The organism is Alkalitalea saponilacus (assembly GCF_900168165.1).
GTDB lineage: Bacteria > Bacteroidota > Bacteroidia > Bacteroidales > Marinilabiliaceae > Natronoflexus > Natronoflexus saponilacus.
This window is the reverse complement of record NZ_FUYV01000012.1, coordinates 1-115,343: the sequence shown is the minus strand read 5'-3', so window position 1 is coordinate 115,343 and position 115,343 is coordinate 1. Positions and strand designations below refer to the sequence as shown.

The following is a 115,343-nucleotide window of genomic DNA, read 5'->3' as shown; positions in this document are numbered from 1 at the left end:
TAAAATATTGAATTATATCATAAATTTAGTGATTAATCTAATAATGAAGAAAACTATTTCAAAGATTTATAATGTCAATAAAACCGACCCATGAATATGATTTTTATCACTCTGCCGATAATCTGATTCAATGGAATCCTGAAATAACAACAATTTAATTTTCTTTGTATTCAAATATCAACAATGAAACCAGAGAACAAAAATCTTCTTCATTTACATCTGATTGTTCTGATATATGGCTTTACAGCCATATTAGGCAGATTGATTACATTACCGGCAACAGAGCTAGTCTGGTACAGAATGCTCATAGCATTTATTGCCTTGGGAGTCGCTTTATATTGGAATCGAAGAATTGCAGTCATCTCATTCAAAGATGTTTTGACACTACTGGGGGTTGGCGGGATTGTAGCAATTCACTGGATTACCTTTTTCCATGCTATCAAAATATCAACGGTATCCGTAGCATTGGGATGCCTTGCATCTACCACATTATTCACCAGTTTTCTTGAACCGGCCTTTTTTAAACGGAAGGTGTCAAAACTGGAGGTGTTTACCGGAATCATCATAATCATAGGCCTGTATGCTATTTTTCGTTTTGAAACCCGGTATGTGAATGGTATTCTTGTGGCTCTGACATCAGCTTTTCTGGCAGCATTATTCACTGTGATTAATAAAAAGCTGATTGCGAAACATGCACCACTTACCATCAGTTTTTACGAAATGGCAGGCGGATTGCTCTCTATCTCTTTAATATTATGGCTATCAGGTACCTTGAAAGGAAATTTCCCAATTCCGACAACTGAGGATTGGATATACCTGATCATTCTGGGTGGAATATGCACGGCTTATGCCTATCTGGCAAGTGTATATGTGATGAAGTCGCTTTCGGCCTATACAGTTGTGTTAGCCATAAACCTGGAACCGGTTTATGGCATTTTGATGGCTTTTTTCATCTTCGGTGAATCTGAACGTATGTCCACTGGTTTTTATTTGGGAACAGCCATTATTCTGGCAGCTGTTTTCCTATTTCCTGTTATTCGAAAAAAATATCCTGCGCTTCAAGCTCAAAAGGTTTAATCGCAGACTAAACCTTTTGCATCCTGTCCCTTGCAGATTTCATTTGTGTCATGGCTTTTTCAATTACAGAGCGGGGACTGGCCAGATTCATCCGCATAAAACCCCGACCCTCTTTACCAAATGTAACGCCATCATTTAATCCCAGTCCGGCTTCGTTCACCATAAAATTCTTTAACTCGGTAGATTTCATTTTCCAACTGCGAAAATCCATCCATAAAAGATATGTGGCCTCAGGTTTTCGTGCCTTAACTTCAGGCATCTCTGTTTTAATAAAATCAGTCACGAAATCCATATTACCTTCAATATAGTCAATCAACTCTTCAAGCCAGTATTCAGAGTGGTTATAAGCAGCTTCAAGAGCCAAAGCTCCGAAGGTATTGCCCATGTGCAGATGGTAACCCATTACCTGCGCACGAGCAGCTTTAAGCAAATCAGGATTGGAAGAAATCATGTATGAAGTGCTAAATCCTGCCAGATTGAAAGTTTTACTGGGTGCCATACAAGTAAGGGTAATTTCAGCCAGTTCCGGCGAAATGGTTGCCAACGGAATATGTTTATTTCCATAAAGAACCAGGTCGCAATGGATTTCATCGGAAATGATGATGACATTGTGTTTTTTACAAATCTCACCCATTCGAATAAGCTCTTCAGTCGTCCACACCCTGCCAACAGGGTTATGAGGGTGACACAGCAGAAGTAATTTGTTTTCCGGTTTTGAAGCAACCTCCTCCAAATGATCGTAATCCATCACATAGTATCCCTCTTGCTGCTCAATTAAAGGATTTTCTACAACCTCTCTGTCAAAGTCCTTTACAACTCCAAAAAATGGAGGATAAACCGGAGGTTGAATTATCACTCCTTCGCCCGGTTTGGTAAAAGCCTGCACAGCAAGGCCCAAGTTTGGAACAACTCCAGGCGAAAACTCAATCCACGACTGGTCAACCTCCCAATTAAATCTTCGGGACAACCAGTTTTGAATGGCTTCAAAAAAAGGTTTTGGACGATTGGTATAGCCATAAATCGGGTGTTTGGTGCGATTTACAATGGCCTCCTGAACGGCTGGTGGAGCAGCAAAGTCCATATCAGCTACCCATAGTGGTATCACATCGCTGCTTCCATACAGACGTTCACGGTATTCCAGCTTAATTGATCTTGTTTCTTCCCGGTTAAGGATGGTATCGAATTGAGACATGTTGATGAATTAATGATTTAATTTTAGATTGTTTTGAGAACGGATAAAACCACATAGTACACAAAATGCAACAAACCTTTCTTTCAACGGTCATATTTATGAGTCGTGCCGTTTGGAACTTAATATTTAACTATGAATTCACCTGTATTGCTTATGAACAATACTAGGCTTTCTAACTAATTATCATATCAAAGCATGTAAATAATCCGCCGTATCTTTTAATCCGTTTTTTCTGAATATTTCAAGAACATCGTATTCATCATATGGTGGATTTTTTTTGTTTAATACAAGCTTTCGAAATGCTGCTATTGATAGTTCTTGGTTTAAGTCAATGATGTCTGTTAAGAATTCATCTGGTGATTTTGCTTTCATGCCATAATCTATCAAATAGTCCGTTGGAAAATCTTTCAGGTTGTTGGTTATTATGAGGTCCGCATTAGTTTTAATGGCTGCAGCTAATACGTGTCTATCACCTTCATCTGGCAGAACTAACCCTTTAATAAGAGGTTCGTAATTTTTAACAAGAGCATCAGGAAAGGCTTTATTCATAACTTCTGCACGCTTGTATGCTTCATCTTTACTAATCCCTTTTCTTTTCATGACTTCTATCCATTCAGAAAAGATGTTTTTGCTCCATTTAGGGGTATATAACTCGTAATATGCAAACCAAAGCAATAGGTCTCTCGTCCAAAGTGGATATATCACATTTGTGTCTAGAACACATCTAAATCGAACGCTATGAATCATATAAACCTGATTTTTCGTCAGCTTCCATAATTTCATTAATCAAACGTTCCTGCTCTTGCTTCATATTTTTCTTGTAAGCAATAACATCTTCATATTTTATTCTTCGGTGTTTTCCAACTTTGGTAAATTTAATCCTTCCGGTTTCTAAAAGCTTGATTACATGTGGTCTTGAACAGCCAATTATTTCCGCTGCTGCTTGTGTTGTCACTTCTGTTGCAATGGGAACAATAGAAACGGGTTTTCCTTGGCTGGTTTCTTTAAGTATTTTTGCCAAAAGTTTAAGAGCACTTAATGGAATTCTAATTCTTTCCTGCGTTTCTTCAATCTCGATTTCAGGATTTTTGTCTTTAATCTCATTAAGAGTGGCGACAAGAGCATCATATGAAAGCAACGCAGCTTTTTGCTCTTCTTTTGATGGTTTTATAATATCTTCAAATGTGTTCATCTCATTTAATCTTTTTATTCATCCTCAAATTTAAACAAAATAAACGAAACAAACAAAATAAACGAAACCCATCAAGACGCATGTAACCTTACATCGAGATATATTACTTAATGCTCGTTGATGATGATAAATCCTTCATAAAATGATTATGAAGGATTGCAATAAGCTTTATAAACCTCTCTGATACCATCAGTTAAATTAATCCTGGCTTTCCAACCCAGTTGATTTAACCGAGAAACATCCATCAATTTACGGAAAGTTCCATCAGGCTTTGACGCATCCCAGTTAATTGCACCAGAGTACCCTACCACCTCTTTTACCATTTCAGCCAACTCAGAGATTGAGAGATCTTCACCAAAACCAATATTCAGATGTGTATTGCGAACCTCTTTCTCTCCTCGTTCCTTCACCACATCTGCAAAACTGATGTTATTCATCACGAAAATGACAGCTTCAGCCAAATCGTCTGAATGAAGAAACTCCCGCCTAGGTTTGCCTGAGCCCCACAATCTTACCTCAACCTTGTTGTTCTCCTTGAAAATTCCAAACTCTTGAAGGCTTTTCTGCAACATTTCATCACTTAAACCCGGTTCAATGCCAACCATCGGTCTGGCTTTTAAATCCTCTCTGATGCCATTAAAATTATTCTCAACCAGGCATTGAGCCAGATGCATTTTTCTGATTAAAGCAGGTAAAACATGCGAACCATGTAAATTGTAATTATCGTTGGGACCATACAGATTAGTAGGCATTACCGATATGAAATCTGTGCCATATTGTAAGTTGTATGATTCACACATCTTCATCCCGGCAATTTTTGCAACGGCATATGGCTCATTGGTATATTCAAGCGGTGCGGTTAACAGATACTCCTCTTTCATTGGTTGAGGACAATCACGGGGATAAATACAAGAGCTTCCAAGGAAAAGGAGTTTTTTCACCTTGCTTTTCCAGGCTGCATGAATGATATTGTTCTGAATTTGCAGGTTTTCGTATATAAAATCAGCCCGGTAGGTGTTGTTGGCCATAATTCCACCAACCTTTGCAGCTGCAAGAAAAACATAATCGGGTTTTTCCTTTGTGAAAAAGTCATCCACCTCTTTTTGATTGATTAAATCCAGCTCTGAACGTTCCGGAAGAATGAGGTTAAGATACCCGGCATTTTGTAAATGCCGGGTGATGGCTGAACCAACCAACCCTTTATGTCCTGCAATATATATCCTGTCCGATTTCTGCATTACTCAAAATAGTTAAGCGTTTCATAACCACCTTCACGAAGGTATCTCTCTTTACGCATCAATTTCAAATCCGAAGATACCATATCTTCAACAAGAGCTTTCAAATCATATTTAGGTTCCCAGCCAAGTTTTTTCTTTGCTTTGGCAGGATCGCCAATTAAAAGTTCAACTTCTGTTGGCCTGAAATACCTTGGGTCAACTTCCAGCACACATTTATTCAACAAATGGCTGAACTCTTCATTCTCAGATGCAACAATATATCCTTTTTCATCCACACCTTCTCCCCGGAATTCAATTTCGCATCCCAGGTGTGCAAAGGCCATTCTCACAAACTCCCTAACTTCTGTCGTTACTCCGGTTGCCACAACATAATCATCCGGTTCGTCTTGTTGTAAAATCAGATACATGGCCTTAACATAGTCCTTTGCATGTCCCCAGTCTCGCTGAGCCGATAGGTTGCCAAGAAAAATCTTTTCCTGCAAACCAAGCACAATTCGAGCAACCGCTCTGGTAATTTTTCGGGTTACAAAAGTTTCCCCTCTGATAGGCGATTCATGATTAAACAGAATGCCGTTACATGCATACATGTTATAGGCTTCACGGTAGTTTACAGTAATCCAGTATCCATAAAGTTTTGCCACAGCATATGGAGAACGAGGATAAAAAGGCGTGGTTTCCGACTGAGGAACCTCCTGCACTAATCCATAAAGTTCACTCGTTGAGGCCTGGTAAAACTTGGTTTTTTCGGTCAATCCCAACAAACGAATGGCTTCCAAAAACCTTAAAGTTCCAATGCCATCGGCATTGGCAGTATATTCTGGGGTATCGAAACTAACGCCCACGTGCGACATGGCAGCCAAGTTGTAAATTTCATCGGGTTGCGTTTCCTGAATGATCCTAATCAAATTTGTTGAATCAGTTAAATCCCCGTAGTGTAAAGTGAAGTTACGGTTTTCTGTATGTGGATCCTGGTAGATATGGTCAATTCTTTCGGTATTAAACAACGAAGAACGTCTTTTAATACCATGCACATTGTATCCTTTTTTCAAAAGATACTCGGATAAGTAAGCTCCATCCTGTCCGGTAACTCCGGTAATCAATGCTGTTTTTGCCATTTATTTAATAAATAGTGGGTTTATATTTTACTTTAAATTATTCCAATACCAACTGATGGCATCTTTCAACCCATCAGCAAACTGATGAGTTGGTTTATATCCTAATAACTTTTCAGCCTTTTCAATGGATGCCAATGAGTGGGGAACATCCCCTGCTCTAACAGAACCATATTCCGGCACAACTTCTTTTATTTCTTCATCATAATCACTTAGCAGATCGCGGGTTACAATGACTAATTCATTTAAAGATATACGACTTCCGCAAGCCACATTGTAAACCGTATTAATTGCTTCTGGTAAATTGGTTAATGCAGCCAGTTGATTGGCCTGTACCACATTTGCCACATATGTAAAATCGCGTGAATAACTCCCATCACCGTTAATTCTAGGAGATTGTTTATTCATCAAAGCTTTAACAAACAATGGAATGACCGCAGCATACGCACCATTTGGATCCTGACGGGGACCAAAAACATTGAAATATCTCAATCCTATCAGCTCCATTCCGTAAACTTTGGAAAATACATCGGCGTATAATTCATTGACATATTTAGTAACCGCATAGGGAGACAATGGTTTTCCTATTCTCTCCTCCACTTTGGGCAACTCCTCGCTATCACCATAAGTTGAGCTGCTTGCCGCATAAACAACGCGTCTTACGCCGGCTTCTTTGGCAGCCATCAGGATATTTAAGAATCCCGAAACATTCACTTCGTTTGAAGTTAATGGATCATTAATAGATCGGGGAACCGAGCCCAGTGCCGCTTGATGGAGTATGATTTCAACTGCATCTGTTGCCTTTCTGCATTGATCGAGTTCCCTTATGTCTCCTTCAATCAGGGTAAATTTAGGATTTGATAAATGATGGGAAATGTTCTCTCTTTTACCGGTTGAAAAGTTATCGAGACAAATCACTTCATTATTTTGTTGTAACAATGCATCTATGATGTTTGAACCAATAAATCCTGCACCTCCTGTTACCAGCACTCGGGTATTTTCGATGATTCTCATGTGTATGATGTTTGCATTTTAATGGATCCCGATGCTTCGGGAGTACTTCCCAATCCTCATTTCTTTGTTTTAGAAATATTTGCAGATGTCTAATTTCTTTGAGGACTTTCGTTGATCAGGCAAATTTACTACTTTTCTTACTGTTTTACCATATTTATTCCTGATGGAATAAAATATCCCTTGCAACCTAAACGGTTAGCAAGGGATAATATTTCAAGATATTTCTTAAGTCCTACTTGGCGTAGTTGATGGCTCTGGTTTCCCTGATAACGGTAATTTTAACCTGTCCTGGGTAGGTCATTTCAGTTTGTATCTTTTTAGCGATATCAAATGAAAGTTCCTCTGCTTCTTTATCAGAAACCTTTTCACTTCCAACAATTACCCGCAACTCCCTTCCTGCTTGAATGGCATAAGTTTTAAGAACACCCGGGTAATTTAAAGCTAAGTTTTCAAGATCCTTCAATCGTTTAATGTATGCTTCTACAATTTCGCGACGAGCGCCCGGACGAGCACCTGAAATGGCATCACAAACCTGAATGATAGGAGCAATCATGGTGGTCATTTCCACCTCGTCGTGGTGAGCACCAATGGCGTTGCATATGTCAGGCTTTTCCTTATATTTTTCTGCCAATTTCATCCCTAAAATAGCGTGTGGTAATTCCGGATCCTCATCAGACACTTTTCCGATATCGTGTAATAAGCCGGCTCTTTTTGCACGCTTGGTGTTAAGTCCCAGCTCAGAAGCCATGATGGCACACAAGTTAGCCGTTTCGCGACTGTGTTGCAACAGATTTTGACCATATGAGGAACGATACCTCATTTTTCCAACCAGTTTAATTAGTTCAGGATGCAAACCATGCACTCCCAAATCAATGGCCGTTCTTTTTCCGGTTTCAATCACTTCTTCCTCAACCTGTTTTTTAACCTTATTCACGACCTCTTCAATTCTGGCAGGGTGAATACGGCCATCGGTTACCAGTTGATGTAAAGCAAGACGAGCAATCTCTCTGCGCATTGGATCAAAGGCTGATAATACGATCGCTTCAGGCGTATCATCCACGATGATTTCAACCCCGGTTGCTGCCTCCAGAGCACGGATGTTTCTTCCTTCACGACCAATGATGCGTCCTTTTATTTCATCGGAATCGATATGAAATATGGTTACTGCGTTTTCTACGGCAGTTTCAGTGGCTACCCGTTGAACGGTGTTAAGAACAATTCGCTTGGCCTCTTTATTGGCATTAATCTTAGCCTCATCCATGATGTCGTTGATGTACGACATCGCTTCCGTTTTAGCCTCCGCTTTCAGGGATTCCATCAACATATCCTTTGCTTCATCAGCAGAAATGCCTGAAACAGACTCCAACTGACTGATTTGTTGTTTCAACATCTTATCCAGATCTTCACTCTTCTTCTCAACCAATTCCAATTGTGTAGAAAGGTTTTCACGAATGGTATCAACTTCTTTTTTCTTACGCTGATACTCCTCCATTCTTTGTGAAAATGCAGTCTCCTTTTGCTTTAACTTATTCTCAAGGTTCAGCATTTTAGCATTGCGATTATTGATCTCCTTTTCATGCTCAGCTTTCAGTTCCAGAAACTTATCCTTAGCTTGAAGAATTTTATCCTTTTTGATAATCTCCGCTTCGGCTTCGGCGTCACGAACAATCTTGCGTGCCCTACTATTTAGAGCCTTTACTATGATGAACCAGGTGATTAATCCCCCGGCAAAAAAGGCCACCACTCCTATTAGTATATCCATTGTTTTACCTGTTTAAAATTGATTATATATATAAAAAACGCATCCTTTTCCCTGTCACAAAAGACTTAACAACAACTATTTAACAGTTGTTGTTTTAAGGAAAAAAATGCGGGTAATCTCTAAAATTAAAATATAAGTATTATTCCTCCGTTAGAAGTTGATCAACTTTTTTATCCAACAAAGAAACAGCCTCCATAACAGGCGTTACATCATGATTGTTTTCAAGTTCAAGAGCCTTTATGACATATTGCAATGCAGCCATGGCTAAAAAATCCTGAACATCTTTATCATTATAACGCTGCTTATACTGTAAAACCTTATCGTTAATTAGCTTGGCAGCCATCCTTATCCGTTCCTCATCTTCCCTGTCCACTCGCAAAGGGTAATACCTGTCGGCAACATTCACACGTATAGAAAGTTTGTCGTCCATTCTTCAGCTATTAACGATTTAAGAGAGCTATACACTTATCAATTTCCCGCACTATTTGGTTAATCTTTACCTTAGTTTCACGCACATCTTCACTTGAAGCTTCTAAAGTCTTAGCGACCTTCAACTTATTAAAACTACTCTCAAGTTCCGTGTAGGAAGAACCAGCTTCATCCAATTGGTTTGTCAATTCCGAAATACGGTCTCTAAGGAGCCTATTCTCCTCTTTTTGAGCCCTGTACCGATCAACCAATAGATCAATCTTCTCTTCCAGTTTAACAACTAATTCTATATTTGGATTAACCATGATTTATATTAAATTCACATACAAAATTAACATTGGTTTTAAAATTAAAAAATAAAGTTCACAACTTTTATTTTTTTACTTTAGGAATTATTGTGTCAAATATAAAAAATTATCTGGTAATCACTACTTAATTAATGAAATATGATGCCCCCTTTGATACAAATAAATTATCTTTGCATCAAAAATAAAGTACAACGTTATTTTGACTAAGGGATTTATACCGGTATCTGTAAAAGAGATGAAGTTGTTGGGATGGGATCAACCTGATGTTATTTTGATTTCAGGAGATGCTTATATTGATCACCCGTCTTTTGCAAATGCTGTTATTGCTCGCTATCTTCAATCACTGGGACTCAATGTGGTAATTGTTCCCCAGCCTAACTGGAAGGACGATCTTCGCGATTTCAGAAAATTTGGTACCCCAAAACTGTTTTTTGCAGTATCAGCCGGGAATATGGATTCCATGGTCAATCACTACACTGCGGGAAGAAGAAGACGGTCTGATGATGCGTACACACCGGGTGGTAAGGCCGGTTTCAGACCCGACTATCCATCCAAGGTATATACATCCATTCTAAAAGATTTGTACCCTGATGTGCCCGTTATTCTTGGTGGTATTGAAGCCTCACTTCGTAGGCTTACACACTATGATTACTGGCAGGATGAACTTCGTCCGGGAATTCTTAAATGGACTCGAGCCGATTTGCTTATTTATGGCATGGGTGAACAACCTCTGGGGGAAATCGTCCGGCTTTTGCTTAAAGGTGTCCCGTTTTCAAGTTTAAAAACAGTTCCTCAAACGGCGTTTTTACAGGCTGTAGATGAAAATCTTCCAACCGTTAAAAAGTGGAGCGATACAGAGCTTCATTCACATGAAGAGTGCCTGGCCAATAAATCAAAATATGCTGAGAATTTCAGACACATTGAACAGGAATCCAACAAACTTAACGCAGCACGAATACATCAAAAATGCGGAGATGAAAGAGTTGTTGTAAACCCTACATACCCTCCTATGGATCAGGCTTTAATGGATAGTGTTTTCAACCTTCCATTTACACGAATTCCACATCCCAAATACAACGGCAAAGGCACCATTCCGGCCTATGAAATGATTAAGCACTCCATTACCATGCACCGTGGGTGCTTTGGCGGTTGTAGTTTTTGTACCATTTCAGCACACCAGGGAAAGTTTATCTCTTCCCGCTCAGAGAATTCCATCCTGAATGAAGTAAAACAGGTAACTGAAATGGAAGATTTCAAAGGATATATTTCTGATTTGGGAGGCCCGAGTGCCAATATGTATAAAATGGCGGGAAAGGATTTAAACATTTGCAATAAATGCATACGACCATCATGCATATTTCCAAATATTTGCACCAACCTGAACACCAACCACAATCCACTCGTCTCCATTTACCAAAAAGCTGATAAAATAGAGGGAATTAAAAAGACTTTTATTGGCAGCGGTGTCAGATATGATATGTTTTTGAATCCCAAGGCTAATGAAAATGAGAGACAATCGCATCAGAATTACATACAGGAGCTGATTACAAAACATGTATCAGGCCGGTTAAAAGTAGCCCCGGAACACACCTCCGACCAGGTATTAAAATTAATGAGAAAGCCTTCGTTCACCCTGTTTAAGGAGTTCAACAGGCAGTTTAATGCCATCAACAAGTCCAAAGACCTAAATCAGCAGTTGATTCCATATTTCATCTCCAGCCATCCCGGCTCAACGGAAAGTTCAATGGCTGAGCTTGCAGTGGAAACTAAAGCTTTAAATTTTAATCTGGAACAGGTGCAGGATTTTACTCCAACTCCCATGACACTGGCAACAGTCATCTATTATTCGGGCATAAACCCCTACACAATGAAACCGGTTTTTACTGCAAAAACCAGAGACGAAAAGGAAAACCAACGAATGTTCTTTTTTTGGTATAAACCTGAATTCCGAAAAAAAATCACTGCACTGCTGAGAAAAAATAACCTGACGAAAATGGAGAAGTTATTGTTTGATAAGGAAATTGGAGAAAAACCAAACTCTCTTTATTTTAAAGACGGAATAAGAGGAACTAAAAAGCAATTTAAGAAGAGAATATAGGTATATTTATAGAATTATCACAATTACTATTTAATCTATCGGAGAATTCACTTATCAATATAAATAAAATGAATAAATTATTTAAATACATTGCCTTATCAATTTTTATTACTGCTGGTTGTGCAGAGCTCACTCAAATTGTTCAGACCATTGAAGGCGACCGCCCGCTGACTCAAACTGAGGTGGCCAACGGACTCAGAGAAGCACTGAAAATTGGAACGGACTCTGCTGCCAGCGGACTCTCGCGTATGAATGGTTACTATGGTGATGAATTGGTCAAAATATTACTTCCCCCGGAAGCTGCCGTCATTACAGATAACCTGAACCGCATCCCCGGAGGAGAAAAACTTTTGGAAGATGTTATATTGAGAATCAACCGTTCGGCAGAGCATGCTGCAAAGGAGGCTACGCCCATTTTTGTAAATGCAGTAACCAAAATGACCATACAGGATGCATTCACCGTCTTAAGAGACGGCGATAATGCAGCAACCCAGTATTTGAGAAATCATACTTATAATGAACTTTTTAAACTATACCAGCCTAAAATAGAAAGTTCCCTGAATCAAAACCTTGTAACTGGAATTTCTACCAACGATTCGTGGCAAAACCTTACCGGCCAATGGAACAGGCTGGCAGGATCGTTGGCGGGACAAATTGCCGGATTTAACACCGTTGAGATTGAACTGGATGAATACCTGACACATCAGGCTCTGGACGGTCTGTTTTTGAAACTGGCTGAAGAGGAAGCCAAAATAAGAACCAATCCTGCAGCAAGGGTTACAGCCTTGTTGGAAAGGGTGTTTGGATCAAGCGAAGCTCAACGATAGAGACGCCCTTGCCAGGTTTCTCTCTCTTCCATTCGTTGCTCTACTTTATGTACAATTTCAAAGTTTTTTAGGCCCCATCTTGGAGCCAATAGTAACTCATGAGGTGCCTGGCTGGCAAATCTCTCTACCACGATATCGGGACGAACCAACTCCAAAAAATCTACCACTAACTCAATGTATTCATTCAATTCAAATACTTTAAAGTTTTCTGGTTTTGAAAAATATAATTGTCCAAGGTGTGAACCCTTAACATATTGCAATTGATGTATTTTTAAGTAAGTAACCGGAAGTTTTGAAACCGATTCAGCATGCTTAAGCATCATCTCCCTCGACTCTCCGGGTAATCCTAAAATCAAATGAGCACCAACCGGAATACCTACATCAACCAATTTATGCACAGCATCTATGGTCGATTGGTAATCGTGCCCTCTATTGATGTTTTGAAGTGTTAAATCACTGGTGGATTCAACTCCCAATTCTACAACCACATATGACCTCTTACTTAAATCTGAAAGATAGTGAATAAGTCCATCAGGCAGACAATCCGGACGCGTACCGATGATCAGGCCTGTAACATCTGGATGACTTAAAGCTTGTTCGTATGTATTTATTAAATCATTCAGCTCTCCGTAAGTGTTGGTATAAGCCTGAAAATAGGCAAGAAATCTGGTAGCGGGATAGCGTTGAGAAAAAAACTTTATGCCCTTTTCAACCTGATCAAAAATAGACATAGAAGACTGACAATAAGATGGTTTAAATGTCTCGTTGTTACAAAAGGTACAACCTCCTATACCTTTACTCCCATCCCTATTGGGACATGTAAAACCGGCATGTATGGATATTTTCTGAACCCTTCCGTTGAATTTCTTCCTGATGTATGTTCCAAAATCATTGTACCTTCTGGTATGTCCCCAGGCATAACTCATATTCTAATATTTTTATGCAAAGATAACAGAGATTTTGGATATAGATATTTGTAGTTATTTCCCGCCAAGACATGAAGTTCACAAAGATTGTTTTTAAAACGTGGCTTTGTGGGATGAAAACTTGAATGAGGACCCTACTAAAATACACCCAACAATTCAACCAATGATTTGCGTATGCCGTTCATCACTTCAGTTTCCCCGGCATGTTTGTTATTCAATTCAAACTCAATGCCGTTATATCGGTTGCCAAAGGCGATTCTTAATGGTGCCACATGGCCATCGGTCTTTCCTAGGTACGGATAGTTAAAACGTATTTTGAAATGAGGCAAATACTTCTTCAACATTAATTTCCATTGTCCGGCTATCTCTTTTTCGTTGGCATGTGAGGGGTTGTAAAGCAACCCGATATCAGCATTGCGCACTTCTCCGTTAAGTTCTGGTGTGAATGAATGTACAGAAATATGAAAAACATCTTCTCCTTTTGCTGTCACTTCACTTACTGAATTAAAGAACCGGTTCCTGAACGGATGATAAAACTCGGTCAAAATTAGTCCCATCTCTCTGTTGTTGAGATGTCGGGTAAATTCCGAAAAAAGAGTTTTTCGATGCAATGAGCGGTTTAAATCCACCAACAATCTTGTCACCACCGAATAGTCGCTAAAATGTGCTTCGCATTGGCGAAGCACATTAAACAATTCCAAAGCACCAATATCCCAACCCCGATGACTATTGAGAACCTTCTCTGCATCAGAAAATATGGATTGGTAGGATGGCGGAACCACATTTCCACCATGTTCGCAGGAAAGAAACAGCTTCATAATTAGGTAAACAGTTGATTTTTAATTAAACAATCAGTCAGTTTGGCATAAATTATCTGCAAATTATCGGGAGAATAATCATCATTTACAGCTCGTAATATGCGACTGCTAAGTGTTCCATGGTGTAAAATATCCGTTAAAACATCTATGGCTTCGGTTGATAAATTGCTTTTTGAGATGTTGAACAGATGTTTCCATACATCGCCTGCCGGCACGCTGATTTTTTCGCTGATGCCATATAACTGCAAGTATTCCTTATTATCGATAAGCGATTTTTCTCCCTTTTTAATGGCAGAGATAAGCATCTCAGCCAACACATCTTCTTTCCACGATTTTTGAACCTCTAAAGGTTCAAAAACTTCATTTACCAAAAGCCTTAACACAGCAACAATCAATTCCACAAAGGCGAGGTCGGCTTTTGGACATTCCTGAATATCTATCAACCTGATTTCAATGGCACCGCGATCAAACCGGGCGATTGCCCCGCGAGAATTAAGAAAATGATGTTCAAGAATTCCTTCATCATCAAAAGGTTTTATGGCTGCTTTTATGGGATTGAAGATCTTCTTATAATAGTCTGCCTCAGAAAATGCCTGCTCGGGAATTATTTTTCCTGCAATGACGGGTATTTTGACTTGATTATGGCGATAGGCTTCAAGGCGGCCATCAGAAAAACCGGTGAATTTACCGTCCATTATCGGTGAACTTGCACACAGAGCAGGAATCAGCGGTAAAACAACCCGAATTGCCGCATGAAGCCTCGCAAATTCGTCATTGCCGTTAAATGGCAAATTGATGTGAGTACTTTGAAGATTACTCCATCCATGCCCACGGCAATCGAAAATGCGGTTATATAACGCGTAAATCGCGTTATAATCGTGCTCCCACAACCTAGTCTCCTCAAAGGGATTCATCCAAGGATGTGAGCCCCCAGGCATTAAAATAGCATCGTGCTTTTCGAGTAAGGAATTGATTTTTTTTATGTTTTGATGAAACAGGTCGGACAACCCACACAGTTCTGATGCAGGTCCGTTGGTTTTTAGTTCCACCACGTGATTCACCAATTCATTTGACCATGCAATTGCCCCGTTCTCAAAATCAGACAAAAAAGCACCGGTCACCTCCTTCATTAGCACATCGCACAAAGGTTTTACATTCAGAGAGGATTTATCAACAATCATATACTCCAGCTCCACGCCAAAAACATCGAAAAGATTGTATTTATTAGTTTCAGCCATAAATTAAGAGGGGTGAAATTATTCTTCAATGGAATTTATCAAATGCTCTATCACCATCTGGTACAGTTTTTCCTTTAGTAACAAGTCTTCAACTCCGGCATCGATGTTTGGATTATCATTGATTTCAATCACAAAGGCCTTTCCTTTCACCTCTTTAATATCAACCCCATACAATCCGTTGCCAATTAATCGCGTGGCTTTAAGTGCTGTCGCTTTAACCGATGAAGGCGCATCATCCGGCTCAAGAATATCAAAACCTCCGCTAACTTCACGTTTTTTATCCGATTGCCAGTTGTAAATCTGCCAATGATTGCGTGCCATATAATAACGGCAAACAAAGATCACCTGGTTATTCAGAACTCCCACGCGCCAGTCGTAATCCGTTGGCAAAAACTCCTGAGCAATCAATAAATCAGAAACCTTCATCATCTCCTTCACCTTCTCCCTCATCTGCTCAGGGGTTTCAACCTTAACCACTCCTTGCGAAAAAGATGAATCAGGCAACTTCAACACGCAGGGAAACCCAAGTTGATGTTCAACCCCTTTCACGTTTTCAGTATGAATGATGATTGTTTTGGGAGTATGAATTCGAGCCAGTTGTAGAATTTCGGCCAGATAAACCTTGTTGGCACATTTCAGGATTGACTCAGGAGAGTCAATCACCGCCAGCCCCTCGCTCTGCGCTCTACGAGCTATTTTATAGGTATGATGGTTTACCGATGTGGTTTCCCTGATGAATAAAGCATCAAACTCCCCTATCCGGTGAAAATCATCTTTCGATATCAACTCAACATAACAGCCGGCCTTTTCGGCGGCTTCCACAAAAAGACTAATGGCCTTTTTGTTGGATGGCGGTGATTTCTCATCAGGATTCACCAAAATAGCCAAATCATATTTATATTTCCCCGTTCTTGCCTGATCGTACCTTTTCTGACTAAAATACTCTTTGGCATATCGATCCATATAATCCAGATGGTGCTCAGGTATCTCCTTAAAAGGAATGGTCCTAACCGATTGAATCTCCCACTTTTTGCCGTCGAACGTAAACCTGGCTCTCAAAAAAGGAACCTGAAAGAGCTTATATAGTTCTTTGGCCAGTTTATCATATTGGGAGGAAACGTTGCGGCCAAAATAAACACTCAGAACAAACTCCTTTGAGCGAATGTGGCGCAGTGTTTTTTGAATCAAAGCATCCTGAACATCAGATAATAGTTTTACAATGGCCTGAGATTTCAGGTCGAGGATTTTTTTTACCGATGGAATCACCTTTTGACCTCGCGCTTCGGCCAGTAAACTCACATAATACCCCCGGGTTTGATAGGCATAATCGTAGCAAAGGTTGAAAACCCTGGCGCCTTTTAGCTTCGCATAGTTTTCATCTTCCAGGTAAGTGCGGGGTGCGATGACTTCCACCCCGGGGATATCAATAACCCACTTTTGTGGGTTATTGATTACGATGATTTTTCTCATTAATAATTAATCTTTGGGTACAATCACTAACATATTAGCATCGTAGGTCACAATGCCCAACAAAACTGAGTTTAACAAACGGTTGGTATCCACCTCGTAATAGTTTTTTCCCGAAATAGGATTTTCTTTATACGGATCGGCCACATATACGGTATTGCCGCTCATTCCGCATAAAACAACAAAATGTCCCATGGGCTCACCTTTCAGGTCGTCGAAAACAGACCTGTTTTTACGATTGGTGTATTCCCTTTTTGTATTGTATAGATATGTGGCACTCAATCCGGTAAGAATGGGTACATCTTTTTCAAAATATCGCTTTAGAATTTTTTTGTTAAGATCTTCGAAACTGATTTTGCCACCCAGGTTTAAAAAATTTTGATACGCTTTAGTGGCTTGTGAGAATTTTTTTCCTGTTTTATACTGGAGTTGCTCCCCAAGCAACTCACAGAGTTGCTCATTATCAGTTTCTGCCCAGGATGGATCAAATACCTTCAAATTGTATGTGTAAATGGTGGCATCAAAGCCACGTTTAAGCGCATCAATTCCCAACATGACAGCCAAAGTTCCTCCCTCCTCAAAAGAGGTTACGGTTTCTATGACCTCACTTAACTCCACCTTTAATCCAAAAAAACGATAAACGGCATGCAAACTGGTAGGTCCGCATGTGGTGTCATCGGGCTGTGGTAGAATTTTTATGGAATTTAATCTTTCCATCAGGCTTACAGTACTAATTTACAATGCGATACAATTCCTGAAACTACAAATATATTATCCATCAAATGAACGTATTTTTTTTAATAAAACAACTGCATTGGTAAAAATTAAATACGTAAAATTTATACTATTTTTGAAAGAAAAAAATGCATCTGTTTTACGAACCGGAAATATTAACCAATGGCGGTTATTTAAACTCTGAAGAATCCAAACATTGTATTAAAGTTTTGCGCCATGCAGTAGGCGATTCCATCCGCATTATGGATGGCAAAGGCCAACTGATAACGGGTTTTATTACAGAAGCATCAAAGCTTTGCAGGGTTAAAATCTCTGAAACAGAGGAGACTCCTCTCCCACAAGGTGGATGTCACATAGCTATTGCTCCCACCAAAAACAACGACCGATTTGAATGGTTTCTGGAAAAATCCACCGAAATAGGAGTTCAAAAAATCACACCCTTATTGTGTCAAAATTCGGAGCGGAAAATTGTAAAACCGGAACGTCTTGAAAAGGTTATTACAGCAGCCATGAAGCAGTCGCTGAGCACCTGGCGGCCGGTGTTGGAACCATTGGTGCCATTTTCTGATTTTGTAAGGCAAAATCAGAATGGGGATAAATTTATTGCCCATTGTCGGGATGGAAAGGAGTCGCATCTTTTTGAGATATCTCGAAAGGACAGGCAGGCACTCATTTTAATTGGTCCTGAAGGCGATTTTTCAGTTGAAGAAATTGCTGAAGCAGAAAAAAACGGATTTGTACCGGTTTCGTTGGGGGAAAAACGGCTGAGAACAGAAACAGCTGCCTTGGCAGCTGTTCATATCATCTCATTAAAAAATTCGTTATAAGTAATCTTTCAAAGTTTTTGAAGCTAGATACTCCTTAATTTCGTTTGATAGCCGATGAGAAAGATCACCCATCAGACAATCCCCAAAAGGACAGATCTCTTTGTCGCCCGGACAACTCTGAACTTCAAAACGCCCTTCGATGGCTTCATAAATATTGAGCAAAGAAATCTCCTCCGGCTTCTTCTTAAGAATAAAACCACCCGTTGGTCCTCGGTTCGACGAAATAAAGTTCTCTTTAGCCAAACGTTGCAGAATCTTTGCAACGTGGTGCCTTGAACTGTCAATTTGTTTTGCAATGTTGCCCACGTTCATCATCTCATCCGAACGAGCAATCATTACCATGCTGTGGAGTCCGATTGAGGCCGCTTCCGTTAACGCAATAATGTTTGCCATAATTTATAACCGGTTGGTTTTAATATTTAAAGAAACAAATATAAACAAAAAAAGTTATTAAACCCTGTGAACGAATCGTATAAGAGGTCAAAATACCATTATTATTCCTTAAAATTGTTTCAGATAAGATTATTGAATTTCTATTTAGTAAGTTAACAAGAGAGCCGGGTAAAAACCCGGCTCTCTTTTAAGTAAGCTTCTCAAAAGAAAAGTTCTTATTTAGCTTGCTCAAGACGAAGCGTATGTGTCGTTGTATCGCAAACTTCTTTTGGTCCGAAATACTGAATTGGACCGGGGTAAACATACTTAGTTCCCATTGCCCAATCTTCACGGTTCTCATCAAGTTTCTTAAACGGAGCACCGTCCAAAACTACCAATGCTTTCTGAATAACAGGTTTCATAGCTCCGTGGCGTTTTTCCATATTCATCATCATGGTAATTGGAGCTCCGCCCGGAATCCACTCTTCAGCAGGTGCAGTTAGATTTTTAACCGATGCCATATATCCGCTTTTTCCTTCAGAAATAAGAAGAGAAGCAGTAATTCCAAGGCTGTAGCAATAATCCGCATCAAAATTTGATGGGGTGGCGCAACGACCTTCGTAACCAAAGAAATGACCCAATCCACCAAACTTGCCGGAGAAATCTCCGCTCTTTTTCAATTTCTTCAGTCTGGCTTTTACCATGTCAATCAATAATTTCTCTGTTTCAATGGCCGAAACCTGAACATTTCCATGAGGATCTCTGTCCAGCATCAATTGATTGGCAAAGCTATTTGGTAAATGCGTAAACACGGTTGCTGATTCTTCAGTTAATTTGGTCGCCACAAAATCTCTGCGATCTTTATTGGAATCAAGCACATTAACTTCTGTTTCGTGTTTGGCAAGAATGTCATTTAACTCAGAAATTAATTTTTTCATGGCTGGCACAAATTCCACCACTCCTTCAGGAATCAAGATGGTTCCAAAATTGTCTCCATTCTCTGCACGCTTCACAACAATATCGGCGATATAATCGACAATATCGTCAAGTGTTAAGCCTTTTGCCTCTACCTCTTCGGAAATAATGGTAATATTGGGTTGCGTTTGTAGTGCACACTCTAGACAAATGTGTGAAGCTGAACGTCCCATTAAACGAATAAAATGATAATACTTCTTTGCAGAGTTGGCATCACGTTGGATGTTACCAATCAATTCGCTGTAAGTTTTACATGCGGTATCAAATCCAAATGAAGTTTCCACAACTTCATTTTTTAAATCTCCGTCAATCGTTTTGGGTACTCCAATTACCTGAATACCTGCTTTCTTTTGAAGAAAATACTCAGCCAATACGCAGGCATTGGTATTAGAATCATCTCCTCCAATCACAACCAAAGCATTAATGCCAAGAGCCTTGCAGTTTTCAATCACTTTATCAAACTGCGCTTCCTCTTCCAATTTTGTACGGCCGGATCCAATGATGTCAAAACCACCGGTATTTCTGTAATGATCAACAACTTCAGCGGTCAATTCAACAAACTGGTTATCGGTCAACCCGCTTGGACCTCCCAAAAATCCAAATAGTTTATTCTCTTTGTTGCAGTTCAGCAGCCCATCAAAAAGACCACTGATTACGTTATGACCTCCCGGAGCTTGGCCTCCAGATAGAATAACTCCAACTTTTACGGCAGGATATTCCTTGGACTCACTTCCGGATTCAAATGTTATGACAGGCATTCCATAGGTGTTGGGAAACATCTTTTTGATATCGGCCTGATCAGCAACCGATTCAGTTTTATTTCCTTCAACTATTTTTACTGCCCCCTTTAATGAGGCAGGTAATTTGGGAAAATAACTCTCCCTGGCAATCTGTAGTGGACTTTTTACCATGTTAGGTGTTTTAAATTATTTGATGTTTATTAATTATCAATTCAGGTAAGTAGCATTTGAATATAAACGCAAATTTGAGAATATTTTTCCAAACTTGAAAAAATGACCATTTAATTTTTAGTCAATTTACAAGTTATTAGGTTTCTTATAGCAATCCATGAATATAAAACATCGGCAATATTTACTTAATTCAACATATTACAAAATTATATTTACATATATTTCAATGATTTGCACAACCATATTTACTATATGGCGTATGATATGACACCTGCAAATTAGAAAAACCTTAATAATTTGTATATTTGTCTGTCATAAATTATAATACGGTATATGCCATCATTTTCATTTATTATTCCGGTTTACAATCGATCAGAAGAGCTTGAAGAGCTTTTGTTTACCCTTTCGAAACAAACATTTCGGGATTTCGAAGTGGTCATTGTTGAAGATGGATCTCAACATCCTTGTAACCTGGTTATTGATAAATATTCAAATGAACTTCAAATAACTTACCTTAAACAGGAGAATAAAGGCCCCGGACCAGCTAGAAATACTGGCGCAAAATCAGCTAAAGGAAGATGGTTGATTTTTGTGGATTCGGATTGTCTTTTGCCTGAAAATTATCTTGAAATTGTGAACGAAAATGTAGACAGTGAAGATTTTGACTGTTTTGGAGGGCCTGACAGACCGCACCCCAATTTCAATACCATACAAAAAGCCATTGGCTATGCAATGAGTAGTGTTTTAACCACAGGAGGCATCAGAGGCGCGAAGGAAAAACTTGACATATTCTATCCACGAAGCTATAATCTAGGAGTAAGACAATCCGTTTTTAAAGCAATGGGTGGGTTTTCGGACATGCGTTTTGGTGAAGATCTTGATTTTAGTATGCGCCTGTTAAAGAAGGGTTATTCCACACGATTAATTAAGGAAGCTTTTGTATTCCACAAAAGAAGAAACAATTTCAGATCTTTCTTCAAGCAGGTTTATAATTCAGGAATTGCCAGGATCAATCTTGAAATCAGACATAAAGGAACACTTAAACCGGTACATACCATCCCTTCCTTGTTTGTTGGGGGGCATCTGTTCATTATTATATTGGCTATTTTTGCGTCCCCCTGGTATCTTCTATTATTTCTGGTGGTTCCAATTACTGTGATGTCACATGCCATGAATGAAACGGGAGAAATTAGAACATCCGTTTGGGCTGTTGCTGCGGCTTACACGCAAACATTTGGATATGGACTTGGTTTTATTGAGGGCTTAATTGTTAGAAAAATTCTTGGAAAAAAAGAGTTTCACGCATTCAGTTCAAACTTTTACAAGTAGTTTAGATTTAATTCCGAGTTGAAAGGAATGCTGATATTGTAGAAGTTTTAATCTTTAGCTGTTTAATTATATGCTTCCCGGGAGCAGGCAGTTTTCTTAACAAATCTTCATCAGAAAGCTGCATAATCAGCTTACGCAATATCCGCCCTTTTTTATTCAGATACTCAAGGTGGTTAATTTCAGTGGACTTTTTCATGCAATGTGAATCTAGGAGTGTCATATAAACTAAAACGACATTGCATGAATTATAGTATTTTTTATACAAGAAAAATATGTTTTGTAATGAAAAATCAATCTCGCCAAAAAATAACATCCTTATTATGAAGCATTAAACACGAAAGATCGTCAATTAATACCGAAAAATTATAAAGCATACTTAGATGTATGGCAGCATTCAATGTTTTATACACCGGTTGTATTCAAATATATTAAAACAATATAAAGTCTTGTTGAAGTCACCATATATCCAGAAGCTGACCATACCTAAAGCTACAGATCAGCCGAGAAACTTGTTTCTTGCACCTTTTTAAGTGTAGGAGAGAGAAATATTTCTCTCTTCCATCATTTTCCTGAGGTTTATCAGTGCATATCTCATGCGTCCCAATGCAGTATTAATACTTACGTTGGTTTCCTCTGATATCTCTTTGAAGCTCAACCCCATGTAATGACGCATTTTCACAACCTCTTTTTGATTATCGGGCAATAATTCCACCAGTTCGGCCACATCTTTCAGCACCTCTTCCTGCACTAAACGGTCTTCAATTGTACTTTCTGAGAACTTCGTATGATTGAAAATATCTCTTGAGTGATCTTCATTATAGACCATAGGAAAGTGCTTTTGCCGACGAAAATGATCAATAATCAGGTTGTGCGAAATTCGCATAACCCAAGAAGCAAAACGTCCTGATTCAGAATATTTTCCTTTCATCAAAGTACGATGTACTTTGAGAAAGGCATCCTGAAAAATGTCCTCCGCCAATTCCTGATTGCGAACCATTAAAAATATATAGGAAAATACCTTTTGTTTGTGACGCTCAACTAGAGTATCAAAACATTTCTGTTTACCGGAAACGAAACCTTCTACAAGTTCTTCGTCCGACAGTTTTAGTAAATCTGTCATAACTAATTATTTAACTTAACTTGTAAAGATTTCTCTATAGGCAAATGTTTTTAAAGAATTTGAGAATACGAATAAATAAAAAAATGTCAATAAATCCAAACAATATTTACATTTTTTAATGTTTAAAATACTTTCAGTAATCTTAACACGCTAACAATAAAAACCATTCATCTGCAAAAAAGTTCTAAAACTGAAAAATGAATTTTATACTTTCTTATACATGAGAAATTATGAATAAGTTGCAATTTAAGACTGAAAAATCATTCAAAGACTTAGAATACATAAACTATTTTCACCAAAAATGTATATCAATTTGAATGTATATTGAAATTGTCCAGATGATTAAAGCTGCTACTTTTTTGGTAACTTTGCATTTTACAGAAAGAAGAATGGACAAAACAAAAGTAAAAGCACAGAACCATATAATAATTAAAGGAGCCAGGGTTCACAACCTAAAGAACATCTCACTGGATATTCCTCGCAATAGATTCATTGTAATTACCGGGGTGAGCGGTTCAGGAAAAAGTTCTTTAGCTTTTGATACTTTATATGCCGAAGGACAACGTCGTTACGTTGAGAGTTTAAGCGCTTATGCCCGACAGTTTCTTGGGAGAATTGATAAACCTGAAGCTGATATCATAAAGGGCATTCCACCTGCAATAGCCATTGAACAAAAAGTAAATACAAGAAATCCACGATCCACAGTAGGTACTTCCACTGAAATTTATGACTATTTAAAACTTTTATACGCCCGGGTAGGGCGTACATTCTCTCCTGTAAGCGGAAAAGAGGTAAAACGCCATCATGTATCCGATGTGGTTAATTACATCAATAATCACTCTACCGGAACAAAAGTTGCCATTTTAGCTCCTGTTTTCCTAAACGGAGAACGTTCCTGTGAAACTCAATTAGATTTACTATTGAAACAAGGCTTCAGCCGGATAGAATACAATGGAAACTTTGTTTCCATTCAGGAAATGCTGAGCAATCAAACAGAAATCAAAGTTGATTGTAATGCCATAAATCTTTTGGTTGACAGGGTAATGGCTGACAGTTCCAATGATGACAATACATCGAGAATTGCAGATTCAGTTCAAACTGCGTTCTATGAAGGGAATGGTGAGTGCATCATTCGCATTTATACAGAAAACTCCCAGGAAACTTCAGTCTTCTCCAATAGGTTTGAGGCAGATGGGATAATCTTTGAGGAGCCATCTGAACACATGTTTGCATTCAACAACCCTTTAGGCGCATGTAAAAAATGTGAAGGTTTTGGAAGCATCATAGGGATAGATGAAGATCTGGTAATTCCAAATAAGAATTTTTCCATTTATGAGGATGCAATTGCCTGTTGGAGAGGAGAAAAAATGGGAGAATGGAAGCAGCTTTTGTTAAGAAACGCACATAAATTTGATTTCCCTGTTCATAAACCATATTTTGAACTGTCACAGGAAGAAAGACGTCTGCTTTGGACAGGCAACAGGTACTTTAACGGATTGGATGAATTCTTCCATCATCTGGAAGAAAAGCTGTACAAAATACAAAACCGGGTTATGCTGGCCAGGTATCGAGGGAAAACAGTTTGTCCTGAATGTAGAGGAACTCGTCTGAGAAAGGAAGCAAGTTGGGTTAAAGTTGATGATCGTAGCATTTCCGATCTGGTCATGATGCCGGTATCTGAGTTGTCTGACTTTTTCAATCAAATAAAACTAAATGAGCACGACCGGGCTGTGGCTCGACGAATACTACTGGAGATAACCTCAAGACTTCAGTTTTTAAACCAGGTGGGCCTCGGATACCTAACATTGAATCGACTCTCCTCCACTTTAAGTGGTGGAGAGAGCCAACGAATTAATCTTGCCACATCGCTCGGAAGCAGTCTTGTCGGCTCGCTATACATACTTGATGAACCAAGCATTGGTCTTCATTCCAGAGATACCCATCTGCTGATTGAGGTTTTGAAGAATCTCCAAAAGCTTGGGAATACCGTTGTTGTTGTTGAACACGATGAGGACATCATCAGAGCGTGTGATGAAATCATAGATATTGGTCCGGGAGCAGGACAGCATGGCGGCGAAGTGGTTTTTCAAGGGCCATTTGAACAATTGGAGTCCACCAAAGAGAGTTTAACCACTCAATATCTAACAGGCACAAGAAATATTGATCTGCCCACGTGTCGTCGTCAATGGAGCAGATTTATTGAAGTAGTTGGAGCACGTGAGAATAATTTAAATAATCTCACAGTAAAATTTCCTCTTAATATCTTTACAGTGGTTACCGGAGTTAGTGGTTCCGGCAAATCAACTCTCGTAAAGAAAATACTCTATCCATCATTAAAAAAGATTAAAGGAGGAACAGCAGATAAAACAGGTTCATTTGATTTGTTGAGAGGTGATTTACAATCTATTCATGATGTGGAATTTATAGATCAAAACCCCATCGGAAAATCATCCAGATCGAACCCCGCAACATATCTCAAAGCATGGGATGACATCAGAAAAATAATGGCCGATCAAAAACAGGCCAAGCTGGAAAATATGAAACCATCTCATTTCTCATTTAATGTGGATGGAGGACGCTGTCAGGAGTGTCAGGGAGAAGGCTCCATAAAAGTTGAGATGCAATTTATGGCCGATCTGGTTCTTAAATGTGAAAGTTGTAATGGGAAAAGATTCAGACAAGAAGTACTAGATGTTCACTATCACGGTAAGAATGTTCATGAAATTTTGGAGATGACCATTGAAGAGGCCATCGAATTCTTCTCTAAACAAAACAGCGCTACCGACAGGCGAATAGTTAACAAGCTGCAATCATTGGCAGATGTTGGCCTTAATTATGTAAAACTGGGGCAATCGTCCAGCACACTCAGCGGAGGAGAAAGTCAGAGGGTAAAATTGGCTTCATTTCTTGGGATGGAAAAGACAGAACCCACCCTGTTTATTTTTGACGAACCTACAACAGGACTCCATTTTCACGACATCAACAAACTTATTAAGGCATTTAATGCCTTAATAGAAAAAGGACATTCCATTGTTGTAGTTGAACATAACATGGAAGTGATAAAATCAGCCGATCACATTATTGATTTGGGACCTGAAGGTGGAAAAGATGGAGGAAATCTGGTTTATGAAGGTACTCCTGAAAAGATTGCAGAAATAAAGGATTCTTATACTGGACAGTATCTTGCACCCTATATCAAAAGTGGCAAGGCTTAATATCTGACCTGAAAAATATTACAGAATATATTATCTACGACGTGAACCACCGCTGCTTTTAACGCCAAAGAGCAAAGCCACGCAGCCTCCTGTAATGGTTTCCATTCCCCTGTCCGGAACTCTAACAAAAACAATCATTGTTCCGGTGGTTTCAGCAGTAAAATCCCAAACTTGCGCATTTTCATAGTTTTTGTTATCAAAAACCACATGCCGATGTTCATCCAATACTTGAATATGCAGTTCAGGCAAGCTTTCAACAGCAGAAACGACTAAACGGTATTCTTCTCCTTCAAAAAAAGTTTTATATAATTCTGCACTTTCGCCTTCTTCCATATATGTGGCGTTGAAATTACCATCATGCGTAAAAGGCTCTAATTGAGGACGTGCAATATTACGAGCAAAACTTATACATTGAGCAGTAACTTCTACCCCGGACCAAAAGGCCACAATCAAAACCAAACATCTAATCAATCTCGAAATCACCATTCTTCAGGAAATGAATATAAATAGAACTAACTATAACAAGAATTTCACTTTTCGGCTACGAAATAAACTCATTACGTATTTCCGCCACTTTTTCAAACAGCTTCCTGAAAGTTTCTTTAGAAATAAAAGTTTCGGCTTCGCTACGTAAAATGGTCATACGTTTATCAGGATGAGTTTCGGCTTCTACGTTGGAAGTGGTTATGATTTTGACATCATCATAAATTACTCTGAGTTCATTCATTCGTTCAATCAGGTAGCTGATATCTGGATTCTCTTTATAGGAATCCAGAAGGTTGAGAACTGTGTTTAAGGAAAGTTTCTGATAAACAATTCTGTCGATTAGTTCCGGATTTGTATCCAGCGACCCGTTAGTAAGCTGTGTTGCAATATATAAACCTTCAATCCATCCCCCCACTAGAACCATGGCAGCAATTGCCGGACGGTCTTGTTCGGTGAGATATGCATTTGAGTTCATAAAAGTCTCGGAAATGATGTCCATGACCACTTCCCGGTTATTCATGTTTTCCTCTAAACGGCGTATGGTCTCCTCATCAATGGCTTCCAGAATTCCAAGATTCTCAGCAAGTTTCCTGGAGTTGTTCATATAATTCAAGGTGCTCTGAGTCTGATCAAAAAGGCTTGAATAGCTCATATTAGCACTGTATACGCCCAGATTAAGCGCCATTTTCAGGTTGGTATTGTACCTGTTAATATTTGAAAGAGGGTTTAATAAATCTACATCGAACCCAGCCCCAGCACGTTTTATTAACATGGCTGTTTCCAAAGGAGATGGGAGGGAATAAAAAATCATCTTAGATTTGGCAAAATCTTCCATTAATTGTTCATCAACAATTACTGAGCGGATGATCTCCTCTTCCTCAGCGGATCGGTCACGTTGTTGCTGGCAAGTGCATGAAAAAAAGCTACTTAACAGCAAAACGAAAACTACAAATGAGAATAAAATTCTAAACATCTTATATTCAATAAATATTGGGTTATCTGAATTCTTGATTTTATTATTACAGTGTTACAAGTTACACAAAATTCTCAAAAAAATTAATACGGTCAAAGAGTTATCTAGTATAAATCAAAAAAATATTAAAACAAAAGCAGAAAATAATGCTTTTGGGGTCATAAAAAATATTTGCTCATACCAATCGTGAGGATTTTTCCGGTATGCAAAATACCAAAATCTGTTAAAGTACAATTAATATGAAACGAGTCCCGAGGCTTCGGGACGAGTTCTCCCGAGTACTCGGGATCAACTGAAAAACAAATTATAAACACATGAAACAGATAGGTATTAACAAAAAAGTGTCGTCAGTGACGACACTTTTTGTATATAAGTTTATACGACTTGTTACTCAAACTTTGAGAAGTATCTCATAAATTGAGCTCTTTCATACAATACCGGATTCTGTATTTTCTTATAACTCATTAATCCTCTAAACTCATCAATGGTTTTGAATTTCTTTTCATCCATCCACTCTTCAAGTTTCTTAACCATCCTGGTAATAACTTCAGGGCCATTTTTATAAACAGAGGAACAAACCTGGGTTACTCTGGCACCAGCTAACAATTGTTTTATAACTGCATCTCCATCGTGAATTCCGGTTGATGCTGCCACTTCAATATTCTTAACTTTGTCACTTACAATGGCAACCCATCGTAACGACCGACGAATATCAGCCGGCGAGCTAAAAACCTCAGCTGCTGTTATTGATAATGTATTTATATCGATATCAGGCTCATAGAACCTGTTGAAAAGAACTACGCCTTTTGCTCCCGACACAGACAGCTTATTAACCACAGAAACCAAATTGGAGAAGTAAAGTCCCAATTTCATTACTACAGGGATCTTCAATTCTTCACTAACAGCTTTGGCAATGCTGTAATAGAGCCCTTCGTAGGAGTCGGCTGCAGAGTTTTTGTCTGTATTGAGCACAAACAGATTCAATTCAATGGCATCGGCACCTGCTTTTTCAATCTGTAAAGCAAAATCTATCCATTCTGTATCGGAATAACAGTTGATGCTGGCAATCACCGGAATATCCACAGCTGATTTGGCCTCTGATATCAACTTTAAGTACTCAGCAACAGAATTATCTCTGGAGTAATTTTTCATGTAATCAAGAGCTTCAGGATAATCCAAACCTTGTCCTGAATGGATTGCTCTGTTTACATCATGATTTATCTGCTCTTCGAACAGAGATTTCAACACCACAGCACCAGCGCCGGCATCTCTGAGTTTTTTAATTTTTTCAACGCTGTTGGTTAGTCCGGAACTTCCTACCACGATGGGATTTTTCAATTTTAGTCCCAAATAAGTCGTTTCAAGTTTTGCCATCTAATTTGCTATTAAGTATTTGCAACATAAGAAATAAGGTCTTCTGCAAACAGGGCGAATCATCGTCCTGATATTACATCAGCCTGATAATGCTTAAGGTTTTACAAGACCCGGAAACCTTTATTGATTTTACAAATATAAAAATAGTTTCCAATTTTGATCACCTTTCCCCGAAAATTGCGCTTCCTACTCTTACCATGGTGCTTCCTTCCTCAATGGCAATCCGGTAATCATCAGACATGCCCATACTGATCTCCCGGAACCCTGAATCGTTTGAAAAATACTGCTCTTTTACTTCATCATAGAGTTGCTTAAGAGATTTAAATTCAGCGCGTACTATGTCCTGATTTTCGGTAAACGTTGCCATACCCATTAATCCAATAATCTGAACATTGGACAGGGTTCTCCATTCGTCATTTTTTAATAGTTCATGCAGCTCATCGCCGCTCAGACCAAATTTTGTTGACTCTTTGGCAATATGAATTTGCAACAGACACTTTATATTGCGATGGCATTTTTTCGCCTCTTTATCGATTACTTTTAAAAGTTTATAGGAATCAACCCCGTGAATTAAAGATACAAATGGTGCAATGTATTTTACTTTATTGGATTGCAGATGTCCGATCATATGCCACTCAATATCGTCAGGTAAAACAACAACTTTAGCTGTAAGCTCCTGAACTTTATTCTCTCCAAATTGCCGTTGGCCATGATGGTATGCCTCCAGAATTAATTCCGGAGGATGTGTTTTGGAAACTGCGATTAGATTTACACCCCCGGGAATTGATTCTTTTATCCGCTGTAGATTGGTTTTAATGCTCATAGTAAGTTTATGCTCAAATCCTGATTCTTTTTAAAGAATCACAGATTTCATTTTTGATAAAAAAACAAAGAGCACAATGGGTTAAAAGTATTGAATAACACCATGTGCACCTTGTATTTATATCTGATATTCAGAGAACTCTACTCAAGTTCATGAATAACAAGGCCTGATCTTAATTTAGGTTCAAACCACGTTGTTTTTGGAGGCATAATATTGCCGGTATCGGCAATATCGATCAATTGCTTCATAGAAACCGGGTATAGCGCAAACGCAACCTGCATCTCTCCTGAATCCACTCGCTTTTTTAATTCTCCCAAACCTCTGATCCCTCCAACAAAATCGATTCTTTTTGAAGTTCTTAAATCTTCAATACCCAAAATTCTGTCGAGTACATGACGCGACAAAACGGTTACATCCAATACCTCAATAGGATCCTGGTCATTGTATGTTCCTTTTCGGGCAACAAGTTTGTACCATTTACCACTTAAATACATGCTAAACTCATGCAAACAGGTGGGTTTATATATCTCCTCTCCTATTTCTGTCACTTCAAAAGTACGTCCCAGAGCAATTAAAAAGTCGGTTTCTGAGAGCCCGTTCAGGTCTTTAACAACACGGTTATAATCGATAATGGCCAATTGATTATCAGGAAAACACACCGTCATAAAGTAATTATACTCCTCGTTTCCGGTATGATTCGGATTATTACTTTTCCTTTCATGACCAACCCGGGCAGCAGCTGCAGTGCGGTGATGACCGTCGGCAACATAAGTTACCGGAACTTTTTCAGCAAAAAGGTTCTCTATTTGCTCATTCGTACCTTTATCTCTAATAACCCAGAACTGATGGCGAAAATCATCTTCGCTGGTAAAATCGTAATCAGCCTCATTTGAAGAAACTATTGCTTCTACAATTGCATCTATTTCCGGAACTGCTTTATAGCTGAAAAACACCGGCTCCATATTGGCATTGTTAATTCGGATGTGTTGCATCCGATCCTCTTCTTTATCAGGGCGGGTTAACTCATGCTTTTTGATGACATCATTAAAATAGTCCTCACAAGCTGCACAACCAACAATTCCGTATTGGGTGCGTCCGTCCATGGTTTGTGCATAAATGTAGAAATATGCTTCCGGATCCTGCACCAACCATCCCTTGGCTTTAAAGTTTCGGAAGTTCTCCACAGATTTGGCATACACCTCTTCAGAATGGACATCAGCATCAGGATTGCAATCAATTTCAGACCTTGTGATGTGTAAAAGTGAGTGATCTTTTCCTTCTGCCATTTTTGCAGCTTCCTCCGAGTTCATAACATCATAAGGCAAACAAGAAAGTTCTGCGGCAATCTCTTTTGGGGGACGAATTCCTTTAAATGGTTTTAAAACAGACATAGATTTAGATTTACAATAGATCGTTAGACTTTTAGATTATTAGATACAAGCATGTTTCTTATTATCAGCTAATTGTGCGACATGACAACAAATCCATATACATTTGATAACCATCTGAATAAAAAAGTTTAACGAACTATTGAGATTTATAGACAATTGAAAAAAGGCTCTTTAACGGTTTACCCTGAAAGTTTCGTCACCTGAAGTCAGGTAACTCACAATTTGCCGTGCAGCTGCCACTCCGGCATTCACGTTGGCTTCCTCAGTTTGTGCTCCCATTTTTTTGGGTGTGAAAAAATATCTTCCGGGAAATCTCTTTTGGAATTCTTCGGCCTTATCTGGAGTGATATCTGATAAATACATGAAATCTGGTCTTTCATCCATCAATTCAATCATCCCGTCCTCGTCAATGACCTCTTTACGTGCTGTATTTACCAATACAGCGCCTTGAGGCATCATAGAAAGTATTGCTTTATTAATGGATTTTTTTGTAAAATCATTGGCCGGAATGTGCAGTGAAATAAATTCACAAGTTCTATATAACTCCTCTACAGAAGCCAATGGTTCAACGCCATGCGCCTGCATTCGATCTGCACTCACATAAGGATCGTATCCATAAACTTTCATATCAAACCCGTGAGCAATTTTTCCTACATAGTAGCCAACATTGCCATAGGCATGAATCCCGATGGATTTCCCTCTCAATTCTGAACCTACTCCTCCGCTGAATTGCTTACGCATTCCATAAATCATCATTCCAAAAACCAATTCAGCCACAGCGTTTGAATTCTGACCCGGGGTATTCATGGCAACCACCTCACGTTGTGTGCATGCATCCAAATCCAGATTATCATATCCGGCGCCGGCACGAACAACAATTTTCAAATTCTTCGCAGCATCCAATACTTCAGTAGTAACTTTATCTGAGCGAACAATCATTGCATCCACATCTGCAACTGCTGAAAGCAGTTGTGACTTGTCTGTATATTTTTCAAGTAGTTCGAGTTGAAACCCTGCACCGTCCAGTACAATTTTTATCTCGTCTATGGCAATTTGAGAGAAGGGTTTCTCTGTTGCAACCAATACTTTTTTCATATTCTTAAGTTTTTATTTTCCTTTGATTATAGCTCAAATCTATAAAAATATTAAAAGGAGAGCAATGAATGATCCCCACCAGCTCCCCTTTTATATCTGTCAGGAATAATTCTGAAAGAATTATTCCATAATGTGTTTTAATGCTTTTTTTCAAACTCCTGCATAACGTCAATTAGAGCTTTAACACTCTCTACTGGTAAAGCATTATAGCAAGAGGCTCTGAATCCTCCCACAGAACGGTGGCCTTTTATCCCAACCATGCCTTTGGAAATGGCAAATTCCCGGAATTCAAGTTCCAAATCCTTATACTCATCATTCATAACAAAGCAGATATTCATAACAGAACGATCTTCGATGTTTTTCACCGTAGCCTTAAACATCTTGTTGCGTTCAATTTCTGAATATAACATGTCTGCCTTTGCAATATTTCTCTTTTCCATCTCTTTTACACCACCCTGCTCTTTAAGCCAAATAAGAGTTTGTAAAGCTGAAAAAATTGGAACCACCGGAGGTGTATTAAACATGGATTCGTTATCAATGTGGGTCTTATAATTTAACATGGTAGGAATTTTCCTATCAACTTTGCCTAATGCATCTTCTTTAACGATTACAAAAGCAACACCCGATGGCGCGAGGTTCTTTTGTGCGCCACCATAAATCACTGAGTATTTTGACACATCAATTGGTCGTGAAAAAATATCAGAAGACATATCGGCAACCAAAGGAACATTCACATCCAAATCTTCTTTAATCTCTGTTCCAAAAATGGTGTTGTTGGTAGTAATATGAAAATAATCGGCGTCAGACGGGATTTCATAACCCTTAGGGATATAACAGAAATTTTCATCTTTGGAAGAAGCAACTTCAACAACCTCACCAAAAAAGTGAGCCTCTTTAATGGCTTTTGAAGCCCAGGTACCAGTGTTCAGGTATGCCGCTTTTTTGTTCATCAGGTTATAAGGAACCATGCAAAACTGCATACTGGCACCTCCACCCAAAAACAAAACCTCATACCCCGAAGGAATATCCAACAGTTCTTTAAACAGTTTGTTTGCCTGCTCCATAACGGCCATGAACTCTTTATCGCGGTGAGAAACCTCCATGACAGACAAACCGGTACCAGCAAAATTTAGAATTGCATCTGCTGTATTTTTAATGGTATATTCCGGAAGGATAGACGGTCCGGCTGAAAAATTATGCTTCTTCATGAGTATTTAAATTGTTTAAGTATAGAATCGGTTATTATATTCTAAATATCAATCAATTGAGAAGTAATTCAAATAGTTCATTAACCATTGAAAGAAAAAATATTATCAACAAAGTTACAACTATTCATACTGTTGAATCAATTATAGTTAAAATCTTTTTTCCACTATTTTTCAACAGGTGAAAATTGCAACAGAATTACTTTTCCGAATGCAAAATTAAAAGAAAAACAGATATATTACTTATAAAATATCAAAAGAAATTCAACTTTAAATAAATGGCGGTTTAACAATTCTTGCCTTGATCGATCTGTTGCGTATCAAAATTCTGATTTCATCGCCAATTTTAAGGGTTCCGGATTGGATATACCCCAGACCAATACCGTTATCAAGAACAGGTGAGATGCTTCCTGAAGTCACTTCTCCAATAATATTATCCTGCAAATCGGTTATCTGGTAGCCTTTGCGTGGAATACCCTTTTCCTCCATTATGAATGCTCTGAGACGTCTGGAGACTCCGTCCTTTTTCTGTTTAATTAAGGGCTCCCGACCAATAAAATCACTCTTTTTTTCAAGTTTTGTAACCCATCCTAAACCGGCTTCAAGAGGAGTGGTTGATTCATCAATATCATTGCCATGCAAGCAAAACCCCATTTCCAGACGCAAAGTATCTCTTGCTCCAAGTCCTGCCGGCATAATATTCTCGGGTTTACCTACCTCCATTATGGCATCCCATATTTGTACTACGTTCTCGTTATAGGCGTAAATTTCGAAACCACCAGCTCCTGTATATCCGGTATTGGAGATTATCACCTCTTTAACTCCTGCCAATGAGTGTGTAATAAAAGAATAGTAGGGAATTGATGATAAATCAGCATCGGTTAATCTTTGCAAAATTTTATTGGCCTGTGGTCCCTGAATAGCAAGTAAAGAGATTTTATCACTTGCATTTTCCAGAACTAAATTCTCACTCTCCTGCTGTTTCAACCAATCCCAATCATTATTTATGTTGGATGCATTTACAACCAGCATATATTTTTCCGGGTCATAACAGTAAATAAGCAGATCGTCTAATATTCCTGCGTCGCTATTCAAAAGACATGTATATTGTGCCTGACCGGGATGTAATTTCTCAACATCATTACAGGTAACTCTTTGCAAAAAGTCTTTTGCTCCCGCTCCTTTTACCCAGATTTCTCCCATATGAGAAACATCAAAGAGTCCGGCCGTATTTCGCACAGCCATATGCTCATTTCTAATTCCTGTATACTCCAATGGCATTAAGAAGCCACCAAAAGGTACAATTTTTGCTCCTGAATCAATATGTTTTTGATATAAAGGTGTTTTTTGCATTTCTGTACGGAGTTTTCTAAATAATCATATATAAAATCTTTTTATTCAGCAAATTATGGCAATAAACAATGTAAAAATCGTAACTAAATCTTTTAAAAGCTACCAGTTTCACACCTTAAAATTATAAAATCAAATACATTAAATAAAAATATATTTCCAATTATTGATCTATTATATTAGATTTGCATAATTAGAATAAATTACCCGATACACCAAAAAATATTGATTTATGTCCTCTAAATTCCAATTAATAGAACTTTCATACCTGGAAAGCATAGCAGATGGAGATAACGAAATATTAGCTGAATTAATTAATATATTTCTAGATCAGGTACCGGAGTATGAAGATGGTTTTGATACCTATTTTAAAGAGAAGAATTGGAAAGATTTAGCAGCACTGGCGCACAAGGCAAAGTCTTCGGTACTGTCAATGGGAATGGAAAATTTGGGGAACGAAGATCTCAAAAATCTTGAACTGATATCAAAATCATTTAGAATTAAAGAACTTGAAGAGAAAAATGATTTATCAGAAAAAGAGGAAAATGAGATAAAAAATTTATATTTGAATATTAAAAGTTACCCAGAGAAGAAACAAGATTGGATAAAATCCAATGGAACTGAGGAAACCATGAAAAGCATTATAGATAATTTTAGAAGATCGTGTGACATTGCAAGCACGGAGCTAAAAAATGTACTAGTAAAGAAATAGTCATGTTAAAGACAGAAACAAAAAACAATATTCAGGTTGGAAAGCTGGAAGGCACAGATCGCCTCAATGCACCCATAGCACCAGTCGTAAAAGATGAACTAATTGAGCATCTTTCAAAAAACAATTATAAAATTGTTTTAGATCTTGAAAACATCAGATTCATTGATAGTACGGGTATTGGGGTATTAATAAGCGTCTTAAAGTCAACCCGCGAAAACAATGGCTCTTTTATTCTTCAAAATGTTAATAAGGATGTGATGAGCTTACTAAGTTTGATGAAACTCGATAAAGTATTCGACTTCAGTAACGAATAATCTTTATTTTTTGATATTTTTAAAAAACGGGATTTTGCATTAAATTGCAACATCCCGTTTTTTTGTGCTACTGATTTTTAAATACCAATCCATTCTCATCGGCATCTACAAGAATAGATTCATCGGATTGAACGGATTCTGCAAGAATCAGTTTTGACAAATGATTCAGCACGTGGTGCTGAATAGCTCTGCGTACAGGACGTGCTCCATAGTGTGGATCAAATCCCGCCTTAACAAGCCAATCAATGGCCGACTCAGTGATTTCGATGTTGACTCCCTGATTTTTCAAAACATCAACCAAGCCATTAAACTGCATTTTTACAATCTCCTTCACTTGCTCCTTATCTAAAGGAGTAAAGAAAATGATTTCGTCGATTCGGTTTAAGAACTCCGGACGTATGGTTTGTCTCAACAACTCGGTCATTTTTGCACGAACATTATCATCAATGTTGCTATGTCCGCTGTCGATGCTCTCTTGCAACAGATGAGATCCAAGATTGGAAGTCATAATAACAATGGAGTTCTTGAAATCCACAACCCTCCCTTTGTTATCAGTCAGACGGCCATCATCCAAAACCTGAAGCAAAATATTAAACACATCGGGATGAGCCTTTTCAATTTCATCCAGCAACACCACGGAATAAGGTTTTCTACGGACAGCTTCAGTGAGTTGTCCGCCTTCGTCATAGCCAACATATCCGGGAGGAGCTCCAACCAAACGGGAGACAGAGTGTCTCTCCTGATATTCAGACATATCAATTCGCGTCATAAGATTCTCATCATCAAACAAGAATCCGGCCAAAGCCTTAGCCAGTTCGGTTTTACCAACACCGGTTGAACCCAAAAAGATAAACGAACCAATGGGTCGTCTGGCATCCTGTAAGCCTGCCCTACTGCGCCTCACGGCATTTGCTACTGCAGAGATGGCTTCATCTTGCCCTACCACCCGTTTATGCAATTCCTCCTCAATGGCCAGCAATTTCTGGCGTTCGGTTTTTAACATTTTGTTGACAGGAATGCCAGTCCACCGACTCACCACCTGCGCTACATCTTCCGAATCAACCTCCTCCTTGATCATAGCGCTATCCATCTGCTTTTCTGAAAGCGTGGCCTTTAGCTTTTCAATACTCTGCTCGGCATCTTTAATTCTGCCATATCTTAATTCAGCAACTTTTTCATAAAGACCTTCTCTTTCGGCTTTCTCAGCTTCAAATTTATAAGTCTCAATGTCAGCTTTGAATTTTTGAATCTTTTCAATAATCGATCGCTCCTCCTGCCACCTGGCCATGAGCGATGAATGCTTCTGCTTTAATTCAGATATTTCAAAGGACAAAGATTCCATTTTGGCCTTATCGCCTTCTCTTTTAATGGCTTCTCGCTCAATCTCCAGTTGCTTTATTTTCCTTTCAATTTCGTCAATTTCTTCCGGAACTGAATTCATTTCCAATCGTAATTTGGAGGCAGCTTCATCAATTAAATCTATGGCTTTATCGGGTAAAAACCGGTCTGAAATGTACCGTTTTGACAATTCTACAGCCGAAATAATAGCTTCATCTCTGATCCGCACCTTATGATGAGACTCATAGCGCTCCTTTAATCCTCTCAGGATAGAAATGGATGATAAAGTATCAGGTTCATCAACCATCACAATTTGAAATCTGCGTTCCAGAGCCTTATCCTTTTCAAAGTATTTCTGATATTCATTTAGCGTGGTTGCCCCAATCGCTCTTAACTCGCCTCTTGCCAATGCCGGCTTAAGAATGTTTGCAGCATCCATGGCACCCTCACTCTTGCCGGCACCCACCAGGGTGTGTATCTCATCAATAAATAGAACAACTTCACCATCACTGGCAAGCACTTCTTTCACTACCGCTTTTAGCCGCTCTTCAAACTCTCCTTTGTACTTTGCACCAGCTACCAAAGCTCCCATATCCAGAGAGAATATTTGTTTGCTCTTTAGGTTTTCAGGCACATCACCATTAATGATGCGATGTGCCAATCCCTCTGCAATGGCAGTTTTTCCAACACCCGGGTCCCCAATCAGAACCGGATTATTCTTAGTTCTTCGGGATAGAATTTGCAAAATCCTGCGAATTTCATCATCCCTACCAATAACAGGATCCAACTTTCCGGAACGAGCCATATCGTTAAGATTGATGGCAAATCGCCCCAGAGCATCATAGGTGTCTTCTGCTGTTTGGCTATCTACTTTACTGCCTTTTCTAAGCTCATGCACAGCCATTTCAAGGCCTTTTTCAGTTGCACCTGCATCTTTCAACATCTTTGCAACTGAGTCGGCTCCTCCAACAATTCCAATAAGAATGTGTTCGATGGATGCAAACTTATCCCCCATTTGCTTTGCTTTGTTGATGGCTCTCTGTAATGCATCCGAAGCAGCCCTTCCCAGATATGGTTCACCACCGCTCACTTTTGGATAAGACTCAACAATCTTATCCAAAATCTGGAAAACATTTGAAATTCCTAACTTTCCAAACAGATGCTTTGTAAGTTGTTCTTCCGTTTGTACGATACCTTTCAACAAATGACCGTTTTCAACTGCCTGATGGTTCAATCCGGCAGCAATTTGTACAGCTTGCTGAACAGATTCCTGTGCTTTTATGGTAAATTGATTCAGATTCATGATGTTCTTTTTAAATATGGTTCTGATTTGATGGCATCAAAATTATTGCCACTATACATTTAATGACATTTTGGCATTAAATGTATATGGTTGTATGTCAAAGTTTCACAATACCATTATATGTAACTATTCTTGTATCCATAACGTTTAGAAAAACCAGACAGGTTATTTCGTTTAAAACATCAGAATAATATTGGAAACATTAGCTCATTTAATTAATTTAGCACCATTCAATTCAGTAGATTAATAGATAGTTAGATTTTTAGTCCCGATGCATCAGGATTAGAAATTAAATGAAATAAGGTTCTTAAGTTTAATCAATTTATGTATTTATTCATCTACAAACCAAATATTTAAAAAGTATTGACAAACTACTATTATATTCAATAAAACAAATAATTTATGCAAAAGTATAGCTTGATCATCGTCTCAATTCTCATTACATTTCTGGTTTCGTGTAACACACCTGGAAGTGCTCCTGTTGCTTCAAATACAGAAACGCCCAAAAAGTGTTGCGACCATCATAAACCAGCTGAGCCGGTTGCTGAAATCTCCGTTGATGAACTTTTTGAGAATGCCGAGAAATACAATGGCAAACTTGTTACAGTTCACGGTCTTTGCATACACACTTGTCGTCACAGTGGGAAGCGCATGTTCATAAAAGGAGATCATGATGATTATCTTCTATTGATATCGGCTGGAGAATCCATCACCAATTTTGAGGCATCCCTTGAAGGGTCTCAAATTTCGGCCACCGGAGTCATCAGTGTATTGAGAAGTGGTTGCGGACACAACCATGCAGATGGTCACAGCTGTTCAGCTGCCGCTTCAGCTCAACAACTTGAAATGTTGTGTCAGGAGTTTAAAAGCGTTTCTTGAAACGAGTGAGTCCCGAGGCTTCGGGAATGTTCTAAAGATGGATCATTCCTGGACATCAAACCAATTTGTTTTCCCAAAAACAGCATAAGCAATTCATAAAAAATGCAGATAAATTGGAGAAAAATTAATCGGGTTATTCACCGCGATCTTGGGTATTTCTTTTTCGGAATGGTTATTATTTATGGGCTTTCAGGTATTGCTATGAACCATCGCAACGACTGGAATCCAAATTACATCATAACACACGTAGAGAGTCCGCTGATGGCGGACTCAACTTTGCTTACAGGCACTGATGAGGCGTTTCGCAACTACCTGAAAGAACAAAACATTCGTCAACAGTATAAAAGTCATTTTAGTCCGGCGCCAAATCAAATCAGAATATTTTTAGAAGGAGAAAGTACCCTTACATTAAACTTTCAAAGAGAGACTCAAGTCTACGAAAGCATTCGAAAAAGGCCGGTGTTTTACCAGGTTAACCTGCTCCACTACAACCCCGGAACCTGGTGGAAATGGTTTTCTGATATTTTTGCCGTTTCATTGATTTTAATTGCCATAACAGGTCTTTTTATCCTAAAAGGGAAAAATGGAATAACCCGACGGGGTGCATGGTTAACCATAGCAGGAATTTTATTACCAGTTTTGTTTCTATTGTTTTACAGTTAAGCATACATCAAACAAATGAATAAAATCACCCATCTTTTTGATTCTTTTATAAAAAAAGATGATTTTGCTATTTATAATGTAAGATGATTTGAATAACTTTGGGATACATAAGGAAAAAAATCCATAACCGATGAATAAAAAACATCTTATATTTTTCGTTTTTATACTATCCATGTTATTAATGCCTACAGGTATTAATTCACAGAAGGAAGATCTGGTAAAAGAATGCATGACCGATATTCGCCCGCCTTTTATTGTAGGAGATCGCTCCATGAAGGCTTTTTTAACAGGAGAAGAAGTTGCAGAGTTCAGAACCACTCTTTTCGACGGGAATACATACCGTATTATTTTATGCACTTTTGAAGAGAAGTTGATGGAGTTTTCAATTTATGATACAAACAGAAATCTGTTATTCAACAGTTCAGAATATGGGTATGCCGGTATGTGGGATTTTCAAATGGAAGGCTCAATGGAATGCATCATTGAAGCCAGATTGAACAATGAAATTGCTCAATCTGGTATGGCCATGCTTCTGATAGGTTTTAAACATAGCCGGGAATAATCGACAAGCCTTTATTTTGCCCCACGGTTCTAATCTACCATTTGTAAAATGAGCGAAGGTATTCTTAAAGCACTCATGCAGTTATTTGCACTGGTATCTTCACCCAACCAAAATGAAGAGAACCGTCACAATGTAGTAAGGGACTACCTCACACAACAGCTGAATAATCAAAGAGTAGAAGAATACCTTACCATATATGAGAATTTTCTCCTTGAGCAAGAAACCCGTCTAAAGGAAAAAAGCAGGATCAAGAAAAGATTTGCTGCCAGTTCAGTCAAAGTACTTCGAATAGCCACCCGCATTAACGAGGAACTCACACATTACCAGAAACTCATTGTAATTATTCAGCTTCTTGAATTCTTAAATTCAGGAAGCAAAGGCATTGCAGAAACCGAACTTGAGTTTGCAAACACCATTGCCGATACATTTAATATTAATTCTCACGAATATCTGGAGATATTTGCTTTTATTACAGATGATTTTAAAAGTCAGACTCCGGGGAATAATGTTCTTATTGTAAGTGGAAAAGAGAGCCATAAAGGTAAACAAGGCTATCTATACAGGGAACACCTGAGAAACGAACTTAGAATCCTCAACATCCATTCAGGAAATCTTCTGATTATTAAATCACAGAAGGGTAGTGACCTTACCATAAACGGTCAGCTGATTCAGCCGAAAAAGATACACTTTATGCGTCCCGGGAGTTCATTGCGTCATAACCGGATTACGCCTATAACATATACGGATATTGCCTCCAGGTTTTATAAACCCGGACACAAAGAACCAATCCAATTCAATGTTGACAATATTTTGTTTAAATATGCCGGCAGCGAAACAGGACTTCATCCATTAAGCTTTACCTCAGAATCTGGTAGTTTAGTAGGAATAATGGGAGACTCAGGAGCAGGTAAAACTACATTGATCAATCTGCTCACAGGGATTTTCACACCACAAAGTGGTTCAGTAACCATCAATGGACAGGACATCCATGAAAATCAAGATAAGACAAAAGGGTTGATCGGCTACGTTTCTCAGGATGATCTGTTAATGGAGGATCTCACTGTATATCAAAACCTTTTTTTTAATGCACAGCTCTGTTTTGATCATCTGACAACTCAAAACATCAGAAGAAAAGTTCTCTCGCTTCTGAAAACTTTGGGTCTTTACGAGATCAGGGATATGAAAGTTGGATCGCCACTCGATAAAAAAATCAGTGGCGGCCAGAGGAAGCGACTGAATATTGCTCTTGAACTCATCAGAGAGCCTGCTGTGATGTTTATGGATGAACCAACTTCCGGACTATCTTCAAGAGACTCCGAAAACATCATGGACTTGTTAAAGGAATTGGCTCTAAAAGGAAAACTCATATTTGTTGTTATACACCAACCCTCTTCAGACATCTTCAAGATGTTTGACCAGTTGCTCGTTCTGGATTCAGGTGGATACCTGATTTACAATGGAGATGCAGTAGAGGCTATTAACTTTTTCAAAGGATGTATAAATCACATCAATCGGGACGAGAGCGAATGTCCGTTATGTGGCAATGTGAGTCCTGAACAAATTCTAACGATCATCAACAACCATGTTCTTGATGAATATGGAAACCCTACAGATACTCGAAAGGTAACAGCAGAAGAGTGGTACCAGACATACAATAATTCGCTGGCAACAACAAAAAAACAGATACTGCATAAACCAGAGGAATTACCCGAAATCAGTTTTCATATTCCAAATCGCATAAAACAGTTCTTCATATTTTTAAAACGGGACGTATACTCGAAACTTGCCAACAAACAATATTTGGTAATAAATCTGCTTGAATCGCCAATGCTTGCAATTATTCTTGCAAGCATGATATTATATTTTGACGTAGGTGCAGATGGCGCGGGAAGTTATATATTCTTTCACAACCCAAATCTCACCGTATATATTATTATCGCAGTAATAATTGCCATTTTCATAGGTCTGTCTGTAAGTGCTGAAGAAATTATTAATGATAGGAAAATTCTGAAAAGGGAAGCTTTTCTTGATTTGAGTCGACTAAGTTACCTCTTTTCAAAAGTATTTATTCTGGCCATATTATCAGCCATTCAAACCGGTTTATTTGTCCTGGTTGGAAATTCAATTATGCAAATAGAGAATATGGGTATGGCTTATTGGATGATGCTTTTTTCGTCTGCCGTATTTGCTAATTTGCTAGGGCTAAATATTTCTGACAGCTTTAAGAAAACGGTAAACATTTATATCCTGATTCCCTTTTTAATTATTCCTCAACTTATTCTAAGTGGCGTTTTTGTAAGTTATGACCAATTAAATCCAAAACTCTCCTCCACCCGATCCATTCCGTGGTATGGTGAACTGATAACGGCCAGATGGGCGTTTGAAGGGCTTGCTGTTCATCAATTCAAAAACAACGAATATCAGCAACAGTTTTACGTTTTCGAGAGATTAAAAAGTCAGGCAACCTATAAAAAGGATTTTTGGTACTCTGAATTGCACAATCTATCAAAACGTCTGACCAGAGTACCTGAGAAAGAACAGCAGGAAATATTAAAATTGTTCTATAATGAGTTCACCAAATTAAATAAGAGAGAGATTCAGGATCTCGATTTTGATACTTCAAGAATTTTTACCGCCACCCTGAATGATGAGTTCATTATGGAAATTCAGGAATATCTAAATAAAGTTCGAACCTTTTATATCAATCTTTACAATCGTGCTGATGAGGCTCATGAAAATCGTCGCCGCAGCATTATTGATAACCAGGGCAACGAATACCTGACTTATTTACGAAACAAGCACCATAACGACAACCTTGAAAGATTTGTGCGCAGAAGTAATGATATATTTGCAAATAGAGTCATTCGGTACGATAATCAGCTTATCCAAAAATTCGATCCCATCTATATGGATCCTAAATTTCAAATGATTAAAGCACATTTTTTAGCGCCAACCAAAAACATTGGAAACAGAAGCATTGACACTTTCTGGTTTAATTTAGCTGTGATCTGGATTTACAACATTTCTTTGTTTATACTCTTATATGCAGGATTGTTCAGGAAAGGGATGAACAAAAGTATTACGTTTAAAAACAAGATTACGAAAAAAGCTGACTTCAATACTTAAAAGAAAGCCATGCAATAAAAATAGCATGGCTTTAAATATCAAGCATTTATGCTTTATGCAAAATTCCCATAAACATCTAAAAGCTGTTACTCTTCCATTTCAATCATGGTAAATGGAATGTTGATAATCGACTGGTAATCCTCTCCAGCTTCAAACATATCTTCATCATCCTCCTCGTAGTACCAATTGATGTGAACTTTACTTCCTTTTTTGTAAATCAGTTCGAGTTTCTTAAAAATATCAAGAATACACTTTGAAGAACTTGTATTAAAATATTCAAGTTGAACATTCACGCTTGTAGAATCCAGAGGTTGATTTCCATATGAATCAAGCCAGTCAATCAGTGGTTTATAAAATTCTACTGAATTCTCGGGAATGGATCGACCTTTTATTTCGATTAATCCTTTTTCTCCATCTAATCGAACATAAGGAGTCTTGGGACTCCCTTCGCGAATAATTGTTTCCATATTGTTCAACCGTGTTATTTAGCTAATATAAACATCTAAGGAAAAAAACAGGTATTCATTGTCATGCGGATAAAGCATATATTCCAATTTGTTTCCGGTTTTTCTAACTATATCCAGCATGCCTAACCCTCCTCCTCCTTTCAATGTAATTTCCTCATTTCCTAATATATCTCTGTAAATTGATCTGACTTCTTCATCTGACAGGGAGTTCACCTGGTCAATTCTGTCTTTAATAATACTTATTTTATCTATAAGCACAAAATTTCCAGTTGAGATGCGATAAAAGGAATTATCTCTCGCGAGTATTATCACACCAAATTTTGGAACCAAATCAACTTTTGCAGTGACGGGAGGAATGTCAACATGGTGAAATAAATTCTGAATGCATTCTACAAACACATTATAAACTTTTTTCCTTGTTTTATTCTTTTCATTCTTAAGATTTAGATAGGACTCAATGCTATCCAAAGCATCCGTTATTTTATCGGAAGAGACATCCCCTACATATTTAAGGATGACTTCACCTTGCATTTTTTGTGCTATCCATTTATCTAAATCAAACCCCATCACTAGTTTGGTATCCGTTAATCTATTAACAAAGATAAAAATTTTATGTACTTCCCTGCTTTAATTCCCACGTAATATTACTATTTCACTAGGAATTTTTAATCAAAAATGACTTTTTTTTGGCAAAACCAAAAATATATCAGATGAAAAAACAGTTTTCTTTGATAAAAAGTGAATTTATGTTAACAAAGAATCGTCCTATAGAGTCAATTGGTGCTAAATTCCATCACCACCAACAAAGCCGGTGGAACGCCATTTCTCCTGAATAACTTTGCTATTTGGAGGAACATTTGAAGTTATCCATACGTTTCCTCCAATAACAGAGTTGGCACCAATTGTGATTCTTCCAAGAATTGTTGCCTGGGAGTAGATTACTACGTTATCTTCAACAATAGGATGACGCGGAATGCCTTTAATGGGATTTCCTTTTTCATCCAACGGAAAACTTTTAGCACCTAATGTAACCCCCTGGTATATTTTCACGTGATTGCCAATTATGGAAGTGGCTCCAATAACAACTCCGGTACCATGATCTATGGTAAAACTATGACCAATTTTTGCTCGTGGATGAATATCTATACCGGTTTCAGAATGAGCCATTTCGGATATTGCGCGGGGAATTAAGGGCACGCCAAGTTCAAGCAAAGCATGTGCAATTCGGTAATTAGTAACAGCTCTGATGGCCGGGTAGCAAAATATCACCTCTGCTCTGCTTTTGGCCGCCGGATCACCCAGATAGGCAGCCTCTACATCTGTAGACATTAAATATCTGATATCAGGTAATTGAGAAATAAACTGAATGGCCATTTCAGTAGCTTGCTTTTTACCAGCTGCAATTTCAAATCTGTCGGCATCATCACATCCAAAACAGAGGCCGGCAAATATCTGCTGACGCAGTTTCTCATATAGCAACTCTACGTTTACGCCAATGTAGTATTCGATGCTGGCGGGACGTGCCGGAGAGCCCCCAAAATAACCGGGAAAAATAATTTCCCTAACCAAATCTACAATTTCTTCCATTACCTGCATGGATGGCATCGGCTGATCGGGATAGTGATGGTGACATACCGATTTATATGAGTTTTCGTTTGACAAAGCTTTAATGGTAGTCCTCAGTGCTTCGGGATAAGTGTTTGTGCTCATTTTATTTGAGGTTTTGTTAAAAATCTGTTTAATATTTTTATCGCCAATTCTTTTCGAGTATCACCCTGTCCATATATTTTAAACCATGGAATCTCATAGTATTCCAGCGATTCAACATAGCAGTTATAAAAATAATCTCTTCGGTTACCATTCTCCCTGACTCCATCGTCGTTCCAATCGAGATCGGGAAAACATAAAAGAACTAGATCAGGTTTAGTTTGCAATATTTCTTTATGAAGCCAAACCGGGCAGCACCCGAATACATCCTCAAACCAAACCTTTGTTATAATCAGAAAGGTATCAAAAAAAACCGGAAGATTATCCCCTCTGTAGCTGTTTTGTAGTTTTTTATAGACAAAAATTTGTCTGCGTGCGATTGTTTCAACATCACTAAATGTATACTTCCGATTAAGACGACTGACATAATCTCTGGCATACTCCGGAATTGCCAACCCGTTGAAAGCATCTGCCAGTTGATTGGAGAGTGTTGACTTGCCGGACGCTTCCGGACCGGAAATAACAACTGATAACATCTTGGTATTGAGTTTTATTGAATTCACATATTACGTTTCCACTGATAATATCCAACCACTGCCATGATGGTATAAACCAGAAAAAGGAACGAGGTAACATACAGATCTTTATAAATATACATTCCAAAGGAAACCGTATTGGCAACAATCCAAATCAACCAGTTCTCAAGAATTTTACGTGCAAGCATCCATGTTGCAACAATTCCCGCTGCAGTTGTAAAAGCATCTGCAACCGGCAATTCCGATTCAGGTATTGCCAACAGTTGAGGTAATGTTTTCAACGCGACATATATAATCAGCATTATTACAGCAGTAGCCATAAAAAGCAATACCGCCTGTTTTCCTCCTACCGAGGTTGTTGCCAAATTAGTTTCAATGCGCTTGATACCATTCCTTCTTCCCATCCAGTGAAACCAGCCATAAATACTGATAATTAGATAGTAAAATTGTAAACCCATATCGGCATAAAGACGAGATTGGAAAAAAATTATCAGATATAAAAATGAGGTCAGAAACCCAAATAGCCATAGCCAAATATTCTCCCGAATTGACAGATAGAGGTATATCAGAGCAAACAGCGTGCCTGCAAGTTCCATCCAATGAGTTACGATCCAGTTAACCATTTAATCAGTTTAGGTGTTTTAAATACCCGGTAGGGTTTATTTAATAGATTCATTTTTTGCAGCGCAAACAAGAGTTTGTTTGATGTTTGGGCTAAAATTAGTAAAACAGTTCCTATTATCTTTCTTTCAAACATGAATAATAACGATCAATTGCATATGATTATAAATACAAAAAGGTTGCTCGTGGGAGCAACCTTTTCATTGTTTTATAATTAGCTGATATATTCCAATGATATCAATTCAATAATTCAACAAACAAATCGCGGTTTTCAATTAACTGAATGGCCTTATGATATACTGATATAAGCGGGTTTAAGACCCTGTAATATTCACTGGTTCCCCATAAATCACGTGCAATTAAAGCTTTCATCTGGGTTTTGATTAATTCACCTGAAACATCCATTCCTTTACTATCATGAGATATTCCAGCATTTTCACCCTCCTCAATTAATTTACTAATTAATTCGTCAGGAATCACAAATGTTTCATTAAACTTATGAAAATCGGGAAATTTGTCATTGAATCTCCTACGGTTGTTATCCATGTATTCCATTGTAACTCTGTTGAGCGTACCACTGGCAACAATGCGTCTGTAGTAATCAGAATACATAGTGGTATCCAGCGGGACAAAAAGGTCGGGGATGATTCCACCACCTCCATACACTACACGACCGCTAACAAGCGTTCTGTAAACCTCTTCACCTTCAAACTGAATGGAATCACCATTGGTAAGTTCCCCGTTTAAATGACGAAGACCAATTTCGGAACGGTACTCCTTCACGCCATTATTGAATGGCTTTTGAATGCTTCGTCCTGAAGGAGTATAATAGTTGGCAATGGTTAAACGAATTTCGGAGCCATCGGGCAGACTAAACGGACGCTGAACCAAACCCTTGCCGAAGCTGCGACGACCTATAACCACTCCCCTGTCCCAGTCTTGCACGGCACCGGCTACAATTTCACTTGCAGAGGCAGAGCCTTCGTCAATCATGATCAATAATTCACCTTTTCTCCAAAGTCCCCCACGGCTGGAATTGTGCTCTCTTCGAGGGACTGAATTTCCTTCAGTGTAAAGCAACATTTTATTTGCATCCAGAAACTCGTCGGCTATATCCAGTGCAGCTTTGAGGTATCCACCTCCATTTCCACGCAAATCAAGTATCAGATTCTGCATTCCCTGTTGCTTTAATTCCCGCAAAGCTTTGGTAAATTCTTCGTGAGTAGTGGCTGCAAACCTGCTGAGTTTAATGTAACCTGTTTCCGGGGTAGCCATATAAGATGCATCCAGACTATATATAGGTATTCTATCGCGTGTTACTGTAAAATCCAGTAATCCGGGAGTTCCTTTTCTGTATATTGAAACTGTCACTCGCGTACCTTTTTGTCCTCTCAACATGGAGAAAACATCAGAGTTTTGCAATCCAATGGAGGCAACATTTTCACCATCTATGGCCACAATACGGTCACCGCTCCGGATTCCAACCTCTTCAGATGGTCCCCCAACAATGGGTGTAATCACCACCAATGTATCGTTCATAATGGAAAACTCAATGCCAACTCCCTCAAAATTACCATCTAAAGGCTCATTCATAGCTTTTACTTCGTCGGCTGGAATCAAAACCGAGTGAGGATCCAGTTTACGAAGCATGGATTCAATTGCTTCACGAGCAAGCGCGTCACTATCAACTGTATCTACATAGAAATTGGTAATCAATTGCCATGCAATTTGAATATTGTTAAAAGCCGGATCGTTGCGTTGTGCCGTTAACAGCGTTAACGGTAATAAGAAAATAAACAATAAACGAAACTTCATCATACCTGATTTATTATATTATCCAATTCACAAATCGTTCTCTCTGCAAATAGTCAAGCAAAAATTAAACCATAATCATTTATTCATTTAAACCCTGCAGAAATAAAAGAGAGTTCAGATAAGGAATTCTATTATGGTTTTAAATTAGAACAGTTTATACACCAAATGTGTTTACGTTGCATTACCTCTTTCGGTTATGTCAAATATTAAGATGCTTTTATGGTTTCATCGCTTAACGCGATGATAAACTTTTATACAAATCTAATACAATGAAAGTTACAGGCCTATTAATCGATCGATCGTATTTATCCGGATGAAAAAAGTTTATTTTTTTTTAACAAAAAACCGGAATCTTAAATTCCGGTTTTCAATAATAAATCATAATAAGATTATTCCCATTCGATGGTAGCCGGTGGCTTTGAACTGATATCATACACCACCCTGTTAACCCCTCGCACTTTGTTGATAATTTCGTTGGATATGCGACTTAAAAACTCATATGGCAAATGAACCCAGTCAGCAGTCATCCCATCTGTGGACTGCACAGCTCTGAGTGCTACCACACTCTCGTAAGTTCGCTCATCTCCCATAACACCAACCGATTGAACAGGCAACAACATGGCTCCGGCTTGCCACACTTTATCATACAATCCATTAAACTTTAATCCTTCAATAAAAATATGATCCACCTCCTGAAGAAGTGTGACCTTTTCAGGCGTGATATCGCCTAAAATACGTATGGCTAGCCCGGGCCCCGGGAAGGGATGACGTCCAAGTATGGTGGGGGAAATCTTCATTTCGTGTCCAACCCTGCGAACTTCATCTTTAAATAATAGTCTTAACGGCTCAACCACTTTCAGATTCATTTTCTCAGGCAAACCTCCAACATTATGGTGAGACTTGATGGTAACTGAAGGACCGTTGACTGAAACAGACTCAATGACATCGGGGTAGATGGTTCCTTGAGCAAGCCACTTAACATCTTTAATCTTTTTTGCCTCGGCATCAAACACCTCGATAAAAAGACGCCCGATGATCTTTCTTTTGGTCTCCGGATCACTCACACCCTTTAATTCTCCAAGGAAAAGATCTTTTGCATTTACACCAATCACATTCAATCCCATATGTTTATAGGATTCAAGCACATTTTCGTACTCATTTTTGCGCAGCAATCCCTGATCCACAAAAATACAAGTCAAATTGTTGCCTATGGCTCTATGTAACAGAATGGCTGCCACAGAACTGTCAACTCCACCGGAAAGACCTAAAACAACTTTATCGTTTCCAAGTTGACTTTTCAACGAATCTATGGTGCTTTCAACAAAAGAAGCCGGACTCCAATCCTGAATACATCCACAAATATCAATTAAAAAATTATACAAAATCTGAGTACCCTGGATGGTATGATAAACCTCAGGATGAAATTGTATACCGTAAATATTTTTTTCAGCAACATGATATCCCGCAACTCTAACATCCTTAGTACTGGCAATGATTTCAAATCCATCGGGCAACTGCATGATTGTATCACCATGTGACATCCAAACCTGACTACTGTCTTCAATTTCTAAAAAAAGTTTGCTCTTATTATCTACAAATTCAAGATTGGCACGTCCATACTCCCGTGAATCAGAAGCTTCGACCACTCCGCCGTAAGATTGGGCAAGATACTGTGCACCGTAACAAACACCTAAAACAGGCAACTTTCCAATGATATGGCTTAACTGGGGAATTGGAGCATTTTCATCGCGAACACTGGATGGACTTCCGGATAATATGACCCCCTTTACCGTTTCATCCAACTCAGGAACATGATGATAAGGATGGATTTCACAATATACATTGTGTTCTCTTACACGTCGGGCAATCAACTGTGTGTATTGTGATCCGAAATCAAGAATGATGATTTTGTTCTGCATTTGTGTATATCTTAAAATTGATTTTTATAATCTGAATGGTGTCGCAAATATAATGAGAATCAATCAAATTATATGATTCTATAGGTTTGGAATGTACGGAATTTCAAAAATCCTACCCTCTTTTGCAAGCTGGGTATTTGGAAAAACTGATTGAGCTTGTTGCTGAAAGGGATCCAAATCGAAATACCGGGTACTGAAATGACCTATTATTAATTTCTTAACTTCCGCTTTTAGGGCAAGCAGACCAGCCTGTCGGGCTGTGCTGTGAAAAGTTGATTTAGCAAGAGATTCCTTCTCATCAAGAAAGGTTGCTTCATGATACATTAAATCAACTCCCCTTATCTGGTCAATAATCTTTTCATTATATGCAGTATCGGAGCAAAAAGCATAGCTTCTGGGTGGAGCAGCAGGTTTGGTGAGCTTTTCATTCGGAACCACTTCACCCTCACTGGTAATAAAGTCTTCACCATTTTTAATGAGTGGTATTGATTTTAAAGGTACTTGATAAAAATCCAGCATATCACGAATCACATGTTTTTTGCGTGGCTTTTCCCTGAAAAGAAAGCCACATGTTGGAATGCGGTGCTTCATTGGTATGGTTTCCACACTTATCTTTTCATCCTCATAAATTACATCCGATTTAGAAGGCTCAATGCTATGAAATACCACTTTAAAAGAGATTTCCCTACAGAAATAATCAATTTGTGGCTGCATTACCCTTTGTAGATCTTCATGTCCATAAATATGCAGATCCGGTTTACGTCCAAGCAAGCTGAATGTGGAAATTAATCCAATCAATCCAAAGCAATGATCTCCATGCAGGTGAGAAATAAAGATGTGATTGATTCGGTTAAACCTAATTTTGTTTCGTCGCAGTTGGAGTTGTGTGCCTTCTCCACAATCGATTAAAAAAAACCGCTCAGATGCATTGAGCACCTGAGCGGTTGGGAATCTTTCTGATGTGGGTAATGCTGAATTGCTACCTAAAATAGTTACAGAAAATTGCATCAAAGAATCTCCTTAACTATTTTGACTGCAAAGACTTACGCATTACTTCAATGCCATCTTCAGCAGTGGGAGCAATATTGATGACCGTGTTTAATTGTGAAACGGAAATCAATCTTTCAACGGCAGGCTGTAAACCAGCCAACACAAATACCCCATCACTATTCTTGCATAATCTGTTGGCAACCAATATGGCACTCAAACCGGATGAGTCACAATAAGTACATTTACTTAAATCCAAAAGAATATTCTTTTCATTGTTACCGGCAAGAAGAACCAGTTCTGATTTCAGTCCTGGGGCAACAGTTGTGTCAAGTTTCTCCTTTTGTACCTTCACCAGGATGAAGTCATCCAGTTTGTCGATCTTAAAATCCATGTTGATTTAACAGTTAATTAAATAATTCTATTCCCGGGGCTTTTTTTCATCAGCTTCCATCTGATCTTTTAAAGCAGCCAGTTCGGAAATATCACCAAGCGTGGTTTTTTCAAGGTTATCCTTGAGTTTCTTCACGTTTTTCTTGGTAGTCTCAGCAGCTTTTACCTGCTCTTTCTTAGCTGTTTGCTCTTCAGATCTCTTCTCATCTTCGAAAATACGAGAGTGAGACAGAATGATGCGTTTTGCTCCCTTATTAAATTCAATTACCTTAAATTGAAGTTTTTCTTCGGCTTTGGCCTGCGATCCATCTTCTTTAACAAGGTGACGAGGAGTAGCAAATCCTTCCACTCCGTATGGTAATGCAATAACGGCACCTTTATCGAAAATGTCAACTATTGTACCCTCATGAATTGAATCAACAGTAAAAATAGTTTCGAACACATCCCATGGGTTTTCCTCCAATTGCTTATGTCCTAAGCTCAAACGTCTGTTTTCCTTGTCAATTTCAAGTACAACCACTTCAATTTCTTCACCAATAGCAGTAAACTCAGCCGGATGCTTCACTTTCTTTGTCCATGAAAGGTCAGAAATATGAATCAGTCCGTCAATTCCTTCTTCAATTTCTACGAAGACTCCAAAGTTAGTGAAGTTACGAACTTTTGCTGAATGTTTACTACCCATTGGGTATTTTTCTTCAATGTTATCCCATGGATCTGGCTTAAGTTGCTTAATACCAAGCGACATTTTGCGCTCATCACGATCCAGAGTTAAAACAGTAGCTTCAACCTCATCGCCCACTTTCAGGAAGTCCTGAGCACTGCGAAGATGCTGTGACCATGACATTTCAGAAACGTGAATAAGACCTTCAACACCTGCAGCAATCTCAACGAATGCACCGTAGTCAGCCATTACGACCACTTTACCCTTAACAATGTCACCTACTTTAAGTTCCTGGTTCAATGAATCCCAAGGATGAGAAGTTAACTGCTTAAGGCCAAGTGCGATGCGCTTTTTCTCATCATCAAAGTCGAGAATAACCACATTAAGTTTTTGATCCAACTGTACAATCTCTTCAGGATGAGAAACACGTCCCCATGACAGGTCAGTGATGTGGATAAGTCCATCAACACCCCCAAGGTCAATGAACACACCATAAGAGGTAATGTTCTTAACTGTTCCTTCAAGGACTTGTCCTTTTTCCAGTTTAGAGATGATCTCTTTCTTCTGTTGCTCTAGCTCAGCTTCAATCAGAGCCTTGTGCGATACAACCACGTTCTTAAATTCAGGATTGATTTTTACAACCTTGAACTCCATGGTTTTTCCTACAAATACGTCGTAGTCACGAATAGGTTTCACATCGATTTGCGAACCCGGAAGGAAAGCTTCAATTCCAAATACATCTACAATCATACCACCTTTGGTGCGGCACTTGATGTATCCTTTAATCACTTCGTCTTTTTCCAGGGCTTCATTCACACGATCCCATGAGCGTAATGCTCTTGCTTTTTTGTGCGAAAGAACCAGCTGGCCTTTTTTGTCTTCCTGACTTTCTACATAAACCTCAACCTGATCTCCAACTTTCAGATCGGGGTTGTAACGAAATTCGTTGCGACTTACAATACCATCAGATTTAAAACCAATGTTGATGACTACCTCACGCTTATTCATAGCGATAACTGTACCATCAATCACTTCTTTTTCAGAAATGGTGGAAAGGGTTTCATCATAAAGCTTTTCAAGGTCTTCCTTTTTGGCACCTTCTAACGACATGTCGTCAGCTTCAAAACTATCCCAGTCAAAGTTGTCATCTGCACTTTCAGTTGCAACTTTTTCAGCAGCAGGCTGTACCTTCTGCTCTTCTTTAATTTCGGACTGAACCTCTTGGTTCTGGCCGTTTTCTTCTAATTCTGCCATTAAAATTTAATTACAAAACTAATTGGTTAGACAATATGTTATTTATCAAAATTGCTGCAAAAATACCACTTTTCCTTTGATTTACATATTAGTTTCATTAAAAATCTGCTGTTAAATTCATTAAATTGTGTAAAACCTTATGGTTTTACACCTATTTAACAAATAATTAAAGATAAAATTCTAAATTTTAATTTCATGCTCTTTGAAAAATGGCTATTTTTGGGAAAATTTCAATCTTGATTAAAAAGAAATAAACACTGTTTAAACCCCCAATAACTAATTAAAAATAAGATCAAATGAAGATTTCCATTGTAGGAACAGGTTATGTTGGCTTAGTAACCGGAACCTGTTTCGCAGAAACAGGTATCAACGTAACATGTGTTGATATTGATGAGAATAAGATCAAAAACCTGAAACAGGCAATTATTCCTATATACGAACCGGGTTTGGAAACATTAGTAAAAAAGAACCTGGAAAAACAAAGGATTTCATTCACCACAAGTTTAAAAGAAAGCATTGACCAAACAGATGTTGTATTTATTGCCGTTGGTACTCCTCCCGGCGAAGACGGTAGTGCAGACCTAAGCCATGTGCTGAACGTTGCCAGAGAGATCGGAAAAAACATGACCCACCATTTGGTTGTGGTAACAAAAAGCACAGTACCAATAGGTACTTCAGTTAAGGTTAAAGCTGCCATTAGAGATGAACTTGAGAAACGAGGTGCTCAAATTCCTTTTGATGTGGCTTCCAATCCTGAGTTTTTAAAAGAAGGAAACGCCATTGAAGATTTCTTGAAACCTGACCGCATTGTTGTTGGTGTTGAGAATGAAAAAGCACAAACCATCATGAGCAGGCTTTACAAGCCTTTTGTGCTTAATAACCATCCGATTTTGTTTATGGATATTCCTTCGGCCGAGCTGACCAAATATGCAGCCAATGCTATGCTGGCGACAAAAATCAGTTTCATCAACGATATTGCCAATTTATGTGAATTGGTTGGTGCTGACATCAATATGGTACGCAAAGGTATTGGAACCGATTCACGAATTGGAAATAAGTTCATATATGCCGGGGCAGGTTATGGTGGCAGCTGTTTTCCCAAAGATGTTAAAGCCATCATAAAAACTGCAGAGAAAAACAACTACCCATTGCGACTGCTTCAGGCAGTTGAAGCCATCAACGACGATCAGAAGAAAGTGCTGGTTAATAAGGTTAAAAATCATTTCAAAGATGATCTAAAGGGTAAAACCTTTGCCATTTGGGGGTTAGCATTCAAACCAAATACTGATGACATGCGTGAAGCTCCTTCACGAGTTATCATTCGTCATCTGTTGGATGCCGGTGCTAAGGTACACGCATACGATCCTGTAGCAACCCATGAGGCTCAATCCATTTTTGGTGATGAAATCACCTATGGAAAAGATCCATACGATGTTTTAATCGAAGCCGATGCACTCTTGCTGGTTACCGAATGGCCTGAATTCAGGATGCCTAATTTTAAGGTGATGGAAAAACTGATGAAGAATAAGGTAATATTTGACGGTCGTAACATTTATGATCCGCAAGAAATTAATGAGAACGGTTTTGACTATTATGGAATTGGCCGAAAGTCAATCAGAGAATAAATTAAAATAAAATCCTGGTGAGAAGAATTTTAATAACCGGAGGAGCCGGATTTATCGGCTCTCATTTGTGCGAACGTCTTTTAAAAGAAGGCAATGAAGTGATTTGTCTGGACAATTATTTTACAGGGAGCAAATCCAACATTGTTCATCTTCTGGATAATCCTTATTTTGAACTGATCAGACATGATGTAACTCATCCATATTATGTAGAGGTGGATGAAATTTACAACCTGGCATGTCCTGCCTCTCCTGTTCATTACCAATACAATCCCATCAAAACCATAAAGACATCGGTGATGGGTGCCATTAATATGCTGGGACTTGCCAAACGCATAAAAGCAAGAATTCTTCAGGCATCAACCAGTGAGGTTTATGGAGATCCACTGGAACATCCCCAACCAGAATCATACTGGGGCAATGTAAATCCAATTGGCGTTCGATCTTGTTATGATGAAGGGAAAAGGTGCGCTGAAAGTCTGTTTCTGAATTATCACCGGCAAAACAATGTTGATATTAAAATTGTTAGGATATTTAACACCTACGGTCCCCGCATGCATCCCAACGACGGAAGGGTAGTCTCCAATTTTATTGTGCAGGCTTTAAAGGGTGAGTCCATCACCATATTCGGAGATGGATCACAAACCCGAAGTTTTCAGTATGTGGATGATCTCTTGGAAGGTATGATTCGCATGATGAAGAGTGATAAATCCTTTACAGGGCCTGTGAACCTTGGAAACCCAAATGAATTCTCAATGATTCAGCTGGCTAACGAGATCATTGACATCACCGGATCAAAATCAACCATCAAATATTTGCCACTTCCTGAAGATGACCCAACCCAAAGGCAACCGGACATTTCTCTTGCAGGTAGAGAACTAAACAACTGGAAACCTGTTATTCAATTACGTGAAGGATTAGAAAAAACGGTTGCATATTTTGACAAACTCTTATTGATGGAATCTTGAAAACCGGGAGTTAGTTTGAGTAAGATTATGAAACTGCTTAAATTTTGTTTCTAAAGAAATTTATAGATGCCAAGACAGGTAGAATAGCATAATAAAGATAATTAGTAATATGTGTCCCGACGGTTTGGGATTATAATCTTGTCTATCGGTCTATATATTTTATATCTAAAAACCTTTTTAATTAAATCAACTGATATCATAGCAATTGTTTGTTTTATAACAATTTTAACCAAAACCAAAGAATTATGATGAAGGGAATTATTCTAGCAGGCGGATCAGGAACCAGACTGTATCCTGCAACAAGAAGTATCTCAAAACAAATTATCCCGGTTTACGATAAACCGATGATATATTATCCCCTTTCGGTTCTTATGCTTTCAGGCATTAGAGAAGTGCTGATTATTTCCACTCCGGAAGATTTGCCACTTTACAAGCGTCTTTTTGGCGATGGCGCCAATATGGGATTATCACTTTCCTATGCTGATCAGCCATCCCCGGATGGTCTGGCACAAGCTTTTCTCATTGGAGAAGAATTTATAGGAGATGATCCGGTCTGTCTGATTTTGGGAGATAATATTTTTTACGGTTTTGAATTTGGGAAGATTTTAAGGGAAGCCAATAAACTTAAAGATGGCGCGTTGGTATTTGGATACTATGTAAACGATCCGGAAAGGTACGGCGTTGCAGAGTTTGACAAATCCGGAAAAGTTCTGAGTATTGAAGAAAAACCGGAAAAACCAAAATCAAACTTTGCCGTTACCGGACTCTATTTTTATGGTTCGGATGTGGTTTCTAAAGCGAAAACCCTAAAACCAAGTAAACGTGGCGAACTGGAAATAACAGACTTAAACAGGTTATACCTCAACGAAGAAAAACTGCATGTAAAACTATTGGGACGAGGAATGGCCTGGTTGGATACAGGAACGCATGACAGTTTATTGCAAGCATCAAACTTTATTTCAACCATTGAGAAGCGTCAGGGATTAAAAATTGCCTGTATTGAAGAAATTGCCTATAAAAAAGGGTGGATTGACAAAAAAAGCCTTCTGGAATTGGCCAAACCTCTGGAGAAAAATGAATATGGCCAGTATCTGAAAAAGATTGCAGCAGAAGACATTCAGGAAATAAAAGATGAACTTTAATATTTCCAATTAAACATATACGTGGGTAAAACAATATGAAAATTACAAAAACTGAAATTCCGGGATTATTAATCATTGAACCCAAGATATTTGGGGACAGCAGAGGTTGTTTTTTTGAGTTATTCAATCAAAAAAGCTATCAGGAAAATGACCTTAAAACCAATTACATCCAGGATAATGTGTCCTATTCATCGAAAAATGCTGTAAGAGGGTTACATTATCAGCTTTCGCCATTTGCACAGGCAAAACTTGTACAAGTTTTGCATGGGAAAGTTCTGGATGTGGCGGTTGATTTACGAGAAAATTCACCCACTTACGGGCAACATTACGCCATTGAATTATCTGCTGAAAACAAGCTTCAATTCTATATTCCCCGTGGTTTTGCTCATGGGTTGAGCGTTTTAAGTGATCATTGTGTGTTTTATTATAAATGTGATAATTTTTACAATCACGAAGCCGAAAGGGGTATAAACTTTAATGATCCTGAACTTGGAATTGATTGGAAAATACCGGTGGATCAGGCAATAGTTTCCCCAAAAGATGAAGTACTGCCTTCATTTAAAGAGGCAGAGAAGAATTTCTTTTTTAAAGAGGATTAACCTAAAACCTGACTGGTTTTTCTGCTTTGTAAATTAACATAGAGGACAAATTTCTGTATACAAATTAAAATGCAAGTACTTATAGTTGGCGGTGAAGGGCAATTAGGGAGTTCTCTTGAACAAAGAGTTTCCGGTGCCGGATTTAAATCCGTTACCATTACCAGGCAAGAGCAATTAGACATCAGCAGCGAGAAGTGCATTAATGATTTTCTCAAAATTCATGATTTTGATATCCTGATTAATTGCGCTGCATATACGGCTGTTGATAAAGCTGAAACGGATATGGAGACGGCTCATACAATCAACGCACTGGCACCTGGATGGATGGCTTCATGTGCTGCCGAAAAAAATGCCGGCATCATTCACGTATCAACCGATTATGTTTTTGATGGTACATCCAATCTGCCTTTAACACCGGAAATGGATGTTAACCCCACATCTGTTTACGGAAAAACCAAACTGCAAGGTGAAAGAAATGTTCTCTACGAAAATTCTAAAAGTTTGGTCATTCGTACCTCCTGGTTATATTCAGAATTTGGTCATAATTTCGTAAAAACCATGCTGAGACTGGGATGGGAACGTGATGAACTCCGAGTTGTGTTCGATCAGATTGGTACGCCAACCTATGCCGGGGATCTGGCTGACACCATCATTAAAATGCTTCAGCTGATATCAAGCAACCCAAATAGTTTTAATTCAGGCATTTACCACTACTCCAACGAAGGGGTTTGTAGTTGGTATGATTTTGCAAAAATGATTTTCTCAATTACGGGTATTGATTGCAAGGTGCTACCTGTTCGTTCAGAAGAGTTTCCGACTGCAGCAAAGCGTCCTGCCTTCTCAGTTATGGATAAATCAAAAATCCGAAAGGATTTTGATATTGAAATACCGTATTGGATAGATAGTTTGAAGGCTTGTCTGAATAACATCATTCATTCATAAATAGGAATTATCAGCTTATTGAAAAGCTTATTGAAAAATGATATTACTTTTGGTTTCTTCAAACTTTTATTTGACAGAATATCATTTTGTTCAGTGAATTATTAAGAAAGATTAACGTACCATCCTCAGACAAACATTTCAATTTACCATTTAATTGTTAAATTTGAAGTGAAACTAAATTATGAAAAAAATGGGAAACAATAACTTGTTAGATACAGTAAAAGCCGAAGCTCAAAAATGGCTTGATGGCGCATACGATGAAGAGACAAAAAATGAAGTAAAAAGAATGTTATCCAACCCTGATAACACAGAATTAATTGATTCCTTCTATAAGAGTTTAGAATTTGGAACCGGTGGATTACGTGGAATTATGGGTGCCGGTTCTAACAGGGTAAACAAATACACCATTGGAGCTGCTACGCAAGGGTTGGCCAACTATCTGAACCGGGAATTTGCACACCTCCCGGAACTGAAAGTGGCCATTGGCCACGACTGCCGAAATAACAGCAGGTATTTTGCAGAGATTGTGGCCGGAGTATTCGCTGCCAACAACATCATAGCATACTTGTTCGAGGATCTTAGACCTACACCTGAGATTTCCTACACCATCAGAAAGTTAAACTGTCAGAGTGGAGTCATTTTGACCGCATCTCACAATCCCAAGGAATATAACGGATACAAAGCTTATTGGAATGATGGTGCTCAAATCATTGCTCCGCACGATAAAAACATCATTGATGAAGTAAATAAAATTACCTCTGTTGAGCATATTAAATTTGAAGGTAATGCCGACAAAATCAGAATTCTTGGTGAAGAGATGGACAATCTGTTCATTGAAGAGGTGAGTAAAATATCTTTGAATCCTGAAATCATTCAAAAACAGAAAGATTTAAAAATTGTCTACTCTCCCATTCACGGAACAACAGTAAAAATAGTTCCTCAGGCGCTCAGGAAGTTTGGATTTGAAAACATCATCAATGTTCCGGAACAAGATGTTGTTAGCGGAGATTTTCCAACGGTAATTTCACCAAACCCCGAAGAACCTGAAGCATTGAAAATGGCCATTGAGAAGGCCATTGAAACAGATGCCGAATTGGTTGCAGCCTCCGATCCGGACGGTGATCGTTTAGGAATTGCCATCAGAAATGATAAAAATGAGTTCATCCTCGTAAATGGAAATCAGACAGCATTATTGCTTACCTGGTATATGATCAGTCAGTGGAAAGAACGTGGTCTGTTAACTGGAAAGGAGTTTACCGTTAAAACCATTGTCACCTCGGAGCTAATCAAAAAAATTGCCGACGATTTTAATGTGGAGTGTTTTGATGCTTTTACCGGTTTCAAATGGATTGCTGCTATTATACGAGATCTGGAAGGCACGAAAAAATATATCTGCGGAGGAGAAGAGAGTTACGGATTTTTGCCGGGCGATTATGTTCGTGATAAAGATGCGGTTGGAGCCATATGTATGATTGCTGAAGTGGCTGCCTGGGCTAAGGAAAATGGCAAAACACTGTTTGAATTGCTTAAGGATATTTATATCGATCATGGATTCTCTTATGAAAGACTTTTGTCCATTGTTAGAAAAGGAAAGTCGGGAGCAGATGAAATTACAGCCATGATGGAAAGATTCCGCAATAATCCTCCAAAAACATTGGGAGGGTCAAAAGTGAACCTGATAAAAGATTACCTGACACTGGTATCCAAAAATCCCAACACTGGTGAAACCCACTCTCTTGAAATGCCTGCCAATTCAGACGTTCTTCAGTTTTTCACCGAAGATGGATCTAAAATCTCTGTACGTCCGTCAGGAACCGAGCCAAAGATCAAGTTCTATTTTGAGGTACAGGGAGCTATGAAAAACCGCGATCAATTTGAAATGGCCACTGCTGAAGCAAACAAAAAGATTGATCTAATTATTAAAGATTTAAAGCTTGACTAAAATTGGTTTTCGACAGAAATCCAAGAACTAATACCATACAGGTTTCATTAAAGCACACAAAGTCAATATGTATACATAAAGACTTGTGTGCTTTTTTCAATCCATGGCTATAATCCCATTCAAAAAGAGCTATTTCAAAAACTCTTTTGGAAAATTAACAAGATACAACCGCTCTGTTGCTCTTGTAACAGCCGTATATAACCACCTTATTAATTCTCGTCCCAGATACTCTTCCGTGAAATATCCGAGATCAATAAAAACAGCTTTCCATTGACCACCCTGTGCTTTATGGCAAGTCATGGCATAGGCAAACTTTATTTGGAGTGCATTATAAAAATCATTTTCACGTGCCAACTCAAACTTCTTACGCCCGGGAGAAACATCGGCATAATCTTCCATTACGGTAGAAAGAAACTTTTCCTGTTGCTCATGCGAAAATCCGGCTCCATCGGAAGATATGCTGTCAAGTATTATGCGAACATCAATTTCAACAGCTCTGTAATCAACTAATTCACAAACAACATCGGCAAAGCGGTAGCCATATAACTCATAATGCTTTTTGATTCGAACAACGCGAGCAATGTCTCCATTGGCAATAAAACCAACTTTATCATCTTCTTTAACCCAATGATAATTATTCTTCATTACAAGGATATAGTCTCCCGTTGATAGCTCATCCTCCCGAAACAGTATGCTGTTTCGGATACCTATGTTGTATTGATTAGCTCTTTTATTTGTGCGACAAACAATCAATGTTTCTTCTTCACCAAATTGCTCATAGCAATGATTAATTTCTCCCTGAAGCTCTGCTCCGGTTATGTTTTTTACATCACCACCTTTTACTATCTCAAGTTTAGGATAATCATCGCACAGATTATTCATCAAAAGCTCACGCAAATAAGTCGCATTCTGCAAAATGTGACTCAATTCAGTTTGCCTAACCACATCCGTAAGTTCCACCTCATTCATATCTAAACCATACGCTTCCAATTCGCCTGCATCCAAAGCCGGACTTACATCCAGTCCAACCGGAGGCAACTGCGCTGAATCTCCAATCAGAACCATGCGGCAATTCTCAGCCTCGTAAACATACTGAATGAGATCATCGAGCAAGCGGCCACTTCCAAAAACAGCTCCGCTTGAGGAATTATTGGCAATCATTGATGCTTCATCTACAATAAAAACAGTATCTTTAAGAAGATTTTTACCAAGCAAAAATCCTCCAAAGCCATCTTTAGAAGATTTTTGTCTGTATATTTGTTTATGAATGGTGAATGCCGGCTGTCCGGCACTATTGGATAAAACTTTTGCAGCACGACCTGTAGGCGCCAAAAGAACACATTTTATCCCAATTTCGCCAAGGACATTTACAAAAGAACTTATCAGTGAGGTTTTTCCTGTTCCGGCATAGCCTTTTATGAGTTGTAAAGGCATGCTTTTTGCAGAAACCATAAATGATGCCAACGCATCAATTGCATTTTTTTGGGATGGTGTTGGGTTATGTTTAAAAATATCGGATATTCTGTTTAAAATATGTTCTTTAACCATTTTTATCGGAATTATTCATTTATAAAAATCAGGATTGATTTTTTTTTATAAATTTGTGGAAACTTTCAAAAACGAAAACCATAAAGATAATGAAAACAGCTTTTCAAATTGTATTAAGTATTGCCATAATCGTTTTAGGCTACATGTGCTATGAAAGCATTCAACGACCAGTGCGCTTTGACAGAGAGTTTAACGAAAGACGTGATAAGGTGATTGACCGTCTAAGAGATATCAGAACCGCACAACTTGCATACAGATCCATACACAGAGAATTCACTGGTAGTTTTGATACGCTTATTAACTTCATTGCAAACGATTCTCTTGCACTTGTAAGAATGGAGGGGATGATAACAGACAGTATGCTTGAAGCAGGAATTACAGATAGAATTGCTCTAGAAATGGGACTTATTACGCGTGATACACTTAGAGTCAGCGTGAGAGACTCACTTTTCAGAAGAAAGCCCTGGATTGTTGACTCTATTCGGTATGTACCTTATGCCCCTGGTACGGAGTTTGAATTGGGTGCTACCATACTAGAAACAGCATCGGGTGTTGATGTTCCTGTGTTTGAAGCAAAGGTTCACAACAACGTATTCACAAAAGGATTGAACAGACAGGAAGTAATAAATATTAACCACAGACTAAGAGAGCTTGAACGCTATCCCGGACTTCGAGTTGGTTCTTTAGAAGAAGCAAACAACAGTGCCGGTAACTGGGAATAAACTACATGTATCATGACAAACTTTTCAGTTGTTGACGATACGTTTGACCCTGGTGTTACGTCATCATATTTTTTATCCATCCAGATTTCTCTGGATGGATTTTCTTTTTGCACCCTTGATCCGGTGCGAAATAAATATATTCAGTTTCAACACATACAATTTGACAAATCCTTACCATTAAGTCAACAAGTGGAAGAGAGTTTTCTAAGAAATGAAAAACTGAATCTACCTTATAAAAAGACTCTGGTCTTGATGCCAACGAACAAGTCGACACTGGTACCCTCAGCACTTTTCGAGCAATCAAAAAAGGAACAATGGCTGAAATTTTGCCATCAAATACCTGAAGATCATCTGGTTTTTTATAATAAAATTAAAATGGCAGATGCTTACAATGTTTTTGCCGTTCCTAATGCTATTCATGAATTATTGATTCGTCAATTCCTAGACCCCTTGTTTTTTCATCAATACACTCCTGTTATTGAGAGTAATCTGGCAATAAATATAAGTGGAAGAGAAAAAACCTTACTGTTTATTAATCTGGCTAATAATTACTTTGATTTGTTCGCCTTTAAAAACAATAACCTCAAACTCTGTAATTCATACAGCATAAAAACAGAAAATGATTTCATATATTTCACGCTGTTTGTTTTTGAACAACTGAAACTTCAGCCTGCTGATACAGAAATTCTCATAAGCGGCTACCATACCAATGGAGAAGAAATGATCAGGCATTTGAGAAGATACATCAGAAAAGTAAAGCAGGTATCCATTCCACATCATTTTCAATACAGCCATATGTTCCGAGAGATTAACAACCAACCATTTTACAACCTGCTAAGTTTACCGGTATGCGTATAGTCAGTGGTTACCTAAAAGGTAGGCGGTTTTCTCCACCGAAAAATTTTCGCGCACGTCCAACAACCGATACGGCGCGAGAAAGTTTATTCAACATTTTGGCCAACATCATAGATTTTGAATCTGTTGATATTCTGGATCTCTTTTCCGGAACCGGTGCCATCTCATTTGAATTTGCTTCCAGAGGGGCAAATTCAGTTACGCTTGTTGAGAAGAACTACCACCATTACAGTTTTATACGAAAATGTATTGATGAGCTGGAATTAAATGAGGTCATAAAACCAGTGAAAACTGATGTTTTCACTTATCTGGATCATGTGTCAGATCAACAGTATGACATTATTTTTGCAGACCCTCCTTTTGATCTTAAGGAATTCGAGAAAATCGTTCCAGCCGTACTGGATAGAAATTTGTTAAAAACTGACGGAATATTTATTCTTGAACATGGTCCCGACAAGAATTTTTCTGATTTTGCAAATTTTAATCAGCAGAGAAAATACGGAAAAGTTTGTTTTTCATTTTTTGGTAACAAGCCTGAAGAATAGTTCTAACGAATCAACCGTGATAATGATACAAAAAAAGGATAATCAAAAATGATTATCCTTTTTTTGCGGTCTGGACGGGACTCGAACCCGCGACCCTCGGCGTGACAGGCCGATATTCTAACCAACTGAACTACCAGACCAACAAATCTATTCTGTAATTATTTAAAGCGGTCTGGACGGGACTCGAACCCGCGACCCTCGGCGTGACAGGCCGATATTCTAACCAACTGAACTACCAGACCAGAAAGATTTGTTGTTGCCCTTTCTTTTAAAGGCGTTGCAAAGATAATGGTTCTTTTTATTTATGCAATAATCAGGACTCTGTTTTATGTTATTTTTTTACCCTGAAACATGCAGTTATATGGAAATCAGTGACAAAATTTCATATTGAAAATCATTAATGTTCGGTAAAACTTTCGAAATAGCTCCCTTTGGTCGATATGAAAAGGAATTCGAGGGTTTTTGCTTTGGATTAATTCTTGTTTTCTTGGATGCCTAGGTTGTAAATCAAAAAAAGCGACAAAGGCATTACCTGTGTCGCTTTTCAGTAAAAAATATGTCTGTTAATTAGTCTACGTACCTGTCAATTTTATTCAGTAATCCATCAACGGTAATGATCTCAAGGTATGTGGTACCTCCGCCTATTCCAAAACTTCCGCCAAGATAAGCAATCAGATCATCGTTATCGAGAATATTCTTCTTTTGAAGTTTTACAAGTGTATTATGCATAATTTCCGTCTTGGAACTACCAGCTTCGGTTAAACGCGGGAATACTCCGTATGATAGAGCCAACTCCCTCCCTACTCTCTTATTATAGCATAATGCCACAACAGGCATATTGCCTCTAAAAGCAGCAAGATATCGTGCTGTTTTACCAGTCAAGCTATCATTCATTACCGCTTTAATGGGCAATTCTTTGGCTGCTTTAACGGCTGTATCACATAAGTAAGCTGTGATGTCGTGTTTTACCAAGTCAACCGGGATATCGTTTCTTGAGTCTTTTGCAGCCTCTACTTCTGCTGCAATTTTAGACATGGTTCGAACTGCTTCAACAGGATATTTACCGTATGCAGTTTCTCCGCTGAGCATGATTGCATCGGTACGATAATAAATCGCATTAGCGACATCGGTAACCTCTGCACGGGTTGGACGAGGATTTGAAATCATGCTGTGAAGCATCTGGGTTGCCACAATTACAGGCTTTTTGGCTTCTACGCACTTACGAATTAACTGGCGTTGTACCAATGGAATTTTTTCCTGAGGAATCTCAATACCAAGGTCGCCCCTGGCCACCATAACACCGTACACATTATCCAAAATTTCATCGATGTTTTCAACACCTTCCTGATTTTCAATTTTAGCAATGATTTTCACCGGGCTATCCTGCGCATCAAGTATTTTCTGAATTTCTTTAACATCCTCGGCATTGCGAACAAATGAGTGAGCAATAAAATCAATTTCATTCTCAATAGCGTAATTGATGAAATCAAGGTCTCTTTCTGTTAATGATGGTAAACTGATTCTAACACCTGGAACGTTTATACTTTTACGACTTCCAAGCGTTCCATTATTCAAGACTTCACAAACCAAGCCGTTTTCAGAGGAATCCACAACAATTAAATCAATTTCTCCATCATCAATCAAAATGTGACTTCCAACCGCAACATCTTCAACAATATTCTTATATGAAACATTGATGCATTCAGGTGTGGTTTCTTTATCGGGATTTCCGTTAATCAATATGGTATCGCCGGTTTGTAATTCAATTGGTGCCTGACTTTTAGTCGTTCTGATCTCAGGTCCTTTGGTGTCAATTAAAATAGCAATTTTCTCTGAAACCTGACGAACGTTTGCGATGATCCGGGTCAGCCCTTCATAGTCTAAGTGAGCTGTATTCATCCGTACAACATTCATTCCGGCTTTATACAACTGTTTGATAAAATCCACTTCACATCGTTGATCAGATATTGTGGCAACAATCTTTGTGTGTTTGGTCATTTGTAAATTCATCGTATCTTATTATTGTTCTGTTATGCGACTCTGTGATTAAATGCAACTAATTGAAAATGACATCATCATATATAGTTAATGATCTGATTTCCAATATAAAAACTCCAATAAATCTGAGGATTTGATGTCAGAGTTTTCAAGCTTCAATTTTAAGGATTATTCTGTATGTATGTTCCTCTGAAACAAATAAAAATAATTAAATAATTGTAAATTAGACATGTGGCATAATTTAATCCTGATTAATGAACGCTTCCAAAGCCAAACGATAGGATTCCATTCCGAATCCTGCTATAACGCCCTTTACTACAGGCGATAAAAAAGAATGGTGCCTAAAGGTTTCCCGTTTATATACATTTGAGATATGGACTTCAATTACAGGTGAATTTATAGCAGCTATTGCATCAGCAATAGCGACAGATGTATGGGTATAAGCACCCGCATTTAAAATAATTCCATCCTGATTAAACCCTTCTTTATGTAAACAATCTAATAAACCGCCCTCACTGTTAGATTGAAAATAAGATAAATCAACAATAGGGTACAAAGTCTTAAGAGAATCAAAGTATTGATCAAAAGACATGGTACCATAAATACTGGGTTCTCTTTTTCCCAATAGATTTAAATTGGGGCCATTAATTATCAGGATTTTCATGTTTCTATAATTTATTTTTCAAGTTCACATGGAACTCGTCCCGAAGACACGTGACTCGTTTCATCTGTTTATAATTTGTTTTTACATTGTTTCCGTAGCACAGGTACTCATATTATGATATAGTATTATTTGGAATTAATATCCACAATAAATAATGGATTACATGACGTTATTTAAAGTAGATATAAAATTCACTAATGATAAATTACACATTTTAAATATTTTCGCAATGCAAAATTAAGATAACTGTTTCAAATAAAAAACTTCATGATTATGAAACTTTTAATAATTTTATTTGCAATTACATAAAAAAAATTCGCAATTTTAGCAAAATATTAATCAGTGCAAATTTTATATTCACTATATTACGAACAAACGGGAAATATTCATTAAATTTTAATTGTATTATGAATTGGGAATCAGAAATTAGTGCATTTAGAAATTATCTGAAATTAGAAAAGGGGTTATCAGATAATTCTATTCATGCTTACATCACAGATCTATATAAGTTGGTTCAATTTTTAAAAGACAAGGGTTATTCATTAGAACCGGAGAAAGTCACACTGAGCCATCTTAAAGAGATGATGGAATGGATAAACAGCAGAGGAATCAGTCCACGCACTCAGGCAAGGATCATCAGCGGAATAAAATCTTTCTATAAATTTTTGCTCATTGAGGAAAAAGTTGAAAAAGATCCCACAGCACTACTCGAAGCTCCAAAAGTAGGAAGAAAGCTGCCTGAAATTCTTTCTGTTGAAGAAATTGACACCATTATTAACACAGTTGACACCAAAAAACCTGAAGGACAGCGTAATAAAGCAATCCTTGAAACACTTTACAGCTGTGGTTTAAGGGTATCTGAACTAATTGATTTAAAGATTTCCAACCTGTTCTTCGAGTCAGGATTCATCAAAATTGAAGGAAAAGGCAGTAAAGAGCGTTTGGTGCCAATCAGCACCAAAGCCATTAAGGAAATTAATCTTTACCTCAGCGAATATCGTCGCAATCTGAAGATTCATCCTGAGCATGAAGACATACTATTCCTTAATCGCAGAGGGAAGAAGCTCTCTAGGGTAATGATATTTACCATCATTAAAAACATTACCCGGAAATTGAATCTTGAGAAAAACATCAGTCCGCATACATTCCGTCACTCATTTGCAACACACTTGATCGATGGCGGTGCAAATTTGCGTGCGGTACAGGAGATGCTTGGTCATGAGTCAATTATAACAACTGAAATCTATACGCATTTGGACAAAGAATATTTAAAAAATACCATTATACAATATCATCCAAGAACTTAGAGCATTATTTATTATATTATATCGAATAGGATTTCCATAGATAATGTAACACAGATAAGTTTTCGGTTTATTTAATTTGAAAAATTGAAGAAAATATCTGTGGATAGAAAATGTTAAAAAAGGTTCCCATTCTGGGAACCTTTTTTATAATAACCATATTTTGAGTTTTATTAACAAAGTTTGTTTTAATAATTTGTCTGAAGTACTCCCAAAACAAGCGAATAACAGCACCATAAACACAAGCACCATTACTTCGCACAAGTGCATCATACTCTACTTATTCAACTCTTTTCTTAATGCACGCTCTAAAGTTGGAAATGAAAAATCAAAACCATCAGCAAGTAACCGTTGGGGAATCACCTGCTGGCCTTCGGAAAGAGCAGATGCCCCTTCACCAAACAGAAGTTTCAGTCCCCAAACCGGAACGGGAAAAATGGCCGGTCTTTTTAAAGTTTTGGCCAAGGTGGAGGTAAACTGACGATTGTTAAGTATCTCAGGCGCAACCAGATTATATATACCTGTAGCTTTGGGAATTTTAACCGCACCGGAAACGGCTCTTACAACATCGGATAAATGAATCCATGGAAAAAATTGTTCACCTGAACCTATGGGTCCACCAAGGCCAAGTTTAAACGGTAACAACATTTGTTTTAAAGCTCCGCCTTTTTTAGAAAGCACCACTCCCAATCTGAAAATGGTTAGTCTAACCCGTTTTGAATCCAATTTTAAAGCTTCACCTTCCCAATTTTGACAAACTTTGGATAAAAAATCTCCTGCATAATTTAATGAAAACTCATCATGTACCGAAATGGTATCATATATACCAACTGCCGATGCTGAAACAAACTCCTTTGGAGGATTCTCCATTTGATTGACTGCCTCAACAATGGCACGTGTGGTATTTACCCGGCTGCTATAAATTTCCTCTTTCCATTTCTTAGTCCATCTCTTTGCAATGGGTGCACCGGCAAGATTAACAACTGCCGAAGTTCCTTCAAGAAGGTTCTTTAGATGTTCGGTTCCTTTGGACAAGTCGCTCCTTGAAATGGGAATGACTTCATCGTTCGCAGAACGAAACTCATTGGCAACAGCGTTGCCAATGAGTCCGCTTATACCACATATTGCTATTCTCATAACTAAACTTCTTTAACAAACCCTGATTTTAAATGCAAATCCCGCTGAGGGAAAGGAATGGTAACGTTATGTTCCCTGAATTTTGCATCTATTGCAAAACGCAATTTACTCCGTATTCTTTCTACTAAAAACACATCATCAATCCAAAATAAAAGCCTGAAATCGAGAGAAGAATCTCCAAAATCAGTAAACAAAACGATGGTTTCATCATCACGAATAACATCTTCGCATTCTCTGGCAGCCTCTAACAGGAGTTTCTCAACAAGCCTGACATCCGAACCATAAGCCACACCAACATCAACTGAAAAACGGGTGCGTGGTTCGTTGTAACTCCAGTTTATTACTTTATCGCTTACAAATTTGTTGTTGGGAACAATCATGATAATGTTATCCCGGGTTCTGATTTTTGACGTACGTAAACCTACTTCCAAAACCCTACCAACTACACCAGACTCCAGTTCAACAACATCTTCTGCCTTTATTATACCCTCAAAGAGAATGACCAGTCCCGAAACAAAGTCATTGAACAAGCCCTGGATACCAAACCCCAAACCGACCAACAAGGCAGCTGAACCGGCTATTAGCATATTGATGCTTACACCGATGGAATCAAGCAACAGCAACACGGCTATCAGCCATATCAGATATTTTAAAATCTGAAACAAACTTTTTGATTGGCCGGAACTCAAACCTTTTTTCTGTGCCTGTCGCGTGTATACAACCTCCACAATTCGCAATGCCACAGCGATGCCATACAAAACCAGAACTACATAAAACAGAACTCCCGGAGTAATTTTGATGTCGCCAAATGAAAAGAGTTGGTCTCCAAAAAAGTCAATTAAAAATTCGCCTGCAAATTTTAACCAAATACCTCCGACAACCAGAAACAGGAAAATCATAAAGAACCGATGAACCTGTCGTCCTACTTTTGATTCAATATTAAACTTTGAAGTGAATCGTGTTATCGAGGATTTCAAAAAATTATTGGTAAATATTAAAAAGTAAATTCCTGCAAGTACAGAAACAACCAAAATAGGTGAAACCGGAACTTCATCAAATAAAATCACAACCGGCATAGAGAAAAACTCAGCAATGGTTAAACCGGCAATGTAAAGAACTGCCACAAAGGCCAGCAACAACAATACCAACCGAATTATCCATAAAGCAACCGAAGTGCCCTCCTCCTCTCCTTTTTTAATGAGGCGGCCGAACAGCATCCATAAGAATATGGTTAAAACAGCAACCCCACCCATTTGAAGATACTGAATTCCGGTTAACTGAAACAACCAACCCTCGTTCTGTAATACTGAATCTATCATAATTTGAGGTTAAATAGAACCTGATTCACACTTTAAACTTTTTCTTCCAACAACTTTTCCAACTCCTCTACAGAAATATTGTACTTACCCTTTCCCTCACTAAAAAATGAAATTCGTCCGGTCTCTTCTGAAACCACAATGGCTGTAGCATCCGTTGACTCGGTAATTCCCATTGCCGCCCGATGCCTCAAACCAATGTGCTTGGGAACATCCATATTTTGAGAAACCGGTAAAATGCATCCGGCAGCCTTTATTTTACTCTGACTGATGATTACAGCACCATCGTGCATTGGTGCATTTTTAAAAAAGATGGACTTTAACAACTGACGCGAAATAACCGCGTTAATCAACTCCCCGGTCTGCACAAAATCAATCAGTTCCGATTTTCTGGTTATCACAATTAATGCACCTGTTTTTGTTTTGGCAAACTCCTCGCACGAGCGAACCACCGGTTTTATGTATATGCTCATCATGCCGGGTGTTTTCATGGCAAATAGGTTATCGAACGAGAAACCTGCCAAATTATACCGGCTACCTAGAAGCAGTAAAAATCGCCGTATTTCCTGCTGAAACACAATGATGATTGCAAGCACACCCACATTTACAAAGTTATCGAGAATGGTAGATGATAATTGCATGTTTAATGCCTTAATCATTAACCAGAATACAATAAAAGCAAAAATACCAATGAAAATATTAAGTGCAACAGTCCCTTTAATCAGCTTGTAGAGGCGGTACATCAGGTAAGCCACCAGTACAATATCTATTATGTCGATGAGTCGGATATCCAGAAAGGTCATAACTATTGCTTCAGTTTTGTGAACAATTTAACACATTCCACAGCCTCTTTTACATCGTGAACCCTCAGAATGGAAGCTCCCTTGCCCAGTGCAATGGTATTTAGCACCGAAGTGCCATTCAAGGCACTTTCAGCATCGGTTTCAAAGTAGCGATATATCATCGATTTTCGGGACAAACCAACCAAAAGTGGCAGTTCAAAAAGCGCCAATTCTTCCAAGGCATTTAAAAGGATGTAGTTCTGGTTTAGTGTCTTTCCGAAGCCAAATCCGGGGTCGATGATAACATCGGCCACTCCAATGGTTCTCAGTGCATCCACCCTTTTCGCAAGCCACAACGAAACATCGGCCACTACATCTTTATATACTGGCGACTGCTGCATGTTTTGAGGAGTTCCCTGCATGTGCATCAAAATATATGGCACTTTCAGGGAAGCGATGGTGGCAAACATTTGGTCATCCATCTCCCCTCCCGCAATGTCGTTAATGATATCGGCTTCTCCTTCAATGATGGCTTTGCGAGCTACCGCCGACCGAAAAGTGTCCACAGAGATGATGATGTCCGGAAATTTTTGGCGAATACTTTTCAAAACAGGCATCAGCCTGTTTATCTCCTCCTCTTCGGAAATATGTTCTGCACCCGGCCTGGAGGAATATGCACCCACGTCCACCATTTTTCCTCCCTGTAACAGAATCTCTTCTACTCTTTGTAACACCTCCTTCTCGCCAGTGAAGCGACTACCAGAATAAAAAGAGTCGGGTGTGGCATTTAAAATGCCCATCACCGCCGGGGTGGATAAATCCATCAATTGTCCACGACAATTGATGTACCTTTTGCATTTTAGAAAAGATTCAGTTTCAATCTGTGCAGTTATATTTTTTGATATGGTATCCATTTATCGTTGTTATCTCTTACAAAAGAAAACAAAATAGCAATAATTTCAAACAAAGAAGAGGATTCGTTCACTTCCAATCGGTCATTTTTTGTATTTTTACCCGTTGAAAAGATATTTTTTTCCAAACGGTTACAATAAAATTCCATGTCGCAAGCAACAGACCAGCAATTTGAACATGTTATAGAGATATGTCGTGAAGTTTTTGAGAAAAAAATGACCGACTACGGCACTGCCTGGCGGGTGTTACGCCCCGAATCGGTAACCGACCAGATTTTTATTAAAGCTCAACGCATTCGCAGTTTGCAGGTAAAGGGAATATCAAAGGTGGACGAAGGCATCAGGCCGGAGTTCATTGGTATTGTTAATTATGCTGTCATGGCATTGATTCAGCTGGAAAAAGGCGTTTCCGATAATCCCGACATGAACCAGGATGAAACCCTTGAGCTTTACACCAGGCATTTATACAGTGCAAAAAGTTTGATGGAGAATAAAAATCACGATTACGATGAAGCGTGGCGAAGCATGCGAATCAGTTCGCTGTGCGACCTGATTCTGATGAAACTCTACCGCACCAAACAGATTGAGGACAATAAAGGACAAACCCTGGTTTCAGAAGGCATAGATGCCAACTACATGGACATGATTAACTATGCAGTTTTTGCCCTTATCAAACTGGAGTTTCCGGAAAACTAGAAATGAGATTTTAGAAAAAGAGAGAATATGATTATAATAAACTGATTCATTTTTCGGATTCTAATCTATCTGTCTAACATCTATAATTCTATTAATCTATTTAAATAACTAAAAATATGACAGCTATCATTAAGTTTTTGTGTAGACTAATACCAGCCGTCACCTTTATTTTCTCAGGCTTTGTAAAAGCCGTTGATCCCACCGGAGGTTCTGTAAAATTCCACGACTATTTTGTGGCATTTAATATGGACTGGCTCATTCCCATTGCCATGCCTTTGGCCATTTTACTGGCCATTATAGAATTTATTCTTGGGACTTACCTGTTGTTGGGACTTTCGTTGCGGAAAGTAATTCCGGCTGTGTTGGGTTTTATGAGTTTTTTCACTGTATTAACCCTTTATATTGCCATTTATAATCCTGTTACCGATTGCGGTTGTTTTGGTGATGCTTTAAAAATCACCAATTGGCAAACTTTCTGGAAAAACGTAATCGTGCTGATATTTACCTTGGGTGCATGGTTTTTCCGAAAAGAATACAGAGCACCGGGGACAACTTTACGCCGAATAGCGACATCGTTATCACTGGTTATTTACATCTCCTCTGTTGTTTGGTACAGCCTTGCCAATTTGCCAATATTCGACTTCAGACCATTAAAACCGGGAGCTCATGTTGAATCTTTGATTTCCATTCCGGAAGGAGCCGAAATGCCCGAATTTGAAACCATATTTATACTTGAGAAAGACGGTCAACGAGAAACCTTTACCGTTGAAAACTATCCATACGACGATACCACCTGGGTTTTTATCGACAGCGAAACTCGTATTATTAAAGAAGGATATGTACCTCCATTAGAGGCACTGGCCTTTATCGACGACGAGATGGGTGATATAACCCACGACATTATCTACCACCCGGAAGCGGTTTTTTTACTGATTTCACCGGACTTAACACAAATGGCTTCAAAATCCATTGAACCACTGTCGGAACTCGCTAAAGCAGCCAGTGAACAGTTTGTTCCGTTTTATTGCGTAACAGCTTCCGATTCTCAGGTGTCTGCCAGGTTTGAACGGGAATACCACACCGGATTTCATTTTCTTTCTACAGATGCCATTACCCTTAAAACCATGATTCGTTCAAACCCAGGATTAATCATGATTTACGATGGTGTTGTAATTGCCAAATGGCATTACAACAATCTGCCGGAAGCTGAAATCATGAAAAATCCTCTATCATACGCGCTGACTGAGAAAAACCAAAAAAGAGACAACCTGGTTTTATGGGTGCACATCTTCACATTGATTTTAATACCAGTAGTATTTTTAACTAGTAGAACCATAAATAACAGAAAATGAGACAGAACATTGTAGCAGGAAACTGGAAAATGAACAAAACCCTGCAAGAGGGAATTGAATTGGCAAAAGATGTAAACCAACGTGTTAACGCCATCACACCAAAATGCAAAGTGGTTTTGGGAACTCCATTTATACATATTACCGAAGTTGTAAATGTAGTTGACGGTGATAAAGTGGCGGTTGCTGCCCAAAATTGTGCCGATAAAGTATCAGGTGCCTATACAGGTGAGGTATCAGCTGAAATGGTTAAATCCACCGGAGCTGCATACGTTATTTTGGGACACTCTGAGCGTCGTGCGTATTATGGTGAGACCAATGCCATTCTGAAAGAAAAAACCGATTTGGCATTAGCCAACAACCTTCGTCCAATCTTCTGTATTGGTGAAGTATTGTCTGAAAGAGAAGCCAACACACATTTTGATGTGGTAAAAAGCCAGATTAAAGAGGCTCTTTTCCACCTTTCGGCAGATGATTTCGGTAAAATAGTTCTTGCCTACGAACCTGTATGGGCAATTGGAACCGGAAAAACCGCAAGCTCCGACCAGGCTCAGGAAATGCATGCCTTTATTCGCGGGTTAATTACCGACAAATACGGTAAAGAAGTTGCCGACAACATCTCCATTCTATATGGTGGAAGCTGTAACCCCAAAAATGCTCAGGAGTTGTTTGCCAATCCCGATGTGGACGGTGGATTAATTGGTGGTGCTTCGCTTAAAGCAGAAGACTTTTTGGCCATCATTACTGCATTTTAATTAATCATTCACGATAATTTTCGTGAATTCAACTTTTCTACCCATATTTTATCTGTTTTGATATGATATGGGTAGATTTTTTAGAAGAATATCGCAATGAACTACATCAAGTTAACGGTTACGCTTCATCCATTTAATCAGGATGCTTCAGATTTGCTTATGGCAAATCTGGGTGAACAAGGATTTGAAAGCTTCATGGAAAACGAAAATGGCTTCGAAGCATACATTGAAGAAAGCCAATATTCAACGGAAATTCCGGATAATCTGGAAATGCCGATTCCCGGAATTTCCATTCATCACACCTTAGAAACCATCGAAAAAAAAAATTGGAATGAAGAGTGGGAAAAACATTACTTTCAACCCATTGTTGTAGCAGACCAGTGCGTGGTTCGCAGTCCCTTTCATCATGACTATCCGCAAGTTCCAATTGAAATCGTGATAGAGCCTAAAATGTCCTTTGGCACAGGCCATCATGCCACTACCGGCATGATGATGGAGTATATTCTGGAAAATGACATGAACAACAAAGTTGTTCTTGATATGGGATGTGGAACCGGAATTTTAGGCATTCTGGCTTCAATACGAGGGGCAAAAAAGGTAACAGCCATCGACATTGACGACTGGTGTACCGAAAACTGCACCGAAAACAACCATATCAATAACATCCATAATATGGATGTTATCACTGGTGATGCATCACAACTGCCAAAATCGGAAGAATTTGATGTTATTCTGGCCAACATCAACCGCAATATTCTTATCAACGATATTGCGACATACAGTCAATGTCTGAAAAAAGGTGGATTACTTTTATTAAGCGGATTCTATACAGAAGATATACCAGCCATAGATGCAATTGCTAAAAAACATCAATTGAAAATAAAATCCTCAAAAGAGAATAACAATTGGGCTTCTGTTGCGTATGAGAAATAAGCCAAATAATATTTGGCATAATTAACGTGCATCAATAGGAACAAACAGTTAGAGCATCATATATGGTTGCAGTTTTACGAATTTTATTTATATCATTCATCCTTTTTCAGTTTTCCAATAGTGAAATATATGGCAATGGCCATTTCAGCAAACAAGGAGAATCAGAATACATAAACCAGTTGAGTGAGATATTTAGTGTATCTGCCGACCGTAGAGCTGCACGTGCATTTGTGAGTGAGGTTGAGGAGTTTTGGGTGTCTCCTGAAACCCCTGACCATCTTAAAGAACTCATGATGCTGGTATCAGATAAAATTCATGAAAAGCGGGGTCGTCCCTACCCCGATTTTCATAGCTACCTGACCACAATCATGCTCTTTGTGGAATCACATCATCCCGAAAGGAGTTTCGAAACCTGGCACAAAGGTTTATTAGAGTTACTCCAAAACCCCAGATACCCACTTCGACATGCCATTCGATTATTTGACCACACCACCAACATGCTGAACAACCAAGTGGTTTTCTCAACTGCTGCATTGGATTGGAAAGCACACAACCCTACTTATCACTTTCATTTTTCCGATTCGATGTATATCGTCATAACAAGACCAACCACCATAGTTTGTCAGGCTCGTGAAGACAGCATTATGGTTTATAACACTACCGGTCGGGTAAACCTGATGAGTGGTATCTGGCAAGGAGAAAGCGGACGAATAACTTGGGAACAAAGTGGTTTCGCCAGCAACATGGTTTACGGTACTTTTGGAAATTACCAGATTGATATGTCTCGTAATCAATTTGAAGTAGAAGATGTTGAATTTTATAATCGTCATTACTTTAACCATTCTTTAAAAGGAAGGGTTCATCACCGTTTAATGAACATACGGAATCCTGAGAACACCACATTTCCTCGATTTGAATCATACGAACAGCGTTACCAGATAGATAACATTCATAATAATTTCAATTATGAAGGCGGCTTTTCTCAGCATGGTTCAAAATTTTTAGGTTCCGGAACGGCGCACAATCCGGCAATCATCACCATTTTCAGAAACGACAAGCCATTTATTGTTGCAAAATCGCGATACTTTGCGCTTCGTCAAGACCAAATAATAAGTAATACCACCGAAGTTACCATTCAGCTCGATACCGGCTACATATACCATCCCGGATTGCTGTTTAAATACATGGATCCTGTAAAAGAGATTCATTTAATCAGAGACGGCAATGGCATTTCCCGAAGTCCATTTTTCAATACATACCATAACATCAGTATGGATACTGAGTTGATTAAATGGCAAATGAACCGGGACTTTATGGAGTTGAGAATGGTTACCGGTGCAGCCGAGAACCATGCTTTTTTTGAGTCCATCAGCTACTTTCGAGAAGAATTCTTCCATCAACTTCAGGGGATGGATGCCATCCACCCCCTTCAGGGTTTACTTAATTGTTTCAGACATAACAAGGAGCAACCCTTTACTGCAGGAGATTACGCTCGCTTTATGCGAATACCTGAAAATCAGATCAGGCAACAAATCATCGGACTCTCTTTCCATGGTTTCATTGGATACAATGTGGATACAGATACCATCGAAATAAGAGACAGATTAAAAGATTACCTCCAATTTAGGGCAGGTTTTAAAGATTATGATGTCATCAGGTTTCGCTCTACCACACCCGGTTCAACACCAAATGCACGATTTGATTTATTGAACTATGATCTGGAAATGAATGGAGTCTCTGTGGTTACTATAAGCGATCGGCAGAATGTAGTATTCTTTCCGGAAAATGAAAGATTGGTAATGAAAAAGGATCGGAATTTTAGTTTTGATGGGTCCCTCACTGCGGGGATGATCGATCTTTTTGGAGATGGTTTTACCTTCAATTATCAAAATTTCAGAATAGACCTAAACACGATTGATTCAATGGCCATGCGAATAGAAACCGATGGGCAGGACTATATTGGCAGAAGAGCGCAAAGGAGAATCAACAGCACCATAGCACAATTGTCAGGGTTTTTAGAAATTGACAGGCCTGATAATAAATCAGGAAAAGAAATTTACCCCGAGTATCCCAGACTCACAAGTAATACAAACTCATTTGTATACTATGACAGACCTTTCATTCAGAACGGAGCATACGATAGAGAAAGATTTTATTTTGAATTGAATCCATTCGAAATATCCAGCATCAATCGATTAACTCGAAGAAATGTAGAGTTTACCGGCGTTTTTTCCAGCACTGTTTTTCCCGATATAGAGGAAAAACTGGTTGTTCGTCCCGATTACTCACTTGGTTTTCGAAGATCAACTCCGCAGGAGGGTTATCCCATATATGATAACCGGGCAAGCTATACCAATATCATCGATCTGAGCAACCAGGGACTTCTTGGAAATGGTACCGTAAGTTACATTACCACAACAGCATCTTCTGAACAATTTACATTTCTTCCGGAACAGACCCATGGTTTGGCACATCGCTTCAATATCGAACCAAGAGACAATGGCGTAGAGTTTCCTGATGTGCAGGCGCGTTTTGTTAACATTAACTATTTACCATTTGAGGAAAAAATGTTGGCTGAAATACAAGATGAGCCCTTTACTCTGTTCAGCCAGGAAACAAATCTGGAAGGAACATTGAACATAACACCCAATGGATTATCAGGTGACGGTATTCTGCACATGCCAAACGCCAATTTGGTTGCAAAGCATATGGATTTCACACATCATGTTGTTGTTGCTGACTCCTCAGACTTTAATCTGGTATCAGACGATGAGGAATTTGATGTAAGCTTTAAGACCAGTAACCTGCTTTCAACCATCAATTTTAAAGAACGTCAGGGAACTTTTAGTTCCCGTGATATTGGCAGTAAAGTTGAGTTTACCGAAAACCGTTTTATAGCATACATCAGTGAGTTTTCATGGGAAATTGATCGCAACGAAATTCTACTGGGAGCCAGAGGTTCAGCTGGAAACAGGTTTGTTTCAACACACCGCCGACAGGATTCTCTTGATTTAATTGTACCAATAGCCCAGTATGATATCCAAAGCAGAAGAATTTTTGCTCAGGAAGTGCGAAGTATTAACGTTGCGGATACTGAAATGATTCTTCACGATGGAAATGTGACCATAAACAGAAATGCTGTCATTGATCCGCTTGAATCGGTTAATATTGTCCTCAACGACTCTATCCATCGGTTTTATGATGCGACTGTTACTGTTGAGGGGAAATATAGCTATAACGCTGCCGGAAAATATGATTTTATAAATGGTAATAAGGAGACTAAAACTATTAATTTTAGTCAGATAGGTGTGAACCGCAACAGAACAACTACAGCAGAAGCTGAAATCCAGGAAAGGGAGTTGTTTACCTTTAATCGTCATTTTGCCTTTAAAGGCAAAACGACTTTGACAGCAGGAAATCCACTTTTACGATTTGATGGTGGAGCTCAAATGTTACATGATTGTTCAACTCAGGGCCCTCAGAATTATGTAAGATTTGATTCAACAATAAATCCCGATAGTGTTTACATCCCAATACCGGAAAGTGTCAGAAACTATGAGTTTGAGAATATTTATAACAACTTTTTCCTGAACAGGGACTCAAATATAGTTTATGCAGCATTTCTTGAGGAGCGAAAATTTCACAGTGATGCACCCATTCTTTCGGCCAACGGATATCTCTATTTTGACCCGGCATACAATAGCTTCAGTATTGCACAGAGCCAATTAATACAAAACCCCGACACAACAGGCAACATCATGAGGTTTCATAACGATGGCTGCTTGGTTACAGGACGAGGAAACATCAATATGGGACTTGATTTAGGCAGAGTAAGAACCTTTGCCTCGGGAGATATTTCTCACACCCGAAGTGATAGTCTCGCCACACTGAACACCTTGTTTGGCCTTGACTTTATGCTGGACAAAGAGTCCATTGAACTGATGGCTTCAGAGTTTAACAATACGACAGGTAACGATGCAAATCCTTCAAGTTCAATTTCTGTAAATCGACTTGCAGAGTGGATGGGAGCTGAAACAGCCGTAAAAGTGGGTGAAGAAATATCCAAAAAAGAGGAACTGGAATCTTTACCCGAAGAACATCAACACCTGTTGGTTATGGATAGCCTCCAATGGAGATGGGATCCTCCTTCAAGAAGCTACATTGCCGATTCTGAGGTTTTACTGAAGTACATCAAAAATCAACCGGTTAATAAAAAGGTTCACGTAAAAGCTGTGATTGCATTCAGTCGCGGAGGAAACTCTCTCGATATGCATATCCAGGCCTGTGATACCACCTATTTCTTCTTCAGCTACAGGAATAATCAAATGCAGACCCGGTCATCCATGGCGGCATACAACACCAATGTCCAAACACTTGATGCAGACGAAAGAAGAATCCGCGGACGACTTGGTGATGCGGGATATTCTTTCATTCTTGCTCCGGAAAGCAGGATGCGTAGGCATTTGAGATTGTTTGAAGAAGAAGAAACAGATGAACTAATTTATGATGATTCAGATGAATTGATAGATGAAGATTCAGAGTACGATGCTCCTGATGAATGAAATTAAAGACAAAAACGGATGACTGTAAAACTGTCAACCGTTTTTGTTTTATGGAAAGAGATTTCTCACACTTTAGTTACAAAATCCTTTAACTCTTTCCTTACTTTTGGCCTTTTGCTATAAACATCCTCATCGGAACGGAAACCTACGGTCGCCATTACCACGGCATTCAGTCCTTTCTCTTTCAGTCCTAAAATCTCATCAAAACCATTATTATCAAAACCTTCCATTGGACAGGCATCAATAGCTCCCATGGCAGCTGTGGTCAGCAGAAAACCCAAAGTAATATAAACTTGACGTGCAGCCCAGTTAAAACGTTCTTCGGGGGACTTACCCTCCAGCGAGCCAACCATCATGTCACGAAATCCTTTTAAATCTTCCACGGTAACTCCCTGAACTGTCGCAGTGCGAGCCACATACTCCTCAATATCTGCAACGGTTACATCCTTCTTTGCTGCAAATACGAATACCTGAGATGCTTCTGTAACCTGAGGCTGGCCATATGCTGCTTCACTAAGTTTTTCACGAACAGCTGCATCTTCAATTACATAAAGTTCAAATGGCTGCACACCATAAGATGTAGGTGCCATGCGAACGGCGTCGATGAGTAAATCCAATTGCTCTTTGCTTAGTTTCTTACTTTTGTCAAATTTTTTGATGGCATAACGCCAATTAAGTTGTTTTAAAATATCCATGATTATTAGTTTTATAATTTTTGTTTAAGTTTCACTACTAAACTTATAAACAAACATAAGAATGTTTGGTTCAATATTTGTTTTGAATTCGAATTATAAGGTTGATACAAGTCAACTCTTATGCATTCTAAAACCTTTATAAACGGAGAAACCAATTATCAACTAATATGTCTTGCTATCCGATTAATTTCTCAAATGCTATAGCCCTTACAGGACAACTTTTGGTATAATCCATATTCATAGGGTGTTGCCCTATGTTACTGATTGCGCCCCGTTGGGGCTAAACGGAATTCCTTTTTTGGAAGTTGGATATTTTCAAAACAATCCTTAATAATATAGAATAGGATACCCAAATCTGCAAAATATTTATCTAATGTACTTTCAAACTGCCATATTATAAATCAATGAAAACACCATCATTTAGATTTTGAAACAAAAATATATTCCTATCTTTGCAGCAATAACGAGACAGTTCGAAACCATCCTGTCTATAAACAAAACTATGGGCCATGAATAAGATACATGCGCAAAAATGTGTTTTACGATGCACTACGTGCATTGTAAATTACTTTTCAATTTTGCAGGTGTTCCATATCATCACCGATGATTATCTTTCCGTCATCTCCCAACAGTTTTTCACTCACAGGATATTATCGAACAGGTTATTGATTTCTCGATGTTTCTGAACATCGTTCAATAAAACTGTAAAATTGAGATAATGAAGAGAGCAGTAATTCTTTTATCCGGGGGACTTGATTCAGCAGTAACTCTTTGGTTGGCCAAAAGCGAGGGGTACGAATTGTTCACCTTAAGTTTTGATTACGGACAACGGCATAAAAAGGAATTGGAAGCAGCGGCCGAAATTACCAAAGTAGCCGGAGTTAAAGAACATCGACTGGTTACCATCAATATGGACCAATGGGGCGGCTCATCGCTTACCGATAAAAACATGGAAGTTGAAGATGGTGATGTAAACCGAACAGATATACCGGTGACCTACGTTCCTGCCAGAAATATGGTCTTTTTATCCATTGCAGCATCTTACGCAGAAGCCATTGATGCACAAAACATTTTTATTGGCGTGAGTCAGGTGGACTACTCGGGATATGTTGATTGTCGCGAATCGTTTATTAAAGCCATGGAAAATGCCATTAACCAGGGAACTGTTATGGCTGCAGAAAAAAATCGACCAATTACCATACATGCTCCGTTCATCTATAAAACCAAAACCGAAGAGATTAAAACAGGAGCAAAACTTGGCGTTCCTTTCGGGCTAACCTGGAGTTGTTACCGTGGAGGAGAAAAACCATGTGGAACATGCGACAGTTGTCTTCTGCGGGCAAAAGCGTTTCAGGAAGCCGGGGTTGTGGACGAAGGGATAACGGAGACAGGAGAACGGAAATAGGAAAACGGAGACTGGAGACCGTGTGAGGAAAAGGAGAAGAGAGGAACAAATTATGGATATAAAACTGAAATTTTCTGTTTCGCTGCGCTTCATTTCCATCTTCTGATAAAAGAAAAGTAATGTCAACAAAAATAGTATTAGCCAACGAGGGGGTATTTCCCATCACGAGAGATGTTAACGGCGCTGCGCTATCGCAGCTGCCTGCTACCGCCATACCTGTTGCCGGAACCATTCAGGGTGAGGGCAAACTGGCGGGCGTACCCTCTCTGTTTATTAGATTTTCGTCGTGCAATTTGCGTTGCATCTGGCAACTGCCTGATGGCAGCTACAGTCGGTGCGATACACCCTACGCCTCGTTCGATACCCAACAGGTGCTTCAATTAACAGTGGCAGAGGTCATCAAATTGGTTAAAGAAAATCTGGGTTCGATTCGCCATGTGGTGATTACCGGCGGTGAACCTCTGATGCAAAAAGATGCTTTAGCAGAACTTGCCTATGAATTAAAAAATGAACTATACGTTCATTTAACCATAGAAACCAATGGCAGCATGTTCAACATTCAAGCAGCTGAAAACATCGATTTGTTCAGCATTTCGCCTAAACTGGCAAATTCAGAACCCAATCCTGAAAAACTAAAAGCATTGGGGTTACAACCATCGGGACCTCTCTCCTATCATACACAGCGCAGGTATAACATAAAAGCTTTGCAGTCGTATATTGATATTTGCAACGAGAGCAACAAAGAGATGCAACTGAAATTTGTGATTGGAAAGCCGGAAGATGAACAGGAAATCATCAATGATTTTCTGAACCAACTTACCGGCTGGCAACCTTCGGACATTATGCTGATGCCTTTGGGTGCCAACGAAGCTGAGCTGAGACAAACCACCCCACTTACTTTAGAGATGGCCATTCGAAACGGATGGCGTTTCACGCCTCGTGTTCATATTGACATATTTGGAAGCAAACCAGGTGTTTAACTTTAGGTAATTTATGAATTCCATGCAACCAATCGAAGCCAAAATTCTGGGTCAACAGATAGCCTATCCTCAGAAATATTCACCGGAGATTCTTGTGGCTGTGCCCCGTTCACTCAATCGGGAAATATACAAAATCGACGACAACGACCTCCCGTTTAAAGGTTTTGACATATGGCATGCATATGAATTAAGCTTTCTCACAACGAAAGGTCTGCCGGTGACAGGAGTACTAAAACTTAAATATCCATCCAACAGCACATTCCTTGTCGAAAGTAAATCGCTGAAGCTTTACCTGAATGGCTTCAATATGGAACGATTTGGTAACGACTCTGAAACAGGGGTGGAAGAGGTGGTGAAAATCATAAAAACAGACCTTTCTGGTTTATTAAAAACAGATGTTGAAACTGCATTTTTTAACGAATCGTTAGGTTTGACCAGCCATTTTGATTTTCACGACTTTAAGTTACTTGAAACATTGGATGAAATACAAAACATTGAATTTAATGCATTCAACGAGACTCCGGAACTCTTAAAACCTTCAGATAAACTGAGCGGTAAGATTAAGGTGGCCACCCATTTGTTACGCAGTAACTGTAAAATCACCAATCAGCCCGACTGGGGTTCAGCATTCATTTTAATGAAAGCGGAGCAATTGCCTGAACTGACAGGATTGCTTCAATATCTGGTTTCAATTCGCAACGAAAATCATTTTCATGAAGAGATATGCGAAATGATTTACAACCGTTTATGGGATAAATTCTCGCCCGAAGAGTTAATGGTAGCATGTATTTACACCCGCCGTGGTGGAATTGATATTTGCCCCGTTAGGGCAAATAATGAAGAGTTGTTTCCAAAATTCCTTTGCAACGCAAAGGAGTTATCTGCAAAAATGCTTAGACAGTAAATATTAATCCTTTCTGGGAATAAAGTTGTTTTCCTGAGTTACACCACCATCCACAGGAATAATGGCACCGGAAATCCATGATGATTCATCCGACATCAAAAAACGAATAATGGAAGCGATGTCATCTGTCCGGCCAATACGCCTCAGTGGATGCCTCAATCTGGCTTTTTCCACCATCTCTTCGTATTGCTCTTTTGTTTGAACAATGTTGTTATCAAAATGAATGTTGGTTCTGACCAGCCCCGGGTTCACGGAATTAACTCTGATGTTATAAGGGCCCAAATCTCCGGCTAAAAATCTCGTAAGCATATCCAAACCGGCCTTCGAAACCGAATAGGCAATGCTGGTTCCGGGTCTTAATCCTGCAATGGATGATATGTTTACTATAGAAGCTCCATTTGCCTTTCGTAACAGGGGAAGCATGGTTTTCACAAGCATAAACGGGCCGGTAAGATTTACATCCATCATTTGTTGCCAATCCTCAATACCGACAGTTTCCAGCGAGCCAACTGCAATTACACCGGCACTGTTGACAATGCCATAAAGTACACCAAATTTCTCATCAATGTAACGATGCACTTTTTCAATATCCTCCCTTTTAGAAACATCAGCCGTAATAAAATCAAGTTTACCATTTAACTCTGGTTGCTCCTTTATGGCACGTTCAACTTTTTCCATACTCCGACTCATGGAAATAACATGGTGGCCTTCATTGGCAAGCGCCTCTCCTGCCGCAAGTCCAATCCCTGAACTTCCTCCGGTAATTAAAAAAACTTTCTTTGACATGATAAGTTCTTTGGTTACTTTCCTAAATACTCTTTCAATACTACTCTTTTAATTATTTTAATATTTTTACCTTCTGCTTTAATGATTCCTTCATTATGCAGTTCACGTAATGCACGACTCAATGAAGGCCTTGCCACTCCAAACAACTCCGCCAACTCCTCCTGAGTTTTAGTCAGCGTAACAACGCCTTTTTCATGGCGGTCGAGTTCCAGCAAATAATGCGCTATTTTACCTCGTAAACTTTGGAAGGACAAGAACTTAAGCTTACCTGAAATAAACTGAGCCCTGTTTGAAACGGCATTCATAAAACTGGTAAGAAAACCTGCATTTTTTTGCATTAAATCAATCACCGACTGTTTTGGGAACAACAAAATAACAGTCGGCTCATTGGCCGTTACAGTGACCGGATAACGGTTGTTGTTGCCAAAAAGAAACGCAATAGCAAGCGGCCTTGGCGGTACAATATCCTCTATTTTAAGGACTTTTCCATTCAAATCCATCATTTCTCCGCGTACACTTCCTTCAATAACAATTTGAAGCGATTTGCATTCATCGCCGCTAAAGGCGATGACCTCTCCTTCGTCATATTTTTTCACCTGATAATGAACTGTACTCAACAAGGTCTTTAATTCCTCCTCGCTTGCGGTTCCCCAAAACAGGGGAGATTGCATTAATGCGGAAATATATATCATGTGCTTAAGTTCTATATGTCTATGTGGAAAATATGCATAAGCAAAGGTAACAACCTTTAACCTGACAGGCAAAAACCATAAAAGCTGATTTTTCAAAAAAAAACTCCTTTTGTAACATAGGTTACAAAAACCGGTATTGCATTACCCTATTTTTGTATTGTAACTTAAAGAATCCACAATAAAAAATATCATCATGCTGAGAGAAGTTGTAAATATAAATGAAGAGTTGTGCGACGGATGTGGCGATTGCGTTCCTGCCTGTCATGAAGGTGCTTTGCAAATCATTGACGGAAAAGCCCGCTTAATCAGCGACCTTTTATGCGATGGCCTTGGTGCTTGCCTTGGCCACTGTCCGCAGGGAGCCATCACCATTGAAGAGCGTGAAGCAGAGCCTTACGATGAAGTAAAAGTGATACAACTCATCATTCCAAAAGGGAAAAATACGGTACTCGCTCACCTCAAGCATTTAAGAGACCACAGAGAGTTCGATTTTATGAAACAAGCCATGCAATACATGCAGGCCAACCGCGACTCTTTGCCATTCAATCTCGATGAAATAGTTCGAGAAATGCACAAGCCTAAGATTGGCGTAATGCATGGACACCAGGGAGGAGGATGCCCCGGTTCTGCTGAGAGAGCCATACAAAAACCGGCGCCTGCAACTCCTGCAGCTGCCGTTTCAGGAGCTTCGGAACTACGTCAATGGCCGGTTCAGATGCATCTCATCAATCCGGCATCATCCATGTTTTCAGGAAGCGATATGGTTTTAGCTGCCGATTGCGCTGCTTTTGCCTTGGGAGATTTTCACAACAGGGTGTTGAAGGGTAAAACCGTAGGTATTGCGTGCCCAAAACTGGACCAGGGAACAGAATCCTATATGCAAAAGCTGATTCGCCTGATTGACGAAGCCAAAATAAACACCTTATCGGTGGTTATTATGGAAGTGCCATGTTGCTCGGGACTCCTGCAAATGGCCAAAATGGCTGTTTCGCAAGCTTCAAGAAAAATTCCCCTCAAAATGATGAAAATTTCCATTGCAGGGGAAGTATTAATGGAAGAATGGGTATAAATAGGAAATCGCAGACCGGAAACCGGAAAGCGGAATAGGGAGTGAATATAATTTTTTGAAATCATTTAAGGAAGTTTCAAAATAGAAAAAGCAATTAATTGAGATTCCAGTCTCCGGTCTCCGATTTCCGGTCTCCGATTTCCAATAATATTAACAATTTAAAAAATAGAAACCATGTCAATGTTTTGTTTTCAATGTCAGGAAGCCTCCAAAGGTGTTGGATGTGCCATTAAAGGTGTTTGTGGAAAATCACCTGAAGTATCGAACCTGCAGGATTTGTTGCTGTTTGTAACAAAAGGCGTTGCCTTTTGGAGTCATCAGGCCGATTTAAAAGGCATCAGTAATCCTGAAGCTGAAAAGTACATCATCGACTCCATGTTCATAACCATTACCAATGCGAACTTTGACGCAAACAAAATCACACAACAGATAGAAAAAGGATTTGATATACAGAACAATTTAAAAGCAAAAACCGGAACTCCTGAAGGAGAAGTGCCTGAATGTGCGGTATGGCAAACAAAAAGTCGTGATGAAATCAATGCAAAGAGTGAGACTGTCAGCATTCTCAACGAAACAAACGAAGATATCCGTTCATTAAAGGAGCTAATTATTTATGGATTAAAAGGAATGGCTGCTTATGCAGAACATGCAGCCAATCTTGGGTACAGCAACAATGAAGTAAACGTATTCATGAAAAAAGGTTTGCTGGCCACCATCAACAATACGCTTGGCGTTAACGAGCTTTTGCCCATTGTTTTGGAAACCGGTAAAAACGGAATTGATGTAATGGCTCTGCTGGATAAAGCCAATACCGAAAGCTACGGACACCCTGAGATTTCCACAGTAAATCTTGGTGTAGGCAAAAATCCTGGAATTTTGGTCAGTGGCCACGACCTGAAAGATTTTGAAGAGTTGCTTAAGCAAACAGAAGGAACAGGTGTGGATATTTACACCCACAGCGAAATGCTACCGGCTAATTATTATCCGGCATTCAAGAAATATAAGCACTTTGTAGGGAACTACGGAAATGCATGGTGGGAACAAACATCAGAATTTGAAAGTTTCAACGGGCCGGTGTTGTTAACCACCAACTGTCTTGTTCCACCTAAAGAAAGCTATAAAGACCGGGTATATACAACCGGAGCAGCCGGATTTGACGGTTGTCCGCATATTGCAGAACGTGAAAACGGCAAAACAAAAGATTTTTCGGCCATCATTGAACACGCGAAAAAATGCCCAGCTCCCACCGAAATTGAAACTGGAACGCTGACCGGAGGTTTTGCCCATAACCAGGTAGCTGCATTGGCCGACAAGGTGGTAGATGCAGTAAAATCAGGCGCCATTAAAAAGTTTGTGGTCATGGCCGGTTGCGATGGACGAATGAACTCCCGTAATTATTACGGCGATTTTGCAGAGGCTTTGCCAAAGGATTCGGTTATTCTGACAGCTGGATGTGCCAAATACCGTTACAATAAATTGCCTTTAGGCGATATTGGAGGAATTCCACGGGTATTGGATGCCGGACAGTGTAACGATTCGTACTCACTGGCTGTAACTGCGTTAAAATTAAAAGAAGCTTTCGGACTGGACGACATCAACGAGCTGCCAATTGTTTACAACATTGCCTGGTATGAGCAAAAAGCGGTGATTGTTCTATTGGCTCTTCTGGCACTTGGAGTTAAAAATATCAACCTGGGTCCCACTCTACCTGCTTTCCTTTCGCCGAATGTAACCAATGTTTTGGTTGAGCAATTCGGAATTGGAGGAATTTCAACCGTAGAAGAAGACATTGAAAGAATGGTTTTGTCTTAAATACAGGTCAACCAGATTATACCAGAAAGAGCTGCCTATCCGGGCAGCTCTTTCTGGTATAAAAGCAAACTCAATCCTTCATCCGTTTTAAAAAAGCATCACTTTTTAAAGCTTCGGGATTTACAATTGGCAGGTCGTTTTCATGGCCATTGAAAAAATTAGAAATCACATCAGCTACAAACTGACTCATTTCAGCGCGAGCTTCATGGGTTCCGCTTCCAACATGTGGCGTAAGAACAACATAAGGCGAGTTTTTTAATTCATCGGGCACAATCGGTTCATTGCTAAACACATCCAAACCGGCTCCGGCAATTTCCCTGTTTTTCAACGCTTTAATCAACACTTTTTCATGAATCACCTTACCTCTTGAGGTATTGATGAGAAAAGCAGAATTTTTCATCAGTTTTAACTCTTCCTTTCCTATGAGATGATAAGTCTCTTGTGAAAAAGGAACATGGATGGAAACATAATCTGATTTCTGCAAGAGTTCTGTTTTTGATACATAGGTCGCCTCATATTTTTCTTCGATGGCAGAATCCAGACACGCTCGGTTATGATAAATAATTTTCATTCCGAAAGCTTTAGCTCTGCGTGCTAAAGCCTGGCCAATGGCACCCATCCCGATAATTCCCAGCGTTTTATTATATAAAGTGGTGCTCAAATTATTTCTGACATTCCATTCCGGTAAGGAATTCTCCAGGATTCCATTATGAAGTCCTATAATATTTCTTGCCAATGCAAGCATTAACAACATAGCCAGTTCAGCAGTTGGTTCAGTTACCGGACTGGGAGTGTTGGTAACAACAATGCCTTGAGATGTGGCGTAATCCACATCAACATTATCATAACCAACTCCATAATTGGCAATTAGTTTTAATTTAGGAGCTTTACTCATCATCTCCTCAGTGACTTTATTTCCAAAAACCGATACCAATGCGTCGGCTATAGGAAGATAATTGTCCAATTCTTCATTGAAAGAATTGGAGGAATCCGGTATAAGTAGTTCGAAATCAGAAGAAAGATCACGAAACCCGTTGAGGGGTAGCTTTATGGGCATCAAAACAATGTGCTTCATATCTTTAGGTTTGGATTTAACCGACAATCATCAAATATACAAATTTCCGCAAACAATCTTATGTCATGAATCAAATACCAAAAAACCACTTTTTTCGTTTAACTTTGTGGATAACATAAACGTTAATGCTAAGAATGAGACGCAAAGGATTCTGTCTGATTATATTCACAATTATCTTTATATTGATAACCCTGGCGAGCCCGATTACTGCACAAACGGTTTCACCTGTTGAATTATCCGGTCACGTAGCCGACCAAAATGAAGAACCAATAATCAATGCACACATACGCATTGTATCAACCAATGCCGGAGCTGTAACAGATGTTAACGGCCGATTTACCATCAGTACAACTCCTTCTTTCCCTCTTGAAATATCCATTTCTGCCATCGGTTTTCAAAGTAAAACCATCAATTTGGCGTCTCTCCCATCTGACCCAATCAGGATAACTCTTGAAGAAGACCGCCAAATGCTTCAACAGATTGAAGTGACTGCCAACAGACTCTCAGGCTATCACAGTCAACGCATCGAACCCATTCATGTGAGAATGCTGCCATCAGCTGCGGGTGCCTCAATCGAAGGTTTGGTTCGTTCTCAGATGGGTGTCGCCTCCAACAACGAATTGAGTAGTCAATATAGGGTTAGAGGTGGGAATTTTGATGAAAACCTTGTATATGTTAACGGGCAGGAGGTTCACCGTCCTTTTTTGATGCACAGCGGCCAGCAGGAAGGATTGAGTTTTGTGAACCCCGATCTGGTTGAGTCGGTGGAATTTTCAGCAGGAGGATTTAGCGCTTCTTATGGCGATAAAATGAGTTCCGTTCTCGACATCAGGTATAAACGACCAACGGAAACAGCAGGAAGTGTTTCAGCCGGAATGCTTGGAGCAAACGCGCACTTAGAGGGTGCCGCTTTTAATCAAAAAGTATCATGGATAACCGGTGTGAGATACAAAACCAACCGTTATCTGTTAGGCACATTGGATGAAAAAGGCGATTACAAACCCAACTTTACCGATGCTCAAGCCTTTCTAACCTATGAAGCAACCCCCAGGCTCTCTTTTGAAGTTTTGGGATACTATTCACTAAACACTTATGAGTTTATACCTCAAACCAGAGAAACCACATTTGGAACCATTTCTGATGTAAAACGCTTAAGAATTTACTTTGCTGGGAAAGAAGAAAACCGTTTTGAAACAGGATATGGTGCATTAAGCACCATATTTAATGTATCAGACAGACAGCAATACAAACTCACATTTACAGGTTTCAGAACCTTCGAAGAAGAAACTTACGACATTGCTGGAGCATATTGGCTTCAGGAAATTGATAATCCTTTTGACGCTGATGATGAAGGTACTCAAATTGGTGTTGGTGAATACCTGCAACATGCCCGAAACGATCTTTTTGCCAATGTTATATCAGCCAACCTTGAAGGAAATCATAGTTCCACGGGTAGCATCACAAGTTGGGGAATTCAGGTACGACAGGAATCTTTTCGCGACAGAGTAAACGAGTGGGAACTAATTGATTCTGCCGGGTATTCCATCCCTTATCGTGGAGATATTCTCGAACTGGCCTATACAAAAAATGCAAACCACGACATAGTGGCCAACAGGGTTTCCGGGTTCCTGAAAAATCAATCCTCATTGGCAATTGGCTCCGGTTTTCTTATGGTAGATGCCGGTATAAGAGCCAGCTATTACTCCTTTAACGATGAATATATCATAAGTCCCCGAGTTTTGCTTAATTTCCTACCAAGCCGAAACTCTAACCACAGATACCGTTTATCAGGCGGATTCTATTATCAACCGCCATTTTTTAAAGAGATGAGACGGCCTGACGGGACTCTCAATAAAGACATCAAAGCTCAAAAATCAATTCATGTCGTCTCCGGCTTTGATTACTATTTCCATAAAATGGAAAGACCATTTAAATTCACCACAGAACTATACTACAAACATATGAAAAACCTGATTCCATATCAGGTTGACAATGTAAGGATTATTTACAGTGGAGAAAATGAGGCCAAAGGGTATGCCGTTGGAATCGACTTCAAAATAAATGGTGAGTTGGTGCCGGGTGAAGAATCCTGGGCGACTCTTTCGCTCATGAAAACTGAAGAAGATTTACTTAACGACAGATGGATTAATCCTGCCACACCCGGTGAACCCGGTTATATTCCACGTCCGTCGGATCAGAGATTAAATTTTTCCATGTTTATCCAGGATCACTTGCCCAATAATCCGGATTTCAAGGCTCATCTCAGCTTTTTCTTCGGAACAGGTCTCCCATTTGGACCTCCTCGCTCACCAAGATATATGGCTGTTCACCGCCTTCCCTCCTACCGAAGACTGGACATAGGATTTTCGTATGATTTGCTCCAGTCAAGATTGATGCAAAACAATACACTTAATTTAAAAAACATGTGGCTGGGCATAGAAATATTTAATCTGCCAAATATTGATAATACAATTTCTCACTATTGGGTTACCGATATCAACAATCGCCAATATGCGGTTCCAAACTATCTAACATCAAGAAGAATAAATCTTAAACTGACAGCAACGTTTTAGCATCCCACCCCATCCATGACAAAACTCATACATAACATACTGGAATTTTATGGTTTTTGGTTGTAATTTATAGCTGTGTAACCACAAAACCTGCCAGTCATGTCAAAGGAACTCAACTCTCAATATTTTATTGATCTTGAGGATCAATATGGAGCTAAAAACTACCATCCACTGCCAGTTGTTCTGGAAAAGGGCGAGGGTGTTTTTGTATGGGATGTAGAAGGGAAACGATATTATGACTTTCTGGCTGCATACTCCGCAGTAAACCAGGGGCATTGTCATCCCAGATTGGTCAAAGTACTTAATGAACAATCTGCAAAATTGGCTCTTACCTCCCGGGCTTTTTACAATAATCAACTAGGGAAATGGTCAAAAATGATGACAGAAGTCTTTGGTTACGACCGCATGCTCCCGATGAACAGTGGCGCCGAAGCTGTTGAAACGGCTCTTAAACTGGCTAGAAAATGGGCATACAAAATCAAAGGAATTGCCCGGGAAGAGGCGAAAATTGTGGTTTGCAACGGGAACTTTCATGGCCGAACCATTTCCATCATATCCATGTCATCCGATCCGGATTCATATAACGACTATGGTCCTTTTACCCCCGGATTCATCAATATCCCATACGATGATGTTCCTGCTTTGGAACAGGCTTTAAGTCAGCCCAACGTTGCTGCATTTCTGACCGAGCCCATACAGGCAGAAGCAGGGGTGTTTGTTCCATCAGATGGATACTTAAAGGCAGCAAAGGAGCTTTGTGAACAATACAGCGTGTTGTTTATTGCCGATGAAATTCAGACCGGACTTGGTAGAACCGGCAAATGGCTGGCTGTGGATTATGAAGATGTAAAACCTGATATTTTGGTATTGGGAAAGGCTCTGTCCGGAGGTATGTATCCAGTATCTTGTGTTCTTGCCAATAATGAAATCATGCTGACCATAAAAGCAGGAGAACATGGTTCCACCTACGGTGGAAACCCATTGGCAGCTGTCATCTCAATGGAGGCTGTTAATATTCTGTTTGACGAACAACTGGCCGACAATGCGTTCCGAATGGGCAAACTGTTCCGTAAACGTATCAGAGCCATGAACTCCCCATTAATAAAAGAAGTCCGTGGAAAAGGTCTGCTCAATGCCGTCACAATTCACGCAGAAAGTTCAGCCGAGACTGCTTGGAATCTATGCATTTCAATGAAAAACCACGGAGTAATTGCCAAACCCACCCATGGAAACATCATCAGGTTTACACCACCCCTGATCATTAATGAAGTTCAATTGATTGATGCCATTGAAAGAATTGAAACAGCATTTAACGACATAAAATAAAGCACTTATAAATCGAACTAATTTCTGATTTTCAATTTTTAATCCGGAATAATTATTTCCATTTAATGGACGAAGACAAAGATATTTTCTATTTTTAGATAGAAAATAAAAAACATTTAATATGTCATCAGAAATTAATTCATCATATATACCAATGCTGGAAGACCGGCTGGAGAAATTATGGAATCGCTCATTTGACTGGGCAGCCTGGAAAAAGGGTACTCTGCTCGTTTTAAAGAATGCTTTTGGAGAAGAGAGCGCTTACTACAAACAACTGTTTAAAACCGATTACGAATACAGCAGCTGGTCGCTGCGCGACACAGCCGGAAGCGGAGATCCGGTAAAATCCTCCTGTGCAGAATTACTGGAGATATGTATCATGGATTTAAAACAAAAATCAACCAACCAAACGCTTCAAACAGGAGAAATTCTTAAAAAGTTCCTATCGTCAGAAACTCCAGATCAAATTGAAGCCATTATTAAGTCTGACGTTCCGCAGTTTGAGAAAGAAGAAAAAATAGAAGAAATTTTAGCCAAACAGAACAGCAAAGCAGTATTGAAAAGTTTCAGTTCATTGCTTGTTGCCTTGACCAACAAGCAATAAACTGAAAATTTTTTACATTCTGTCGGGAACTCCGGCTCCCAAAAGCCACATCCCTTTTTTAAGAACATCGGCCACAGTTTTACAGAGTGTTAGTCTCATTTCCCGAATGCTCTCGTCGGTTTCAAACAGAATTGGACTATCGTGGTAAAACTGGTTGAACTCTTTCGCCAAATCATATATGTAATTTGATATTAACGCCGGGCTGAATGCTTTTCCTGCCTCCATCACTACGTTTGGGAAATTAGCAACAGTGCGGACAAGATTGTTTTCTTTTTCGCTCAATTCAACATCAGCCGGAGCACTACCTTTCCATGTAATTCCCTTTTCCTCTGCTTTACGAAATATTGAGCGAATGCGGGCATGAGTGTACTGTATAAACGGACCGGTGTTGCCATTAAAGTCAATGGATTCCTTAGGATTAAAAGTCATGTTTTTACGTGGATCCACCTTGAGAATGAAGTATTTGAGTGCCCCCAAAGCAATCATTCGAATCACCTCTTCAGCAGCTTCATCACTATATCCGTCAAGTTTACCCAGTTCTCTGGACATTTCACGGCTGGTGTTGATCATCTCCTCCATCAAATCATCGGCATCAACCACGGTTCCTTCGCGCGATTTCATTTTACCTTCAGGCAGCTCCACCATTCCGTAACTGAAATGAACCAGATCTTTACCCCAATCAAAGCCCAGCTTATCTAAAACAATGGAGAGAACCTTGAAATGATAATCTTGCTCATTTCCCACAACATATACCATTTTATCAATGGTATAGTCATCAAAACGGAGCTTTGCCGTTCCAATGTCCTGCGTCATATAAACCGATGTACCGTCGCTCCTAAGTAATAGTTTCTGATCCAGACCCCGATCTTCCAAATCTACCCACACACTGTTGTCATCTTTTCTAAAGAAAACGCCATCCTTTAAGCCTTTTAACACCATGTCCCGCCCCACAGAATAGGTATCGCTTTCATAGTAGATTTTGTCAAAATCGACTCCAAGGTTTTTGTATGTTACATCAAATCCTTCATATACCCATTGATTCATTGTCTGCCAAAGCCCAACAACATCATCATCTCCCTTTTCCCATTTAAGAAGCATTTCCCGGGCTTCAGCCATCAGTTTTGATTGCTTCTCAGCTTCATCTTTACTCACACCGGCTTTTGTCAAGGCAGCTTGCTCTGCTTTGTATTCCTGATCAAATTTGACGTAATAATCTCCAACAAGATGATCCCCCTTTTTACCTGAAGATTCAGGTGTTTCTCCATTTCCCCACTTTTTCCAGGCCAACATCGATTTACAGATGTGAATCCCCCGGTCGTTTACAATGTTGGTTTTAACAACTCTGTGACCGTTAGCAGATGCAATCCGTGAAAGTGAATATCCCAAAAGATTATTACGGATGTGCCCAAGATGCAAAGGTTTATTGGTATTGGGTGATGAATACTCAATCATCATCAGCGGGGAGTCCTCCGCTATTGGAACAAATCCAAATTCTTCATTTTCTTTTATTCCGTTCAGAACATCAATCCAGTAGCCATGTGCCAAAACAATGTTCAAAAAGCCTTTAACAACGTTAAAGGCTGAAACTTCATTCATCTTTTCACACAAATAATTACCAAGGTCTTTCCCGGTCTCCTCGGGAGTTTTTTTTGAGTACCTCAACAAAGGAAAAACCACTATGGTAAAATCTCCATGCTGATCCTTCCGGGTTAGTTGCACCTGTATAGATTCTTCTGAAATTTCTGTATTATACAGCTCTTTAAACGCTTCTACAGCCAGTTGTTTAAGTCCGGATTCTATGTTCATTCGAAAAATATTTATTTATATTTTGGTTTACAATATATTTCAACCTTTATTGGAAATTTCAAATTCCGCTTTACGGAATTTAAAACATACTTCTACCCTTTTGTTTTACTCCCAATCAACGACCAATGATCATAAACAATCGGGTTTTCGTCAAAATTTTAATGCTGCAAAGATAAAAAATATACCGGTAAACATCTGAAAACTTTTACTTACGTAAAAAAAAGGACGCCAATTGTCAAAATAGCCTTTCGCAAACCCGAAAAATTATCTATTTTTAATATAAAGTAATGTTTATTAAAACATGATGCCGACCATGTTTATATAATATATCATTAAAAAAATAGATGGTGCTATTAAACCAAAAAGTTTTATTTTCAAACAAAGTAACAAATGCAGACCAATAAGGGTATAATGATTTAGGACTAATGGTTGTATTTGCTTCTTTGGGAGTTTCTATTTACGAATAATAAAATCAGGTCTTTATTCATTCATTGATTTATAACAGATTAGATACTTATACTTGCAAAATTGAAATATGGGAATATCAATACTTATATATGACAGCATGGTAAGCATTTTGAAATGCCCCCTTTTTAACTTTGAAATGCTATTGGGAGTTATGTTTCTGAATGACACCATGGCTGCCGAATCTTTAAACCAACTTAAACAATCAATAAGTATTGCGCTAATTGTGCTTGGAGTGGCAATGGCTGTTTTTCTGATCATCAATTTCAGAAACAACATGAAGCGAAGAAATACACCATCAGGTATTGTTTCTGCTCCACCTTTGGAGCCTTCAGGGCAATTTAATCAATTAAATTTTTCTATCCTTGACCATCATCCCACCCCTACTGCTATTTGCCGAAATGACGGAATTATTGAATATGTCAATCAAAATTTTTCCAAGGCATTTGGATCCACACCAACAAATATGATCAGGCTTTTACTGTTTAATATACTTCCGGGGCATATTTCAACTGCCTTATCTTACACACTTGAGGAAAACAAATCAATAAGCGGAGAAACAAGCAGTGGTTTTTTTAGTCCTAACACCAAAACAAGATATAAGGTACGTTGGCAAATATCTGATGCCAAAAAGAATGAAAACAACCGCCTGATTATAACCCTTGAAGCTGTTCCAAAGGTTGAGTTCATTGACCAGAAAGAAAACGAGGGAATAGGAATCATTAAAGAGATATTGGATAATGCACCTCAGGCCATTTTTATTGAGGATGAGAGCGGAGTAATTCTGGAGGTTAACGATGCTGCCTGTTCGCTACACGGACTATCTAGGGATGAGATGATTGGGCGGGTTATTACAGAGCTGTCGCCAGACGATTTTAGAAAAGAGATAACACAAAAACATCAGTTGTTATCTGAACACGATGGGGTAAAATTTAAAAGTGTGGCATATCCGGGACATGGTGTTCCAAAACCAATAGAGATTCATGTAAACAGAATTAATTATATGGGGAAAAAAGCTCTTCTGTTTATTATTACAGATTTGTCAGAACAAATTGAACGGAAAAAGGAGCTTGACGAGTATAAAATAAAAGCAGATGAGAGTGACCGGTTAAAATCATCATTCTTGTCAAATTTATCACACGAAGTGCGCACTCCCTTGAACTCAATAATGGGCTTCGCAGAACTGTTAGCGGAACCTGAAATCAATGAGAATGAACGTAAAGAGTTCATTCAACTGATCAGACAGAGTGGGAAAGAACTATTAAACCAAATCAATAGCATGATCGACTTCGCAAAAATTGAAGCCGGTCTGATACACCTTAAAACCGACATCTGCAATCTTGAAATTTTGTTTCACCATCTGCACGACTTTGCGCATGATATTCTTAAAAACAACGATAAGCTAAAGCTATTTTTTGATTTGCCCCGTGATCTGATAAAAAACAGCATAGCAAGCGATCGTCACCGATTAAAACAAATTCTGGAAATACTTATGTCAAATAGTCTCAAGTATACAGATGAAGGGGTAATTGAAGTTGGAGTAAAAATCAAAGCTCCCCAGTTGTATGAGTTTTATGTTCGCGATAGTGGACTTGGCATCCCAGAGGGCAAACACAGACAGATTTTTGAAAATTTTCGTCAGGGTAACGATGGGAACTCAAGAGAATATAGTGGTATGGGAATTGGTTTATCCATAGCTTCCAGGCTTATCCAATTCATGGGCGGTCATCAATGGGTAATTTCTGAACCAGGCAAAGGCTCCGAATTCAGATTTGTTATTCCCGATTTGCTTTATCCCCAGGGATCTCCATTTATGCAGGTTTCCTGCGGCCCAACAACCATGCTGAAAAAAGTGATGATAATTGCTCCAACCGAAGAGTTATTTCTGGATCTCTGTAATGACTCCAAACCATTTAACTATCAAATCCTTTGGGCACAAAATGCACTTGAGATAAAAGCTATGCTTTTATCGAACAACATCAGGTTTATTCTGATTGATCTGGATCATTTACCTTTTTGGCAAGAGTTGTTGCCAAGAATTAAATCCATTGAAAACAAAGTTCAGATGATTGCCATCACCGATCATTTGGATTACAAACGGCGCGAAAGACTCAAATCAATGGGATTTCATGATGCAGTAAAAACCCCGATAAACATCCCCATTTTACTAAATTTACTTGAAAAGAATGAGCTCTCGGCCATCTATTCATTAACATCATCCATTAATCAAAACTAGACAATTGATCTGGTTTATTTTAAAGTTTTGTACACTGATCTTAGTGATTATTGTGAGATAGATTAAAAAATAAATCATAATACAATTATCGATTAAAAACGGGGCATCATTGCCTATACTTTTCCCATATCAATCTGAAAAATTGACAAATATATGCACACTTAAATTTAATCGGTCTTTAATGCAGGTCAAAAAAGATGGTTATTTTGTAAGTACTCTCTATCTTCCTGTTTTGTCTTCGTTCCGGAATCCACCGCCAGTCATCCGGGAATTCCCTTGAGGCTTGTAAAACTGCACTGGTTAAAAACCTATGGTCTGAGCTGCCAACATAACGATGTACAATTTCACCATCCGGTGAAATGACAAGGTATAGATCCACTTTTCCTGATATGCCTTCCTCAAAAGCATCAAGGGGGTATCCGACCTTGTTCAACAAAAACACATACGGTACCAAAGGACTTCCCAAAAACAAACATGGAGACTCGAATCTTAAAACAGATTGCCGCTCGTGCCCGGCAATCCGAACAATGGAATCTAAATCAAAATTATACTGGAACTCAAAAGCATTACCAAGATTAAAATAGATCCACACTCCTACTTTTTTACCTTTATGATACTGTCCGCTTTCAATTAAATGTGTTTTATAATGTAACCTATAAGTACCATGTTTTATAGAAGTATCTGATGGAAGCACATGATAGTTCTCAATCATCTGTCCACGGTGAAATGTTCGTGTTATTTGGCCGGATGATACAATAGAAACAGACATAAAAACAAGCACTGCCATGCATTTAAGCATGGCAGCATTCAAATAAACTTTGTCGTATTTAAGGTTAAAAAAGATCATAGGCTTGTTGCATTCAACACTTTCACAAATCTTTGCAGAAATCTACTTCTCATCGGGAGGAAAAACAGACGCCTTATCAAGCAATTGCCCAAACTTTGTTACCATATCTTTTCTAACGTTATAAAAATAGCTCTTTACCAGTTTTGGGTTATCCTTGCCATCGGGATGGTTTACCCTTGCAATAAACTCCGTTTTAAAATTCAACGCATCAGAAATCAATTGATCTAACTCTTCATCATTGATTTTTTTAAAGATTACTTTACTCAGATATGCCTGTGTAACCAGTTCTGAAGCCAGAAAGTTTATGTCCTTTTTTAAATTTCTAACACTCGCCATAGCAATAATTTAGTTTGATTAAACACTTAATTTCAAAAGAATCGGATACGATTCTTTAAGGATAAACTATCCCTATTTGTTCTATCAAATGTAACCAAAAAATCAATTAAACACTAATTCAGCAGATTCCATTTCCTGAATGTCTCAATCACTTCCTTACGCAAAGAATCAGGAAGACTCTCTATTCGGGTTAAATGACATCCGTTCTCCATTTCTATGTGTATACTGTTCTTTAATCGCGATATGTCCGGAGTTGTTGCACTCCAGGGGTCATTTCCTCCAGTAATCAGCAACATTCGGGGATCTGATCTGTGTAATCGATTCTTTATATTGTTAATGGGTTGTGGATGATAAACCGGCTGAAAACCAACATCCGGAATTAAACCATCCGAACTGATTGTGTCTGTATCAATGGTTTTTAAATATGGTTGCAAAGGAGTTGTCAAATAGCCATAATAACCCAACTCTGAGTAGGCCTGTATAAAAAACGGCCCGACTTGTTCAGACTCCTGCTCGGTGAAGTAGCTAAAATCGATGCCTCTGTAAAGGTGATCAAAAAGTGCTCGTGAGGAGACCGACGGGCTTGGAACCAAATCCAAAGGTACACACCATTGCCATAAACTAAATGGATATTCCAGGACAGATAACTCAAATGCTTTTTCAATACCCATGGAAAATGTCCAGCCTTTCTCCTCTGCCATCTCCTCAAACATAGGAATCATTTGATTTCGTCTCTTCAGAACCTCCTTCTGGAACGCCAGTATTCGTTCTCGCTCTTCATGAGTCCCAACCTGATCGAAAAAATCAATCAAGCGCCTTTCATCCCTCTCTAGATTAAAAGGAGCCACATAGGTTACAGTAGCATCAACCGACCGAGGAAACATTGCCCGGTGAATAATGGCAGCTTGTCCCCCTTTACTGATTCCGGTTGACACCCATTTCCCTTTGTATAACCTACGGAAAATCTGAATGATGTTTTGATGGTCTCTCGCAGCCTGATCAATGGTTAAGTATTGCCAGTCAATTGAATCCGGTCTGGATGCACCAAAGAATCTGTGTTCCACCACAATCTGATTGGCACCCAATAACTGTGACAGTTCTGATGCATAATTTTGAGGTGCCATGTACCCTTCTGTAACAATAACCACAGGTGATTCATTCGATATATGATTGATCCAAACACGTTGTTTAAACGTGCCGGATTCGGGGTTATGATGGTCAACAGGCTGCTCAATCCATACCAAAAATGATTGATTGAAACCCGTAATGGTTTCAATCTGTTCGTATATAAGATCACGCTCCTTATTATACAGTTCATTCAAAGTTTGATATCGAACCGAACACGAAACCGAGATGAGTATGAGTATAGATGTCCAAATGTGATAATATCGAATTCGCATAAATAAAAGTATTTGTTTTTTGTAAAAATAGGAATTACCTAATAATTACTGATTTTTGCGAACATTAATTAATCGTAAATCAATGATTAATTTACTAAGAAATCAACTTTCAGGCTTTGCAAAAAAACAAAATATAATAAACAGATTTCAATCTGCAACTAGCCAAATGAAAACCGGGAAACAATTTATTCAAAAAATGATGCAATAATTAGAAATCACTAAGAATATTTCAGATATTGTAAAAAATAAGATTTTGAGAGCATAAAGCATGAACAACATCAGAAACAGAAATTTTATCTCAGAAATTGGATTCATAGCCACCAGAAGCAGTGGGCCAGGTGGACAACATGTAAACAAAGTCAGTTCAAAAATTGAATTAAGATTCTCTATTTCTGAATCGTCTCTTCTCACTCCGGAAGAGAAGGAGAGAATTCTTTGGCGATTAAAAAATCGTATTAACAACAAAGGTGAGATTATTATTACAGCTCAGGAAGAACGATCTCAGTTAAAAAATAAGATACTTGCTATCGAGAAGTTTTATCAACTAATTGAAGGTGCACTTAAGACCAACAAAGCAAGAAAAGCCACTAAACCTACACAATCATCCATTGCAAAACGCATTTTAAACAAAAAAATCACAGGGGAAAAGAAACGATTGAGAAAAAAAGATTTTTTGTAACCAATTAGGAATTAATTGCAAAGTTTATTATTTTAACATAAGCATAACCATAAAACCACAAATACATGTTAAAAAAGAGCATTCAACTTGGCACCGGTATCGGAAAATTGAAATTTGGAATGACCAGGAAAGAGGTTGTTTCAATAATCGGCGAACCAAATGAAATAGAAGAATTTACGCCTGATGAAACCAATGATACCGGCAATTCCATTGCTTGGCATTATGATGAACTGGAGCTATCTGCTTCCTTTGATGAGGAAGATAATTGGCGACTTACGTCTTTGGCCGTGAGCTCTCCCGATTATCTGTTTGAAGATATAAACCTTATTGGCCTCAGCCAGGAAGAAGTGATGCAGCAAATTGAAATGATGGATCTTGGTGATATTGAATTAGAAGATCTCTCAGATGAAGATTTGGTTAACCAACAAGTAGGAAGTATTCCCGATGTAAGTCTCAACTTATGGTTTGAAGACGGTATTTTAACAGAAATACAATGGGGGCCCTATTGGGATGACGAAGACGAATCCTACATATGGCCTTAATTATTTAAATGTCGGCAACTTAACAACAATAAACTGAGTAGATTTATCGATAACCCGAAAACCAATTTTGAACATTTTTAGAATCATACTGTTTATTCTTTAATTTGAGAAACTAAACACATAAAATTAAATTACATTAATACAGTATGTTATGAAAACACTTTTAAGCAATGAGAAAGACCTTGCAGCTTTGATATTGCGAATAGGTTTTGGTTTTTACATGGTTTTTGGACACGGATTGGCGAAACTTCAAATGCTCCTAGGGGGAGCTGATTTCTTCGGTGTTTTATTTTTTGGCCCTCAATTAAGCCTTATTTTAGTTACATTGGCTGAGTTTTTTGCAGCTTTAATGGTGCTGGTAGGGTTTAAAACCAGACTCGCTTCCATACCGGTAATATTTACCATGGCAGTAGCAGCTTTTGTTGTACATCTCAGTGACCCATGGTTTCAGATGGGTGCCGATGGCGGATCTAAAGAATTAGCGTTACTATTCATGACGGGATTCCTTGGTACTTTCTTCCTTGGGTCTGGAAAATATTCACTGGATGGCCTTATTTCAAAAAAATAAAGAAAACAAGATCATATCCAGCAAATTTGAAAATCATCATAAACCGGTTGCTTCAAAAAGCAACCGGTTTTTTGTTGGAACGCAATTTTTCATTAATTTAAGAGTGCAAATCAGACCTTTCAAAACCTGATTTTGCAACGCAATCATCAATATAATAACCATATAACACTCTTAGTATGAAACTTACCGACATAAAAGGGACTGTTACACTTGCCAATGGTGTAGAGATGCCATATTTTGGTCTTGGTGTTTTTAAAAGTCGCGGAGGCTCTGAGGTAATCAACTCGGTTACATGGGCTTTGGAGGCAGGATACCGGCATATTGATACTGCAACCATATACGAAAATGAAGAAGGCGTTGGTGAAGCCATCAGCAAGGCGCATCTGAACCGAGATGAAGTATTTATCACCAGCAAGGTATGGAATTCTGACCAGGGCTTTGACAACACCCTCAGGGCGTTTGACGAATCACTTAAAAGACTATCGACCGATTACCTTGACCTCTACCTTGTGCATTGGCCCGTAAAAGGTAAGTACAAAGAAACCTGGAAAGCTCTGGAAAAACTTTATAAAGATGGTAGAGTGCGGGCTATTGGAGTCAGTAATTTTTTGGCTCATCATCTTGACGACCTCATACAAGATTGTGATGTAAAACCAATGGTCAACCAATTTGAATTTCACCCAAGACTTGTACAACCAGATTTAGTGAAAAAATGTCTCGAATTAAATATTCGGCCTGAAGCCTGGAGTCCCCTTATGCAAGGTGGCGTATTCGATATAAAAGAACTTCAAAAGATGGCCAATAAGTATAGCAAAAATGTTGCGCAGGTTGTTCTAAGATGGAACTTGCAGAAAGGAATTATCACGATCCCTAAAAGTGCCAACAAGAACAGAATTGAAAGCAATGCTCATATTTTTGACTTTGAAATTTCTGAGGATGACATGAAAGCCATAGACAAACTTGACAAAAATAGAAGAATTGGTGCTGACCCGGATAATTTTGACTTTTAACTTTTAAGAAAAAATGATCAATCAAACAAACGGTATACAACCAGAAATATTAACGGCTTTAGTCACCATGCGAATGCCATACGGGAAGTACAAAGGTTCTGTATTGTGTGATATTCCTGAATATTACCTGGTTTGGATGTATCAAAAAGGCTTTCCACAAGGAAAACTGGGAATGATGCTGCACACTTTATATGAAATAAAACTAAACGGGCTTGAATTCCTTTTAAAACCCTTGCGAAAGGAGACCTTTCGTTAATTGAATATTTTATATATTAGAGCTGTTTTTAATATATCGAAAATCATTTCTTAAAACTTAAAGTAAACAAAATGAAATTATTAACTGTAATTCTTGCTTCTATTCTAATGTTATCGTGTAGCAATCAAACAGAAAACAGCAGCGAAAAAGGCCTTAAAGACTATGCCGATTTTCCTATCGGAACGGCAACAAGTCCACGCCAGCTGTTTAACAATGAGCAACTAAGAGGCATGATAAAAGCTGATTTTAATAGCATCACACTGGATAACGACATGAAAATGCATCGAATTATGCCAGCAGAAAATGAATTTAATTGGGAAGAGGTGGATAGAGTTGTCGAATTCTGCCAGGAAAATAATTTCCGTCTTCATGGTCATGCTTTTATATGGCATTCAAGCACCCCAAGATGGTTACAGGAAAAAAATCCTGACAGTACCTGGCTTGCTCAATTTATGGAGGACTACATTCTAACTTATGGTTCCCGGTACAGAGGCAAAGTTGCTGGCTGGGATGTTGTAAACGAGGCCATAATGGATCATACAGGGGAATTTCGCAGTTCAATATGGTACGATGCTTTTGGTGAAGAATTTATCGCAAGAGCCTTCAGGTTAGCCCACAAAGCCGATCCGGATGCCATTTTGTTTTATAATGATTATAACATTGAACGCGACACCGTTAAATTTAATGCTACTTTACGACTGGTTGAAAGACTACTGGAACAAGGAGTCCCCATTTCAGGAATTGGTTTTCAGATGCACATAAGAATGGATATTGATGAAGAAACCATTGAATACACATTGCGAAGAGCAGCTGAGACTGGACTTCAGATTCACCTTTCGGAAATTGATGTTATTTTCAACAAACATGATGACAACCCTGGCGGTGGCATTCAAATTTACGACGAAGTAACAGAAGAAATGTTGGAAGCCCAAGGGAAAAAACACCAGTGGTTTGCAGAAGCTTATATTCGAAATGTTCCAGCAGAACAACGATATGGAATGACCTTCTGGGGATTCGTTGACAGCCACTCTTGGATTAGGCCATTTTTCCGTTTAAATGATTGGCCTTGTTTGTATGATGCGGACTATAATCCAAAACCTGCATACTTTGGCTTTATTGAAGGGCTCAAAAGTAGTCAGAACTAAGAACTAAAATAGTTTAAAAAACAGCGCCAAAACCGAAAGGTTTTGGCGCTTCTGTTATAATGCAATTAGCTTTAAACCATCTCTAGTTAATCATTTCCAAACCAATATCCCTCAACTTATACTTTTGAATTTTACCGCTGGCAGTTTTCGGAAAATCATCCACAAAAAATACATGCTTCGGTATTTTATACCGGGATATCTTACCACGACAATACTCTTGCACTTCCTCCTGTGTCAATGCAGCTCCACCTTTTTTCTTAATAAATGCGGCTACAATTTCTCCATATTTTTCGTCAGGAATACCAACCACCTCTACCATTTCCACCTGTGGTAGTTTATAAAGGAAATTTTCAATTTCACGGGGATAAATATTCTCTCCTCCTCTAATAATCATATCCTTAATGCGCCCAGTTATGCGATAAAAACCGTCAGCGGTTTTTACTGCCAAATCGCCCGAGTGCAACCACCCGTCTTTATCAATGGTTTTAGCAGTGGCATCAGGGTTATTGTAATAACCCTTCATGACATTATATCCACGACAGCAAATCTCTCCCTGCTCTTCAGGCGCACACTCTTCTCCTGTCTCAGGGTTTACCACTTTTACTTCCACAAAAGGTAAATTGGTACCAACGGTGGTGGCACGCACCTCAGGAGTGTCAAACACCCTTGTGGCAGTCATTCCCGGGGAAGTTTCGGTCAAACCATAAACAATGATGATATCCTCACAATGCATCCTTGTCATTACCTCCTGCATGGTTTCAATGGGACAAAGGGCGCCTGCCATAATTCCAGTTCGCAAAGATGTCAGATCAAACATATCAAACATCGGATGATTCAGTTCGGCAATAAACATAGTAGGAACACCATATATAGCGGTACATTTCTCTTTTTGTATGCCGGCCAGCACGCGCAAGGGATCAAAATCTTCCACGAATACCATGGTTGCACCATGCGACACAATGGCACAAACAGCTAATACGCACCCAAAACAGTGAAACAGAGGGACACACACTAATAGACGATCCTCATTGGTGTAATTCATATTTTCACCAACGCAATACCCATTGTTAAGGATATTGTAGTGTGTCAGCATCACTCCTTTCGGAAAACCTGTGGTTCCGGATGTATACTGCATATTCACCACATCCTGACAGTCAACTTTTGAACTGATGTCGGTCAAAATTTTATCGTCCATCTGGCTTCCAAGCAACAGCAATTCAGCGGTATTAAACATCCCTCTGTGCTTCTGCGGCCCAATGAATACCACATTCTTAAGAATAGGAAATTTTTCAGACTTTAAGTGTCCCCTTTGGCAATCTTTCAGTTCCGGAACCAACTCAAATACCATGTTCACGTAATCACTGTCACGATACCCATCGATGATACACAAAGTATTCAGATCTGCATTCTTTATTAGAAATTCCAGCTCTGATAACTTGTAATTTGTATTGATGGTTACCAAAATTGCTCCCATTTTGGCCGTTGCAAACATAAAGGTAAGCCAATCTGGAACGTTATTGGCCCAAATTCCAACCTTATCGCCAGGCTTTATTCCAATTCCTATTAAACCTTTGGCCAGGTTATTTGCCCTTTCGTTAAATTCAGCATAAGAAAACCTGAGTCCACGATCGGGGTATACCATAAAATCAGTATCGGGTGTCTCTTTTGCCCACTTTTCGAGCATTCCACCCAACGTTTCATTTAACAATTCCATAAGAAAAATGTATTATACAGGCAAATAAACTACAGCCAACAGCTTAGCTGATTGATCGTTTGCTGAATAAACCTGATGATTTACAATTGAATCCAGATAGATGCTGTCACCTTCATTAAGAATAAATTCCTCTTTTCCGTAAGTAATAGAAACAGAACCGCTTAGTACGTAAATAAACTCCTCTCCTTCGTGAGTTGAGGCCAGAGGATTTGAAGGAACGCCAGGTTTGATATCAATGATAAAAGGTTCCATATGACGATCAGCCTTCTCCTTTGCCAGACTAAAGAATGCCAGTTTCTCTGTGGCAGAATTATTGGCACCGGCCAAACGGGGTGTTTCAGATGCATCGCCTTTTCGGGTGATGACTGCTCCCTGTTTCAACTGGTCATCTAAAAAAGTGCCCAAGCGCACGCCAAGAGCTCTCGATAACTTAATTAATACTCCCAGGGAAGGAGCTAAATCTCCGGTTTCAATACCTTCTAGTTGTTTTACTTCCAGTTGCACCCGGTCGGCAACTTCATTAAGCTCCAGGTTTTTTTCTTTACGCAGAGCCTTAATCTTTTCTCCTGGTTTCATTTTCTATAGTTTGTTTTAAGTTATATGGGTAAATAGCCTTTATCTTCGGATAGCTTATATAGAAAGCGAACAAATATCTGTTGGCGAATTTATTTTGTTATTCGCTAAAAGATTTAGTGCAATTCGCCAAAGATAGTTGCTACAGTTCTACCATTTATGCCATAAACTTCCCGATGTTCAATGAGCGAAACACAAAAATAGACTAATTTGTAAATAATCATTAATATAGAATTTATTTTTTTACGTAGCATTGGGAGTCGTTTCAGATTCAAATAACGGCCAGCATATTAAACGCCTGATTTTATGACTTTTATCAGATTACATGATTAAGAAATCGGAATTAATTTAAATTAATTCCATGTAAATAAATTTGTACAAAAAAGTAAACCAAATATAAAATGGTGCCGTATAATCGTAAAATTGAGCAATCATCCTTCCAAATAGCAGGATGATTTAATGTTTGTTATTGCAAATCAAAGATGTAAATAAAAAACAGAAAAAAAATTCACGAAGGTTTCTAATATGATAAAGGTTTCTATATATTTGAAAAAACAAACATCATAAATTAATACCATGAGAAAGAGCTTACTTAATGATGCTTACATCAAAAGTCATATTGATGACGATGCCGAATTTGATGAAGATTTGGATGAATTTCTGGAAGATGAGGATTACGATTTTGATGAAGATGATCTTCCTGATGAAGACGATCTGGATGACATGGATGAGATCGATATTGATCTTGATGAGGATGATTTTGATGAGGACGATGATTTTGTAGATGATTTTGATGAAGATGACATTGACGCCCTCCTGGATGATGATTTTGATGATGATGATGATTTTTAATTAACATAAAAAAACAGGCACCTAAAAGTGCCTGTTTTGTGAAGGTAACAATTGGTTATTATTTAGAAATTAACCATTCCATGTTTATAGATCGTTCATGAAAAAATGAGCATCATGCCATTTTTTTCCATCATGTCAAATTAATCCAAGCTACGTTGAATTCTGCGAATCGCATTTTCAATTGGTTGTTCAGGTTCAATCACGTTATAATCTCCCCAAAAGTTTTCATCAGAAAATCCTTCAACAGCATCTTCCATGATCACATTCATTCTCAATCTGTCCGATGCTCTGAATGGCCTGTCATCAGTCTCTCTCCAATCGGTAACTGCAATCTCCATGGTAGTATGGTAATTCCTGTTAAATAATCTTCGACGCCAATTTACCCGAAAAGAAAGTTGTGCCCGTGCATGGCCAAAATACCATCTTCCATCGTGTTCCCGATAATTAACCTGATAATAAGTTTCGGTTGGCCAAACTCTGGCGCCAATAGGTCTCTTGCGAATAAATATACGCGCTGCTTCGTCCCTGTCCTCAATATTCATTCGAAATTCAGCGTTTGTAACAGCCAGAGTTTTTGTATCAATATATAAAGAACCGTAAAATAAAGGTATATTCACATCTTTCTTTTGTTCAAAATCCAGAACATACAACAATCGGTCATCTACTTTAGTAAGGTTAGCCATCGTAAAATTATAGTATTGCAGCATCTCCTCATCAAACAAAGTGTAAGGATCTTTCATTATATCTAACATTAATGCTGAAAAAGGACCTCCCTGAATACGAAATGCCAATGTATCCATTCTACCATAATCAGTGCTTTTCCTTCCAATCTTAAGACGAACCTGATCCTCTCGGGCTCTGTTGTAAGGATGTTTGAAAATCTCTACAACGGCTTCCGTAAGTGAAACATACGACCACCCCCTTCTTACTGATTCACGGTAAAATGCTGTTTTATGCATTGCTACATCCTTATAATTATCTGCTCGTCTGTTCATCACTGCTCGTATCAACAAATCAGGATCTGAAGGAAATACAGATACTTCCACTAATGATACAGAGATCATATTCATTTCTATTCGGTTAACGGTGTTTTGTAAATTTTTTATGGGTATGGATTTCATCTCAAATCCAATATGTGAAATCTCTACATTCCTCTCTAACAATTCATTTGGAACTTTTAGAAGAAACTCCCCTTCTGTGTTACATACTGTGGCGATGTTGCTACCAGCAACAGAAACAGTTGCAAAAATCAGAGGCTCGTTTGATGAAGCGTCAACTATTTTGCCTCGAATGAGAGTTACCCTTTCTTCGGCAATTTCATTGTTCTCAGCCATTATGCTAAGGGGAAGAACTAATAACATCAAAATAAATAACCTGGTTATTTTCTGAGTTATAAAACCTGAATTAAAACGGAAATTTTCCATGACTTTTGTTTTTATTTTTTTGCACTCTTTTACTTCATGACACAGATATTTGAAAATACCCTTATCCAAAAGTATAAAAAGTAAACATTGCACGGTGAAAAATGTTATTTTGAAAAGTGCGAAAAAGTATTACTCATGAATACCTCTAAAACATATCTAATTACCGGAGCGAGTTCTGGATTAGGACTAGCAGTTGCTGATAATCTGGCATTGAAAAGACAAAAAGTGATTGCTGTGGCTCGCGGAGAAGAAAAACTCATTCAGCTTAAATCGTCCCATCCTGATTTTGTTTCCATTTATACGGGAGATTTGACAGATGACAACTTTCTGATGAATCTGACAGCCTCACTTCCAGAAAAAATTCATGGAGTTTTTATTAATGCAGGAGGTCCACCAGCTGGAAGATTTGAAGATTTATCGATCTCAGAATGGGATGATGCCTACCAATTGGTTATTAGATGGAAAATACAACTAATTAAACATCTATTGCCAGTTTTCCTAAAGCAAAATTATGGTAGAATACTCTTCAGTGAGAGCACATCAGTCACCAGACCTGTCAGCAATCTAGTTTTAAGCAACTCTCTAAGAATGTCCATTGTAGGACTGGTACGGACACTCGTTTCAGAATATAAAGGTACAGCAATAACCTTCAATGTTTTAGCGCCGGGATTTCATGAAACCAAAGCAGTTGAAAGAGTCTATAAAAAACTAAGTGATCAAAAGAACATTTCTTTGACAGAGGCAAAGAAACAACTGGATGCATCCATCCCTGTCGGTCACACAGGCAACCCTCAAGATTATGCAGAACTTGCATCATGGATTCTGAGCGATGCTGCATCATTTATTACAGGCCAGGTATTTAATATTGATGGTGGAGTAAGTGTATGATGCATTCTATAGTTGCATACAGGTGGAAGCCGATCAAGCCTATTTGGATTAATTTTAACTGCTACACTAAAACTCCTTAATTCGTCTATAATTACATTTGAATCCATTAGACATCCAATTAGTAGTGAATCCTCAATTTGTATTTGACCATAAAACCAGGACACCATTTATCTTGACATGCCAAATATTTGGAAATGATTATTATTGACGCTTTGACCTGCTAATCTGCCTAAACCTGATTCGAGAAACTCATTTTGCGGGTTATACAAATAATTTAAAAAAACATTGTTTTGAATGCTTCGAGGCATTACAGTTACAACAAAAGCTCTATCTATATACTTACCCATTTCTGCTGTAAAAGACAATGAAACTTGTGCATCAGCAAATTTCACATTACCGGAGTTCGCATCAGGAGTAAATCACATAATTTCCATCCCACTTAAAATCATCATCTTATGGAGGATGTCAGAGTATATAAATTTGGGAATCTCTATCTCAAAAAACTCTCAATAGCTTAAAATTTCATTTAGCTTATCAGCAATCTCTTTTACCTCAAGCTGATTCAGAGCCCTGGAATGAATATAACAGTTTTCTACAACGCCATAAAAACCACCAATAGAGACATCATCTAACTCCAAGCCAATTATATCTAAGGATTGATCCAAAAGTCCATTTATATATACCCGCAACTGACGACCATTATACGTGAGGGTTAAAGTAAAAAAGTCAAATTTTGTAATTTCATACCAGTGTCCTCCTGTGCCTCTGTTAGCATTTCTCCAGGAATCTGAAGTCCCCAGAACATTTGTACTACTGTACGTAGTATTGGATTGGTATGACAAGTAGGGCATCATAGTACTCCCATCTAAAGAATATGATAAATCCCCTATTGTTAAAATAGTCCCTTCGTAAGATTCATGTGAAATATTAGGCGTAACTGTTACAGAAAAAGCACTAAGATTATCATTGGTTGAAATAATTCCAAAACTGCTTTTTGTTACAACTAATTTCCCGTTTTCAACCGTTGCATTTCCGGCTATATTGTTTTCAAAATCTTCAAACACAACCAAGTCTCTTTCAACATCAACATCTCCAACCCCAAATTCAAAATGGCCATGAATTGCGGTTGGATAACCTTGTGGACGGACTGAACTAACAATCCAGTCATAATAATCGCCATGCATCCATACAAGGTTTAAACCGGTATTTTCCGAAAAGGGAATATAGAAAGGACGAATGTTGTTTTTTTTAGAGTTGGTTGTTATTTGCTCACTAGTAACGTTTCCATCGCTATTTACAGTATACTTTACTATTTCATAAACTTGTCCGTATACACCATCTAAAGGAACCGAACAATAAATTATATTTGGATTGCCCCCATCCAACGCCATTCCACCACTATAACACATTTCTAAACCAGGGGTTTGATGAAAAGCCCCTCCACCATTTGCCAAAAAGGTTTTAACCCAACCAGATCCATCCCATTGAGCATGATAATAAGAATGAGTTCGCTTATCATTACTAATTCGGACAATAGCCAACACAGGATTTCCTTCAGAATCCTGTGTTACCTCCCATATCCAATTACGAAAAGGGCTGTTATCAACAACTGCATTGGGATTAGAACTGGTGTAATGATTTGTAGCACTTACATGATGAGGACCGTCTACTATGCTAGAAACAACATTTCCCATAACATCAACCAACTTCATGGTACTAATATCTATATAATGAAAATAAACATAGTTTGGATTTTCATTATCGGGATGACCAGTGGTATAGCCCATAAATATTTTATCCTTTCCATTTGAATAATACTTTGCATAAGGCCTGGCAGCAGTAGATTGTATAATCTGTTGTGGTCCCCAAACAAAATCTACATCATCATTTTTATCGGGTAAACTAAGTTTTGCAATCGTTGGATGCCAGTTAATCCCACGCCAGGCAAGATAAATATGGTCCGGGTCATCAGCCATAATATAAGGTGATGGATATGTTGTATTATGATCAGTTGCCAAGCGCTTTTCGTCCCCCATAGAAGTAATATCACCTGGTTCACTTGATATCCTGTAATAAAAAGCACGCTCATCTGTATGTCTAGAATAAAAAATCATTATTCGATTATCAGGCAAAACCAAAAACGTTGGGTTATTATGGTCATCGGGTTGAAAATATGACCTCACTAAAACCTCATTGGTTTCTCCACTTGTAAAACTATGTTGTGTAGCCTTAATATTACCATGAACATCTATGTATCCAATATAGGTGTTTTGAATTAGCCCATTATCAAAATGTAAAGCTCTTGGATCAGCAAACCAACACCATGCCCCTTTATCGGATACAACATGTCCTGAATACGTTTCCTGTGAGGATAAAATACTCCAGCAATTACAAATAGCAAGGATAACAATAGCTATAAATCTCATTACAAATAGTTTAATGATTACAAATAAAAATCAACGTATGTAAAACTAATAATTAACAACTAATTACGCTTTTAAATAAATAAAAAAGTATAGAAGAAATTCGTTAAAACAGATAATCTAAAAAAATGAAATCCATATTTTAACCATATAAAGATGTAATCAGAAAAGTCCTTTACATCTTTGCGACTTTTCGTTGAAAATGGTCATTGGTTAATCGGCTTTTTTCTAAAGGACGGTGGCGTTTTTTCACCACATAAGGCACATAAGATTCTAACCACAATGGGCACAATGTTATCACAATGAACGCGATAGATATAGTGAACTTCATGTACTCTTTGTGAACGTTGTGGTTATTTTTCACCACATAAGGCACATAAGAGTACAGGGAGAGGGAGGCAGGAGATCGGAGACAGGAAACGGGAGCGAGTTTTCGTAATGCAAATTAAGTCATAATTAGATATAAAAACCGCAGGTAGTGTCGCCGTAGGTGACAAATGTTGATAGAAATATAATAACCATCTGACACGCGGCACGCCGGAGGTGTGCAATTTTAACCACATAAGAATTTAACCACTATGGGCACAATATTATCTCAATGTACACAATAGGCATAGGGGGCTTCCTGTACTTTTTTAGGCATAAATCTATAGTACAGACAGGGCATGCCCTGTCTCAACAAAAAAAGCCGACTCATTGCTGAATCGGCTTCTTTATCTAAGGTCGGCGGCGACCTACTCTCCCACTTTTACGCAGTACCATCGGCGCTGCAGGGCTTAACTTCTCTGTTCGGAATGGGAAGAGGTGGAACCCCTGCGCTATAACCACCT

101 protein-coding genes, 2 tRNA genes and 1 rRNA gene are annotated in these 115,343 nt (G+C 38.7%); 44 read left to right on the top strand and 60 right to left on the bottom strand.

Annotated elements, in window-relative coordinates; all coding sequences use genetic code 11:
- Window positions 1–183: 183 nt before the first annotated feature.
- Complete coding sequence (locus tag B5X70_RS10905) at window positions 184–1,077, top strand: DMT family transporter (RefSeq protein ID WP_079557937.1); 894 nt, start codon at window positions 184–186, stop codon at window positions 1,075–1,077.
- Window positions 1,078–1,084: 7 nt separating this feature from the next.
- Here B5X70_RS10905 and B5X70_RS10900 read toward each other — a convergent pair whose 3' ends face one another.
- The 9 genes from B5X70_RS10900 to B5X70_RS10860 form a co-directional block, all read right to left on the bottom strand.
- Entirely contained in the window at window positions 1,085–2,269 is a 1,185-nt protein-coding gene (locus tag B5X70_RS10900; protein WP_079557936.1) for a MalY/PatB family protein, read from the bottom strand.
- A gap of 183 nt (window positions 2,270–2,452) precedes the next feature.
- Entirely contained in the window at window positions 2,453–3,016 is a 564-nt protein-coding gene (locus B5X70_RS10895) for a PIN domain-containing protein (protein ID WP_079557935.1), read from the bottom strand.
- On the bottom strand, window positions 3,006–3,461 hold the full coding sequence (locus tag B5X70_RS10890; protein WP_079557934.1) for an excisionase family DNA-binding protein: 456 nt from the start codon (window positions 3,459–3,461) through the stop codon (window positions 3,006–3,008). Before B5X70_RS10890 ends, B5X70_RS10895 begins: the two co-directional genes overlap by 11 nt.
- Window positions 3,462–3,607: 146 nt before the next feature.
- Entirely contained in the window at window positions 3,608–4,699 is a 1,092-nt protein-coding gene (locus B5X70_RS10885) for a GDP-L-fucose synthase family protein (RefSeq protein ID WP_079557933.1), read from the bottom strand.
- A complete protein-coding gene (gene gmd / locus B5X70_RS10880; RefSeq protein ID WP_079557932.1) occupies window positions 4,699–5,814 on the bottom strand; it encodes a GDP-mannose 4,6-dehydratase in 1,116 nt (371 codons plus the stop codon). The genes B5X70_RS10885 and gmd overlap by 1 nt, the downstream gene beginning before the upstream one ends.
- 27 nt (window positions 5,815–5,841) lie before the next feature.
- A complete protein-coding gene (locus B5X70_RS10875) occupies window positions 5,842–6,825 on the bottom strand; it encodes an SDR family oxidoreductase (protein ID WP_079557931.1) in 984 nt (327 codons plus the stop codon).
- A gap of 232 nt (window positions 6,826–7,057) precedes the next feature.
- Window positions 7,058–8,587 (bottom strand): ribonuclease Y, encoded by a 1,530-nt coding sequence (rny, locus tag B5X70_RS10870; RefSeq protein WP_079557930.1) that lies wholly within the window; start codon window positions 8,585–8,587, stop codon window positions 7,058–7,060.
- A 139-nt stretch (window positions 8,588–8,726) separates the two neighbouring features.
- Window positions 8,727–9,017 carry a cell division protein ZapA gene (locus B5X70_RS10865; protein WP_079557929.1) on the bottom strand — a complete coding sequence of 97 codons (291 nt, stop codon included), beginning with the start codon at window positions 9,015–9,017 and terminating at the stop codon, window positions 8,727–8,729.
- A gap of 10 nt (window positions 9,018–9,027) precedes the next feature.
- Window positions 9,028–9,321 (bottom strand): hypothetical protein, encoded by a 294-nt coding sequence (locus tag B5X70_RS10860; protein ID WP_079557928.1) that lies wholly within the window; start codon window positions 9,319–9,321, stop codon window positions 9,028–9,030.
- Between the two features lie 202 nt (window positions 9,322–9,523).
- Here B5X70_RS10860 and B5X70_RS10855 point away from each other — a divergent pair, with 202 nt between their 5' ends.
- Both B5X70_RS10855 and B5X70_RS10850 read left to right on the top strand, forming a co-directional pair.
- Window positions 9,524–11,422 (top strand): YgiQ family radical SAM protein, encoded by a 1,899-nt coding sequence (locus tag B5X70_RS10855; protein WP_232468341.1) that lies wholly within the window; start codon window positions 9,524–9,526, stop codon window positions 11,420–11,422.
- A 68-nt stretch (window positions 11,423–11,490) separates the two neighbouring features.
- Entirely contained in the window at window positions 11,491–12,249 is a 759-nt protein-coding gene (locus B5X70_RS10850; protein WP_079557926.1) for a DUF4197 domain-containing protein, read from the top strand.
- On the opposite strand, the gene B5X70_RS10845 is transcribed toward B5X70_RS10850, so the two are convergent.
- The 5 genes from B5X70_RS10845 to B5X70_RS10825 all read right to left on the bottom strand — a co-directional run bounded on the left by B5X70_RS10845 (window position 12,240) and on the right by B5X70_RS10825 (window position 17,415).
- The gene (locus B5X70_RS10845) at window positions 12,240–13,175 is read right to left on the bottom strand and encodes a tRNA modification radical SAM protein MnmL/YtqA (protein WP_079557925.1); all 936 of its coding nucleotides are present in this window, start codon (window positions 13,173–13,175) and stop codon (window positions 12,240–12,242) included. The genes B5X70_RS10850 and B5X70_RS10845 overlap by 10 nt on opposite strands.
- A gap of 137 nt (window positions 13,176–13,312) precedes the next feature.
- Window positions 13,313–13,993 (bottom strand): N-formylglutamate amidohydrolase, encoded by a 681-nt coding sequence (locus B5X70_RS10840; RefSeq protein ID WP_079557924.1) that lies wholly within the window; start codon window positions 13,991–13,993, stop codon window positions 13,313–13,315.
- A 2-nt stretch (window positions 13,994–13,995) separates the two neighbouring features.
- Window positions 13,996–15,231, bottom strand: coding sequence for a carboxylate-amine ligase (locus B5X70_RS10835; RefSeq protein WP_079557923.1), 1,236 nt, complete (start codon window positions 15,229–15,231; stop codon window positions 13,996–13,998).
- An 18-nt stretch (window positions 15,232–15,249) separates the two neighbouring features.
- Complete coding sequence (locus B5X70_RS10830; RefSeq protein ID WP_079557922.1) at window positions 15,250–16,701, bottom strand: RimK family protein; 1,452 nt, start codon at window positions 16,699–16,701, stop codon at window positions 15,250–15,252.
- A 6-nt stretch (window positions 16,702–16,707) separates the two neighbouring features.
- Window positions 16,708–17,415 (bottom strand): C39 family peptidase, encoded by a 708-nt coding sequence (locus B5X70_RS10825; protein ID WP_079557921.1) that lies wholly within the window; start codon window positions 17,413–17,415, stop codon window positions 16,708–16,710.
- Window positions 17,416–17,561: 146 nt separating this feature from the next.
- On the opposite strand from B5X70_RS10825, the gene B5X70_RS10820 reads away from it, so the two are divergent.
- Window positions 17,562–18,260: a 16S rRNA (uracil(1498)-N(3))-methyltransferase gene (locus tag B5X70_RS10820; RefSeq protein WP_079557920.1), complete on the top strand. Its 699-nt coding sequence runs from the start codon at window positions 17,562–17,564 to the stop codon at window positions 18,258–18,260.
- Here the strand turns inward: B5X70_RS10820 and B5X70_RS10815 are convergent.
- Together B5X70_RS10815 and B5X70_RS10810 are read right to left on the bottom strand one after the other, a co-directional pair.
- Complete coding sequence (locus tag B5X70_RS10815) at window positions 18,255–18,653, bottom strand: RrF2 family transcriptional regulator (RefSeq protein WP_079557919.1); 399 nt, start codon at window positions 18,651–18,653, stop codon at window positions 18,255–18,257. The genes B5X70_RS10820 and B5X70_RS10815 overlap by 6 nt on opposite strands.
- Window positions 18,654–18,868: 215 nt before the next feature.
- Window positions 18,869–20,518: a diphosphate--fructose-6-phosphate 1-phosphotransferase gene (locus tag B5X70_RS10810; protein ID WP_079557918.1), complete on the bottom strand. Its 1,650-nt coding sequence runs from the start codon at window positions 20,516–20,518 to the stop codon at window positions 18,869–18,871.
- 333 nt (window positions 20,519–20,851) lie between these two features.
- On the opposite strand from B5X70_RS10810, the gene B5X70_RS10805 reads away from it, so the two are divergent.
- On the top strand, window positions 20,852–21,847 hold the full coding sequence (locus B5X70_RS10805; RefSeq protein ID WP_079557917.1) for a glycosyltransferase family 2 protein: 996 nt from the start codon (window positions 20,852–20,854) through the stop codon (window positions 21,845–21,847).
- A gap of 7 nt (window positions 21,848–21,854) precedes the next feature.
- On the opposite strand, the gene B5X70_RS17915 is transcribed toward B5X70_RS10805, so the two are convergent.
- Window positions 21,855–22,043, bottom strand: a complete 189-nt coding sequence (locus B5X70_RS17915) for a hypothetical protein (RefSeq protein WP_143255067.1) — start codon at window positions 22,041–22,043, stop codon at window positions 21,855–21,857.
- Between the two features lie 330 nt (window positions 22,044–22,373).
- The gene (locus B5X70_RS10795; RefSeq protein WP_079557915.1) at window positions 22,374–22,967 is read right to left on the bottom strand and encodes an RNA polymerase sigma factor; all 594 of its coding nucleotides are present in this window, start codon (window positions 22,965–22,967) and stop codon (window positions 22,374–22,376) included.
- A 389-nt stretch (window positions 22,968–23,356) separates the two neighbouring features.
- Here B5X70_RS10795 and uvrA point away from each other — a divergent pair, with 389 nt between their 5' ends.
- Entirely contained in the window at window positions 23,357–26,182 is a 2,826-nt protein-coding gene (gene uvrA / locus B5X70_RS10790) for an excinuclease ABC subunit UvrA (RefSeq protein WP_079557965.1), read from the top strand.
- Window positions 26,183–26,212: 30 nt separating this feature from the next.
- Here the strand turns inward: uvrA and B5X70_RS10785 are convergent, their stop codons facing one another.
- From B5X70_RS10785 to gcvT, 8 genes are all read right to left on the bottom strand, one after another.
- Entirely contained in the window at window positions 26,213–26,629 is a 417-nt protein-coding gene (locus B5X70_RS10785; RefSeq protein WP_143255066.1) for a hypothetical protein, read from the bottom strand.
- A 94-nt stretch (window positions 26,630–26,723) separates the two neighbouring features.
- Window positions 26,724–27,641, bottom strand: coding sequence for a hypothetical protein (locus B5X70_RS10780; protein ID WP_079557913.1), 918 nt, complete (start codon window positions 27,639–27,641; stop codon window positions 26,724–26,726).
- 387 nt (window positions 27,642–28,028) lie between these two features.
- Window positions 28,029–29,015 carry a dihydroorotate dehydrogenase-like protein gene (locus B5X70_RS10775; RefSeq protein ID WP_079557912.1) on the bottom strand — a complete coding sequence of 329 codons (987 nt, stop codon included), beginning with the start codon at window positions 29,013–29,015 and terminating at the stop codon, window positions 28,029–28,031.
- Window positions 29,016–29,175: 160 nt separating this feature from the next.
- A complete protein-coding gene (locus B5X70_RS10770; RefSeq protein ID WP_079557911.1) occupies window positions 29,176–29,838 on the bottom strand; it encodes a YggS family pyridoxal phosphate-dependent enzyme in 663 nt (220 codons plus the stop codon).
- Window positions 29,839–29,978: 140 nt separating this feature from the next.
- Window positions 29,979–31,229 carry a DUF1015 domain-containing protein gene (locus B5X70_RS10765; RefSeq protein ID WP_079557910.1) on the bottom strand — a complete coding sequence of 417 codons (1,251 nt, stop codon included), beginning with the start codon at window positions 31,227–31,229 and terminating at the stop codon, window positions 29,979–29,981.
- 171 nt (window positions 31,230–31,400) lie between these two features.
- Window positions 31,401–32,324: a 3-phosphoglycerate dehydrogenase gene (locus B5X70_RS10760; RefSeq protein WP_079557909.1), complete on the bottom strand. Its 924-nt coding sequence runs from the start codon at window positions 32,322–32,324 to the stop codon at window positions 31,401–31,403.
- 137 nt (window positions 32,325–32,461) lie between these two features.
- Window positions 32,462–33,532 (bottom strand): 3-phosphoserine/phosphohydroxythreonine transaminase, encoded by a 1,071-nt coding sequence (gene serC / locus B5X70_RS10755; RefSeq protein ID WP_079557908.1) that lies wholly within the window; start codon window positions 33,530–33,532, stop codon window positions 32,462–32,464.
- A 267-nt stretch (window positions 33,533–33,799) separates the two neighbouring features.
- Window positions 33,800–34,882 carry a glycine cleavage system aminomethyltransferase GcvT gene (gcvT, locus tag B5X70_RS10750; protein WP_079557907.1) on the bottom strand — a complete coding sequence of 361 codons (1,083 nt, stop codon included), beginning with the start codon at window positions 34,880–34,882 and terminating at the stop codon, window positions 33,800–33,802.
- Between the two features lie 229 nt (window positions 34,883–35,111).
- Between gcvT and B5X70_RS10745 the strand changes: the two genes are divergently transcribed.
- Window positions 35,112–35,591, top strand: a complete 480-nt coding sequence (locus B5X70_RS10745) for an Hpt domain-containing protein (protein ID WP_079557906.1) — start codon at window positions 35,112–35,114, stop codon at window positions 35,589–35,591.
- Between the two features lie 2 nt (window positions 35,592–35,593).
- A complete protein-coding gene (locus B5X70_RS10740) occupies window positions 35,594–35,905 on the top strand; it encodes an STAS domain-containing protein (protein WP_079557905.1) in 312 nt (103 codons plus the stop codon).
- 67 nt (window positions 35,906–35,972) lie between these two features.
- Here B5X70_RS10740 and clpB read toward each other — a convergent pair whose 3' ends face one another.
- Complete coding sequence (gene clpB / locus B5X70_RS10735) at window positions 35,973–38,546, bottom strand: ATP-dependent chaperone ClpB (protein WP_079557904.1); 2,574 nt, start codon at window positions 38,544–38,546, stop codon at window positions 35,973–35,975.
- Between the two features lie 402 nt (window positions 38,547–38,948).
- Between clpB and B5X70_RS10730 the strand changes: the two genes are divergently transcribed.
- From B5X70_RS10730 to B5X70_RS10715, 4 genes are all read left to right on the top strand, one after another.
- Window positions 38,949–39,425, top strand: coding sequence for a hypothetical protein (locus B5X70_RS10730; protein WP_079557903.1), 477 nt, complete (start codon window positions 38,949–38,951; stop codon window positions 39,423–39,425).
- A gap of 102 nt (window positions 39,426–39,527) precedes the next feature.
- Complete coding sequence (locus B5X70_RS10725; protein ID WP_079557902.1) at window positions 39,528–40,088, top strand: PepSY-associated TM helix domain-containing protein; 561 nt, start codon at window positions 39,528–39,530, stop codon at window positions 40,086–40,088.
- Window positions 40,089–40,218: 130 nt separating this feature from the next.
- Window positions 40,219–40,650 carry a hypothetical protein gene (locus B5X70_RS10720; RefSeq protein ID WP_143255065.1) on the top strand — a complete coding sequence of 144 codons (432 nt, stop codon included), beginning with the start codon at window positions 40,219–40,221 and terminating at the stop codon, window positions 40,648–40,650.
- A 48-nt stretch (window positions 40,651–40,698) separates the two neighbouring features.
- Complete coding sequence (locus B5X70_RS10715; protein WP_079557900.1) at window positions 40,699–43,776, top strand: ATP-binding cassette domain-containing protein; 3,078 nt, start codon at window positions 40,699–40,701, stop codon at window positions 43,774–43,776.
- 86 nt (window positions 43,777–43,862) lie between these two features.
- On the opposite strand, the gene B5X70_RS10710 is transcribed toward B5X70_RS10715, so the two are convergent.
- The 10 genes from B5X70_RS10710 to rpsA form a co-directional block, all read right to left on the bottom strand.
- The gene (locus tag B5X70_RS10710) at window positions 43,863–44,243 is read right to left on the bottom strand and encodes a DUF1987 domain-containing protein (RefSeq protein WP_079557899.1); all 381 of its coding nucleotides are present in this window, start codon (window positions 44,241–44,243) and stop codon (window positions 43,863–43,865) included.
- A gap of 18 nt (window positions 44,244–44,261) precedes the next feature.
- Window positions 44,262–44,810 carry a SiaB family protein kinase gene (locus B5X70_RS10705; protein WP_079557898.1) on the bottom strand — a complete coding sequence of 183 codons (549 nt, stop codon included), beginning with the start codon at window positions 44,808–44,810 and terminating at the stop codon, window positions 44,262–44,264.
- 216 nt (window positions 44,811–45,026) lie between these two features.
- Window positions 45,027–45,953, bottom strand: coding sequence for a serine O-acetyltransferase EpsC (gene epsC, locus B5X70_RS10700; protein ID WP_079557897.1), 927 nt, complete (start codon window positions 45,951–45,953; stop codon window positions 45,027–45,029).
- Window positions 45,950–46,486, bottom strand: a complete 537-nt coding sequence (locus tag B5X70_RS10695; RefSeq protein ID WP_079557896.1) for an AAA family ATPase — start codon at window positions 46,484–46,486, stop codon at window positions 45,950–45,952. The genes epsC and B5X70_RS10695 overlap by 4 nt, the downstream gene beginning before the upstream one ends.
- Before the next feature lie 23 nt (window positions 46,487–46,509).
- Window positions 46,510–47,109 carry a nicotinamide riboside transporter PnuC gene (pnuC, locus tag B5X70_RS10690; protein WP_079557895.1) on the bottom strand — a complete coding sequence of 200 codons (600 nt, stop codon included), beginning with the start codon at window positions 47,107–47,109 and terminating at the stop codon, window positions 46,510–46,512.
- 235 nt (window positions 47,110–47,344) lie between these two features.
- Entirely contained in the window at window positions 47,345–48,925 is a 1,581-nt protein-coding gene (locus B5X70_RS10685) for a S41 family peptidase (protein WP_079557894.1), read from the bottom strand.
- 386 nt (window positions 48,926–49,311) lie between these two features.
- Entirely contained in the window at window positions 49,312–50,841 is a 1,530-nt protein-coding gene (gene guaA / locus B5X70_RS10680; protein WP_079557893.1) for a glutamine-hydrolyzing GMP synthase, read from the bottom strand.
- Between the two features lie 78 nt (window positions 50,842–50,919).
- Window positions 50,920–51,849, bottom strand: coding sequence for a ribonuclease Z (locus B5X70_RS10675; RefSeq protein WP_079557892.1), 930 nt, complete (start codon window positions 51,847–51,849; stop codon window positions 50,920–50,922).
- 16 nt (window positions 51,850–51,865) lie between these two features.
- On the bottom strand, window positions 51,866–52,222 hold the full coding sequence (locus B5X70_RS10670; protein WP_079557891.1) for an STAS domain-containing protein: 357 nt from the start codon (window positions 52,220–52,222) through the stop codon (window positions 51,866–51,868).
- A 27-nt stretch (window positions 52,223–52,249) separates the two neighbouring features.
- Window positions 52,250–54,136, bottom strand: coding sequence for a 30S ribosomal protein S1 (gene rpsA, locus B5X70_RS10665; protein WP_079557890.1), 1,887 nt, complete (start codon window positions 54,134–54,136; stop codon window positions 52,250–52,252).
- A 296-nt stretch (window positions 54,137–54,432) separates the two neighbouring features.
- Between rpsA and B5X70_RS10660 the strand changes: the two genes are divergently transcribed.
- The 6 genes from B5X70_RS10660 to B5X70_RS10635 all read left to right on the top strand — a co-directional run bounded on the left by B5X70_RS10660 (window position 54,433) and on the right by B5X70_RS10635 (window position 61,351).
- Window positions 54,433–55,761: a UDP-glucose dehydrogenase family protein gene (locus B5X70_RS10660; protein WP_079557889.1), complete on the top strand. Its 1,329-nt coding sequence runs from the start codon at window positions 54,433–54,435 to the stop codon at window positions 55,759–55,761.
- Between the two features lie 17 nt (window positions 55,762–55,778).
- Entirely contained in the window at window positions 55,779–56,726 is a 948-nt protein-coding gene (locus B5X70_RS10655) for a UDP-glucuronic acid decarboxylase family protein (protein WP_079557888.1), read from the top strand.
- Window positions 56,727–56,974: 248 nt separating this feature from the next.
- Window positions 56,975–57,868, top strand: a complete 894-nt coding sequence (rfbA, locus tag B5X70_RS10650; protein ID WP_079557964.1) for a glucose-1-phosphate thymidylyltransferase RfbA — start codon at window positions 56,975–56,977, stop codon at window positions 57,866–57,868.
- Window positions 57,869–57,903: 35 nt separating this feature from the next.
- Window positions 57,904–58,467 carry a dTDP-4-dehydrorhamnose 3,5-epimerase gene (gene rfbC / locus B5X70_RS10645; RefSeq protein ID WP_079557887.1) on the top strand — a complete coding sequence of 188 codons (564 nt, stop codon included), beginning with the start codon at window positions 57,904–57,906 and terminating at the stop codon, window positions 58,465–58,467.
- Between the two features lie 69 nt (window positions 58,468–58,536).
- Window positions 58,537–59,409, top strand: coding sequence for a dTDP-4-dehydrorhamnose reductase (rfbD, locus tag B5X70_RS10640; protein ID WP_079557886.1), 873 nt, complete (start codon window positions 58,537–58,539; stop codon window positions 59,407–59,409).
- A gap of 190 nt (window positions 59,410–59,599) precedes the next feature.
- Complete coding sequence (locus tag B5X70_RS10635) at window positions 59,600–61,351, top strand: phospho-sugar mutase (protein ID WP_079557963.1); 1,752 nt, start codon at window positions 59,600–59,602, stop codon at window positions 61,349–61,351.
- A gap of 129 nt (window positions 61,352–61,480) precedes the next feature.
- On the opposite strand, the gene B5X70_RS10630 is transcribed toward B5X70_RS10635, so the two are convergent.
- Entirely contained in the window at window positions 61,481–62,899 is a 1,419-nt protein-coding gene (locus B5X70_RS10630) for an ATP-dependent DNA helicase (protein ID WP_079557885.1), read from the bottom strand.
- A gap of 89 nt (window positions 62,900–62,988) precedes the next feature.
- Here B5X70_RS10630 and B5X70_RS10625 point away from each other — a divergent pair, with 89 nt between their 5' ends.
- The 3 genes from B5X70_RS10625 to B5X70_RS10615 are packed head-to-tail and all read left to right on the top strand — an operon-like array spanning window position 62,989 to window position 65,021.
- The gene (locus tag B5X70_RS10625) at window positions 62,989–63,621 is read left to right on the top strand and encodes a hypothetical protein (RefSeq protein WP_079557884.1); all 633 of its coding nucleotides are present in this window, start codon (window positions 62,989–62,991) and stop codon (window positions 63,619–63,621) included.
- A 12-nt stretch (window positions 63,622–63,633) separates the two neighbouring features.
- A complete protein-coding gene (locus B5X70_RS10620; protein ID WP_232468342.1) occupies window positions 63,634–64,479 on the top strand; it encodes a DUF3822 family protein in 846 nt (281 codons plus the stop codon).
- Complete coding sequence (locus B5X70_RS10615; RefSeq protein WP_079557882.1) at window positions 64,470–65,021, top strand: RsmD family RNA methyltransferase; 552 nt, start codon at window positions 64,470–64,472, stop codon at window positions 65,019–65,021. Before B5X70_RS10620 ends, B5X70_RS10615 begins: the two co-directional genes overlap by 10 nt.
- A gap of 66 nt (window positions 65,022–65,087) precedes the next feature.
- Here B5X70_RS10615 and B5X70_RS10610 read toward each other — a convergent pair.
- The 4 genes from B5X70_RS10610 to aroQ form a co-directional block, all read right to left on the bottom strand.
- Window positions 65,088–65,161 (bottom strand) — tRNA-Asp (locus B5X70_RS10610).
- Window positions 65,162–65,189: 28 nt separating this feature from the next.
- Window positions 65,190–65,263 (bottom strand) — tRNA-Asp (locus B5X70_RS10605).
- A 325-nt stretch (window positions 65,264–65,588) separates the two neighbouring features.
- Window positions 65,589–67,019, bottom strand: coding sequence for a pyruvate kinase (gene pyk / locus B5X70_RS10600; RefSeq protein WP_079557962.1), 1,431 nt, complete (start codon window positions 67,017–67,019; stop codon window positions 65,589–65,591).
- 241 nt (window positions 67,020–67,260) lie between these two features.
- A complete protein-coding gene (gene aroQ / locus B5X70_RS10595; RefSeq protein ID WP_079557881.1) occupies window positions 67,261–67,683 on the bottom strand; it encodes a type II 3-dehydroquinate dehydratase in 423 nt (140 codons plus the stop codon).
- Between the two features lie 407 nt (window positions 67,684–68,090).
- Here aroQ and xerD point away from each other — a divergent pair, with 407 nt between their 5' ends.
- The gene (xerD, locus tag B5X70_RS10590; RefSeq protein WP_079557880.1) at window positions 68,091–68,990 is read left to right on the top strand and encodes a site-specific tyrosine recombinase XerD; all 900 of its coding nucleotides are present in this window, start codon (window positions 68,091–68,093) and stop codon (window positions 68,988–68,990) included.
- Window positions 68,991–69,263: 273 nt separating this feature from the next.
- Here xerD and B5X70_RS10580 read toward each other — a convergent pair whose 3' ends face one another.
- The 4 genes from B5X70_RS10580 to folP are packed head-to-tail and all read right to left on the bottom strand — an operon-like array spanning window position 69,264 to window position 73,136.
- Complete coding sequence (locus tag B5X70_RS10580) at window positions 69,264–70,124, bottom strand: TIGR01777 family oxidoreductase (protein WP_079557878.1); 861 nt, start codon at window positions 70,122–70,124, stop codon at window positions 69,264–69,266.
- Window positions 70,125–70,126: 2 nt separating this feature from the next.
- Entirely contained in the window at window positions 70,127–71,443 is a 1,317-nt protein-coding gene (locus tag B5X70_RS10575) for a mechanosensitive ion channel family protein (protein ID WP_079557877.1), read from the bottom strand.
- A 32-nt stretch (window positions 71,444–71,475) separates the two neighbouring features.
- A complete protein-coding gene (gene cdaA / locus B5X70_RS10570; protein ID WP_079557876.1) occupies window positions 71,476–72,243 on the bottom strand; it encodes a diadenylate cyclase CdaA in 768 nt (255 codons plus the stop codon).
- A gap of 2 nt (window positions 72,244–72,245) precedes the next feature.
- Complete coding sequence (folP, locus tag B5X70_RS10565) at window positions 72,246–73,136, bottom strand: dihydropteroate synthase (RefSeq protein ID WP_079557875.1); 891 nt, start codon at window positions 73,134–73,136, stop codon at window positions 72,246–72,248.
- A 144-nt stretch (window positions 73,137–73,280) separates the two neighbouring features.
- Here folP and B5X70_RS10560 point away from each other — a divergent pair, with 144 nt between their 5' ends.
- The 5 genes from B5X70_RS10560 to B5X70_RS10540 all read left to right on the top strand — a co-directional run bounded on the left by B5X70_RS10560 (window position 73,281) and on the right by B5X70_RS10540 (window position 81,428).
- Window positions 73,281–73,829 carry a DUF1599 domain-containing protein gene (locus B5X70_RS10560; protein ID WP_079557874.1) on the top strand — a complete coding sequence of 183 codons (549 nt, stop codon included), beginning with the start codon at window positions 73,281–73,283 and terminating at the stop codon, window positions 73,827–73,829.
- 116 nt (window positions 73,830–73,945) lie between these two features.
- Window positions 73,946–75,181, top strand: a complete 1,236-nt coding sequence (locus B5X70_RS10555; RefSeq protein WP_079557873.1) for a BT_3928 family protein — start codon at window positions 73,946–73,948, stop codon at window positions 75,179–75,181.
- Window positions 75,178–75,933, top strand: coding sequence for a triose-phosphate isomerase (gene tpiA / locus B5X70_RS10550; RefSeq protein WP_079557872.1), 756 nt, complete (start codon window positions 75,178–75,180; stop codon window positions 75,931–75,933). The genes B5X70_RS10555 and tpiA overlap by 4 nt, the downstream gene beginning before the upstream one ends.
- 96 nt (window positions 75,934–76,029) lie before the next feature.
- Window positions 76,030–76,866 (top strand): 50S ribosomal protein L11 methyltransferase, encoded by an 837-nt coding sequence (gene prmA, locus B5X70_RS10545; protein WP_079557871.1) that lies wholly within the window; start codon window positions 76,030–76,032, stop codon window positions 76,864–76,866.
- A gap of 62 nt (window positions 76,867–76,928) precedes the next feature.
- Window positions 76,929–81,428 carry a hypothetical protein gene (locus B5X70_RS10540; protein WP_079557870.1) on the top strand — a complete coding sequence of 1,500 codons (4,500 nt, stop codon included), beginning with the start codon at window positions 76,929–76,931 and terminating at the stop codon, window positions 81,426–81,428.
- Window positions 81,429–81,493: 65 nt separating this feature from the next.
- Here B5X70_RS10540 and B5X70_RS10535 read toward each other — a convergent pair whose 3' ends face one another.
- A complete protein-coding gene (locus B5X70_RS10535) occupies window positions 81,494–82,123 on the bottom strand; it encodes an NAD(P)H-dependent oxidoreductase (protein WP_079557869.1) in 630 nt (209 codons plus the stop codon).
- Window positions 82,124–82,841: 718 nt separating this feature from the next.
- Here B5X70_RS10535 and queC point away from each other — a divergent pair.
- The 3 genes from queC (at window position 82,842) to B5X70_RS10520 (ending at window position 85,412) form a co-directional block, all read left to right on the top strand.
- Entirely contained in the window at window positions 82,842–83,528 is a 687-nt protein-coding gene (queC, locus tag B5X70_RS10530; RefSeq protein ID WP_079557868.1) for a 7-cyano-7-deazaguanine synthase QueC, read from the top strand.
- A gap of 119 nt (window positions 83,529–83,647) precedes the next feature.
- The gene (locus B5X70_RS10525; protein ID WP_079557867.1) at window positions 83,648–84,508 is read left to right on the top strand and encodes a 7-carboxy-7-deazaguanine synthase QueE; all 861 of its coding nucleotides are present in this window, start codon (window positions 83,648–83,650) and stop codon (window positions 84,506–84,508) included.
- A 22-nt stretch (window positions 84,509–84,530) separates the two neighbouring features.
- The gene (locus B5X70_RS10520; protein WP_232468344.1) at window positions 84,531–85,412 is read left to right on the top strand and encodes an NADPH-dependent 7-cyano-7-deazaguanine reductase QueF; all 882 of its coding nucleotides are present in this window, start codon (window positions 84,531–84,533) and stop codon (window positions 85,410–85,412) included.
- Between the two features lie 3 nt (window positions 85,413–85,415).
- Here B5X70_RS10520 and B5X70_RS10515 read toward each other — a convergent pair whose 3' ends face one another.
- On the bottom strand, window positions 85,416–86,198 hold the full coding sequence (locus tag B5X70_RS10515; protein ID WP_079557865.1) for an SDR family NAD(P)-dependent oxidoreductase: 783 nt from the start codon (window positions 86,196–86,198) through the stop codon (window positions 85,416–85,418).
- A gap of 14 nt (window positions 86,199–86,212) precedes the next feature.
- Window positions 86,213–86,890, bottom strand: a complete 678-nt coding sequence (locus tag B5X70_RS10510; protein ID WP_079557961.1) for a Crp/Fnr family transcriptional regulator — start codon at window positions 86,888–86,890, stop codon at window positions 86,213–86,215.
- Window positions 86,891–87,083: 193 nt separating this feature from the next.
- Between B5X70_RS10510 and B5X70_RS10505 the strand changes: the two genes are divergently transcribed.
- Together B5X70_RS10505 and hcp are read left to right on the top strand one after the other, a co-directional pair.
- Window positions 87,084–87,959, top strand: coding sequence for an ATP-binding protein (locus B5X70_RS10505; protein ID WP_079557864.1), 876 nt, complete (start codon window positions 87,084–87,086; stop codon window positions 87,957–87,959).
- A 174-nt stretch (window positions 87,960–88,133) separates the two neighbouring features.
- Window positions 88,134–89,771, top strand: coding sequence for a hydroxylamine reductase (gene hcp / locus B5X70_RS10500; protein WP_079557863.1), 1,638 nt, complete (start codon window positions 88,134–88,136; stop codon window positions 89,769–89,771).
- A 70-nt stretch (window positions 89,772–89,841) separates the two neighbouring features.
- Here hcp and B5X70_RS10495 read toward each other — a convergent pair whose 3' ends face one another.
- Window positions 89,842–90,846, bottom strand: coding sequence for an NAD(P)-dependent oxidoreductase (locus tag B5X70_RS10495; RefSeq protein WP_079557862.1), 1,005 nt, complete (start codon window positions 90,844–90,846; stop codon window positions 89,842–89,844).
- A gap of 134 nt (window positions 90,847–90,980) precedes the next feature.
- Between B5X70_RS10495 and B5X70_RS10490 the strand changes: the two genes are divergently transcribed.
- From B5X70_RS10490 to B5X70_RS10480, 3 genes are all read left to right on the top strand, one after another.
- Entirely contained in the window at window positions 90,981–93,419 is a 2,439-nt protein-coding gene (locus tag B5X70_RS10490; protein WP_079557861.1) for a TonB-dependent receptor, read from the top strand.
- A gap of 99 nt (window positions 93,420–93,518) precedes the next feature.
- Window positions 93,519–94,745 carry an ornithine--oxo-acid transaminase gene (gene rocD, locus B5X70_RS10485; RefSeq protein ID WP_079557860.1) on the top strand — a complete coding sequence of 409 codons (1,227 nt, stop codon included), beginning with the start codon at window positions 93,519–93,521 and terminating at the stop codon, window positions 94,743–94,745.
- A 121-nt stretch (window positions 94,746–94,866) separates the two neighbouring features.
- On the top strand, window positions 94,867–95,349 hold the full coding sequence (locus tag B5X70_RS10480; protein ID WP_198314194.1) for a hypothetical protein: 483 nt from the start codon (window positions 94,867–94,869) through the stop codon (window positions 95,347–95,349).
- 12 nt (window positions 95,350–95,361) lie between these two features.
- Here the strand turns inward: B5X70_RS10480 and argS are convergent, their stop codons facing one another.
- Complete coding sequence (gene argS, locus B5X70_RS10475; protein WP_079557859.1) at window positions 95,362–97,155, bottom strand: arginine--tRNA ligase; 1,794 nt, start codon at window positions 97,153–97,155, stop codon at window positions 95,362–95,364.
- Between the two features lie 535 nt (window positions 97,156–97,690).
- Between argS and B5X70_RS10465 the strand changes: the two genes are divergently transcribed.
- Window positions 97,691–99,856, top strand: coding sequence for an ATP-binding protein (locus B5X70_RS10465; RefSeq protein ID WP_079557857.1), 2,166 nt, complete (start codon window positions 97,691–97,693; stop codon window positions 99,854–99,856).
- A gap of 178 nt (window positions 99,857–100,034) precedes the next feature.
- Here B5X70_RS10465 and B5X70_RS10460 read toward each other — a convergent pair whose 3' ends face one another.
- The 3 genes from B5X70_RS10460 to B5X70_RS10450 all read right to left on the bottom strand — a co-directional run bounded on the left by B5X70_RS10460 (window position 100,035) and on the right by B5X70_RS10450 (window position 102,439).
- Window positions 100,035–100,703, bottom strand: a complete 669-nt coding sequence (locus B5X70_RS10460; RefSeq protein WP_079557856.1) for an energy transducer TonB — start codon at window positions 100,701–100,703, stop codon at window positions 100,035–100,037.
- Window positions 100,704–100,745: 42 nt separating this feature from the next.
- Window positions 100,746–101,039, bottom strand: a complete 294-nt coding sequence (locus B5X70_RS10455) for a hypothetical protein (RefSeq protein ID WP_079557855.1) — start codon at window positions 101,037–101,039, stop codon at window positions 100,746–100,748.
- Window positions 101,040–101,152: 113 nt separating this feature from the next.
- Complete coding sequence (locus B5X70_RS10450; protein WP_079557854.1) at window positions 101,153–102,439, bottom strand: S28 family serine protease; 1,287 nt, start codon at window positions 102,437–102,439, stop codon at window positions 101,153–101,155.
- Between the two features lie 268 nt (window positions 102,440–102,707).
- Here B5X70_RS10450 and arfB point away from each other — a divergent pair, with 268 nt between their 5' ends.
- The 6 genes from arfB to B5X70_RS10420 all read left to right on the top strand — a co-directional run bounded on the left by arfB (window position 102,708) and on the right by B5X70_RS10420 (window position 106,639).
- Window positions 102,708–103,118, top strand: coding sequence for an alternative ribosome rescue aminoacyl-tRNA hydrolase ArfB (gene arfB, locus B5X70_RS10445; protein WP_079557853.1), 411 nt, complete (start codon window positions 102,708–102,710; stop codon window positions 103,116–103,118).
- Window positions 103,119–103,183: 65 nt separating this feature from the next.
- A complete protein-coding gene (locus B5X70_RS10440; protein WP_079557852.1) occupies window positions 103,184–103,660 on the top strand; it encodes a hypothetical protein in 477 nt (158 codons plus the stop codon).
- A 151-nt stretch (window positions 103,661–103,811) separates the two neighbouring features.
- The gene (locus B5X70_RS10435; protein ID WP_079557851.1) at window positions 103,812–104,228 is read left to right on the top strand and encodes a DoxX family protein; all 417 of its coding nucleotides are present in this window, start codon (window positions 103,812–103,814) and stop codon (window positions 104,226–104,228) included.
- Between the two features lie 176 nt (window positions 104,229–104,404).
- Window positions 104,405–105,238, top strand: coding sequence for an aldo/keto reductase (locus B5X70_RS10430; RefSeq protein ID WP_079557850.1), 834 nt, complete (start codon window positions 104,405–104,407; stop codon window positions 105,236–105,238).
- A gap of 13 nt (window positions 105,239–105,251) precedes the next feature.
- Window positions 105,252–105,494 (top strand): DUF3820 family protein, encoded by a 243-nt coding sequence (locus B5X70_RS10425; protein ID WP_079557849.1) that lies wholly within the window; start codon window positions 105,252–105,254, stop codon window positions 105,492–105,494.
- 71 nt (window positions 105,495–105,565) lie between these two features.
- Window positions 105,566–106,639 (top strand): endo-1,4-beta-xylanase, encoded by a 1,074-nt coding sequence (locus tag B5X70_RS10420; RefSeq protein WP_079557848.1) that lies wholly within the window; start codon window positions 105,566–105,568, stop codon window positions 106,637–106,639.
- Between the two features lie 82 nt (window positions 106,640–106,721).
- On the opposite strand, the gene B5X70_RS10415 is transcribed toward B5X70_RS10420, so the two are convergent.
- Complete coding sequence (locus B5X70_RS10415) at window positions 106,722–108,353, bottom strand: AMP-binding protein (protein WP_079557847.1); 1,632 nt, start codon at window positions 108,351–108,353, stop codon at window positions 106,722–106,724.
- Between the two features lie 12 nt (window positions 108,354–108,365).
- Entirely contained in the window at window positions 108,366–108,929 is a 564-nt protein-coding gene (locus tag B5X70_RS10410) for a helix-turn-helix domain-containing protein (RefSeq protein WP_079557846.1), read from the bottom strand.
- Window positions 108,930–109,502: 573 nt separating this feature from the next.
- Between B5X70_RS10410 and B5X70_RS10405 the strand changes: the two genes are divergently transcribed.
- Window positions 109,503–109,778, top strand: coding sequence for a hypothetical protein (locus B5X70_RS10405; RefSeq protein WP_079557845.1), 276 nt, complete (start codon window positions 109,503–109,505; stop codon window positions 109,776–109,778).
- Between the two features lie 140 nt (window positions 109,779–109,918).
- Here the strand turns inward: B5X70_RS10405 and B5X70_RS10400 are convergent, their stop codons facing one another.
- Window positions 109,919–111,202, bottom strand: coding sequence for a carboxypeptidase-like regulatory domain-containing protein (locus tag B5X70_RS10400; protein WP_079557844.1), 1,284 nt, complete (start codon window positions 111,200–111,202; stop codon window positions 109,919–109,921).
- A gap of 135 nt (window positions 111,203–111,337) precedes the next feature.
- Between B5X70_RS10400 and B5X70_RS10395 the strand changes: the two genes are divergently transcribed.
- Window positions 111,338–112,090: an SDR family oxidoreductase gene (locus tag B5X70_RS10395; RefSeq protein ID WP_079557843.1), complete on the top strand. Its 753-nt coding sequence runs from the start codon at window positions 111,338–111,340 to the stop codon at window positions 112,088–112,090.
- 167 nt (window positions 112,091–112,257) lie between these two features.
- Here B5X70_RS10395 and B5X70_RS17910 read toward each other — a convergent pair whose 3' ends face one another.
- The 3 genes from B5X70_RS17910 to rrf form a co-directional block, all read right to left on the bottom strand.
- The gene (locus tag B5X70_RS17910) at window positions 112,258–112,482 is read right to left on the bottom strand and encodes a hypothetical protein (protein ID WP_143255064.1); all 225 of its coding nucleotides are present in this window, start codon (window positions 112,480–112,482) and stop codon (window positions 112,258–112,260) included.
- A gap of 114 nt (window positions 112,483–112,596) precedes the next feature.
- Window positions 112,597–114,516 carry a BNR repeat-containing protein gene (locus tag B5X70_RS10385; protein WP_079557841.1) on the bottom strand — a complete coding sequence of 640 codons (1,920 nt, stop codon included), beginning with the start codon at window positions 114,514–114,516 and terminating at the stop codon, window positions 112,597–112,599.
- Window positions 114,517–115,234: 718 nt separating this feature from the next.
- Window positions 115,235–115,342: ribosomal RNA gene (rrf, locus tag B5X70_RS10380) — 5S ribosomal RNA — on the bottom strand.
- Window position 115,343: the final 1 nt, after the last annotated feature.

Bases quoted from the DNA above. Each gene is read 5' to 3' on its own strand.
- B5X70_RS10905 (WP_079557937.1), top strand. From the start codon at position 184: ATGAAACCAGAGAACAAAAATCTTCTTCATTTACATCTGATTGTTCTG.
- B5X70_RS10900 (WP_079557936.1), bottom strand. From the start codon at position 2,269: ATGTCTCAATTCGATACCATCCTTAACCGGGAAGAAACAAGATCAATT.
- B5X70_RS10895 (WP_079557935.1), bottom strand. From the start codon at position 3,016: ATGATTCATAGCGTTCGATTTAGATGTGTTCTAGACACAAATGTGATA.
- B5X70_RS10890 (WP_079557934.1), bottom strand. From the start codon at position 3,461: ATGAACACATTTGAAGATATTATAAAACCATCAAAAGAAGAGCAAAAA.
- B5X70_RS10885 (WP_079557933.1), bottom strand. From the start codon at position 4,699: ATGCAGAAATCGGACAGGATATATATTGCAGGACATAAAGGGTTGGTT.
- gmd (WP_079557932.1), bottom strand. From the start codon at position 5,814: ATGGCAAAAACAGCATTGATTACCGGAGTTACCGGACAGGATGGAGCT.
- B5X70_RS10875 (WP_079557931.1), bottom strand. From the start codon at position 6,825: ATGAGAATCATCGAAAATACCCGAGTGCTGGTAACAGGAGGTGCAGGA.
- rny (WP_079557930.1), bottom strand. From the start codon at position 8,587: ATGGATATACTAATAGGAGTGGTGGCCTTTTTTGCCGGGGGATTAATC.
- B5X70_RS10865 (WP_079557929.1), bottom strand. From the start codon at position 9,017: ATGGACGACAAACTTTCTATACGTGTGAATGTTGCCGACAGGTATTAC.
- B5X70_RS10860 (WP_079557928.1), bottom strand. From the start codon at position 9,321: ATGGTTAATCCAAATATAGAATTAGTTGTTAAACTGGAAGAGAAGATT.
- B5X70_RS10850 (WP_079557926.1), top strand. From the start codon at position 11,491: ATGAATAAATTATTTAAATACATTGCCTTATCAATTTTTATTACTGCT.
- B5X70_RS10845 (WP_079557925.1), bottom strand. From the start codon at position 13,175: ATGAGTTATGCCTGGGGACATACCAGAAGGTACAATGATTTTGGAACA.
- B5X70_RS10840 (WP_079557924.1), bottom strand. From the start codon at position 13,993: ATGAAGCTGTTTCTTTCCTGCGAACATGGTGGAAATGTGGTTCCGCCA.
- B5X70_RS10835 (WP_079557923.1), bottom strand. From the start codon at position 15,231: ATGGCTGAAACTAATAAATACAATCTTTTCGATGTTTTTGGCGTGGAG.
- B5X70_RS10830 (WP_079557922.1), bottom strand. From the start codon at position 16,701: ATGAGAAAAATCATCGTAATCAATAACCCACAAAAGTGGGTTATTGAT.
- B5X70_RS10825 (WP_079557921.1), bottom strand. From the start codon at position 17,415: ATGGAAAGATTAAATTCCATAAAAATTCTACCACAGCCCGATGACACC.
- B5X70_RS10820 (WP_079557920.1), top strand. From the start codon at position 17,562: ATGCATCTGTTTTACGAACCGGAAATATTAACCAATGGCGGTTATTTA.
- B5X70_RS10815 (WP_079557919.1), bottom strand. From the start codon at position 18,653: ATGGCAAACATTATTGCGTTAACGGAAGCGGCCTCAATCGGACTCCAC.
- B5X70_RS10810 (WP_079557918.1), bottom strand. From the start codon at position 20,518: ATGGTAAAAAGTCCACTACAGATTGCCAGGGAGAGTTATTTTCCCAAA.
- B5X70_RS10805 (WP_079557917.1), top strand. From the start codon at position 20,852: ATGCCATCATTTTCATTTATTATTCCGGTTTACAATCGATCAGAAGAG.
- B5X70_RS17915 (WP_143255067.1), bottom strand. From the start codon at position 22,043: ATGAAAAAGTCCACTGAAATTAACCACCTTGAGTATCTGAATAAAAAA.
- B5X70_RS10795 (WP_079557915.1), bottom strand. From the start codon at position 22,967: ATGACAGATTTACTAAAACTGTCGGACGAAGAACTTGTAGAAGGTTTC.
- uvrA (WP_079557965.1), top strand. From the start codon at position 23,357: ATGGACAAAACAAAAGTAAAAGCACAGAACCATATAATAATTAAAGGA.
- B5X70_RS10780 (WP_079557913.1), bottom strand. From the start codon at position 27,641: ATGTTTAGAATTTTATTCTCATTTGTAGTTTTCGTTTTGCTGTTAAGT.
- B5X70_RS10775 (WP_079557912.1), bottom strand. From the start codon at position 29,015: ATGGCAAAACTTGAAACGACTTATTTGGGACTAAAATTGAAAAATCCC.
- B5X70_RS10770 (WP_079557911.1), bottom strand. From the start codon at position 29,838: ATGAGCATTAAAACCAATCTACAGCGGATAAAAGAATCAATTCCCGGG.
- B5X70_RS10765 (WP_079557910.1), bottom strand. From the start codon at position 31,229: ATGTCTGTTTTAAAACCATTTAAAGGAATTCGTCCCCCAAAAGAGATT.
- B5X70_RS10760 (WP_079557909.1), bottom strand. From the start codon at position 32,324: ATGAAAAAAGTATTGGTTGCAACAGAGAAACCCTTCTCTCAAATTGCC.
- serC (WP_079557908.1), bottom strand. From the start codon at position 33,532: ATGAAGAAGCATAATTTTTCAGCCGGACCGTCTATCCTTCCGGAATAT.
- gcvT (WP_079557907.1), bottom strand. From the start codon at position 34,882: ATGCAAAAAACACCTTTATATCAAAAACATATTGATTCAGGAGCAAAA.
- B5X70_RS10745 (WP_079557906.1), top strand. From the start codon at position 35,112: ATGTCCTCTAAATTCCAATTAATAGAACTTTCATACCTGGAAAGCATA.
- B5X70_RS10740 (WP_079557905.1), top strand. From the start codon at position 35,594: ATGTTAAAGACAGAAACAAAAAACAATATTCAGGTTGGAAAGCTGGAA.
- clpB (WP_079557904.1), bottom strand. From the start codon at position 38,546: ATGAATCTGAATCAATTTACCATAAAAGCACAGGAATCTGTTCAGCAA.
- B5X70_RS10730 (WP_079557903.1), top strand. From the start codon at position 38,949: ATGCAAAAGTATAGCTTGATCATCGTCTCAATTCTCATTACATTTCTG.
- B5X70_RS10725 (WP_079557902.1), top strand. From the start codon at position 39,528: ATGCAGATAAATTGGAGAAAAATTAATCGGGTTATTCACCGCGATCTT.
- B5X70_RS10720 (WP_143255065.1), top strand. From the start codon at position 40,219: ATGAATAAAAAACATCTTATATTTTTCGTTTTTATACTATCCATGTTA.
- B5X70_RS10715 (WP_079557900.1), top strand. From the start codon at position 40,699: ATGAGCGAAGGTATTCTTAAAGCACTCATGCAGTTATTTGCACTGGTA.
- B5X70_RS10710 (WP_079557899.1), bottom strand. From the start codon at position 44,243: ATGGAAACAATTATTCGCGAAGGGAGTCCCAAGACTCCTTATGTTCGA.
- B5X70_RS10705 (WP_079557898.1), bottom strand. From the start codon at position 44,810: ATGGGGTTTGATTTAGATAAATGGATAGCACAAAAAATGCAAGGTGAA.
- epsC (WP_079557897.1), bottom strand. From the start codon at position 45,953: ATGAGCACAAACACTTATCCCGAAGCACTGAGGACTACCATTAAAGCT.
- B5X70_RS10695 (WP_079557896.1), bottom strand. From the start codon at position 46,486: ATGTTATCAGTTGTTATTTCCGGTCCGGAAGCGTCCGGCAAGTCAACA.
- pnuC (WP_079557895.1), bottom strand. From the start codon at position 47,109: ATGGTTAACTGGATCGTAACTCATTGGATGGAACTTGCAGGCACGCTG.
- B5X70_RS10685 (WP_079557894.1), bottom strand. From the start codon at position 48,925: ATGATGAAGTTTCGTTTATTGTTTATTTTCTTATTACCGTTAACGCTG.
- guaA (WP_079557893.1), bottom strand. From the start codon at position 50,841: ATGCAGAACAAAATCATCATTCTTGATTTCGGATCACAATACACACAG.
- B5X70_RS10675 (WP_079557892.1), bottom strand. From the start codon at position 51,849: ATGCAATTTTCTGTAACTATTTTAGGTAGCAATTCAGCATTACCCACA.
- B5X70_RS10670 (WP_079557891.1), bottom strand. From the start codon at position 52,222: ATGGATTTTAAGATCGACAAACTGGATGACTTCATCCTGGTGAAGGTA.
- rpsA (WP_079557890.1), bottom strand. From the start codon at position 54,136: ATGGCAGAATTAGAAGAAAACGGCCAGAACCAAGAGGTTCAGTCCGAA.
- B5X70_RS10660 (WP_079557889.1), top strand. From the start codon at position 54,433: ATGAAGATTTCCATTGTAGGAACAGGTTATGTTGGCTTAGTAACCGGA.
- rfbA (WP_079557964.1), top strand. From the start codon at position 56,975: ATGAAGGGAATTATTCTAGCAGGCGGATCAGGAACCAGACTGTATCCT.
- rfbC (WP_079557887.1), top strand. From the start codon at position 57,904: ATGAAAATTACAAAAACTGAAATTCCGGGATTATTAATCATTGAACCC.
- rfbD (WP_079557886.1), top strand. From the start codon at position 58,537: ATGCAAGTACTTATAGTTGGCGGTGAAGGGCAATTAGGGAGTTCTCTT.
- B5X70_RS10635 (WP_079557963.1), top strand. From the start codon at position 59,600: ATGGGAAACAATAACTTGTTAGATACAGTAAAAGCCGAAGCTCAAAAA.
- B5X70_RS10630 (WP_079557885.1), bottom strand. From the start codon at position 62,899: ATGGTTAAAGAACATATTTTAAACAGAATATCCGATATTTTTAAACAT.
- B5X70_RS10625 (WP_079557884.1), top strand. From the start codon at position 62,989: ATGAAAACAGCTTTTCAAATTGTATTAAGTATTGCCATAATCGTTTTA.
- B5X70_RS10620 (WP_232468342.1), top strand. From the start codon at position 63,634: ATGACAAACTTTTCAGTTGTTGACGATACGTTTGACCCTGGTGTTACG.
- B5X70_RS10615 (WP_079557882.1), top strand. From the start codon at position 64,470: ATGCGTATAGTCAGTGGTTACCTAAAAGGTAGGCGGTTTTCTCCACCG.
- pyk (WP_079557962.1), bottom strand. From the start codon at position 67,019: ATGACCAAACACACAAAGATTGTTGCCACAATATCTGATCAACGATGT.
- aroQ (WP_079557881.1), bottom strand. From the start codon at position 67,683: ATGAAAATCCTGATAATTAATGGCCCCAATTTAAATCTATTGGGAAAA.
- xerD (WP_079557880.1), top strand. From the start codon at position 68,091: ATGAATTGGGAATCAGAAATTAGTGCATTTAGAAATTATCTGAAATTA.
- B5X70_RS10580 (WP_079557878.1), bottom strand. From the start codon at position 70,124: ATGAGAATAGCAATATGTGGTATAAGCGGACTCATTGGCAACGCTGTT.
- B5X70_RS10575 (WP_079557877.1), bottom strand. From the start codon at position 71,443: ATGATAGATTCAGTATTACAGAACGAGGGTTGGTTGTTTCAGTTAACC.
- cdaA (WP_079557876.1), bottom strand. From the start codon at position 72,243: ATGACCTTTCTGGATATCCGACTCATCGACATAATAGATATTGTACTG.
- folP (WP_079557875.1), bottom strand. From the start codon at position 73,136: ATGGATACCATATCAAAAAATATAACTGCACAGATTGAAACTGAATCT.
- B5X70_RS10560 (WP_079557874.1), top strand. From the start codon at position 73,281: ATGTCGCAAGCAACAGACCAGCAATTTGAACATGTTATAGAGATATGT.
- B5X70_RS10555 (WP_079557873.1), top strand. From the start codon at position 73,946: ATGACAGCTATCATTAAGTTTTTGTGTAGACTAATACCAGCCGTCACC.
- tpiA (WP_079557872.1), top strand. From the start codon at position 75,178: ATGAGACAGAACATTGTAGCAGGAAACTGGAAAATGAACAAAACCCTG.
- prmA (WP_079557871.1), top strand. From the start codon at position 76,030: ATGAACTACATCAAGTTAACGGTTACGCTTCATCCATTTAATCAGGAT.
- B5X70_RS10540 (WP_079557870.1), top strand. From the start codon at position 76,929: ATGGTTGCAGTTTTACGAATTTTATTTATATCATTCATCCTTTTTCAG.
- B5X70_RS10535 (WP_079557869.1), bottom strand. From the start codon at position 82,123: ATGGATATTTTAAAACAACTTAATTGGCGTTATGCCATCAAAAAATTT.
- queC (WP_079557868.1), top strand. From the start codon at position 82,842: ATGAAGAGAGCAGTAATTCTTTTATCCGGGGGACTTGATTCAGCAGTA.
- B5X70_RS10525 (WP_079557867.1), top strand. From the start codon at position 83,648: ATGTCAACAAAAATAGTATTAGCCAACGAGGGGGTATTTCCCATCACG.
- B5X70_RS10520 (WP_232468344.1), top strand. From the start codon at position 84,531: ATGCAACCAATCGAAGCCAAAATTCTGGGTCAACAGATAGCCTATCCT.
- B5X70_RS10515 (WP_079557865.1), bottom strand. From the start codon at position 86,198: ATGTCAAAGAAAGTTTTTTTAATTACCGGAGGAAGTTCAGGGATTGGA.
- B5X70_RS10510 (WP_079557961.1), bottom strand. From the start codon at position 86,890: ATGATATATATTTCCGCATTAATGCAATCTCCCCTGTTTTGGGGAACC.
- B5X70_RS10505 (WP_079557864.1), top strand. From the start codon at position 87,084: ATGCTGAGAGAAGTTGTAAATATAAATGAAGAGTTGTGCGACGGATGT.
- hcp (WP_079557863.1), top strand. From the start codon at position 88,134: ATGTCAATGTTTTGTTTTCAATGTCAGGAAGCCTCCAAAGGTGTTGGA.
- B5X70_RS10495 (WP_079557862.1), bottom strand. From the start codon at position 90,846: ATGAAGCACATTGTTTTGATGCCCATAAAGCTACCCCTCAACGGGTTT.
- B5X70_RS10490 (WP_079557861.1), top strand. From the start codon at position 90,981: ATGAGACGCAAAGGATTCTGTCTGATTATATTCACAATTATCTTTATA.
- rocD (WP_079557860.1), top strand. From the start codon at position 93,519: ATGTCAAAGGAACTCAACTCTCAATATTTTATTGATCTTGAGGATCAA.
- B5X70_RS10480 (WP_198314194.1), top strand. From the start codon at position 94,867: ATGTCATCAGAAATTAATTCATCATATATACCAATGCTGGAAGACCGG.
- argS (WP_079557859.1), bottom strand. From the start codon at position 97,155: ATGAACATAGAATCCGGACTTAAACAACTGGCTGTAGAAGCGTTTAAA.
- B5X70_RS10465 (WP_079557857.1), top strand. From the start codon at position 97,691: ATGGGAATATCAATACTTATATATGACAGCATGGTAAGCATTTTGAAA.
- B5X70_RS10460 (WP_079557856.1), bottom strand. From the start codon at position 100,703: ATGATCTTTTTTAACCTTAAATACGACAAAGTTTATTTGAATGCTGCC.
- B5X70_RS10455 (WP_079557855.1), bottom strand. From the start codon at position 101,039: ATGGCGAGTGTTAGAAATTTAAAAAAGGACATAAACTTTCTGGCTTCA.
- B5X70_RS10450 (WP_079557854.1), bottom strand. From the start codon at position 102,439: ATGCGAATTCGATATTATCACATTTGGACATCTATACTCATACTCATC.
- arfB (WP_079557853.1), top strand. From the start codon at position 102,708: ATGAACAACATCAGAAACAGAAATTTTATCTCAGAAATTGGATTCATA.
- B5X70_RS10440 (WP_079557852.1), top strand. From the start codon at position 103,184: ATGTTAAAAAAGAGCATTCAACTTGGCACCGGTATCGGAAAATTGAAA.
- B5X70_RS10435 (WP_079557851.1), top strand. From the start codon at position 103,812: ATGAAAACACTTTTAAGCAATGAGAAAGACCTTGCAGCTTTGATATTG.
- B5X70_RS10430 (WP_079557850.1), top strand. From the start codon at position 104,405: ATGAAACTTACCGACATAAAAGGGACTGTTACACTTGCCAATGGTGTA.
- B5X70_RS10425 (WP_079557849.1), top strand. From the start codon at position 105,252: ATGATCAATCAAACAAACGGTATACAACCAGAAATATTAACGGCTTTA.
- B5X70_RS10420 (WP_079557848.1), top strand. From the start codon at position 105,566: ATGAAATTATTAACTGTAATTCTTGCTTCTATTCTAATGTTATCGTGT.
- B5X70_RS10415 (WP_079557847.1), bottom strand. From the start codon at position 108,353: ATGGAATTGTTAAATGAAACGTTGGGTGGAATGCTCGAAAAGTGGGCA.
- B5X70_RS10410 (WP_079557846.1), bottom strand. From the start codon at position 108,929: ATGAAACCAGGAGAAAAGATTAAGGCTCTGCGTAAAGAAAAAAACCTG.
- B5X70_RS10405 (WP_079557845.1), top strand. From the start codon at position 109,503: ATGAGAAAGAGCTTACTTAATGATGCTTACATCAAAAGTCATATTGAT.
- B5X70_RS10400 (WP_079557844.1), bottom strand. From the start codon at position 111,202: ATGGAAAATTTCCGTTTTAATTCAGGTTTTATAACTCAGAAAATAACC.
- B5X70_RS10395 (WP_079557843.1), top strand. From the start codon at position 111,338: ATGAATACCTCTAAAACATATCTAATTACCGGAGCGAGTTCTGGATTA.
- B5X70_RS10385 (WP_079557841.1), bottom strand. From the start codon at position 114,516: ATGAGATTTATAGCTATTGTTATCCTTGCTATTTGTAATTGCTGGAGT.